Raw genomic sequence first — 83879 nt, forward strand, 5'->3', positions numbered from 1 at the left:
CCTGCTACGATTGTGGAATAAGAACAACGTATTTTTATCCTTAGTACATATTCTGTTCAGGAGTTTTTAATCCTTTTCAAAAAGATTTCGTATATTATTTGGAAAGGTAATAGAAAGTAGATTAGCGTACCAAATAACCCTTTACAATAGCTTTTGTCATCATGCTAAAATGGGTGAGAGTTTGTGTGCTAATTTAGCATAGAAACCCAATAAACGTTGATAAACTAACAAAAATTAGCCAACCAATTCATTTACGAATTAGTTGGCTATTTGCATTACTTTTTTCTTTTTTTTACTCCAAAAGAGAACCCGTTTGTATAAAGCTTCCTTTGCTTTATTTAGATTCATATTGTTTTTCATCTATCGCCCTACAGGTACCCATTATTTAGCACAGTCCCCATGAATGAATTTTCATTATTAACTTAATAAGATGAATAAAATAGTATTGCTTTCTCTGTTTCAATAAAATTCACTTCATCGTTTTCCTTGTAAGATAATAAAGTAATATCTAAGGGTATACTAAAGATGGATTCTGCTTTTTCTTTTAAAACTTTCTTTAAATCTAAAACAATAGAAAGATTATTATTTTGAGAATTATCATATAAAATCAAAATATCTATATCATTAGGTTTATTTGATTTTAAAAATGATCCAAACAAATAAAATTTAACATCAGCTACTGCGGCCCCCGAAATTAATAGGCTCTCCTTCATTGTCTGTTTTAATATACTTCCAAAATTCATCAATATTTAAAGCTCCTAACAGCTCACCAGGCACAAATATTCCTATACATTCTTTTTTTGCCTCATTTTTTACTGATTTAGTATAACCATTCCAACTTGAAACTGTTAAAATCGCATTCATTTCGGGATAATTTTTTTTATGCTCAATTAAGTCTGCAATGCCTACTGTGTATTCATCAGTAATTAGTAGTCTTATATCTCTGAGATTTGATGAGCGTTTGATTAAATAATAATAATCACTTAAACGTTCTAAATTCGAGACTTTTGAATGAGAACTTAATCTATCCTCCATAAAATTAATACTGTCTTGTCTAGGTTTTTTCATTTTGCCCCTCCTCAATCATTTTGCTAAATTCTAATGGAAATGTTGGTACAGCATCCCTATCTATCCTACTTTGAGAATTCATTTCAAATGCTTCTGCATGTTCTTTAAATGAAAAAAATATTTTCTTTTGTTGGAAATTTAATAATTCTATATTATTCTCGACAACGTTAATAATTTTTTTGTTATTCGGAATTATTTTAGTAAGTTTTTTTATCGTCCAAATATCAGATACATCTGACATAGGATTGCTATTAGCTACCAATGATTCTGGTCCATATTGTTTATGAATTTGAGAATTTTCTAGTAATATCGATGCAACTTTTTCACATAAATCTGATATAGATTCTAATATTATTTCCGACAATGCTTGGTTAATTCTTTTCTCATGTTCTTCTTTCCATCTTAAAATTTCCTGAACACTAAAATTTTGCGGAGCTTTATCTATCATCCTATGATGTGTAGGACAAAGTAATATTAAATTTTCATAATTATCTCTTTCTGTTTCAGCTAAAAAAATGGCGCTGCCTCGTGGACCATTTTGACTTTTTGCAATTACATGAGCCATTTCACCAAGAGTTATAGTACCAGTCTCATAATCTCTTGTTAAATTTTCGTTGCAATATGAACAACGACCTGCAGCCCTTCCCCATAACAACTTCAAGTCTTTTTCAGATATAGACAATTTAAAACCTCCTTGATACTATATTTTACTATTAATAACAATTATATGACAGTTCTAAAAATAAAGGTTAAATGACTATACACCCCGAATTCACTAGAATTTCATACACCTTCTTCATTTATACTGCCCTTTAGTTTATGTACATTGCTTCACAATCTCTTCAATATGTTTAACATAAATATCCATTTATTTTGAAAATGAGTTACTCAACAATCTGGCCCGATTGTTGAATAAAGTGCAAAAAAAAAGTGCATTTCTCCTTCTTGAAGAAATGCACCCGATAGTCGAATACGTTCAGTTAATCCAATGAAATGGTGGTTGTATGTGCACGGGCAATATAGTTTTATCGTTGCCTTTGGCTGATTTAATCCCTTTAAGGTTAAATGGAAATGCTCCCTTTAGGGAGAATCCTATGAAACGGACTACATGTCAAATCCCGAAAACTGAGATATGATTTTTTCGTAAAATTTACCATTTTTCCATCTGGGTTCCCAAATTCCCCGTTGTCATAGACAATTTGTCCTCCTCGAATCGTCATATGGGGTTTTCCTTTTAACACTTCCCCTTCATAGGCTGACCATTGACAAAGACCATAAAGATCTTCAACTCTAACTTCCCACTGATTGTTTAAATCGACTAGAACAATGTCCGCATCCAATCCTATCTCAAGCCGACCTTTCTTGTTATCAATCCTGAATAAATCTGCCGGACCGGAAGCAAGAACTGTTACAATTTTGCACATAACTTCATCCTGTGTTAATGATGGAAAATTTTTCAACAGTCCCGTTACCAAAACGGGAAGCATTTCTTGAACACCGGGTAATCCAGGAGGGCATTTTTCGAATGCTTGATTTTTTTCTTCTGCTGTATGAGGAGCATGATCACTTCCTACAGAAGTCATGAGTCCCTCTATTAAAGAACTCCATAACCTAAACTGATCCTCTTTGTTCCTTATCGCTGGACTAAGCTTTCCTTTCGAGCCGAGATGCACACTCTCGTGTGCATCGAACCATAATTGATGTGGGGTTGTTTCATAAGTTACAGGATACCCCGCGAGGGCTGCAAGCTCTAACAACTCAGCTTCCTCAGCTGAAGAAACATGGAGCACATGTACTTGGGTGCCGTATTTTCGTACAAATTCCAATACTCGTCCAATCGCAATGATTCCTGCAGTCCGCGGAAGATGCTTTTCATAGTCAATCAGATTTGTAGGAGGGTGTTGAAGACTGCGGAAAAGGTTTAATGTTGCCTCGTCCTCCGCGTGCAGAGTAAGAAGAATGTTTTTATTTGCTGCGATTTTAAAAATCTCATCAAGCTCATCCTGATCGGAGATCACATTTTTAGCTGTATGATGGCCAGTGAGAAAGACTTTAACACTAGCCACAGAATTTATATCCACCTCATGTAACCGAAACACATTTTTGGGCTCTACACCAAAATGAAACCCAAAATCAACAAAAGACTGACCAATGATACAATTCTCTTTATCATTAATATGATCCATGGAAGTGGTATAGGGATTAGTGTTGGGCATATCAAGTACCGTGGTCACTCCTCCAGCAACAGCAGCTTGGCTGCCTGTTTTCCATGTTTCTTTATGAGTCAAGCCAGGAGTGCGAAAATGTACATGGGAGTCAATCAAACCAGGAAGAATGTATGACCCTTTTGCATCGATTTCTTTTAGCCCTGACAGATTATCCTTATGCTGAAAAATTTTTTCAATCTTGCCGTTATTTACTGCAACACCACCCATAAACACGTTGTCCGGAAAAACAAGACGTCCATTGTATATAATCAAGTCAAAGATCATATCATCATCTCTCTTCCAGTGATCTCTTTAGCGAGATCATTCACAGGTCCCATAAGCGCGACAGCTCGAGCGTCTCTTGTCAAACGCTCAATAGCCTGACCTCGCATATAACCGCCGCCTCCCATGATTTGTTGGCAATCACGGCAGATTTTCTCGCTCACTTCAGAGGCAAAAACTTTGCTTTGATAAGATAAACTTCCACTCAACTCATCATTACCAGATGCAGCTCGTTCAACCAATGAGCGTGAAGCTTCAAGAAGAGTACTCAGTTCGGACATTTTAAAATGGAAGATTTGGTTATTGGCGAGGTTTCGCTTGATTAAATGTGCTTTAGCAAGAGTGAGAACACGATCAGATATTCCCACTGAAACAGCACCCAATGACATACCCGACTCACGAATGTGTGAAATAATTGATGGTGCTTGTCCGACGCTTCCAAGAAGTGCGTCCGGAGAAACAATACAATTGTTCATCTCAATAAAGCCCGTCGATGAACCTCTCATTCCAGATAGGTTAAGTCTGGAGTTTGCCGAAACACCAAGTGTATTGGTTTCAATCAGAAAGAACGATTGCCCCGAATTCCCATAAAGAAAGTCAGCTTCATTCTCTCCTGTTTGCACAAGAACTAAATACAAATCAGCGAGTCCAGCACCTGTCGTAAATGTTTTTTCTCCCGAAACCTTCCATTTGTCATTACCAAGAGGCTGAGCGATAGTCCCTAAGTTTTGTTTGTTAGCCCCAGCTCCTTTTTCAGACCAGGCAGAAGCTGCAAGCCATTCCCCTGAGGCAAGTAAAGGTAAATATTTATTTTTTTGTTCTTCTGTTCCCCACTCTAAAATTCTGGAGATGACTGACATATGCTGAAAAGCAATAATGGCAATTGAAGGATCGACTGAACCTAGTCTCTCAATGAGGCGGGTAGCTTCGAGAACGTTTTTTCCTAGACCCCCATATGAAAAGGGTATAAAAGTTCCTAGCAGACCCGACTCTCGGAGGACTTGTAGGGATTCAGGGGAAGTTTGACCAATTTCATCTGCATCCGCGGCGTTCTGTTCAATTACATACAGAATATGTTCCAAGTTATTTCTTACAGCAATACCGGCTGTTTCCATGGATAAATTTCTCCTTTAACTAGATTGATAGGTTCTATCAGTTGCACGTTTTTGTTTGAGATGCTGTTATACAATAGTCTGTCTTCTGGAGAAGAACCTGTTGTGATACTAGACACACAAGTAGTTCCTCCTTGAGTCACGATCTTTACCAACCCATTCTCAGAATTCATACCTTCAATCATACGGTGAACGAGTGTACCTTTAATGGCAGACGCCACACCGAGACAAGCAGTACCCGTCAACGCCAGTGTTGGGTGCCACTTTGGGACAGATATAGCGCGAACTGACAGACTTTCCTCATCGAATCGCGACACAGCTGCAATTTTTGGGAAAACACTTTCTGGATTCCAACCCAGTCTTCTAGATGCAGCATTCCGAATTCGCTGAAGTTTTTGAAATAGTTCCTCGCCAGCTTGAAACAAATCGAATTGACTGAAACAGCCCAGCATTTTAGCATCTACAAATACATAAGGATTGCCTGCGGAAATGAGTGAAACTTCTACCTCACCGTCCTCTGTCACAAGAACATCTGATGGATTACCCGTTAACAGAAAACTGCCCAGACGGGTATCACCCGTTTCAAAAAAATGAGCCGTACAATTAATCCCCTGTCGTGTAGCTTGATCAACTTCACAAACTAAACTGTTTCCGATATTTTCCACATAAACCCTGACCCTAAGTCCTGGACTAGCACTAAAAATCCACCCCCATGTAATTGCAACTTGGATAGAAGCGAGTATAGAGTGACCACAGCTTCCTGTGTATTCAAATCGGCATGTTTCCCCAGGGATAAGTTGGAAGAAAAAATAGTTCAAATCGTACATCGGATGAGTTGAAGGCTGAATAACCGCAAACTTCGTGATAGTTTCATAACCTTTCATTTCCTGCAATATAGCGTGAATAGAGCTTAATATTGGAAGGATAATCGCTGGATCGTTATCCATATTTCGACCATCAATAACAACCGTAGATGAGACACTGCCTTCTGCCTTTGCAATATAGATCAGCATGCTAAATCAAAACCTCTTCTTTTGCAGAATGAGAGCCGATTGAAACACCGAATTGCGCTGACCAGAGTTGGAACATCATTACCGACCATAATGCAAGAGCGGTCTTATCGCTCGGCTGATGTGCCTGTTGATGCATCAACAGATCTATTGTCTCCACATTAAATAAATTCTGGTTTCGGATGGTATCATGATCCAACACTTCTTGTATAAATGTAAACAATGGAAGGCCCGGTCTCATCATGGCATTAATTGGAAGCGTAAACGGCTGTTTCTTCCGGTGTAAAACGGAATGTGGGAGCAATCCTTCTGCCGAACGATACAGAATTCGTTTTACTTGTTCTCCCTTGATGCGCTCATCATCCGTAAGTTGACTTGCAAAATCGACGATCCTTGGCTGACAGAAAGGCACTCTTACTTCAACAGAATGAGCCATACTTAAATGGTCTACACGACGAAGGTGATAGTTTGGTAACCGGTATGATCGTTCGAACTCCAAGATCGTATCGAGACGATTGCCCTTTTCCCTTCTTAGTTTTTCTTCAATTGCTTTTCCCATTCTGCCTTTTTCATTTAGGTATGCTTTGTAGTCGTTACTATATAAACTCTCACGGGAACTCTGATTTATTGCTCCCAATGAATCGACGTATGGACGTATCCAATCTCCCATACAAGACATCGCTTCTTTATAGCGATCATATCCTCCGAACATTTCATCTGCTCCATCTCCAGACACAGCAACCTTAAATCCCGCTTGATTAATAGCTTCAAAAAGTGAATAGGTACTTAATGTGATTGGATCCGCGTTAGGCTGACCGAGTTGCTTCACAACCTGTGGGATGATATTTTGGAATTCCTTAGGGTCGATTATCACTTGATGGTGAATTGTACCGTTTTTCTCAGCTACTTCTCTAGCAAAAGCTTTCTCGTCAAATGGCCAGTCACCCTCATATGCGATGTTGAATGAATGGATGCCCTTTTTATGTTTGCTCGCAATCGCAGTAATAAGACTGGAATCGAGTCCCCCACTGTTTAAAGTTGAAATAGGCACATCAGCTTTAAGAAGCTCATTTACCTCATTTGTTAAATAGGACAGCAATGATTGGCTTGAAGCTTCAAAGCCCTCGATTGGCTTAGTAGCTGTTAAATAAGTTTTCCACTTACTTATTTCAGGGCAAGTCCCTGGCCTTATTTCAAGAAGTGAAGAAGCTGGAATTGTATAGATTCCTTCAAACATCGTACGTTCACCAAAAATAGCTTTAGTTGTTAAATACGAATCGATCCCTTGAAGCCATAGATTTTTCGGAATGTTTTCAAATCCAAGAAGAGAAGGCAGTTCAGATGAGAAGTAAAAAGCTCTTTTGGTTTCATCCCAGTAATAATAAAGTGATTTAATCCCTATTGGATCTGTCGCTAATAGAAGCGTATGGGATTCATTTCGAGTATCAACAACGGCAATGGCAAACATGCCATCAAGATACCGTACAAAATCTTTCCCATACTCAAAGTACATTGCTGGTAGAATTGAGCCGTCACAGTGATCATCAAAAGCATATCCTTTTTGTTCCAATTCCCCGCGAAGTGCTTCATGGTTATAAATTTCACCATTAAAAACCACACTGATATGTTCGCCAAGCTCGTAGGGCTGTTCACCGTTATCAAGATCTACGATGGAAAGTCGGTTGTTCCCAATCGCCCAGCCAGTGCCATGTTTAAAGGATTGCTGATCCGGTCCTCCAGCTAACTGTAAATTTGATACTTCTCTTAGAACGCAATCCGCTACCTTTTCTGGTCCAATGTAACCAAAGATTCTACACATCCATATATCCACTCCTATTTGTGTTTTTGGCAAGTATTGCTCAGCCAATTTAAAACAATTTTAGATAGTAGGAGGTAGAAAAAGATATTGTAAAGGAGGTCAAACTTTTACTTTCCTCCGTAAATAAACATCTATAATGCAAAAAACTTAAACGATATCAAAAGATTTAATCTTACCTTTTAAAAATCCATTTTTTCATAAGTTAGCTATATAAAAATCGCTGTTTATATCAAGAAGAGTTAAAACAAAGGTTACCCCCGGTAAATGTATTTACCCATAAAATGAAGGATGCTATAGTTTGGTGGAATCCATTGGAATACAGCCATTAGCATTACGTTTTAAGAGGATTATTTAAAGAGAGGATGAAAAAAATGATTGAATTACTTCGAAATAAAAATGCACGACTAATCATCCTAAACACATTATTTTCTGGGCTAGGATCAGGAATTATTATTATTGGAGTTTCGTGGTACCTTGTCCAATTAGATCCTAAGAATGGTGGAAGTCTGGGGTTTCCGATGTTAATTTCAGCAATAGCCACATTCTTTCTAGCTCCATACCTTGGCGTATTTATCGATCGATACTCAAGAAAACGATTTTTTATGGGATTACAGCTTTCAATGATTGTATTGAATACGGCCTTAGTTATTGCAGGGATACTCTTTTCTTTTAATTTGTTTGTCTTAACACTCATTTACTTAACAGGAACTCTCTACTTTACCGTTCATTATCCCGTTTTAAATGCCCTCGTACAGGAATTATTTTCAAGCACTCAATACAAAGAAGTAAACAGTTTATTGGAAATAGAAGGCCAAACGGCTTCAATGGTTTCCGGTGCACTGGCAGCCATCCTATTGACACCCCTCGGCTTGACCGGACTGCTCTGGATTAATGTACTGTTATATGTCCTATCAGCTATAACATTGTTTTTTATTTCTTATCACCCCAAAGAAGAAGTTGCCAATAGAGGTAAGAAAAGAATCATGATGGAGTTTTTAGAAGGTCTAGATTACTTAAATCAAAATCAAAAACTTGCTTGGTTCTTCTTATTGACCTTCTCACCTTACCTTTTAGTCCTGATGAGTAATTATCTCAATCCGATATATGTCTCTATAGCACTTGATGGTCAATCAAGTACATTCGCCATAGCAGAATTCACTTATGCATTTGGGGCAATTGTCATCGGTTTTTTGATTCAACAGTTCAGTAAGCGGTTTTCAGATACCGCTCAAATCATAATTTTTATGTTTTTATTCGGCATTTCTTTCTATAGCCTCTCCATTTTGCATTTCAATACGCTCCTTTGGACTGTCATGGCCATCATGGGCTTTTGTAATGCTGGCAGCCGAATCATTAGAAACACATTAATAATGATCCATGTCCCACCACAATACTTAGGTCGTGTAAATACAACCTATCAAGTCATTACAACACTTTTTAGAGTGGTTCTTCTTACAGTATTCTCTGGAATCATGAGTAATGACGTTATCACTTACTTATATGCAGGTCTAGGTGTTGCATTGCTTTTGTTCTCTATCATCTCTCTTCCGTTAAGTAAGTCAGTGATTTTAGAGCAAACAACAGAATCAAAACTAAAAGCAGTAAAGTAAGAAGACTTAAAACAAACCGGCTACACTTTGAGTTACACAAGGTAAAATCCATTTAACTTCTACTCGTCGAGTATTAGGTATATGACAATGATAGAGATAAATGCAAATCAGAAAGCGGGGTTATTAAAATGAAGAAACATATTGCGTTTTTAGAAAGTAATTTATCTGGATCAGGATTTGAAGGATTGAAAGTGGCGAAAGAAATGGGATACCACGTCACTTTCTTAACCCGGGATCTTCAACGATATCTTGATGTTCCTGGTGGATCAGACTATTTTGATCATTATGTTGATGATATTCGTTGTTGCGAAACTAACTCTGTTGAAGATGTACTTCATGAAATTCATAAGGAAATACAAGAAAAAACCTTTTCAGCTTTTTTAACTTTAGGTGAGTATGATGTACCCGTTGCAGCTAAAGTAGCCACTCACCTGGGTCTCCCTACCTTAGATCCAACAGCAGCAACAATCGCTAGAAACAAATATCTTACCCGTGTTTATTGTGAAAAATCCAATGTTCCCATTCCTAGATTTAAAGCTGTGAGAGAGAAAGATGAACTACAGGAAATAATGGGTTATATCGGATTTCCATGTATCTTAAAACCTGTAGATGAAACAAGCAGTACTGATGTAGTCAAATGTGGAGATTTAAATGAATTGGTCTACCACTTTGATGCAATTAAGAATAAGGGTGAAAACACAAGAGGTCAAAGTCGAACAAACCAGGAATTGCTGATAGAAGAATACATGGTTGGATATGAAGTCAGCATCGAGGTGTTAACTCATAACGGAAAACACGAGGTTATCGGGGTAACTGATAAATTTTTATCTGCCGGGAAGCACTTCGTTGAAATAGGTCATTCCTTCCCTTCAGGTTTACCTGAAAAGATTGTAAAAGAGTGTGAGCAGGTTGCTGTCGACTCACTTGATGCAATTGGTTTCAATATGGGAGCATCTCACATCGAAGTGAAAGTGACAAAAGAAGGAGTAAAATTAATAGAGATTAACGCTCGACCTGGAGGAGACAAGGTTCCAACACTTGTGGAACTGAGCTTGGGATATTCAATCGTCAAAGACGTACTCAAACTATATATGAATGAAACTCCTGATCTATTTGATAGAAAACTGGTAAAAAAAGGGGCGGCCATTCGATTTATTACTGCTTATCCAGGTGTTATTCAACATTTATCCGGCAGTGAAGATGTGTGCATGCTACCTGGAATTCAGCAGTTCGTTATGTCTGCCGCAGTTGGAACTGTTGTGAAACCACTTGATCGAAACGGTCATCGTTTAGGGCATGTGCTCGTCGTTGCCGATTCACCTTTTGAAGCTTCACGTATCGCAGATACAGCAATCGGTCAACTCTCTATTCAAACCAATCCATTGTCGAAGGAAGTCGCCGCCTATGCAAACCAAATCTAAGGAAAAAATTTTTAACAGTGTATTAGAATTAATTGGAAATACGCCGCTAGTAAAGTTAAACAAGATAAATAACGGAGCTGACATTCTAGCAAAACTAGAAATGTACAACCCTACTTCGAGTGTAAAAGATCGAATTGGTCTAACCATGATTGAGTCAGCTGAACATGCAGGAATGATTACACCTGGTAAAACGGTGATTATAGAACCCACTTCAGGAAATACAGGGATCAGCTTAGCTCTTGTTGGACTAATTAAAGGTTATCGTGTAATGATTGTTATGCCTGACAGCATGAGTGTGGAAAGAATAAAAATGATGCAAAGCCTTGGCGCCACTGTCATTCTAACACCTGGTGCGGAAGGTTTTCTGGGCACTATCGAAAAAGCAAAGAACATCCGTGATAGGACGCCTGATTCCTGGTTACCTCTTCAATTTGAAAATCCCTATAATCCGATCGCACATCTAAAAACAGGAGAAGAAATATGGCGTGATACAGCAGGGAAAATAGATGTCCTCGTTGCCGGTGTTGGAACTGGCGGGACACTAAGTGGCACAGCTGAACACCTTAAAAAGTATAACCCAAATATTAAAGTCATCGCTGTCGAACCTGAAGAATGTGCGTTACTTACAGGAGGAAATGCTGGTCTTCATAGGATCCAAGGCTTATTGGGAGGGTTTATCGCAAAAACGACTGATCTCAGCCTAATCGATGAAGTCATCCCATGTTCATCTGAAAATGCACTTGAGACGATGAAAGAACTTACGAAGCAAGAAGGTCTTTTTGTAGGAATATCATCTGGAGCAGCTATGTGGGCTGCCCGTGAAATTTCTAAACGGTCTTTTTTCCATGGTAAGCGGATTGTTGTCATATTTCCAGACTCAGGAGAACGTTATTTAAGTGTCATATAATGTTTCACAACAAATTGAGAGAGCAATCAAGAATACGCCCTTTATGTGTTTGGTATTCTTTTTAAGTCTTGTAGCCGATAAGATTTATTCAATTATACAGAAACAAAAATGTATCAGATATTTCGGATCTTGGGATATCTGATTTTTTTTGGGGATTTATTTCTGATTAAGTTATTAAAATATTTTGGCAAGATTCACATAGTTAAATTAGGTTATATGGTAATATTGAAGAGATAGGTAGGAAGATAGTTGGTGGGATGAAAAACGATAGGAGTTATGATCTATGATTGGTAAAAGGATTAAAGAAGCACGCACTCAGATAGGTATTTCCCAGCGCCAACTTGCCGGCGAAGACATGACAAGAGCCTATATCAGTTTAATTGAAAAAGGGCATGCGATACCATCAGAAAAAACGCTGCGTATAATAGCAAATCGGCTAGATAAACCTTTATCTTATTTCATGGGTGATGAAGACGAAGACAGTACAGAAATCTCTGAAGCCATGCTAGAAAGAGCCATTAATAAAGCGAAGGAAGGCCACATAGAATCGGCCCTGAACATTGCAAATAGAATCTTCTCCACTACTCAATCCCTTCCTGTAACAGTAGATACATATTTTTTTATTATGGAAACAAAGCTGAATCAAGGTCTTTATGATGAAGTATTAGATTATGGAGAGGAAGCGCTTCCAGAAATACTGGCGTTAAAAGATCGACACGCGATCGTCCGCTATTATATGCTCATAGGAAAAGCTGCATTCCGGACAGAAAACTTTTCTCTAGCAAAAAAATCATATGAGAAGGCTGTAAAATATAGTAATCAACTCAAAAAACTACAAGATGAAAAAATAAAGGCTTTAGCTTTTCTGGGTACTACTTGCATTCGTTTAGGAAATATTAAAGAAGCGATAGAGTACTATATCGAGGCTGAGAAAGAAGTATCACTTACGGGCAACCGGTTATTCCACGGCCAGATTCTTATGGGTCTAGGAAAAGCGTATATGAAAACAAATGAATACGAGAACTCGTTGATTTGTGCTGAAAAATCCATAGCTTTACTAGGTGATTATGAGCAAGAAATGGTCTACGCCCTCCATAATAAAGCGATTGCGAATTACTTGCTTGGTAAAGAGGAAGAAGCGATTTATATCCTCAAGGAATGTTTACAAATCTATAAGAACAGTAATCAATCTTTAAAACAGGCTTTTATATTAGAAGAACTTACTAAAATCAGCATCGAAAAAGAGGACTTCGATAAAGCTAAGCAATATTGCGAAGAGGCAATCAAACTACTTGAGATAGAAGACGACGGAATCCTAAGAGGGAAATTGTATCGGGAAATGGGACAAATTTTACGATTTGAGGGGCAATTGGATCAGGGGTATTACTTCTTAAGGATGAGCTATGACTTGCTTATTCGATTAAAAGCTACTAATGAAGCTGGAGAAAGCCTTCGCTTATTAAGTGGAAGTGTGACAGCAGTATCAGACAAACAAAAATAAAAAGAAGCTGGAACTTTTTCGGCTTCTTTTTATTTTCGGTATCTTACCTTAAAAGACTTGTAAATGCTAGAAACTGAGTTTGTGAATCGATTAGGTTAATATATTATTTAATTAAATAAATCCATCCATTTTTTTTCATTTGTTGAAACGTGTTTAAGATTATGCCGAAAAATCTTGCTTAATAATAGGTGTTGGATCGATCGCTTCCGCCACTCGATAATCTTGCTTGATAATAGGCGTTGGATCGATCGCTTCTGCTACTCTATAATCTTGCTTGATAATAGGCGTTGGATCGATCGCTTCTGCTACTCTATAATCTTGCTTGATAATAGGCGTTGGATCGATTGCTTCCGCCACTCTAAAATCCTGTTTAACAATAGGTGTCGGATCGATTGCTTCAGACAAATTAATTGGTCCTTTTTCTATAAATAAAAATCCGAAAGTTCCTGTCCCTAATATAGTTAATGATAGTGCAATCCCTGCAAATAATTTTTTCAACTTTTTCTGCCTCCTAAGCAATTTTGTCTGGTTTATTTAATTAACCTTAATTAATTTTCTCCTATTTTCTTACCGTGGGGTATCCGTTAAAAATCATTTACCTTATGTAAATAAAATAAGAACCTAACTAAATACTTTCAGAGAAACAATCCTCATTTTCTAACTGGATATTACATTTATTTCAAAATATTACAATTTAATCATAGCAAAAGAAGGATAAAAATAGTAAAAATTTACAAAATTTATTTTATTTATTAGTAGTTACGTATCCTTCAACGTTTGCTAGTGCTCAACTTCTTTATATCGAATATTTATTTCCAACTAAAACCAATTAAGCAATAATTACAACAAAAAGAGCAACCATACTTGGCTGCTCTTTTTGTTCAAATTGATAGGAATTTTACATCATTAAGTTTTATTTAATAGAAGTAAAAAGCTTTCCATTAACGGCTTCAGCATATATGTTCGCTGATTGTAGAACACAGGATTTTGCTTCTGCTTTAATGACACTTTTGAATGCATCGTATAACCGATTAAATGTAAATGTATTTATCCTGCTCGCTATTCTTTCAACAGTTGTACTTGGCAGCGGAATATAATTATCGTAACTATACATAAAACTTACCATCTGTTGGTCAGCAACAACTCGCATGATATCCCCAACCATTAATATTCCGTTCTGGTTATTGCCATTTTTCCATTCTAAAACCGTACCGCCTTTAAAATGTCCGCCAATTCTCTGAAGATTGACACCTTCTTGTAATTCAAGTGATTCCCCAGACCAAAAAACGATTTTATCACTTTGTCTAGTTACCCATTCTTTATCATCCTCATGGATATAAACAAGTGCATCAAAAGCTTCCGCCCATTCTATTTGACTTGAAAAGTAGTGAGGATGGGATAAAGCAATTGCATCGATTCCACCTAATTCTCTAATTTTTGTAATTGTATCCTGGTCGATATACGTAATACAATCCCACATTAAATTAAAATTTTTCTCTTGAACAAGATAGGCGGTTTGTCCACTTCCAAAACTTGGACTCGTTTTTATACCATATAAGCCATCTTCTTCAAGATTAATACTATTTTTATACAATCCAATTTTAGTCATCGTTTCTAATGTTGTCCAAGTCTGTCCATTAGGGTTCACATATTGTCTTTGTTCCTCACATATCAAACATTGAACGGGTACTTCATTTGAATTTTCATATTGAACTCCACATGTCTCGCAAATATAATGATTCAACAAATCATGCCCCCATATATATAGTAATTCACACATAAACTATTATAAACAAATAAGGAAATATTTAGAATACATTTTAATCATTCACAACGATTCTTTGTTGGTTAAATTCATTGTCATGTCATGCTAGTTAAAAGAATGATAGTTTCGATGTTGCAATTTTTCTTACAAAATACAATGTTAATTGTATTTTTTTCTACAATGCCGAACCCGTAACTATAAAGTATTCCATTCTTCCTGCTTCGTAAAAAACACTCAGGGAAATACCCTGAGTGTCAGTTCATTTCATATGCAGATGTTATTTTCTTGTTCTGTCTTTTCAAACAAATCAGGTCGGTTTTTTCTAAGTTGAAGCATATTAGCAAAATCAATGACTTCATTGGTCAGATCGTTTATTTTTTCCAGCAAATCTACATTGATACAACGACCATCTTCAAAAAAAACACCGTCAACCACGATCTGCTCGGCTAACACCATCCCATAAAGGCCGCGTAGGAAAGTACGCATACTGTTCAAACAGTTTATACCGCCTTTGCCTCCACCTGAAGTGGCAATGATACCAATCGGTTTTCCTTTGATTTGCTCACCAGAGACGAAATCAAAGGCATTTTTCAGCACTCCTGAGAATGAATTATGGTACTCTGGTGAAGCTACGATAAGACAGTCCGCAAGATTCATACGTTCAACAAAGCTTTCCGCTTGCTTACGATTTTCGAGTGAACCATCAAAAATAGGAAGAGGTGTTTCTTTCAGATCAAAAAAGTCGACTTTCACTTCTTGAACATCATCTAAAAATTTTTCTAATTGCTTTAAAAGGCTCCTTGTTGATGATACTTCGCGTACGCTGCCGCAAACTAATGCTATTCTCATTAAAAACATCCCTTTCTCTTGAAATTGCTTTTTCTTTTAAACGCAGTACATCCAGTAAGTCAGATACGTTATTAACGATATACGTAGGATTCTCACCGAGTAATTCTTCTTCTGATCCATATCCGAAAGTGACACCTACTGAATCAACACATGCAAGATTCGCGCCTATTATGTCATGTTTACGGTCCCCAACCATGATGACTGAATCTTTATCTATCTGAGGTTGAGTGAGAAGTATATGCTCGATGATATCTACTTTTTTTGACCTTGTACCATCAAGGTTACTACCGATGATTGAGACAAAAAAGTGGTCTAACTTGAAGTGTCTTAAAATGATTTCTGCGAAAACGGTTGGTTTTGATGTAGCCACATGTAGCTCCACACCGTCTTCTTTTAATGCCGTTAACATCTCATGAATGCCCTCTATCACTTCATTTTCATAAAGTCCTTTACTTCGAAATCGCTCTCTGTAAAATTCCACAGCTTTAGTCGATTGAGCTGCATCGAGTCCGTAGTATTCCCGAAAAGATTCATCAAGAGGGGGACCAATAAAACATTCAAGCACACGTAGATCCGTTACATGTATATTAAATTTGCTAAGAGCATACTGGACACACTGGGTTATCCCAAGCTTAGGATCCGTTAAAGTGCCATCCAAATCAAACAATACATGTTTGTAAGATTTCATAAGTACCTCCTATACGAGTTCTAACGTACAATTTTTAAGATGCTGCAGTTCATACGCAACCTGAGCGCCAACTCTAGCATTATCTTTTACAAGTTCAATAGCTGCGACCAGACTCTTGCCTTCTGTATATTCTTTCACACGTTTTAATAGAAATGGGGTAACAGCTTTTCCGTTAATGTTTTCTTTTTTCGCTTCTGAGAGTGCTTTTTCAATAATAGATTCAATAAATGATTCTTCCAAAGCGAACTCAGTCGGTACCGGGTTATTGATTAAAACGCTACCATCCATTTGTAGTGTGTGCCATTTTGTAAAGAGAAGTTTAGCCGTATCAGCTGCCGAATTCATGCGAGCATCAACTTTATAGCCACTCTTTCTTGCAAAGAATGCAGGAAAGTCATCCGTTTGAAAACCGAGGACAGGAATCCCCTTTGTTTCCAGATATTCAAGCGTCAAACCTAGATCTAGAATGGATTTAGGTCCCGATGTCACCACCGCAACACTGGTATTTGCTAACTCTTCTAGATCAGCTGATATGTCCATGGTAATTTGAGCTTCTCGGTGAACTCCACCGATTCCACCTGTAACAAATACTTGAATACCAGCAAGTTCTGCAAGAATCATAGAAGACGCTACAGTCGTTCCGCCATTTTTCTTTTGGGAAACAACAAACGGTAGGTCACGGCGGCTTACTTTGATGACATCATCCGCAGTGGCTAGGAAGTCGATTTCTTCTTCCGTAAGACCAATTTTAATCTCACCCTCAATAATTGCTACAGTTGCGGGTACTGCTCCGTGTTCCCTTACAATTTTTTCAACAGCTAATGCTGTTTCTTTGTTTTGTGGATAAGGCATACCGTGAGAAATAATGGTAGATTCTAGTGCCACAATTGGTCTATTAGCAGCGATTGCATCCATAACTTCTTTAGAATAGATAAGTTGTTTTTTTAAGTTTTCCATTTCATTTCACTCCTTTATTTGACTTCAGGTGACAAACCAGCAAGTGTGTAAAAATTCACATCAAACGGTACAGGACCACCACATGTAACAAAACGTTTCGCATTTAGTCCCACATCAGGGTTTCTAGTACCATGATAGATATTCTCTGGTGAATAAAGAATGTCTCCTTCTTCGAAATCAATCCATTCACCGTCAAGGTGAACTTGGCCTTTACCCTCAACCCCTATGAATAGTTCTTCAGAAATGGGATGGGAATGAACCCCAAAATTTTGTCCCGGTTCTTGAATGCCGCAATGCAGACTAAGATGTGAACAACCTGTCCCTGGCCAGAATAGGAAGTTCATGTTAGCTGGAGAATTATTTGTTTGGGTTGGATCAGTTCCCATGAATCCTTCAAAAATTGTCTCATTGTTAAACAAATGATTAAAATGACGAGGAGAAGTAGACGTTTTACTACCAGGTAACAAGTCACTCTGCCAGATATAAATACGCGTTTCCTCCGCCGCTTCAATCGAATAGGCAAGTCCCGTTGGAGCATAAAGGGAAGCATTTTTCTCAACGGTTTGACTCACATCACCGATTGTGGCTTTCCCACCACCACTAAAAATCACCACGATTACTTCTTGATTTTTTGCCATTTCGCAGCAGGTCCATATTTCTCCTTTCGGAATGTCCACAACAACTCCTGTGATATTTATGGATCCCAGTTCTTTGCGGATCGGATGCGCTAACGAAAATGGACCAGATTGTTCCCAAATAAAGTCTTTCTTTCGAATTACGGCACCTCTTGTTAGCTCATTTACGGATATCGCCATATTCTTTCCTCCTCATAATTGCTGTACTCAACATCAGTATAGGATAACGAAAGAAGTGAGTAACCAGTAAGGAGAGTTAACATGTTATTTACGGGGGTAAATAGCGTTGACTATTGACGGATTGGGCATAAAATAAAGAATATCTCAACTTGAGGAGGGACAAAAATGCAACGTGAAAAACGTCAGATCATAACGCTACAGGGATTTTATTTATTTGCATTTTTTGGGGTAGGAAGCCTCTTTCCATTATTAAGTGTGTATTTAAGCGAGGTAGAAAAATTAAACGGATCCCAAATTGGATTGATTATGTCGCTAGGTCCAATTATCATGATTTTCTTACAGCCAATATGGGGGATGATCTGTGATTATACACAGGCGCCAACGAAAGTATTAACGGTTACCGTTCTATTTACTGGAGTATCAGGCATTGGTTATCTGGTATTTGGCCAGTTAAATTGGTTTATTGGAACAGCCATAGCCATAGCTATTTTCCAGAGTGCAATCATCCCTGTATCCGACAGTATTACTTTAAAGTACACAAGCAAAATAAATTATAGCTATGGAAACATCCGATTGTTTGGCTCATTAGGTTTTGGCCTTGCCGTATTTGTGATGGGAAAACTCTCTGAATCTAGCTTAGGACCCAAAGTTATTTTTTATTCTTTTTTACTAGCGTTATTCGTCGCATCCGTTTTAGCTTGGCTTGCACCAAGAGAACGACAAATAACAAAAGTAAATCTAGGAGAAGGCGTTAAAAAATTATTTGTCTATCGTAAGTATATCCTCTTCTTAGCAATCACTTTTATGATTTTTGCACCCAATCTTTCAAACAATACATACTTTGGCTTGTTAGTAGAAGATAGTGGAGGCCGATATACTGGTATAGGTATTGCATTTATGTTGGCAGTTTGTATGGAGATTCCCTTCATGAGAATGTCTGGTCGTTTGATAAAGCGTTATGGAATCTTATCTGTCATATTACTTGCTGGCATAGGATCACTAATACGTTGGGTTTTATATTACTTTGAACCAAATATGACAATCATTTACCTTTCAACCGTGATTCAGGGATTTTCTGTCGGATTATTCATTCCTGCCGGTCTTCAGTTCATTAAGCAAATAGCGCCAGTCAACATGGAAGCAACAGCCGTTACATTTTATGCTGCAGTCGGAAACGGCATTGGTAACTGGTTTTGTACATTCATGGGTGGATACCTCTATGAATTCTATAATATCCATATCGTTTATCTCTTCTTTAGCGGGTTAGCTTTTATAGGTGTAATCCTTACAATCATACTGATTCTAACAGAAAATGCTTATACAAAAATAACTCAGGTTGCAAAATCTCATTAAGTAAAGAGGAGCTATCTTTACTAGATATCTAATTTCGAATAGAACTTTAATGAATAATTTCTGGCCATTGAATTTTTAAAGTTTTATTCAAAGGTACTTATTTTAAATTACGTAGCTTAATGATGATGGTTTTACATTACAAATTTCATAAAATAATGCAAAAACGACTCGTAAATTTGAGGAGTCGTTTTTGCGTAGTCATTTTTTTATTATATATCAACAAGCCTCCTATCAACTTTGAATCCATTTACAATTTAAGTACTACAAATTTACCATGAATATTCTAAAATTGATTTTAAACTACCAAAGTTCATTCTGCATATTCACTTTGAAAACTTTTTTCTTTTATTCAAAAATCTGGTCAGTTTGTTGAATAACAAGATTGATAGTAGGAGTTTATAAACCTAGTGAATTCTGACATCAATGAGATCCATTAATTTTAATCTGCAAATTTCCTCTTGAGCATCTTGAATATGCAATTCTTTATTGAACAGAATTACTTAGTGTACCTTTCCAATCAGCAAATGATAGTCATCGTTATGAAAGTATGTAAAACAAAAGCTTCTGCCCTCTTCCATCCCTTGATAGATGGTTTCCTGTATGAGTTCCATCTGCTGTTCATCTAAAACCGGCCGTTGTTTCTTTTTTTGCACCTGATTATATTCTACTAATAACTTCACATGTTCCGGTAAGAACATCCCCTGCCATTTTATATTCCCTCGATCTCGCAGCATCTAATACCACCCATTTCATTTATCTCATAGGAACGTATGTTCTTATATTATCATGAATAGTTGAGTGGTGACTACTGGTTGTAAACAGTCTTTATTATTTGTTAAGTTTCTGTTGATTTCATGTTTTTATCAAGATTGTGAAGTAGGATAAAAAGTGAATTTATATAGGGAGGAAAAGAAATGATGAAGAGATTGAAGTTAATAATGTCTTTGGCCTTAACAGCAATCGTGTTGCCGGTATCAACCACATCGGTTTTCGCAGCACCTGAGTTAAATGATTCAACTATTGTCCCTCTTGCAAAAGCCCATGCGCACAATGACTATGAACACGAAAGACCGTTTTACGATGCACTGGACCATGGCTTTACTAGTGTGGAAGCTGATGTATGGCTGGAAGATGGTAAACTGCTTGTTGCCCATGACGAGGCAGATGTAAAACCAGAACGAACGTTAGAGTCTTTATATTTAGAACCCCTTAAACAAAAGATCACTCAGAACCAAGGATCTGTCTACAAAGATAAAAATCAAGATTTCTTACTGTGGATTGATGTTAAATCAGAAGATGTTACGACATATAAAAAGATTCATGAACAGCTCGCTAACTATCAAAAGATGCTGACGAAATTTTCAAGAGTTGGAGTCGACCAAAAAGCTGTGACCGTAATAATCTCAGGGAATCGCCCCCGAGAATTGATGGAAAACCAAGTTGTTCGTTACGCAGCGTATGATGGACGAATGGATGATCTAGATACACATGCGTCAAATGACTTTATGCCTGTTATCAGTGATAACTGGATGAAACATTTCTCATGGCAAGGAACAGGTGAAATGCCAAAGGAAGAGCGAGACAAGCTGAACCATATCGTAGAAACAGCACACAACAACGGACAGATGGTCCGGTTCTGGGCTACCCCTGACCTCTCGCTACCAAACCGTAAAGCTGTTTGGGATGAGCTTATGAAAGCAGATGTGGACTTAATTAACACTGACGATCTGTCAGGTCTACAGAAGTACCTACTCGAAAATGACCCAGATCCTACTGGGCAGCATATAAAGTGGTAAACAATTTTTAAAAAATTTTCGAGTTTCCTGCTGTGAAAACCGTTAACAGTAAGAGGATAACCTACAGCAGCCATATATTAATTTGTTTGAGTATATTATTTCTAAGAAAATTAGAATTTCAATTGATTGATAACATCAGTTCAATTTTGGCGCTAATATTATTCTTTCATCTCTCTGTTCAATGATAATATGATACGACTGATTATTTAATCTCTGCCTTAACTCTAGTGGTATTGTCAATTTACCTTTTGCTGAAACGAATTGTTTGTATTCTCTTGCAGGAGCTCGATCAATAACAATGACAGAATCATTAAAACAATCTATACCCACTTCCACTCCATTATAAAGTTTAAACTCTTCTCTCCAGGTAACAGGTATGTAAAAATAGCCTTTCTCATTTTTATAAGTTTTCTCAGTAAAGATTACCATGATGACACCTCCAAGAATGATGAAATTCTATATTACATTTATTGTGCTAAATAGTTAAAGTGAAACTGAGTAATCTTGCTTAATTTTTAACAAAAGCCTTCTCCAAAGAGAAAGGCTTTTAAAGTTACATTAATATTTTAATAAAGCGAATGAATCTTAAATTTTTTGTGTCTTTAAATAAGATTCTGCATCCATCATTAATTTTTGATATTCATTTATTAATTGATCTAATTGCTCACTTTTTGAAAGGAGCAATGGATCCGTTAGATTCATACCTCTCTTACTTAATTCATACAATTCATTTCTAGTAATATCAATCTGTATTTCTAATTTACACCTTTTCACAACCCTTTATTAACCAGTCCTTTCTAGCTCTTAGATTATTATTAAAAATTGTTTATTTAAACTGTATCGGATTTTTGTATTAAAATTCAAGCGAATTAATACTTATAACCTACTAAAACATTTCATATTAACTAATTATATAACTTTCAAAATTATTTTCACTAGAATACCCCCAAAAAAACAATCAAAAAGAGAAGGACTGTTACAACTCTTTATTATTCGTCTTTAATGCGCTTCGTTTATGGATTTTTTTGTATTACGAATAAAGCCTCCCACTGCGTTGGAGGCTTAGAAGAAAATTATATGTACCATCACTATTCATATTTCACCTAATGAATTATGAATAGTGACTTTAGGTTGGTAATTATTAAAATCTGAATAATCTTCGTATTATTACTCCCCAGTAATAATTAAATGAAAAATTAAAGAAACAAGTACTAACAAAATGGTATTTACTTCTCAATTTTTTTACGGAAGTGGCTCAACTGCTACGTTTCCTACTGTTACGGCTTCCGTATATACATTGGTACTTGTTTGACGAAGACGCATATTAGCGCTTCCTGATGAACTAGGGTTTAATTGAATATTTACAACTTTTTGCCCGTTACCCAGGGCATCGGTCGTGATTGCAAAATTACTGCTGTATCCGTATGCTGCTGGCCAGCTGCCATCAGAGTTCTGAACTTTTGCGATTTGTGTACCAGATCCGTTATAGACTCCTAGGTTTAAGTTACTATACGTCGTATTCGCTGTAAGTCCGTTTACTCTCACTCTAACTTGGAAAATCCCTGTTGTTGGAAGAACAGCCTGATGATCGAACGAATATCCACTCGTTACTGGAGGTTGATTTGTTTTATAACCATATGATCCTGATGCAAACGTTGTTGTATCATACCAAAGGTACCCTGCTGTAGGAGCTGACCATGGTTCTGTCTGAGGTTCCGTTGACTGACTCGGTGTTTCTGATGAAAGTAAAGCTGTTGCTGTATCTAACTGTAAACCTGATATTTGATTTAAAGCGGTATAGCTCTCTTGGATCGCTAACCAGTTGACGATATTAACAAGCAATGTAGCGTCATTTTGTTCTTTATATCCATCATAGGTTGTTTTGGATGCTCCGGTATCTTCTCGTTTATATTTTGGTGTGGCGTCTTCTACAGGTGAAGAATCCCCGATGAATGCTGCCTTTCCTGCACCTACTTTTGAAACTGCCGCGAACGGACCTTCCTCTCGTCCTCCACCGTTATAGACACCTTGATCTACTGCACTTGCCCATTTCGTTGTTGTTTTCGGAAGGTAGACAATTCCTTTTGCTTTGTTAGGGTCCATGATGGCAACTGTCGAACCTGCATGCATCGCGACAGTTGATACCCCTTGCGTGATGCCAAATGATTGGGTAGGCGCTACAATATCGTTGGCTGTAACGTCACCGATCGCATTATAACGAAACCGAACTCCAAAGTTTGTCGCTAGCCAATCTGAACTCGTCACACCCTGCATAGCAGCAGAACTCGATTCTCCGGTACTCATACCCTTTTCTGGATTAGTCCATGCCCCTCGGCGATATCCGTTGAAAGCTTCTGAAGAATCCCAGCGGTTTTTGTTTCGGTCAGCATTGTAATGATCTGCGATAAAGAAGATACTTCCTCCGTTTTGAACATATTGAAGAAGCGCTGCTTGTTCAGACGATTTGTATGGAATGTTCGCTTCAGGAATAACAAAAACGCTATAGGTGCTCAGATCACTATATGTAATCGGAGTTGTCTTACGAAGCTCTTTTACATCAAAACCGTTATTCGCGAGTCCGTTTCCAAAGTCCGAGAACCCTCCATCAATAACCCAATCCGCTGTACCCGCTGTTTGGCCATGTGTGTTATCAAATAATATTTTCTTTCCATTGTTGCTATTGATAACTTTTGCTTTTATCTCAGGTGCTGGATCTGTTGCACTTTCTGCTGAAACTGGTTGAAGAGAAGAAGGAAATGAAACGGATAAAGCGGTAAAGAGTGTTAAAACGGCAAATCCCAAACGACCAAACTTTCTTTGCATATTGAATGCTCCTCTCAAATTGGTGTAAAAGATTTCCTTTTACAAAAGCATTATAGCAAGTCAGTTTGATAGTTTATTAAATATTTTGTAAATTATTAATATTTTTAACATAAATGGTTATTTAGTCCTTTTCATTGAAACAGAAAAATTTCCTATTAAATTAATCTAATTACTTTTCTTTAGACCAAAGACCTATTTCTATCAATCATCAATCGAGTTATTGCTTTGATTGGGCTTCTCTCTTTAAGATTTTTTTAAATTGCTTTTTGAAAGAGGATTTGCTTTTTATTGAAAGGGAAACTTGGGAAAATTCTTTCAAATGCCCTTTAATTAATACTATGTACCCGAGACTTATTTCCCAATAACTAAAAACTTGTTCTGATGCTACAATTCTATTACGCCCTGTGGGGTAGTTTAATAAATAGAATGGAAGTAGCATGTGGCAAAGAACGTTCTATTATATGTATATCCTAATTTTAAAGAGATTGAAGTTGTTGCGGCTTTATCCATATTGAATAAAAAGTATGATCTTCATACTTTCTCCTTACTCCCAGGTCTAGTGCAATCGGCTTGCGGGTTAACCATCAAACCAAGTGTTAAGATAAAAAACATTCAATCATGGAATTACGATATGTTAATTCTTCCTGGGGGAGAGACGACAGTCTCAATGAATCATCATCTAATGAAATTGCTTCATGATTTTAACCGTGAAAAGATAACGATCGCAGCCATTGGGGAAGGCGTTTATTTCCTGAGTCGTTCGGGGTTATTAAAGGGAAGGACATATACGACCTCATCAACAAGTAATCATTCTTCTATAAAGGATGGCTATCATGTTAACCGCCCCGTCATAGAGGATCAAAACTTGATTACTGCTAAGGCTCATGCTTTTATTGATTTTGGACTGTTGATCGGTGATCGTATGAACTGCATTGAAAGCATCAATGAGTATAACTTTTATAAAGGAATAAAGTAATTGAGGACACTCTCTTTATTGGAGAGTGATTTTTATTTGATATTTAAGAAAGCTTCAGAGTTCGGACAGCGAGTGCAGAGACCTCGCAAACGAAATAAAATCTAGAATATTAGTGGCTAGTGCACTTGATTTTAATGAGACTAATACAGACTAATATAAAAACCTGAAGCTAAAACTGCTTCAGGTTTTTTCAGTTACTCAACCTTTTGCGGGTCTGTAGTTTTTAATGCCATTTTTTCAATTAGAGCACTCGATTGTTTAAGATTATATTGAATTTTTGATTACAAAATCTATATTCTTCTTATAAGCCCTCTGGATGATTCATCTGATATTCTATTTGATGTTCCACCTGAGCTTCATGCAATTGCAGTTGAGCATCTAGCTTGTTTGTAGTAACGGAAGAAATTCCCGCAACTATAACAGATGAAGCTAATGAAATTATTGAAGTTCCAATTCTTGAGAATTTAATGTCTAAATTTGAGATAAGTTCTTTGCAATTTAAGCATCCTGCCTGCTTCGGCAAGTCTCTAGGACAAGATAACGTCTTCTCGAGATGGTGTTATGTCACCACTGACTGGAATGTTAGAATTAAAAAAGAATAAGTAGCTAAATTCTAAGTACAAAATCATGGAGTCTCATATTTTATTAGCTGAAACCTCAGATTGGTGCACTAATACAACACGTGGCACATATCCCTCATCAACTTTTCTTATTTCAAGATAATCAGACGTATAAACGTGCAGTACGATATGTGGTTCATTTTCATATGTAACGATATTTCCTCTTTTGATTTGCATGCTCTCACCCTAGCTGTTAGTTTCTACAGTTAATTATACTTATAGCTGTTACAAGGAAAAGCGTGCACGAATTAGTGCACAGACTTAATTAATTTCATTGATTTAGATTTACCTAGATTGCTCCAAATATTAAACAACCCTTATAAAATAAGACTTATTTAATTTTAATTAATCTAATTTAACTCAGTTTTCTTACTAGAATTCCTCTGGCAGCCAAAAGGTCAGCGGTTCGATCCCGCTAGTCTCCACCATGCATAACAGTTAAAAACCCTTGAGGATTCAAGGGTTTTGTTTTTTAAAATGGCAAATTTTTATCAAATAAAATTGTTTAATGTTAATTATCCTGCCCTTTAACTTAATACCAATAATTTCAAATTCGAGCGGTATACTCAAGGAAAATATTCATAATAAAAGTGCTTACCTTATTAAGGGATGCGTCAGGAAAATGCGGATTTACAACGATAAGGAAATTCTAAATTAAAAAGCCCAACTTCTCTACAAATCAAAATAGAGAAATTGAGCTTTTCAGTTACTTCATTTACTTATTGAATTCATTAACTGGAAGAAGTATTCAGGTTTATGAGTCTTATTTAGGTTATACCATGAATGTAATGCATCTGGTGTAAATACATCTAATTGTTTCAGCACCTCCATTGCAAATTCCAGAGGAGCTATTCCTGATGCAGTAACTAAATTCGCATCAGATACTGCAGATCCCAACTCATAGAACTTTTCTCCTTTGTAGTTAGGACATACCATTTTGGTATATTCCAAGTTATTACTTGTGTGCTTTTTAGTATCTAAGTATCCCCTATTCGCGAGGGCCTCAATTGCGCCACAAATTGCAGCAACAATGGTGCCAAGCTTTAAAGCCTGGCCAATTCTTTCCAAGATAGGCTGATGAATGCCTTCACTCCAAGTAGTTCCTCCCGGTAAAATTAAAAGATCTTTATTTTCAAAAGTACATTCATCAAGGGACATATCTGGTTTTATGCTCAGCCCTCCCATAGTCGTAATCATTTCTTTATTAGCTCCTACTGTCATTACTTTTAAAGGTGCTAAATCTTTTTTGAAATACCTTCCTGAGCTTAGTTCAGCTATTAAATATCCATATTCCCAGTCTGACATTGTATTAAATACATATAAAAAGACTTTTTTTGTTTGCATCCAATAACACTCCAATCACAATTGATATAGCCAGTATAATAAAACTTCCCTGACAGTTAGCGTCAGGGAAGTGATCATACTTCATGAAATTTTATTAATTCCGACAGAACTTCAACAAGTCTTTTCTTCAGACTGATCGGTTCAATCACTTTAATAGATTGATTGTACGGTAAAAGTAAATAAGGTACATATGTATGAATCACATCTTTTTCAAGAAGAAAAACGGCTTGGTTTGAAGTCCGTTCCTGTAAATAATGTCCTAAAAACCAATGTTGGCAAATATCATCCAATACACTTTTGTCCCCAGAAATAACCAAAGCAATAATCCCTTCCTTATCTTCTATAGCTGGAAGAAGATTTCTTGTAAAAAAGTCACGTGCTGAAAAATCTTCCGGCCGGTTAAACGTATTTTCAGTCAGCATTAGACTTTCAATTCGATCTACTCTAAAACTACGGATATCATTTCTAAGATGACAAAATCCAATCACATACCACTTATTATTCCAATAGATCATTCTGTACGGATCGACCAATCTATCATTTAATTGCGTTTCTCCACTTTTATGGTAAACAATTTTTACTGAGTACCCGTCAGCTACGGCCTGCTCCAACTCCTTCAAAAAAGGTTCCATAGAAAGTGAACGTAATCGACTGATTACTTCAAGACTCGTTAAATGTTGGTTTACCTTTGTTTCCTGTTCTTGATTTGAGTAGTTACTTAGTTTTGAAATAGCCCTTTTTAGTGCCTCACCACCATAATATCCGGCTTCTTCTGCAAAAACAGCAGCGTGAAATAATGAAGTTTGCTCCTCAAAATCAAAAAATAGAGGAGCCTCAATAAAATTGTCCAATAATGTGTATCCACCGTTATGTCCTGGTTCTGAAATGATAGGTACGCCACTTGTTGAAATTGTATCAATATAACGATACACGGTCCTTATATTCATCTCTAACTTTTCTGAAATTTGTTTTGCAGTAATTTTTTCACCTGAACGAAGCATCCATAGAATTGCTAACATATTGTCAATTTTAGGCATATAATTTCACCTCTGTGTCACTCTATATCACTCTATATATAATTAATAACCATCTTACCATACCAATTATTTCAAATATAATAATATTGAGCAATCCTCATATTCCATTAAATGGCCAGTTCATAAAAAAGAGTACATTTCTTGCACCCGATTGTTGAAGAACTATACTATCTTATGTTACTGCAAATTAAAAAAACTTGGCATTGTTAAAAGGTTATTAGACTCTCTGTACGTTCTTTTTAAAAAACCTTTTACTTGAAAATCTTTTTGCTGCAGCAACACAAAATACCACACCTACATTTACTAGAACGAGTATAAAGCCAACTTTCTCTTGAAGAATAACAGCAGCAAGTAAGAGTCCAAAGAATGGTTGCAATAGTTGTAACTGCCCCACTGATGCAATGCCACCTTGAGAAAGACCCCTATACCAGAAAACAAATCCTATATACATGCTAAACAAAGAAACATAAGCTAAACTCACGTATGTTCCAATACTAATCCGTTCCCAAGAACTTGGAATAAGATAAATGGAGAGTATAGCCATAAAGGGCAGGGACAATACAAGCGCCCAAGAAATTACTTGCCAATTACCTAATTTACGAGATAATTTTGCCCCTTCTGCATAGCCCAAGCCACAAACTATTATAGCGAGCAACATATAAAAATCGCCAAGTAGCAAAGACTCGCCTCCTTTAAATAAAGCAAATCCTGCAACCAAAAAGCTTCCTATTAATGAGAAGACCCAAAAACCAGTGCTGAGTCGTTCGCCACCTCTTATAACACCAAAAATTGCTGTTGACAATGGAAGAAGACCTAAAAAGACTATGGCATGGGCAGAAGAATTATGCTCAAGTGCCAAAGCTGTGAGAAGTGGGAATCCAATAACAACTCCGAGCGCGACAATAATGAGTGATAATATATCAGATTTTTCAGGTCGTTTTGCTCCTAAGATCATAATGACTAACAAGGATATTAGTCCAGCTATTGCGGCACGAAATACGGTAACAAAGTATGGATCAAGCTCGCCGACAGCAACACGAGTTGCAGGAAGGGAACCGCTAAATATAAGTACTCCTATAAAACCATAAATCCAACCTTTTGTAGTAACATTCACTATAATCACTCCCGAATCCTATACTTTGAATTGTCTTGTCAAAACAATAATATTGATTATAATAAACGTAAGCTCAAACTGACCTTTTGAAAAAGGCCAGTTTTATCATTTTTAACAACGTCAGTTTGAAGGAGTACCATCCATTGGACTTAACACCGTTTTTAAACAGGGATTCCAAAATTCCATTGTATCAACAACTTATTAAATTCTTTAAAAGTAATATGCACGATGGCCGAATTAAAAAAGGGATGAAACTTCCCTCAAAAAGACACCTTGCAAAAAAACTACTCATTAGTCAAACAACTGTTGAAAGAGCATACGATCAACTGTTAGCAGAAGGCTATATTTTAAGTAAGCCAAGGAGCGGGCTTTTTGCAGATTATGATGAGTCATTTTTGATACACCCCGATCCAAAGCCTGCTGAATTACCTGTACAAAATTTTAATGGAACAACGAATGAAATCATTGATTTTCACTATGGTCACGTTGATTCTAGTTTTTTTCCCCTTTCTGCTTGGAGAAAGAACGTTGTCGCTAGCTTAGATAAATATTCAGAAAAGCTTTGTCGGCCTGGTGACGTCTTAGGGGAGATTGAGCTTCGAACTCTTATAACCGAGTACCTTTACCAATCTAGAGGCGTAAATTGCGAGCCAAATCAAATCATTATTGGTTCAAGCACCTCTTACCTCCTGCAGATGTTATGTCACATTCTAAACACCAGTTTAAAAGTGGGCTTCGAAGAGCCTGGATACCCAAGATCTAGAGAAATTTTTGAGTTAAATCGAAAAGAAATCATCCCTTTACCACTAGATAGTGAAGGTTTAAAAATGGACGCAGTTAAAAAAAATATCCCTGACTTAATTTACATAACACCGTCGCATCAATATCCCTTAGGAAGAATAATGACAATTAATCGAAGGCTAGAATTATTAAAATGGGCAGCTGATAATCATTCGTTTATTATTGAGGATGATTATGATGGTGAATTTAGGCACAGTGGTCAACCTATTCCTTCCTTACAAGCTCTAGATAAGGAAAATCGTGTTATCTATTTAGGGACTTTCTCAAATTCTTTTCTTCCTACACTACGTATTAGCTATATGATTCTTCCACGGTCATTATTAAAGAAAGCAACTCAGATTACCTCGCTATTTAAACAAACGGTTTCTTCAATTAATCAATTTGCCCTTGCAGAGTTCATTCAAAATGGTGAATGGCAAAAACACTTGAATAGAATGAGAAAGCTTTACCGTAAGAAAAGAAAAATCATCTTAGAAGCAGTTAAAAGAGAGTTAGGTGATAAAGTTAAAATTCACGGAGAAAATTCCGGTCCACGAATTCTCATTGATGTTTATTTAGAGTTAAGTGAACAGGAACTCATTCAAAAAGCTGAAAATCATGGTGTAAAAGTTTATCCTGTATCTGATTCATACAAAAAAGGTTATGCATTTAATACAATGTCATTAGGATTTTCGGGTGTATCAGAAGAAGAAATAAAAAGAGGGATTTATCTACTGAATAAATCTTGGGATTTAAAATAAGAGATTACCTACCACCCTTATTCGGGCGGTTTTTTTGTTTTACTGGAAGCTCTTCGTCAATTATCTGGCCCGTTTGTTGAATAAATTTAATTATTTCACAAAGTATCTATTATTGTTAATGTGAAATCTCCCATTAGGTGCACATACAGACATAATTTATTTCATTGAATTAGATTTACCTAGTTTGCTCAAACAATTCCAAAATTCCTCTGGCAGCCAAAATATCAGCGGTTCGATACCGCTAGGCTCCAGCATACATAGTAAAAACCCTTGAGGATTCAAGGGTTTTGTTTTTTTTTATAAATTACATTTAAATTGTAGTTAATCAAATAAGTTTACATTTGGTAAACCTTTAATAAACTAAAGTAAGTAGGCTTAAGTGTTTTGTATGCTTAACGGTGAGATAAACACCTTCAATAGAGACAACAAGTTAAAGTGGTCAGTGTGTCCATTAATCACTCACCTTACTTAAATTCCCCATTTAGTGAAAAGGACTAATTTTTTATACTTATTCATTTCTTAGCCAATTGTTTTTTAGGAAACTCAAATCCTATTGAATAATCATCTTTTAATATAAGCATTGCATCGAACTTTCTTTTTTCTTTGGCTTTTGGCTTGAATCCTTTAATGATATTTGTTTTGCCTTTCGTACATAAATCCTTCACTTGTTTCTCTGTTATTTTTTTACTTAGAATTTTCCCCGGGAATGTTTGTTTACAACCACTTGCATATTCTGAACAGCCATAGAAAGAACGATTCGTGGTTATATTTCCTTTTTTGCAGCGTGGACACACAGCAATTGCAATCTGATTCACATTCTTAACACCATCAATACTTTGCTGGATGGAATTTGCATTCAATTGTCCAGGAACTTCTTCAATCAATTTATATAAGAACTTTGCAATGCTTCCCAAAAACGCTTGAGGTGTGCCGTTTCCGTTTCCGATTTTCTTTAGATAGGTTTCCCATTTGGCCGTCATGGAAGGACTGGAAAGCAGGTTCCCTTCTATCGACTGACACAAGATCTTTCCTTTTTCGGTAATATGGACAATGTTCTTTTTCACTTCGATGTATTGATGTTTTTTAATGGTTTCGATGATTCCACTTCTTGTCGCTTCAGTACCTAACCCTTCAACTTCTTTTAAAATTTCCATTTCTTCTTCATTTTCAACCGATTTTCCACACGTTTTCATCATAGAAATAAGCTGACCCTCCGTGTATGGCTTGGGAGCAGTGGTCATTCCTTCTTTCATTTTGACGACACTCTTCACGTTCTCCCCTTTTTCAAGTTTAGGCAGAGCTTGTACAGAAGCTTCATCTTTCTTAGCTGAGCTGTCATTTGACCCGTAGTTAAACAGCTCTTTCCAGCCTTTGCTGATTTCTGTTTTTCCCACCGTATCAAAGTCTAAACCATTTACATCCGTTGTTACTTTTGTTTCTTCGTACACATAATCATGATGAAACATAGCTAAGGTTGTGTTCAATACTTCAAAGTAAATATTTCTCTCTTCTATTGATAGCCCTTGAATTTTTGCACGTGTTGGAACCTTTTTTGTAGGAACAATCGCATAGTGCTCCTGTACCTTTGATCCATCCACATACCTTTTACTAGGTTTTTTAGAAGCTGGGGTAAAACGGTTCTCTATTAAATCTTGATAGGATTCAAGATTAGCAGATAAATAGGCAAACTCATTTTCCGTTATGTACTGCGTGTCTGTTCTTGGGTAGGATAGGATTTTCTTATCGTACAATTTTTGAACCGTATCCAGAACCTTCTTCGGACTGTATTTCCATCGTTTATTTGCTGTTGATTGCAGAGTAGAGAGCGCATGCAGTTTAGGTGATTTGATATGCACTTCCTTTTTTGATACGGATTTTATGATGCCTGTATCGTTACCTGTTATGCTGTGCTGATTTAATAGCTGTTGAACTTCTTCTTGGTTTTCACTTTTTATTTTTGCTTTTCCTTTATATTTTCCGTTTGCTGCAGTAAAGTTCCCTTCAATTTCATAGAAGGGTTTTGGAACAAAATTCGCAATTTCGAGGTGCCTTTGATAGATCAAGTAAGTTGTTGGTGATTGCACTCTGCCTATGCTCAAGCTATCTTTAAGACCTTTTTGCTGTAAAAGCAAGGTATACAGACGGCTTCCGTTCATTCCAACGAGCCAATCAGAGATTTGACGTGTTTTAGCTTCGGAATAAAGTAATAGATCTTTCTTGTTATCGTGAAGGTTTGAAAACCCTTTTCGGACTTCATCCACTTCTAGAGAGTTAATCCAAAGGCGTTTAATCGTTTTGCCTCTCACACCTGTCATATGGTAGATCGAATAAAAGATATTCGAACCCTCACGATCAACGTCACAACCGTTAATGAGCATGTCAGCTTCCTTAAACAACCGTTTTACCGCATTAAACTGTTCATATTTTCCTGAAGCGACCTTAAATTCATAACGTTCAGGCAGGATCGGTAAGGAAGATAACCGCCAAGTTCCCCATTCTGGTTTATATTCTTTTGGTTGCTTCAGCTCTACCAAGTGACCAATTCCCCATGTTATCGTAGCTCCATTCGGAAATATGCTGCATGGGCTTAACTCAATAAACGTTTTATCTTTCTTTTTTATTGTAAAGGCATCTGAATAAGCCTTAGCCTGTGATGGTTTTTCTGCTAGAATGACTACTTTGCTCATTTTAACTTCACCTTTGCACTTGAATTTTTCTTTAAGTTTTTTTGTGTATTTGGGTAAGGCATTTATTCGTTTGTTCCATTAATATTCGTTGCTATTCTCGGTTTGCTTCATATAACTTTATAATACGTTCTTTATAACAACTAAACCCTTTTCCCTAATGCTGAATTTCAAGTTATTAAGTAAGGGATTTTCCAATAAAAATTTTATTCAGATATCACTTAGTTTCCTTCTTAATTGTATCATTTCGTTTATAAATCCAAAAATCAATCTCTTAATCTATGATCATGACTTTGAAGGTTCAAGTTGTTTCTCCTTTTTTCTTTACTAGGATTGCTGCTCTGTGTTTCCTCTTTTCTTATGAACACATCCACCTTCTCACTCAATAAAAAAGGGTGCATTTCTTGATTCAGAAATGCACCTCAGTGCTAAAGAAAATCCAAATTATTATTTACTTAAGTCCAAGCGCCAATTGTTTCGATTTTTATGTTACTGGCGGGCATAAAAGGCGTAAATCCTTTTACGGCAGTGCTCTTTTCATTATATAGAAGATTGTACTGCCTTAGCCCTACTTTCTATGATCAGCTTCAGCTCTGCCAGATCAGTTATCGTATAATCGGCTGCTTCGGCTTTGTCCCAGTGGGGGCTTGTTTTCCAGACGGATACCATTCCGGAGTTCTTCGCGGCTTCTACGTCATTTTTCGGGTGGTCGCCTACGAACATGCACTCTTCTGTCTTAACGTTCAATCGCTCTGCAGCCCTCTCGAACATGAGTGGATCTGGCTTCCTCAGCCCCTCCATCTCAGATATAAGGATCGTGTCGAAGTACTCCTTAATTTCTAGTGCCTTGATTGTGTCATTTTGAAACACACCGTATCCGTTCGTGACCAAACCGAGGCGCAGGCCGTTTTTCTTCAGTTCATCCAGCATGCTTACAAGATTCGGAAAAGGTGTGCAATGGTCCTTGAACTTTGTTAAATAGTCATCGAGCATTTCTCCTGGGGGCATTCTCCTGACAGCCAGCTCATCGGCTAGCTTCTGGTACACTTTGTCCTTCCATACATATCCGTTCTGCTCCAGCTCAATAAATTTTTCTACAAATATCTTTTTAGGAATATGAGACAGCACAGATGACAGACGGGTATGCTGGTCTTCTACAAACTTCTTAACCGACGTGTCGCGGTCCAAAAGTGTTCCGTCCAAATCAAACAATACAGCTTTTATCAAAATGACACTCTCCTATCCTTGCATTCTCTTTATAAAGGTTGAATACCCTTAATCATAACGTTGCATGCTTCATTTAACTCATCCTATTTGTAAAAACATAAGAAAAGGGCATTGCCATTGCGGCAATGCCCTCTCTTTACACCCTTCACTAATTAAAGCTTCGAACATTTTCATGTCTTCAGAACCCTGTTAATGCTCACTGACTGGATACCGTTTGTCCAATATTTGAGTACAACCCAAGTTTTTGATCCAGTTCATACTTCTGACGCAGATGATGACGAAAATGCATCCCGACAAGAGCAAACCACTCTTGTGCATTCAGCCAGCCAAGGCCGCCATGTTTATCTTTGTAATTCGGGTTTATATTTTCTACTTTCATTTCCAATTCTTTCATCCTATTTATTAGTTGATTGAGCTCAAGGATAATGTTCTCTTTACTTTTTGTATTGTCAGGTGGAGTATCAAGTTCATCCGGTAATTTGATTTTAATTGGCGGGAATCCGCCAATATTAAATAAATATTCTCCAAATTCCGTCTTACCCTGCTTTTGCTCTTCAACAGTTGTCGCACAAGCTTCAACCTTATCAAGATATTCATGAGCCACGACAATTAAATGATCATACATTTGACCAATAGACCAAACCCCTTGCCCAGGTGTATGCCTTAGTTGCTCAAGTGAATAATCTTTCAAAAAACCTATATATGTTTCAATCAATTTCAGATCACTCATATGTTAATAAGCTCCTTTCGATTAATTTGAGGAACCTAACTTTTCAAATCGTATAATTTATAGGTTGGATACCTTCTAATAACATTTTCCCGCTACAGTAGCGAAATGTATTTATACTTCAGTTGGACTACTAAATGAGCAAGGCTCTTCACTCTTATCACTAAGAAATACGCTTTTTATAGTAACTATTTATCTTTTTTAAAAAAATGAACAGGACGGATTTCGGTGTACGAGCCAAACTCTTCCCCTTTGCTGATTTGTGTTGTCGGATGAAGAGAGGCTAGCTGAATTGCCTCATCCATACTCTCTGCTTCAAAAATGAAAATGCTGCCGATCCTCTCCTTCGTTTCTGTTAATGGACCATCTGTAACAATCACCTTACCGTCCACACGGCGCAAGCTTATTGTCTCTGAGTCTAAACCGGCATCAATCAGCACGTTACCGCTTTCATAAAATTTCTCAATGTGCGGCTGGCATTCACTCATTACGGCATCAATCTCCGCCCTTGGGCGTGCATCCATTTTTTCAGGGTTGAAATAGCCCATGCATAAAAATATCATTGTCATCTCTCCTAGATCACTCAAATTTTTTAAATCTATGAATTACAAAGATCTATTTTTCAATCCAATTGTTAGCCTGTTTTAAAAGCTGCGTTTCGCTGCCCAAACTCCTTGCATTTTACTAAGGAATACAATTTGCCCAATATGATAGGCGTCGTGCATTGCTAAACTCTTCAGTTCATTCACTAATGGATTGTCTTTAGGGATTTCTCTATACAGTTCTTCTAGTTCTGATGTTGCTAGTATTTTTTCTAGTTCACGATGAACATAAAAGTATTCTTGTTTTGTTTTCTGCCAATTTTGAGACGTCTCAGTTGGCAATCGATATGTAGCGTCATTATTTTCTGCCTGTGGTTCATTCGCTGTTTCACCAAGAAATCGTACCAGAATTCTTTTTTCATAGAAAAGCAAATGACAAACTAATTCCCAAATGGAATGTGCCCCCTCAACTGGTTTCCAAATTGCCTGTTCAAACGTGATATCCTCTAGCACTTTTTCAAGTGGTGGAAACCAATCTTCTTGATCTAAGCAGCTTGTCCATTGCTGTAGCAAAAGTGTCCTTACATCCATTTTCTATTCCCTCCAATGTAATCCTCTTATTCGATAATGCGTTGGATAAAATTGATTACGGCGTGCTGTTCTGATATAACTTACAAGTTCAAGATGAACCATCTAATCACCTTCCTTACTCTACAATCTGGACCGTTTGTCCTATGGCAGCCAAAAGGTCAGCGGTTCGATCCCGCTCGTTTCCCCCACACATAACATTCAAAAAACATTTAAGGAATAAAGTGTTTTTATCATCTTCCTCAGACTAGCCGAGAGCAGATTACGATCTGGTTTGATTTGGACATACTAAGTAAATAGGTGTAATTCCTGCAAATTCTACTTGTTTAGTTGTCGAACGAAAGGTTGGTGCAGCAGTTGAAGAAAGAAGAAAATTTGAAGCGAGGATTAAAAAATCGGCACATCCAGCTGATTGCTATAGGAGGAGCCATTGGAACGGGTCTTTTTTTAGGGGCAGGCAAATCGATTCATCTAGCAGGGCCATCCATCATGTTGAATTACACGCTGATTGGAATCATGCTGTTTTTTATGATGCGCGCATTGGGTGAAATGCTTATGTACAAACCAACATCCGGCTCGTTTACATATTTTGCTGAATCGTTCATCGGTCCATGGGCAGGTTTTATCACGGGTTGGACGTATTGGTTTTGCTGGATCGTGACAGGCATGGCTGAGATTACTGCGGTCGGTCTCTATGTGAAGTACTGGTTTCCTAGTATTCCTCAGTGGCTGACAGCACTTGCTGCCGTTCTCATCTTGCTTCTTATTAATATGTCCGCTGTAAAAGCTTTCGGGGAAATCGAGTTCTGGTTCGCACTCATTAAAATCATAACGATTTTCGCCCTCATTGTTGTCGGGATCGCCTTGATCGTTATGGGCTATGAAAGCCACGGAACGCAAGCTTCATTTTCAAATCTTGTGAATCATGGCGGTTTTTTCCCAAATGGATTAACAGGCTTTTTCCTCGCCTTTCAGATGGCGCTCTTCGCGTTCGCGGGAGTAGAACTGGTCGGAGTAACTGCAGGTGAAGCACAAGATCCTGAAAAAACGCTGCCGAGTGCAATCAATAACATTCCTGCTCGGATATTGCTTTTTTACATCGGATCATTGATCGTTTTGATGTCTATCTATCCGTGGGATAAAATTGATCCAAACTCCAGCCCGTTCGTGTCGGTTTTTAAGCTGATTGGCATACCAGCGGCATCAGGCATCATCAATTTCGTTGTATTAACATCTGCCATGTCGTCCTGTAACAGCGGTCTGTTCAGTACTGGCCGAATGTTGTATACGCTGGCTAATGAAGGAAAAGCACCAAAAAAACTAGGTTCTCTCAACAAGAAACAGGTTCCAGCAGCAGCTCTGATTGTTTCAACTTTCTTCTTGTCTTTTGGTGTCTTGCTTAATTATTTATTGCCTGAAAAGGTATTTACACTGGTGACAAGCATCGCGACCATTTGTTTCATTTGGATATGGGGAATCATTCTAGTTTCACACCTTCGCTTCCGAAAATTAAAGCCCGAAGAAGCTAAAAAGAGTTCGTTTAAAATGCCGCTTTCACCGCTGATTAATTGGATTGTGCTGGCATTCTTCGCTTTTGTAATTGTGGTGCTCGGTTTTGCAGCGGATACACGAATAGCTCTTTTCATTACACCCGTTTGGTTTGTTATCATCATCATTGCCTATATGATTACAAAAAGGAGAACAGAAAAAAGGGCTGGATAGTTTAGATCTTATAAGGCTCTAGTAATTTTCGCAGTTCTCTCAAAAAATGATAGCTTATGATAGCGTTAACCCATCCTCATACTGCTGGGATGCAAAGTATATATAAATGGAGCCATATGCTTCATGAGTTTTATTTAGAAGGATGAAAATATTTGGGGAACTTTCAAAAACCGATTGTTAAAGATAATCTTTTAATTGCAAGAGATCTATTAAATGGAAACACAAACCTGACTACAGTAAAAATTAACAACTCTTTCATTTATCAAAGTACCATTATCACACCGATCACTATACACAAAAACAGCGTTACAGATACGATTGCAGGTGAGCAAGCAACTCCAGCTGGAGGCTCAGCAATTAGCCGAAATACAAATGGGGTATGGATAAAAAGAATCTCCGCCTCCAATGGTAAGTAGCAACAAATAGGAATTACGAAAAACAAAAAAGACCCTTCAAGGTCTTTTTTGCGTTTATTTTTACTTTTTAAAATGGTACGGCACGGTAGCCACAATTACATCTCGTTTAAATAACAGATAGGCTCTAATTAGTAAACTGGATTGGTTATGAAGAATATTGTGCCAGCTTTTTTTCGTAATAAATTGTGGTATCAAAACCGTAACACGATAATTATTTTCACTCGCTTTTTTCTCGACTGTATCTATAAATTTTGTTAAAGGAGTAATGATGCTTCTATATTGTGATTGCAAAGTTACCAGTCGAACGTTAGGCTGCCATTTATTCCACTTTTCTTCAAAGATTCTCTCATCTTCTCTTTCAAAAGCGATGTATACGGCAATTACCTGATCTGTTAGTGAGGTTGCATAATTAATCGAATTCTCAACAACCTGTGTAATACCCGCCACTGGTACAATAATTACGTTCCCATCAATTGGTTTGATCGTCTGGCCTGGTTTTATTCTTAGTTGTTCCCCTACTAATTCATAGTGCTTTTTGATCCGGTGGAAAATGATGATGATAATCGGCAAGAATACTAGAATGGACCAAACTTGTTCGAACTTCGTTAAAAAGAACATTAAGGTAACGATAAAGCTGATTAAAGCACCGGTTGAATTAATGATTAGTTTGGGCACCCATCCCTTTGGCTTTTCCTTCACCCATTTAACGATCATTCCTGTTTGAGATAATGTAAATGGGATGAAAACACCAACCGCATAAAGAGGAATTAGGCTTTCCGTTTCTCCTTTAAAGATTATGATTAAAATAATGGAAGCAATACCTAGTACAGTAATTCCATTAGAATAACCGAGCCTGTCACCCCGAACAGTAAACATTCGAGGAATAAACTTGTCTTTAGCTAAATTTACGGCAAGCAGTGGAAATGCAGAATATCCTGTGTTTGCAGCAAGGATCAAAATCAAAGCAGTAGTTCCTTGAATGAAATAATACATAAAATTTCGACCGAAAGTTTCATCAGCTATTTTTGATACAACCGTTTCTTCACCACTTGGAGTAATGCCATAATAATAGGCTAAAAATACAATTCCAGAAAACAGAATAGCAAGTAATGCTCCCATCGCCATTAACGTTCTTGATGCATTGTTTGGAGCGGGATCTTTAAAGTTAGGAATCGCATTTGAAATTGCTTCAACCCCTGTTAAAGCAGAACTTCCAGAAGCAAATGCTCTTAAAAGCAAAAACAAACTGAGACCAGCAACAGGCGTACCTATTGGTGTATGAAGTTCTGGCGAAACATGGCCTGTAACGATATTGTAAATACCTACACCTATTAAAATGAAAAGAGCTAACACAAACAAGTAAACGGGATACGCTAATATGGACGCAGACTCTGTTACGCCCCTTAAATTCAGCGTTGTGATAAATAGTACAAAAATAATAGCAATTAAAACATTGTGCTGATGCAAGCTAGGAAATGCAGAAGTGATGGCATCAGTTCCAGCAGAAACACTAACTGCTACTGTTAGTATGTAATCGACTAACAAAGAACCCCCAGCTATTAAGCCTGGGTTAATACCAAGATTTTCACGTGATACAACATAAGCTCCTCCTCCATGAGGATAGGCAAAAATAATTTGTCGATAAGACAAGATTAATGCTGTTAAAAGGATTAAAACTCCTAAAGCAATAGGGATCGAATACCAAAACGCTGCAGTACTTACTGTAATAAGGACAAGCAAGATTTGTTCAGGACCATATGCCACAGAAGATAACGCATCTGAGGAAAGGATCGCTAATGCCTTTGTTTTATTAAGCTTTTGTTCTCCCAGTTCCGTTGATTTTAAAGGCCTGCCGATTAAAAATCTCTTTAAAGAAGATAACACAGAATTTCACCGCCAATTGATTTGTCTTAATTAGATTACCCAACTCATTGATTAATCCATTAATAATTTGTAAATAAAAAGTCCGCAGGTCATCGTTAAAGAGACCTGCGGACTTTAATTTTTGTCGCACAAGTTCCACGTTCCTTCTCATAAACGCTTACGAGGTTAGCTGTCGGATTCGGACCTTTGAGTAGCCCTGCCTACAATAGGATTCACCCCTTGGATTTTAAAAAATCCACTTACTGGTTCCCCCGCACACTTTGGTTTCAGCGATTTAGAAAATTGAAACTGTTGATTATCATACTCCTGTATTTCATGATTGTAAAGCTATATTTTCGCACCTTATTGATTAAACATTTTCATCATTAAAATCAAACGCATTAACAACATAAAAACCCTTGTTTGCACAAGGATTTTATTTGTCTTTTAAAGGCTGTTTTTGTATTCATGGTTGCTTATGGAAGTAGTTGATTTCCGTTCCAGGTTGCTCGCTTTCCGCGGGGCAGACGGTGAGCCACATTCGGACGTTTCACTTTTAAGTGTCTCGCCTGTCTAGCTGCAGCGGTTAGCCCCTCGAGGTCAAAAGTTTAATGGTCCCGAAGGCAAAAAGCGCCTTCTAAGCCCATTCCCCTTTTGCTTGTCGGGGCTGACCAAACCGCTTCCGCTTTTCCGACTGCCCGCCAGTTCCGCAGGAGTCTCACACCTTCCACTCCAATCAACCTGTCAATGAAGTGAAATTAGAAAAATGTTCCATAAGATGCATTCTTTTAGAAAGAGCTTTTAAAACAGTGTATTCCATGTTGCTTGTCCAACGATCCCGTCTGCTGTTAAGCCTTTTCTTTTTTGATATGCCTTTACGGCAGATTCTGTTTTTGCTCCAAAAATGCCATCAACCGTTACACCTAGAGCCCTTTGTATTCTTTTAATATTCGCACTATCCTTAGAACCTTGTTTGATCACATAGCCTGGATATGGGACGATCGCTTTTGGATGCGGTTTTGAAGCTGCTTCCAATCTCGTCATCGTTTCTTTTCCCGCTAAGCCATCTACCTTGAGATTGTTCATTTTTTGAAAGGACCTCACAGCATTGTAAGTCTTTTCACCAAATATCCCGTCAACGACTAACTTAAACCCAATTGCATTTAACATCCTTTGAAGATCTTTTACCCCTTCGCCGCTGTCACCTTTTTCAAGATATCCTTTATTTGTGTCTTTTATAATCGGTGGTTTGGTTATGGCCTCTGTGTCCATTTCCTTTTTTACATCACTAATAAATTGATTAAAGGTGATTCCATATTGATTGAGCGCATTGTCTGGGTCTGTTCGCCGCTTTGGGTCCAGTTGTTTATGGCTTGCAATTTTGCTGAACGGATCCCAATTGTTTTTTTTGCAAAGCCATGACCAAAACCAAACATACCGTTTATAAGCTTCTTGGAAATCGATAGATTCTCCGTAACAAAGCTCTACTCCTATTGCTGAATCGTTTGCATCGGCCCCAAAACGAAGATTATCCATTTGAGCTGAATATTGAACATGATAGGCAATCTCATCTAGCGGAACGATCACTAAAATTTCCTTATCATCTATAAATACATGTGCACTCGCACTTGGCTGCTGATTGTTAAAGTAAGTACGATTCTCTCGTGCGGTAGAACCTGGATTGGCTGTATCATGAGCTACTCCAAAAAGCAGATTTTTGAGTTTCTTTCCAGGTCTTGCATTACCGACCTTAATATAATCGTAAGTAATTACATATGACATGCATATCCCCCCTTCCTATAATCTATGAAATTTTGAGAGAAATGCTTGTACAACAGCAAAAAAAATAGTGCCTCTATGAGCACTATCTCTACTAAAATGTATTATTTTTTCTTTTTAGGATCGGTATCATGTTCTTCTGCAAATTCAGTGGCATATTTCAAATTTGGTCGAAGCCTGCTGACACGTCTTTTTTCCGTTCTTACTGATTGGGACCCAACATTTTTATGCAGAAAACGGTGAACGAGTACTTCGGCAGCTGTAAGGATAATGGCTGATATGGCACTTCCCCAAGCGATTTGAAGATAACCATTTAAGAGTACTGAGCCAAATAGCCAAACGATTGCATATACCATCATAAATTCTGCCATTAACGTGTTTTTATTTCCTATCCTAGGCAGCAGTATTCGGTCTGCAAGAATATAGGTTACAACCGTTGTTGTGATACTAAATGAAATGATTTCTCGTAAAGACGCATCAAAAGCCAAATCCAAACCTATTGAAAATGCGATCAAACAGACAATAAACTTTAGTAAAAGTGCTTTCATCATTTCCAAGTCGAAAAACCTCCTTTTCCTACTATAGTTTGGTACAAAAAATGGAGGTTCATACTTTGTTTTTATTTTTGTTTCAACGCAAAAGTTAAATTCCTTGTGAAATATTTTTGGAATATTTTAGTAATATTTGAAACCTTCTCTTGTTTTTGAACGTCTAATAAAGGAGTGAAAGTTATTAAGGGGGTTTTATTTTGAAAAAACGAAATCAGGCTGTATTATTCGTGCTATCTTCCGTGTTAGCAATCGGTGTATACACTGCAAACGATGATAAAGATCAAGCAAATGCTACGGCCGAAAAGAACTCACACTTGAAAACTGACATTGTACGAACTGACCAAGCTACGTCTAAATCTGTTTCCGTGTCAGCAACTGAAAAGCCAGTTGCCGCACAACCGAAGACGATTGTTGAACAAAGAAATTCGAATACAAAAATAGAAAAACCTCATACTGATACGAAGGCTGCTCCTGTACCGCAGGTCAAAAAACAATCAGCTAAAAAAGCTGCAAAGCAAGAAATCAATAAAACACCAGACTTCATTATGAGCGATGACGGTTACAAATATGTAAATCTCATGACTTCAAATATGGAGAACCTCTCCAATTTAATAAATATTGCAAGAAAACATCATGCCGTATTATATGGAATTGAAGAAAGTGATTGTTTTGCTATGTTTGCACAAGGCAATATAGAAAAACCGATTATGCTGTTCAGCAGCGGTTCTCGATCTGTTTCGATTGAACACGTTGGTATACTTTATGACATGCATCCGGCGATCAAGGATCAAATTAAGGAAGTTGTGGAGACAGGAAAAGAAATGACGGTAGGTGCTGGAGAATATGAAAGCTATTACATCAAAAAAGAAGATGGGATGATTAAACTTTCTTATTAATAAAGAACAGACTGACTCATGTCTTGGGTCAGCCTTTCAATTTTTAATTGTTTAATGCTTTTTAATTTCTTTTAACGCCACTACCTTTAGTGCAAGTAATTCTTCGTTGGAGAATTTTTGTTGAAATTCTTTATACATTGCGACTTGGCCCTTTTCGTCTAATCCCGCAGCAATTTTGTCTTTTACTTTCAGAAACTCATTTAGTGTGTATTTTTTAGAAATGAGCTTGATGGCTTGTTCTTTTGTTGTGAAAAGCAAGTTTCCTGGAGGAGTTTCGCCTGATTCAACGTATTTTCTTATCTCTGGATCGTCGAGCAGCTGATTGATTTCATCTTCATTAATAGCCAGCTGATTCGATATTTCATTCAAAGCTGTATCTGAAGCATAATCTTTCACAAAAAAGTAGCCGCCTACACCTATTACCAATAATAGAGTGAGAAAAATTCCTAATATCCATTTCACCATTTTTTCACCACACCACCTCAAATTGTTTTGTATTCTGCACTTCCATCCCACTGGGAATAAAAGATTTGTCTGCTATTCTACCAAAAATTCCAACTAACTTCACACAATAACCATTTTCATTATGTTATTATTTACCATGTATTGCAACACCAACTTAATTTTCGTAGACAGGAGGTCCATATGGCACGTTTAACTAATCACTTAATCGTGGTTTCTTTTGATTGTTTATCCGCATTAGATTTTCCTGTGCTAAAGGAGCTTCCTCATTTTAAAGAGTTTTTAGCGAGAGGTTCCTATTGCACACAAGTAAAATCGATTTATCCCTCTGTTACATATCCTTGTCATACGTCTATTATTACGGGGAATTATCCTAAGCGGCATGGAATCGTTAATAATACATTGATTCAGCCCGGCCGAACTTCCCCTGATTGGTATTGGCATCGTAAGCATATAAAAGGGACGACTTTATATGATGAAGCGAAGAAAGCTGGAATGAAAACGGCTGCGTTACTTTGGCCAGTAACGGCTCGTGCAAATATTGATTATCATATGCCAGAGATTTTTGCGAACCGGTCCTGGCACCACCAAATTCCTGTCTCTCTTTTTAATGGCAGCATGCTCTACCAGCTGGATATGAACCGCCGATTTGGCCATCTTAGAAATGGTCTAAACCAGCCTGAGCTTGATGATTTTGTCTTGGAATCAGCTGTCCACACGATTAAAATGAAAAAGCCGGAGCTCATGCTCATTCATTTAGTAGATTTAGACTCGCAGCGGCATTATCATGGTTTTTCATCTAATGAAGCGATGGATGCCATACGCCGGCATGATGTACGTCTCGGCAGAATTGTTGATGCCTTAAAGGAAAGCGGAATCTATGATCAATCAACCCTTATCGCATTAGGAGACCATAGTGCACTCGATGAATCAAAAGCGGTAAAACTGAATGTTTTGCTTCAGAAGAACGGTCTGATTCAAGTGAATGAAAAAGGGCTCGTAACCCATTGGAAAGCTTACTGCAAAAGTTGTGATGGATCTGCATATATTTATTTGAATGAACCATCAGATTCAAACACAAAGGAGGTAGTAGGCAAGCTTTTGCAGAATCTATTACAAGATGAATCCAACGGCATAGAGAAAGTTTACAGCCAAGAAGAAGCTGCTTCAATGGGAGCAGACGACAAATGTGCGTTTATGGTTGAAGCCAGACTTGGGTTTTATATCAAGGAAAATCTGGATGGAGCATTTATTGATCCTATCTCAAAAAGAGATGTACGAGAAAAACGCTATACTTTCGCTTCACATGGCTATTCTCCAGAAAAGGACAATTATAAAACCATCTTTATGGCTGCAGGAAATGGCATTCGTCAAAACACCGTTGTTCCATCCATGAACCTAGTTGATGAAGGTCCTACTTTTGCAAGGCTGCTCGGACTCAACTTAGGAGAAACAGACGGAAGAGTAATTGAAGAACTGATAATTGATTTTGAAAAATAAATCGTTACAGAGAGGATAAAGCCAATGAAACGGTTTACGAAAGAAGAAAATAGCTGGATGTATTATGATTGGGCAAATTCTGCTTATTCAATCATTATAACAACTGCTGTGTTCCCCTTATTTTTTAAAGCGGCTGCCACAAATGCTGGAGTAAGTGCTTCAAACTCCACAGCTTATTTAGGTTATACCATCGCCATCTCAACATTTATTTTAGCCATGCTGAGTCCTATTTTAGGGACGATCGCCGACTACAAAGGGCTAAAGAAACGGTTTTTCACGTTCTTTTTTTCATTAGGGATTGTGTCGACTGCCGTACTTGCTTTTATTCCGAGTGACCAATGGCTGCTATTATTAATTTTTTATACGTTTACGGCAATAGGATCGAGCGGTTCGAATGTTTTTTACGATGCTTTTCTAACAGATGTAACAACTGAGGAACGAATGAACAGAATCTCATCTCGGGGCTATGGATTAGGTTATATTGGCAGTACGATTCCGTTTATTATTAGTATTGCGATCATTGTTTTAGCTCAAAAGGGAATACTTCCGATCTCAACTGCAACAGGGAGTAAGATTGCTTTTTTGATAACAGCTGTTTGGTGGGGATTATTCAGTATCCCGCTTTTGAAGAATGTTTATCAGCGCTATGGCATTGAACGGGAACCAAAGCTTGTTCCTAACAGCTTTAAAAGACTTGGTGCAACGTTAAAAGAAATTCAAAAGTACCGGGCTTTGTTTTTATTCTTGTTGGCTTATTTCTTCTATATCGATGGTGTTGGTACGATCATTACGATGTCTACTGCATACGGTTCTGATTTAGGAATCAGCTCTACGAATCTATTGATTATTCTTTTCGCTACACAAGTAGTTGCCGCGCCTTTTGCTATTTTATACGGCAGGCTAGCTGAAAAGTTTACAGGCAAAAAGATGCTTTATGTAGGAATCTGTGTTTATATTATCGTTTGTATTTATGCTTATTTTTTAAAAACGACGACAGATTTCTGGATTTTGGCTATGCTTGTCGCAACATCACAAGGTGGGATTCAGGCATTAAGCCGTGCTTATTTTGCGAAACTTGTTCCTAAAAAGAACGCTAATGAGTTTTTCGGATTTTACAATATTTTTGGGAAATTTGCTTCCATAATGGGGCCGCTATTGATTGCTGTTACGGCTCAGGTTACAGGTAACTCAGCTAGTGCTGTATTCAGTCTTGTTATCCTATTCATCATTGGCATAACCATTCTTGTATTCGTACCAGAACCGAAAGTCGATTCATCTCACACAATAAGTGCATAGGGGATATTTCAATCATTGGCTGTTTCCACAAACTTTGTTGCTTTTGAATGAGGTTAATTTCCGTTGCAGTGGCTCGCTTTCCGCAGGGTGTGCGGTGAGCCCATTCGTCGCTTTGCGACATTGAATGGTCTAACCTGTCCCACTCTTCCTGCAGGAGTCTCGCCCTTCCGCTCCAATTAACTTTTCAAAGAAGATTTGCTTGAAACCACTTACTAAATAGCAACAATCTTTTAAAAAACCGCTTTTAGAAAAAGCCAAATAATTAGATGCATGACCCAAAAAAGTTTTCTCATTTTTCGGGTCTTTTCTTTGCCTTTTTTTGTGGGCACTTAATGCTTGCCGAAGCGTTCTATATAAAGAAGGGGTCTGTCCCGGGGACAGACCCGGGACAGACCCCTTTTTTATTACTGGGTTTTTAAGCCATCGCTTCTCTGTCTGTTTTTTGAACGCTTTTCTTTTTAAAGTTGAAAACGACAAATGACAAGAAAGCAAATACGACAAGATATGTTAAGAGTATGAACATATTTGAGAATGCTGATCCTATGTTATTAAGTGAGATTACGTCTTTAAAACCTGCTATGGAATACGTAAATGGAAGATACTCACTTAGGCTTCTTAAATTTTCAGGCAGCATTTCAATGGGCAGATTCGCCCCTGTGATTGATAGCTGCAAGATGACAAATCCTAAGGCAATAAAACGCCCAACGTTTCCTCCAAGTGCTGCTAAGAAAAGGACAATCGCAGAGAAGACAACGCTTACAACAATGGCGAACAAAATCAGCCCAAATGGATTACTGACGTCTACCCTGAGGATAAGAAGTACGACAGCTAAGAGTAATATAGCTTGAACAATGGCTAATCCTGCCAAGTTCATAAATTTCACAGCAAACCAGTTAAAGCTTGATACAAATGAAGGTCTTTTAAAGTCTATGAATAGAGACATGATCAAGATCCCTGCAAAAAGACCGAGAGTCAGAACATATGGTGCTGTAGAATCACGATAATGATGGTATTCGTTAACAGATGCACTTTTTAATTTTACGGGAGCAGCAAACATTTTTATATTATCGTTTGTTTTATTCAGTCCCCCTGTTTTTTCAGCTCCTGTTTTCAAACCAGAAGATAGCTTTTCACTTCCGTCATTGATTTTCCCGGCTCCATCATTCAGCTTCGTCGCTCCGGCAGAAAGTCTTTTCCATCCTTCGTCTACTTTTTGGTTCCCATCAGATATTTTTCCGGCACCTGCATCTAACTTTGAAACACCTGTAGTTAAATCCCCCCATCCTTTATTTACTTTGGCATTTCCATCTGCAATTTGGCCAGCACCAGCTTCTAGTTTACTGGAACCTGCTTCAAGCTTCCCTGCACCTGCTTCCAGTTTACCGGCTCCTGCATCAACTTTTATCTGACCGGCAACTAGTTTATTAAGCCCATCATTAAGTGCGGCAGTACCAGGCGCCACCTTGTAAGCGATTCCATCTGCAACCGAAACGGCTCCATCGTTAAGTGCAACAGACTTGGAGGATAAGCTCGTCAATCCAGCTGAAATTTCTTCTGCCCCATCGATAATCTGCTGATAATAAGGTCCCACATTAACAGTTGGATTAGCCTTTTTATATTCTTTTAGTCCTGCTACTAGTTTTTGAGCTCCGGCAGCGAGCTTTGCGGATCCAACTTTTAATTTGCCTGTCCCATCTGCAACTTTTCTGCTTCCTGGAACTAATTTTTGTGATACACCGTCATTTAGAGTTTGACTGCCGGCTTGCGCTTTCTGCAAACCTCCTAAAATTTGAGACGTCCCATCCTTTAGACTAACCGTTCCATCATGAAGGCTAACTGTCCCGTTATGAAGGGTAACCGTTCCATCATGGAGCTGTGAAGATCCATCTGAAAGTTTTTGTATATCACCTGATTTATCGTTCAGATTACTTAACAGCAGTCCTGTTCCGCTCTTCAATTCTTTTGTACCGTTAGCTAGCTTCGTAATATCTGATTGTTTAGAAGTGACAGAGCTTACGAGATCACTTGTCCCTTTATGCAGTTTCGTTGTTCCATCTGCAAGCTGAGAAGAGCCATCTGCCGCCTTCCCAAATCCAGTCGACACATCTCCTAAACTTGAAAACACTTTTGCAACGTACTGCTCAGTTATGGTATCTCCCAATTTTTCGCGAATTCTTTGTGTGGCCGTTTCTGTTACTTTTGATGCTAAAAAGTTAAGTCCCTCATTTTGAATGTACTCTAATTCAAGTTTTTTCGGATTAGGATCCAATACGGTCGTTACACGATGAGAAAAATCTTCAGGTATGATAATGGCCATATAATAGTCGTCCTTTTGAAGCCCTTTCATGGCTGCTGTTGAATTTACAAATTTCCAGCCTAAATCTTTTCCAGACTTCAAATTGGCTACTAAATCATCTCCAACGTTTATGGCTTGATCGCCAGAAACAGCCCCCTTATCATTGTTCACAACTGCAACGGGCAAGTTTGATAGATTATCATAGGGCCCCCATGTTGCGGATAAAAGAATTCCCCCATACACAACAGGCACAAGCAACGCAGCGATGACAGATAATAGAATGGCTTTACTAGCTGCCAATTTTGCAAATTCCGCGGAAAGCAAATTAAAAATGGTCATTCAGATTCCCTCCAAATGTGTAAGACTTTTTAAAATAAAAATGAATGGCTCCTCATTCATTAATTATCATAATATTCAAATAACATTAAGAAAGCTAGTATCTTCCGAAAAACACATATATTTTACTAGACCACACTACACTAAAGTAGTATTTTGATATACCAATGAATTAGTACCAAATCATTACAATGGGAAAAACAAGAAAATTTTATTAAACAAAAAAAGCCTTGCCCACGGAAATGGACAAAGCGAATGCAACCTATTTCTTATTGTGTTCGGCCATGCATCGGTATTTGAGACCTATGATTAGAAAACTTCGGTTATAGTGACTTCCATGCCTTTTACAAGCTTTTTTCAAGAGTTGCTTTTATTTCAGCATCCTGACATTGAGCAGCCATAGCATGTGCTTTTTTAGCCCCAAGCAAGTTCCAAGACAGCATATCTTTAATATAATTCAGATCTTTTCCAGTAATCATCGCAGGCGGATTTTGATAAATCAACTGTTGGTTCTGCCTCATATTTTGGTTTTGGTTTTGCATTTGCATAAAATTTCCTCCTTTTAAAATTTACGATCTTTGTTTCTCTTACTTAATCGTGATTATTCCTCATAATAAATTTTCCAAAATATAAAAAGATGACCTTAGCAAGGTAAACTACCTTCTTGGTCATCTCATGTTAATAGTCGTATTATATTTTATTGAACGATCCATTTCGGTCCAAGAATGGTTTTAATCCGATAAAAGTTGCCATAGGCTGCATTGACGGTATAAGATCCTGGATACAGGCTTGCAGCAGCCATTTTATGCCGAGTATCCGGACGGTCATACAAAGGAACTTTTGCCGTTAACTTGATCGTTTTAGTAATATGGGTGATTCGTTTTTCCCAGCGCTTATCTCCTTCTAATGCCATATAGAGACCCGCTTTTTTATTTCGAGCCCACTCATCATTAAATGCTGAAATTGGAACATTTGTTTCGCCAGCATATGGAGCTAATTCAAATGTGAAACCTGGGCGTTTATAAGTTTGAATGAACCAATCCTTATATCCACCACCGCTTGATAAATTTGTGTCAGGCGGAATTAATCTGTAGCCTGTCATACTGGCAAGTGTGCTTCCTAACGCCTTGTCCCCTCCATATGTACCGCTTCCATAGTTAAAATGATAATACAGAATTCTTCCTGCTGTATGATACGAAGTTGTAAGTTCTGGACTTACTAAAGAAGTAAGTGTCGTTAGTACTTTGGCTTCCGTTGTTTCTAGTGGTGCTTTTCCTTTGTAATCCTTATAAGATGGAGCCGTTGCATTATTAGAAATTTCTTTCCAGCGAGCCGGATATTGTCTATTCAGATCAATTCCTTGAGCATTTGATTTCCATCTTTTAAAATCTTTACTGCCGCCGTTCATTTTAATTAAATTTGCTTGTGACGAAGCTGGAAAAGCTGCAAGCCCTTTTTGTTGAAGAGTTACTCCATCTGGATTGGTCATTGGGACAAACCAAATCGATGTATTATTCAATACCTCTGCTACATTGTAGCCATCCATTGTACCGTTTAAAGAGTATTTTTCACTATACTGATCAATCATTTCCATCAAAATATTGGTCGTGATCCACTCTCTTGCATGGTGAGAACCGTTATACAAAACCGTTGCATCACCTCTCCCTAGCTTAACTGCCCAGATATCACGGCCATAAGCAGTTTTCCCCAAGGAACGATATTGAACCAATCCCGGATATTTCTGTGCAAGTGTTTTTATGTTGTTTGTTAATGTTTCATATGTATAGGTTTGATTTGGATTTACATAACTTGCTGCTTCAGCCTTACTCCCCAGACCCGAAAGCGCGAGTATAACAATTGTTATGAACCCTGCTAGTCCTTTTTTCACACCAACTTCTCCTTCCAAATTCTAATATTATTTGAATATATTAAAATTATATAGAGGAAATAAAATAGGCGCGCATGAGTTTAGTAGCTTTTATTATTTCATTTTGTTTACTGAATTTAAGTCAAACCTCATATGTTTCTGGTAATTTTCAAACAAAAATGTAAAACAAGAACCTTTTTAATTCTAAAAGAATAATTGTACAATAACTGTTAAAAATTAATTCTATTTTTGTCATACAAAAACTGTACAAAATGTTTAATATTCCGTAAAAAGTGGAATAAAATGTTTGTAATTGTATGAATTTAAAATTTAAAAGGAGGGTTTACAATGGCAAGTAAATTTGTAAAGGTTTTAGGTATCGTTTTTCTTATTCTTGGGGTAGTAGGGTTCTTTCTTCCAATGGAAGGTATTTTTCATCTAACAACTTCTCATAATATCGTCCATCTAGCTTCTGGTATTATTGCTTTGATTATGAGTTCGAGTGAAGCAAAAAGTATTCTATACGCAAAGGTATTCGGAGCTGTTTATTTACTGGTAGCCATACTAGGATTATTCATGCATGATTTTGCAGGAATCATGTTTATGATCGCAACTAACATCCTTCATTTTGTTATCGCCTTCGCTTCTCTATATGTCGGGTTTGCTTCACCTGCTTCAAAACAAGCAACTAACACGGTTGCCAGATAATTTTTCATCAATAAATAAGAGCATTCCATTTTATTTAGCGGAATGCTCTTTTTATGTGACTGTTTTCGTTAACTTTGTTGCTTTTGAAAGTGGTTGATTTCCGCTCCAGGATACAAACCGTTTCAGTTTTTCGGACTGTCCCATTGATCCCGCAGGACAAGAAAAACTTCGGAAGCGTTATATCACGAAGAAAATTGCAGTTCATTTTCGAGGTGTCTCGTCCTTCCACTCCAATTAACAGTTCAATGAAGTACTTCTGAAAAATATCTCTGTAGCTACAATTTTTTAGAAAAGAGTATTTATAATGGAACTAGTGTTATTTTTTACTGCCTTCAAATTCTTCTTCAAAATAAAACGTATTTGGCTGTTCTTGCACTTTATAGCAATATTTCTTCATATGTTTTACAAATTGAAATTTCGATATGGTCAAAGACTCCCCCGTTTTTAATACGGTTACGCTGTCTCCTTGGTTAAATAAGTTGCCTGTTTTCAAGTGGCCACTTCCCTTCATACTTCATTTTACCACAGTTCCGTTATTCATATTTGATTACAATTGCAATACTTCTTACTTTCTAAGGTTTTGTATGGACTTTATTGTGGGAAGAGTAATAAAGTACGCAAGACAAAACACGAGGGATCATAAATGAAAAAAGAAAAAAAAACAATGGATATACCAGACCGTCAGTACTTTTTCCCAGCACAGATCGTTGAATACTTCATAGAAGAAGGAAAAGCTTCACTTCAAATCACAACTCTTGCCCAATTTATTCTTTCGTTTATGGCCGGTTCATTTATTGCTTTTGGTGCATTAGGATCCGTCCTTTTGTCTATGAACGTCCATACTCCAGGTATATACAACCTGCTTTCAGGTATAGGATTTGCTATCGGGTATGCGATGATCTTTTTATCCGGATCTATTCTATTTACAGAGATTAATGTTCTGCTGCCCAGCTATATTCTACAAAGTAAATATTGGATCAGCAAAAAAGTGCTGCGCTTTTGGGGCATATGTTATGCGGGTAACTTTTTAGGAGCTTTATTTGTAGGGTTTTTGCTGAATATGTCAGGATCTCTTGATAAAGAGTTTTATGACGGATTGATAAAGTTCATGGAAAAAAAGATGGAATTTACTGACCGAGGTGTATGGGGCTGGTTTCAAGTTTTATTTTCGGGGATTCTTGCCAACTGGCTTATTGGGATTGCAGCGGTATTGGCAACAGCAGCAAGGGACGTAATGGGAAAAATATTTGGTATATTAATGCCTGTAATTATATTCGAAGCTGGCAATTTCCAGCATGCTGTAGCAAATATGGGATATTTCAGCATTTCTGTTTTAGAGGGCTTTCAATACAGTTGGTGGCATTTTATACTGCTCAATCTTATTCCAGCAACGATCGGGAACTTAATCGGCGGAGGCATCCTTGTCTCTCTCTTATTATCATTTGCTTTTAAAGAACATATTGATGATGATATCGTCAAAAAAGAGGAAGAAGTTTTTGAAAAAGAAAAGAAAAAAAACAAGAAGAAATGAAACTAGTCACACCTCTATTGTCATATACAGTGGAGGTGTTTTTTGTTACAGTTCATTTATAGCCGAAAGAATGATAATCAATATTAGCTCTTTTCAAAATGCTCTTTTCTAAAAGATTGTTAGTCATTTTCGTAAAGAGACTTCGTTGAAAGTTGATCGGAGTGCAAGGTGCGAGACTCCTGCGGGATCAGTGGGACAGGAGAGACCATTCAATGTCGCAAAGCGACGAAGGGGCTCACCGCACGCCCCGCGGAAAGCAAGCATCCTGAAACGGAGATCAAACACTCCATTTTTTCAGCATCAAAGTTTACGAAAACTGCTTTAATAAAAAGGATGACAACTCATGTCTTACAGAACAAAGATAGCTTATTTCCATATTGTGATCGGTGCCTCTCTTTGGGGAATCATCGGTTATTTTGTTAAAGAACTTGCCCTTATAGGATTTACTCCATTACAAATTGTTTTTTTAAGAGCAATGAGCGCCCTAATTTTTTTCTTCCTTTGGATTGTTTTGTACCAGCCGCGGTTATTAAAAATTCACTGGAAAGACAGCTGGTACTTTATTGGAACAGGGATTTTAAGCATTACCTTTTTCAACTGGTGTTATTTTACGACCATACAGAATGCTTCATTAGCCATCGCTGCCATACTATTGTATACAGCCCCTGTATTTGTTTTATTGATTTCAATTTTCGTATTTAAAGAAACACTAACTATAAAGAAGCTTATTGCCTTGTTCCTTACTTTTTTTGGCTGTACGCTAGTTTCTGGTCTGTTCTCTGGTCAATTCTCGCAGTTGTCTTGGACAGGGCTGCTTACAGGGTTAGGTGCTGGTTTTGGCTATTCCCTATATAGTATCTTCGGAAAACTCGCAGGAAAGAAATATGAAACGCTAACGATCAGCTTTTATACTTTTCTTTTTGCTCTTATTGTATTATTTCCAATCAGTCATATCGCTGATGCGAATATTGAATTATTAAGCGGAAAAGTGCTAGGATATACGGCAGGATTAGGGTTGCTTCCTACTGTTCTTGCATACTGGTTCTATACAAATGGATTAAAACAAGTCGAGGCAAGTAAAGCCTCAATCGTGTCGACGATTGAACCGGTCGTAGCTACAGTAATGGGGCTATTTCTTTATAAGGAAGCCGTTTCATTTGTTCAACTGCTTGGAATCCTGCTCGTTTTAGGTGCTGTACTCCTCATCCAAGAAAGAAAGAATACATTCGAACTCGATAAAGCACTAAAAAGAACATAAGAAAAAGGGTGCAATTTTGCACCCTTTTTTATAGGCTATCTTCGTAAATTTTGTTGTTTTTGAAAGAGGTTAATCTCTTCTCTTTGTGGCTTGCTTTCCTTAGTGTGTGCGGTGAGCCCCACTTGTCCCCCAGGAGTCTCGCACCTTGCACTTCAATTAACTTTTCAATGAAGGTGCTTTATGCCTTAAACGCAACAATCTTTCAGAAAAGACCTTTTTTATAAAATAGACCGCAGAAAATCTTGTGTGCGCTCTTCTTTTGGATGGTCGAACAGCTCCTGAGGGTTTCCTTTTTCCCAGATCTGACCGTCATGCATATAAACGACTTCATCTGCTACTTCTTTCGCAAATCCCATTTCATGCGTTACGACGACCATCGTCATTCCTTCCTGAGCTAACTCTTTCATTGTTGCGAGCACTTCTCCTACTAGTTCGGGATCGAGTGCTGATGTTGGTTCATCAAAGAGCATAATATCAGGCTTCATGGCAAGCGCGCGCGCAATCGCAACACGCTGCTTTTGACCGCCAGAAAGCTTGGCAGGATATACATCAGCTTTGTCTGATAAACCAACTTTTCTTAAAAGCTCAATCGCATATTTTTTTAATTCAGCTTTATTCTCTTTTTTTACCATGAGCGGTGCTTCCATTACATTTTCAAGCACTGTTTTATGCGGAAACAAGTTAAAATGCTGAAACACCATCCCTACTTTTTGTCTCACTTCGTTCAGGTTGTGTGATTTGGGATCAATTTCTTCCCCCTCAATAACGACCTTCCCGCCATTTTTTATCTCAAGAAAATTGATGCAGCGAAGGAGCGTACTTTTACCAGATCCACTAGCTCCGATTAATACGACAACTTCACTTTCTTTTACTTCTAAGTTTACTTCTTTTAAAACTTCAAGATCACCAAAGCTCTTTTTCAAGTTTTCTATTCTTATCATTTCTTTTTTCATTTGAATCCCCTCCCTATTCACCAGCTGAAAGTTTCTTTTCTAATAGATTCACGAGCAGTGTGAAAAGAAGGACTAAAACAAGATAATACATTCCAACGATGATTAAATACGTCATCTCGTCGAATGTTCTTGAGCCTTGAGTTGTAGCAACATTAAATAGTTCAGTAAGCGCAATAAACGAAGCCAACGAAGAATCTTTGAGCCCGATAATGAATTGATTTCCTAATGGCGGAAGTGCTCGTTTGAAGGCTTGCGGAAGTATAATTCTTCTCATTGTTAATCCATAAGGCATTCCTAATGAACGTCCTGCTTCCATTTGACCTTTATCAATTGACTGGATCGATCCTCTAAAAATTTCTGCAATATATGCTCCATTATGCATCGCAAGACCGTAAACAGCACACCAGAATGCAGGGATTCCGAGTTGAGCTAAACCAAAATAAAAGATAAAGATTTGAACAATTAAAGGTGTTCCCCTAATGATTGCTATATAAATGTTTGAAATCCAATTTAAGATTTTTATACCTGAAATTTTGAATAAGGCAAAAATGAGACCAATAACGGTTCCTATTAAAATGGATACCACTGTAAGCCTCAAAGTCAGCCATAAACCTTTCATAAACAGTGGATAACTATCCACTAATACATCCAGAATATGAGCAATATCAAACATGCGTGGTGCCTCCCTTTTTCTCTCTCAAACTTGTTTGTGCAAAAAGAAAGCCGCCGGCATTCTGAACATGCGGGCGGCTCACACTGCGTTATTCAGGCTTTTTTGTGATATCTGCTCCGATGTATTTTTTGCTCAATTTCTCCAGTGTTCCATCTTCTTTTAGTTTCTTAAGAGCTTTGTTGATTGCTTTTAATAATTCTTTATCTTCTTTCTTAACGGCGATTGCTTGCTCACTTGTTCCTAACTGTTCTTGCTCAACAATTTTAAAGCCTTTTTCAATCGCTTGCTTTCCTGTAATAGCATCTGTAATAACCGCATCATGCTTTCCTTCACTTAATGCTCTCAATGCCGTTGCATCACTATCATAATTTTTAATGTTGTCGGTAAAATCCTGAGCGGATTTTTCATAGGTAGAGCCTTTTGAAACAGCAACTTCTTTTCCTTTTAAATCTTCTTTTGTTTTAATATCACTGTCCGGCCGTGTGAAGATGACAGGACCAGAGTAATAGTATGGCTCGCTGAAATTCACTGCTTTCTTACGATCATCAGTGATTGTATGGCTTGCCACTGCTGCGTCAAAACGATCTGCCTTTATGGCGGAAATTGCCCCGTGGAATTTAAACTTTTCCGGTTTTGGCTTTAATCCAAGTTCTTTTGCTACTGCCTTACCTACAGCCACATCAAAGCCTGTCAGGTTACCATTTTTGTCTACTGAACTAAATGGAGGAAACTCACCAGAGACGATATAATTAAACTCCCCCTTGTTTTTGAGTTCCGGACCCCCGTCGCTTGAACCGCTGCTGCCGCATGCTGCTAGCAGAAACATTGATAGAACCACTACTAAAATACTAACCCTCTTTTTTAAATCGTTCATTCTTATCCTCCTTGAAATCCCATTTAGTAGTTTAAGACTAAGTCACAAGGTTAACATGAAACATTATTTTTCTCAATTTTCAACAAATTCAAAAGGATGAAAATTATCTATCATTTCATGTTCCTGTACTTGTAATACCCTATTAGAAATGGTTATAAACACCAAGTTAGCAAGCAAAAAACACTTCTTCATTATTACGACAAAGAAGTGTTTTCCTTTTAGGGTAAAAGTTTTGTTGGCAACAGCAGTGTGACTGTCGTTCCGTAGTCTAATTTACTCTCAAATGTTATGTTTCCATGATGGTTTTCAACAATTTTCAGGCTGACCATTAACCCTAATCCGATCCCTTTTTCTTTGTTTGAATAAAAGGGTTCTCCTAATCGGGCAAGCCGGTCCTCCCCGATACCAACCCCTTGATCGATTACTTTAATATACACGTAGCCTTCGTCATGGACCCCCGTTTCCACCGTAATATTGCCGCCATATAACATCGCCTCGATCGCATTTTTAATCACATTAATTATGACTTGTTTAATCTGATTTCCTTCACACAAAATATCGGGTACTTTCCGTAAATTTGTCTTAAACTGAACATTGTTCAGATTAGCTTCTGAATCAAGCAAAGTTATCGTTTGTTTAATAAAATCATTCACGTTGCGATGTTGAAAAACAGTGTCTTGATGAGGTTTTGCCAGCACAAGAAATTCGGTTATGATCGATTCAATTCGATCCATTTCAGAAAGAATAATTTCACTATGAAGTTCATCCATATCAGGCTTCATCAGCTGTACAAAGCCTTTAATGCTAGTGAGAGGATTTCTGATTTCATGAGCGATCCCAGCAGCGAGTTCACCTACTACCGTTAACTTATCTGATTTCCTAAGAAGTTCTTCCTTTTCCTTTAAATCTGTTATATCTTCCGTTATTCCTGCAATACGATAGATCGCACCTTCGTCATTTGTAATAGGAAATACACGAGTCCGGATCCAGCGGATTTTTTTATTATTATTTTGAATGCGATACTCGATTACTGGCTCACCAAAACCTATTGATTTGATAAAGGTTTGCACAAGATCCCAATCTTCTGAATGAACTTCAGAAAATACAGAAGTAAAAGGCGCATCACCTTCTAAATCCCATATTTTCTCGTATGCCTTAGACACATAGATAAGATTACGTGTTTTATAATCTTCCATCCAAAAAACATCTTTTGCATGTTCAGCAAATTGGCGGAACCTTTCTTCGCTTTCTTGAAGTCCTATTTCCATTCTTTTCGTTTTTGTGATATCCCTTGAAACTCCTACAATCCCTTCAACTAATCCTTGGTCATTTCTTATCGGAGAAAGGATATCTTGGTAATATAGCCGCTCACCGCCACGGATGTTGCTCCATTCATAAAGCTGTGACTGTCCTTTCAGCACCTGCTCGCATACCTTTTCAAAGCCTTTACTAATCTCTTCTCCGAACACCTCATAAATATCTTTGCCGAGAAAATAAGCAGGTGTAATGTTATGTTTCTTCAGCCATTTGCCATAGATACCCGTATGTACTAGATTTTTATCGAGGGTAAACACGGTATCGTCCATCGAATCAACGAGTGAGCGAAATCGCTCCTCGCTGAGACTTAGTGCTTGTTCTGTTTCCTTCCTTTTCGTGATGTCCACAAACGTCAGCACGACTTTATCTAATTTGTTCTCGTTATCGAGAATCCGTTTTGTACTTATGACGATCCAGCGGAGTTCGTTTAGCAATTCACTTATTAATCCAAGCTCATACTCATTTACTTCAATACCATTTGACAATGTTAGTTGGGAAGGCAGTTCAGGAAACGATAGTTCTCTCTTGTTTTGATCGATCATTTTATAGGGCATATCATGCAAAAAACGCCCCTCCATATCACTTTTAGAAAGGCCAAGTATCGAACATGCTTTTTGATTTGCAAGCAGTATTCTGTTTGAGCAATCCAATACGATAATTCCGCTTGAAACTGCTTCATATAATGTATCCATTATTTCTTTGTTTCTTTTTACTTCAAACGATGATTCGCGCATAGGTTACATCCTTGCCGGTTTATTTTTATGCAGAGTATTATTTTACAAGAATTGTATATTATCTATTTTTCTATGAAATACAAAAAATTACAAGGCTTTTTTGAAGGATATAACAAAAGAATGTTATTCAAGTATTTTCACAGGCGCTCGATTGAAATGATTGTTTAAAATAAAGGCTGTTTTCACATGTTCTGCTGCACTTGTAAGTGTTTTCCTTAAGCATCAATGTCGGCGAGAACAGACTCTAGAAAAAGCGTTAAAAACTGGATTAGTTTTTTATGATTCCACCCTTTTTTCTGATTAAATCATTCATCTGCAGGATTTCTTTTATTGTTTTTGAGGTAAGTACAAGTATGTACGATTTGTTAAAGTCTGACTTTACATAAGAAAGATTCATGAAGGCACCTTACTCGTAATAGTTTAATAGTGATACTTTTAGGAGGGATGACTTTGTTGTTATTTTCAATATTTGCCGCCATTGCTTTTTACTTATTAACAAGAAAAGATTCAAACAAATTCCGTAAGATTTCCTGGCCAGTATATGGCGCAGCCATACTTACTTTTATGATTGGTTTGCTTGTATTGCAGCCTGAAACCACCACTTATTTATTATGGTCACAGTTCTTTTTCCTGCTGTTGCTCATTCCGATTTTTGTACTTGTTATCCGTGAAATATGGCAAATGAACCACGATAACCCTGAATGGTTAAAATATATCATTTCCATTCCTGTATCCTTGCTTTTTATTTTCACACTTTGGGCTTGTTGGAATGCGTTTCCTGTCATGATGTATATTTTTTGAGGTTCATAAAAAAAGGATAACCAGATCTTCTGGTCATCCTCTTTTTTTGTTGGTTATGTTTGTACTTTGTTTAATTCAGTGTGATACGTTTGAAAAAGTTTGCTGCTTTCCTCTTTCATTTTTTCAATGAGCTCTTGCGGATGAATTACTTTAGCTTGATCACCCCAGGCAAGCAGCCAGCGGACCAGTCCTTCACTTACAGCAGCACGAGTTTTTACGATAAATGTATGTTCATCTAACGGTCGAATATCTGCGTCCAGCCCAAATCGATCGATCATTACGTTGATTAAATCATTTGTGAATTGCAATGTAATGGCTGCTTCTTCTCCTGAATACATGTTAAACGATTGATTGATCCGTTCAGGAAGATTCATTTGCTGCGGATTAAAATACTCTTTTTCTAATTCTACATTTCTCATTCTGTCGATTCGATAATGACGGACTTCCCCGTACTTCATATATTCACCAATTAAATAATAATAATCGTTTTTCCACACTACACCATATGGTTTTACAAAATAATATTCACCGCTCTAGGTTCGACACTATAATGCTCACCAAAAGATTGCTGAAGCTTCTTTACCAAGTCATTGATGGATAATTCGTTCTCACTGTCGGTTTCTTTCTGAAAAATCTGCAGAATCTTTAAAAGACGCTATCGTATAAAAGAAAACGTCTTATGGCAACCATAAGACGTTTTCTTTCTATTTGTAATGTACGCCCGAAAAAGACAAATTGGCTATTTGTCTTTTTCGAGGGTCTGTCCCCCCATCAATGAGAGGACTTCTTTGACGATGGTGTTGATTTTTTGATTAATGAAATCATCTCCAAATTTCTCTTTCGCCTGAACAATGGCTGTTATGACTTCCTCATCATATCGAATAATCTCTTTGTCGTCTTCTGCTTCATTGTATAAATCAATCATCCGATCTAAACCTTCTTGCATGCGGTCTATAGCCTCACTATATTTTTCGCGGTCCTCATTATTATATTTCACTTTCATCACCCATCTTTAGTTTTTCCATCTCTTTTTACTATCAAACTCTCTAAACTTACAATGTGTGACTATTTTCACTATGTTTTCAACTGAATGTATACTATAATGATTTGGTTATTATTATCTTGATATATATTTTTTTACATATTCGAAGAAAGGAGGGGAAAACATGATTCGAAGATGGTTTACACTCAAAAGAAAACAGACTCACATTTTACATGAATCAAGTGCGTCAAATTCTGCTCTAGGTTTATGTACAGATGAAAGAACCACTCCAGATCCGGTTAAGGAAATCTCTCATTTCAAAAGCCGCTTGAAAGAGTTTGGAATAGAATTTAGACAATTAGCAGCGAGTTCGCCGCATGATGACAAACAAAGATTGCAAGCTATTCGGGTAGCAGAAGAAATAGCAGGAAACCCTGAAATGAGAAACTACTTCTTAACATGGAAACGTTTGCCCCTCCTTCATGATCAAAAATCCCAGCAGCAAAAACTGACCATGAAAAGGCAGCGTGAATACATTACCGCCCTCACCTTGATTTTTATAGAGAATTATCAGGTACTGCTGCGATACGTGCCTGGAACGGGAGGAACTTACGAATGAACAAAGCGATAATTGTAGAGGTTAATAACCGTCACCTCATTGTGCTGGCAGAAGGCGGAGAATTTAAAAAAATTAAGAACACAAACTCAAACCATCAAGTTGGACAAGAAATCATACTGCCAACTAAAAATATGAATCTTGGTTCTATTATGTCTGTGATGTTTAATTGGAAAACAGGTACAGCAGCTGCACTTGCTATTATTCTATTATTCTTCCAAGTGCTATCTCCTATTACTGGCCAAGGTGCATATGCTTATGTGGGAATGGATATGGATCCTAGCCTTGAATTAAAAATTAACGAAAAGATGCAGGTGCTAAACATCGTTTCATTTAATGAAGAGGGTAAAAATGTTTTAAATCATTTAGAAGATTGGAAGAAAAAAAATATTTCAATCGTTACAAATGATATCTTTGAAATCAGCAAAAAACTTGGATACTTGCAGACTGATGATGAAGTACTCATTACTACAACTCTTTCTGAAGAAGTCCCTGAGAATAAAGAACAAGAGCTAAAAGAACGTGTTAATGAAGTGATGAATAAGACTGCAAAAGAAAAATCTGTTGAGATGACAACCATCGTCATCAGTTCTAAAGAGCGTGAAAAAGCAAAGGAAATGAAAATATCTCCCGGACAATATGCTATTTATACTGCTGCTAAAAAATCGGGAATCCATATTACAGCCAAAGAAGTTTCGGGTAAAACGATAGAAGAAATATCTGAAAAAGTCGGACCAATCAAAGAGTTGCTGGATCAAAACAAAGAAACAGCTTCAACGGATGAGAAAAAAACAAATCATGTTTATGAACCTCCTCTTCCGGTATTAGATCAAAAAGAAGGCAAGGAATCTGAATCTGATGAAGGTCAAGGAAACAGCATACAGATTTCTCCTGATCCACACCAAACTGAAAAACAACCAGCAAAACCTGCACTTGCTTTTGTAGAACCGAGAATGGAAAATAAGAGTTCTTCAGTATCAAGTAAAGCTGAAAAAGATAACGATAAAGATAAAGAAAAGAAAATGGTTAAAGAAAAAGAAAAGCCAAAAGCATTATCAACAGTAAAATCTCCGGATAAAGAGATAGAGATAAAGCTTCCGGATAAAAAAGCTGAAACGGCTGCTCAGCCTGCTAAACCAAAAGAAGAAGAACCAAAGGCTGAACTTCCTAGTGATGAACCCAAAAAAGAGGAACCGAAAACTGAAGCTCCTAAAACGACTGAAGCTCCTGCTAACACACCAAAGACAGAAACAGAACAAAAGCCTAAACAGGAAGAACCCGTCGATCCAACAGATAAGGATAACTCGATTATCATTGAAATTATTCTAGATGGCACAATAATATCTGTACACATTAATGCTGATCCGAATGTGATTAATGAAGACTTATCAAAAAAAGCTTTAGCACTTATCAATCAAAATTTATTAAAAAGTTACGAAACTGCGTCATCAAGTGATACAGAAGCAACACAGGATGCCGCCAATGATTTTTCTTCAACTGAAGAAAAGTGTTCTGAAGAAAACAGTGTGAATGAGCTCCAATCGCAGCCTGCTGATCTGCAAGCCTCGTAAACTCCGGAAATTTCCGGAGTTTTTTTAATTAGGATCACTCCGTATAAGCATCTATCTTTTATGGCAATAGTGCTAATAGGAGGAGAATGCACATGCGCGGTATATATCACAAATACTTACGTCTACCAATGCTGATTCGAGTTGGTCTGATTCTTTTCATTATTCTTATAACAAGTGCATTGTTAGCGCATTTCTATGAGAGAAAAACTTTTCCTACTATTTTTGAAGGTTTCTATTGGGCTGTCATTACAGCCGGTACAGTTGGTTTTGGCGACATCGCTCCTAAAACACATGCTGTCCGAATACTCGCGATTTTTCTTGTCTTTTTAGGAGGTGCATTTTTAGCTTATTTAACGGCACATTTTGCATCTGCAGTCGTAAAAAATGAAAATCGTTTTTTTGAGGGGAAAAATATGTATAAAAATGAAGATCATATTATCATTGTCGGCTGGAATGAACGTTCTCGCAACACATTAAAATCCTTATTAAATGAAATGACCGCCTATCACTTAGTTTTAATTGATCATTCTTTAAAAGAAAACCCATTGTACCAGAACGGCCTCCATTATATTCAAGGAAAGCCTTATGAAGATCAAACGTTGATAAATGCAAATATTGAGAAAGCAAAACTTGTTTTAATTACAGCGGATTCTAATCTAACAGAACAGGATGCAGACATGAATACGATTCTTTCTGTTTTGACAGCACGCGGCCTCAATGAGAATGTTCTAATTCATGCAGAAATTCTTACTAAGGAGCAAACCATCAATGCCAAAAGAGCTGGTGCCGATTTTATCATTCATACTTCTAATCTGGCTTCTATTGAAATGGTAAAACACTTAAAATCCAAATATCCCCTCACCAAAAATGGAGGATGACCCAAAAGATGTTTTATTAATCGTTTGGGTCTTTTTCTTTCAAAGGCTGTTTTCGTATTCATTGTTGCTATTGAATGAGGTTAATCTCCATTGCAGGACTCGCTTTCCGCAGGGTGTGCGGTGAGCCCAATCGTCACTATGTGACATTGATTAGTCTCACCTGTCCCACTCATCCTGCAGGAGTCTCGCCTTCCTCTCCAATTAACTGTTCAATGAAGAGTTCTTCAAAAATCTCTGAGTAGCAAAAATCTTTTAGATAAGAACCTTTATCAAAGGCTGTTTTCGTATTCATTGTTGTTTTTTAAGTTTAAGTAGTTGATTTCCGTCCCAGGGTGCTCGCTTTCCGCGGGGCAGGCGGTGAGCCACATTCTTACGTTTCACGTATAAGTGTCTCACCTGCCCGCCTGTCCCGCAGGAGTCTCGCCCCTTCCCCTTCAATCAACTTTACAATGAAGAACTTCAAAATCTCTTTGTAGCAACAATCTTTTAAAAAAGAGCCTAAAAAGACTGTTTTCGTATTCATAGTTGCTTTGAATGTAGTTTATTTTCGTTCCAGGCTGCTCGCTTTCCGCTGGGCAGGATTCTCGCGCCTTACACTCCAATCAACTTGCCATCGGAGTCAAATTACAAAATGCCTCAGAAGCAATAATCTCTAGAAAAGTGTCACTAGAAAAGTGACTTATCAAAAAATAGATAATGCGCACAAAAAAAACGACTCAAAAGTGATGATTTCACTTTTGTGCCGCATGCATGCTTTTCTTATTTCATTAGTTCTGCTTCGACTTTTTGAACGATCTCTTTGGCAATGTCGATCCATTTTTTATCGATTGATGCATCAGGGTCCTGTGGTTCTGAAAATTGGTTGAAACTTCCCGAAACACTTCCTGCTCCAACATTGTCATCAAGCCCTATTTGATATTTATGAGCTAATAAAAAGGGTTCTCCAATTTGAATGACCGTATTTCTTTTGTCCAGTTCTCCTTCAACTGCTTTAAATGGAATCCGCAAAAAGGTATATCCGACTTCATCGTCTAATTTATAATCAAAATAGCCATGATCATAATCCCAATTGCCTCCGTAAGAAAAGCCTAAGCTTTTTAATGCGTCTTCTGCTTCATTCAAAGCTATGTATTCATTTTCTATCTTACTTTTAATCGGCTTCATGTTCGGCCTCCTTTAACATTCCTATTGATTAGCCTAACCATTTTGCCGATTTTTATTTTGAGCGCTTTTATATGATGCAACACGCGCTTGATGGATGACAATAAAGCAACAGAGTACGAAATGACCATTTTCAACTAAAAAAGCCTGACCAATAATGATCAGGCTCCTACACTTCTATAAACGTTTTTCTAGTTCTTCTTTTTCTTTTTCAAATCCAGGTTTACCAAGAAGAGCAAACATATTCTTCTTATAAGCTTCTACTCCAGGCTGATCAAACGGGTTAACTCCCAATAAGTAACCGCTGATCGCACATGCTTTTTCAAAGAAATACACCATATATCCAAAATGATAAGCATTCATTTCTGGAATGGATACGATAAGATTTGGCACTCCGCCGTCAGAATGAGCAAGCAGTGTACCTTGAAACGCTTTTTTGTTTACAAAATCCATTGTTTCCCCGGCAAGAAAATTCAACTTATCAAGGTTCTTATCGTCTTCTTCAATTGTTATTTCTTCACGAGCTTGATCTACATACAATACCGTTTCAAAAAGATCGCGGCGTCCTTCTTGAACATATTGTCCCATAGAATGAAGATCTGTTGTAAAGTCAACAGAAGCAGGATAAATTCCTTTATAGTCTTTCCCTTCACTCTCACCATAAAGCTGTTTCCACCACTCGGATACATAGTGAAGTCCAGGTTCGTAGTTTACCATTAACTCAATCGTTTTTCCTTTATTGTAAAGGGCATTACGAACGGCTGCATATTGATAAGCACCATTTTCAGCAAGATTAGGATTGTTGAAGTCATGTGCAGCATCTTTCGCACCATTCATCATGTCTTCGATGTTTACACCGCTTACTGCGATTGGCAATAGTCCTACTGCAGTAAGAACCGAATAACGTCCACCTACATCATCAGGAATGATAAATGATTCGTATCCTTCTTCGTTTGCTAATGTTTTAAGAGCACCTTGTGCTTTATCCGTTGTCGCATAAATACGTTTGCGTGCTTCTTCTTTTCCATACTTTTCTTCTAAAAACTTTCTGAAGATACGAAAAGCAATCGCAGGCTCTGTAGTTGTCCCTGATTTCGAAATAACATTGACGGAAACATCTCTGTCTTTCAACACATCGAAAAGTTCTTTCACATATGTAGAAGAAATGTTTTGTCCAGCAAAGAAAACTTGTGGCGTTTTACGATCTTCTTTCGATAACAAATTGTAAAAAGAATGATTCAGCATTTCAATCGCAGCGCGAGCTCCCAAATATGAACCACCGATTCCAACGACGATAAGTACATCTGAATCGCTTTTAATTTTTTCAGCACTTTTCATAATTCGGCTGAATTCTTCTCGATCATAGTTTTCAGGAAGATCTACCCATCCTAAAAAGTCGTTGCCTGCACCGGTTTTATTATGAATGGCGTTATGTGCAGCGTTCACAGCATCTGTAAAATAATCCACTTCATGCTGCCCAATAAAAGAAAGCGCTTTGCTATAATCAAAACTCAGCTTCTTTGTCATATGTAAGCCTCCTAAAAAATCCTTTATTCTTTCACTTTATACAAAGCATTCGTTCAAATCAAGAAAGCCTGTCTTTGTAAACGGTTTCTTAATAATATACGGAATATTCTTAATTCCGAATGACAATGTAAAAAAGAAGGGTATTACCCCTTCTTTATAATGACATCTTTAATATTTTTAATACATCGTCTTTATTTTGTTTGTTGAAGTTTCCGAATTCTCCTCTAGCCATCGCTTTATCCGCGATAACATCTAGCTTGGAATCATCGATTTTGTAATTTGCTAATTTATTAGGCGCACCAAGTGAAGTCCAGAACGATGATAAACGATCGATTCCTTCGAGTGCCACTTCTTTATCTAATTTACCTTCTGTCTCTACGCCGAATACACGGGTTGCCAGCTGCTTAAATCGGGCAACGTTCGTGTCTACATTATGACGCATCCAATTCGGGAATAGAATTGCCAATCCGCCTGCATGAGGGATATCATAAACAGCAGAAACTGCATGTTCAATATTATGGCTTCCCCAATCGCCGCGTACTCCCATTTGAAGTGTTCCGTTTAATGCCATCGTTCCATTGTAGAGAATCGTTTCACGAAGATCATAATTTTCAAGATCTTCTATAAGTTTTGGCGCTGTTTCCATAACAGTTAACAAAATGGACTCAGCAAAACGATCTTGTAATGGTGTATTTTCAGCATTATGAAAGTATTGCTCTAAAACGTGTGACATCATATCAACGATTCCATAGATGGTTTGATCTTTAGGAACGGTAAAGGTATAAGAGGGATCTAGAATGGAGAACTTCGGAAAAACAAGAGGGCTTCCCCATCCATATTTTTCTTGTGTTTCCCAGTTTGTAATAACTGAGCCTGAGTTCATTTCTGAACCAGTTGCAGCAAGGGTTAAAACTGTTCCAAAAGGCAGTGCTTCTTTAGGAGTTGCTTTTAAGGTGATAATATCCCATACATCACCATCATATTTGGCACCAGCTGCGATTGCTTTTGTACAATCAATTACACTTCCACCGCCAACAGCAAGCAAACATTCAATGCCTTTTTCTTTACAGATTTCAACACCCTTTTTGACAGTTGATAATCTTGGGTTTGGCTCGACGCCTGAAAGTTCACTTACTTCTGCTCCCATGTTTTTAAGTTCATTTACAACTTCATCGTACAAGCCGCTTCTTTTTATGCTGCCTCCGCCATATACAAGTAAAACTTTTTTGCCATAAACACCCAGTTCATCCTTTAATGAGGGAAGCTGATCTTTTCCAAAAACCAATCGAGTTGGATTGTAATATATATACGAATTCATTGCAATCTCTCCTTTTTCTTTCATGTAATCCGTATTATGTGGGACATCGTTCATGAAGTAAAGTAATTAGCTTACCCCAACTTTTAGCTTTTGTTTTTCTAACTTTTTTCATGCTAGGAATAGGTAAATGCATAATGTTAACGTGATTTGACATGCTAATAATGCATAGTTTATTTGCAAAAAAAGGAGGATAAAAACATGAGCGGTTTACAGCGATTCACTTTAGCACTTGTAATTATTGGTGCGATTAACTGGGGTCTGATTGGTTTTTTTCAGTTTGATTTAGTAGCAGCAATCTTCGGAGGACAAAACAGTATTTTAGCAAGAATTGTATACGGATTAGTGGGGATTTCTGGATTGTATTGTTTAACACTTTTATTTAAGCCTTCTGAAGAACTTAACCGTGAAGGATATGCGGAACCCGATCAAGCATAATAAAGGAAATCAATCATATCTAAAAGCAGCAAAATAAAAAAACCTCTCCAACGAGAGGTTTTTCTTACTTTTTAAGACGCTTGTTAAGTTGAGCTTGACGATCTGAAGACTCTTTTAACCATTCTTTTAACTTCGTTTCAAGCGTGTTGAAACCTTTGTTAGCGTCTTGTGTATTGTTGTTGCTTTTCTTGTTGTTGTTGAATCCGCCAGCAGGACGACGCTCTTTTTTAGGTGCCGGTGCCGGAGCTTCCTGTGTTTGACGGATTGAAAGTGAAATTTTCTTGCTGTCTTCGTCAATAGATAGTACTTTTACTGACACAACATCCCCTACACTTAGTGTGTCGTTAATATCTTTAACGAAACCATGAGAAACTTCAGAAATATGCACAAGACCTTGCACATTATCATCTAATGCAACAAACGCGCCAAAAGGCTTAATGCCTGTAACTTTTCCTTCAACAATGCTACCAACTTCAAAATTCATGAAAACACTCCTAACTATTTTTTAACCTGTTTAGTATAACATAACTAGAGAACATTGCAAAACTTAATAAAGGAGTGTTTAAAGGCTTGTAACTGTCATTTCTTTCTCACTTTTTGCATGCTGGATAGACTCTTTGCCGAATTCATAAACATTCTCAATATTTACTTGATGCCAGAGCATAAACATAAGAACCGTCCAGATTTTTCTGCTATAGTCCCCTTTGCCGTCTTTATGAGCATCTAACAGTTGGAGTACGACTTCTTTCTTTAAATATCGATCTGTATCACTTGTTAAAATTAATTGTTTCGCCCAGCTGTACATTTCGTTCTTCAGCCAATGACGGATTGGAACCGGGAAGCCTAACTTCTTACGATATAAAACAGATTCAGGCACGATTCCTTTCATCGCTTCTCTTAGCGCATATTTTGTTGTGCCATTCGTTACAGTCAGTTCTGGATGTAATTGCGATGCGACTTTAAATACTTCCTTATCAAGGAACGGAACCCTTAATTCCAAGGAATGGGCCATCGTCATCTTATCCGCTTTAACAAGAATGTCGCCTCTCATCCATGTATGCAAATCAATGTATTGCATCTTATGGACGTCATGAAAATCCTTAGCATTTTCATATAAAGGTTTTGTGATGTTCTTATAATTATAAGCCGAACGATATTCTTTCAGCAGTTTGCTTTTTTCGGCTTCAGAAAACATTTTTGCATTTCCGATGTAACGCTCTTCAATCGTCATGCTTCCTCGTTCTAAAAAACTTTTGCCCTTCATTCCTTCAGGAAGAACTCCTGCGATCGCTGCAAGACCTTTTGCAAGTCCCTTTGGCATCGCTGTTAGGTGACGCAATGAATTTGGCTCGTGATAAATATTATAGCCTCCAAACAGCTCATCAGCACCTTCGCCAGACAACACAACAGTCACATGCTTTGCGGCTTCTCTTGCAACAAAATATAACGGTACTGCAGCGGGATCTGCAACGGGGTCATCCATATGCCAAATAATCTTCGGAAGCTCCCTCATAAATTCATCAGGCTTCACAAGATAATGAATGTTTTCAACATTTAGTGCAGCCGCTGTCTGAACAGCAACGTCAATTTCACTGAAGCCCTCTCTTTCAAAACCAACTGTGAACGTTTTCAAAGCAGGATGAAGTTCACTTGCCAGGGCAACAATCGTACTTGAGTCGATACCGCCTGACAAGAATGCTCCAACGGGAACATCTGAACGCATATGCATTTTGACAGAATCACGCATCACAGATCGGATATCATCTTTCGCGGATTCAAGTGTCATTTTTTTCGGTTCAAAAGATGGCTTCCAATACGGTTTGATCTGCATCGGTCTTCCAGCTTTTTTTATAAAATAATGGCCTGGCTCTAATTTTTTAATATCCTTCGTCATTGTCATTGGCTCAGGAACAAACTGATACGTTAAATAATGATGAAGCGCCTCAGTGTCAACCTTCTGATCCTCTTTCACAAGCGTAATACTCTTTTTTTCGGAAGCACAGTACAGTGCATTTTCATCTTCTAAATAAAAGAAAGGCTTGATTCCAAATGGATCTCGGGCACCATAAAGCTCTTTTGTTTCTTTATCCCAGATTAAAAAACCGAACATACCGCGAAGCATTTTCATCGCTTCTTCCCGGCGGTCACTAAATAGAGCTAAAATGACTTCCGTATCAGAGTGTGTTTTGAATTCATACCCTTTTTCTTCTAGTTCTTTTCTTATTTCAACATAATTATATATTTCACCGTTAAAGATGATCCAATAACGGTCATCTTCATAGGATAATGGCTGTTTTCCGCTCTCTATATCTATAATACTTAAACGGCGAAACCCAAATCGAACATACTGGTCAACAAAATGACCACTATCATCAGGTCCGCGGTGGGTTATAATGTTCGTCATATTTATTAATTGTTCTGTTTCCTTTTGTTCAACCGACTCCGGAGTGTTTAACATATACCCGATAAAGCCACACATTTTCTATTTCCTCCCATAATACAGCTCAAAGTTCACTTTCATTCCAATCCGGTTCAACTATTAAATAGTTTTCCAATATATCTATTTAATTCCTTAATTTGAGAATGAACCTCTCTATTATAACGCTTTTTTTACAGACTTTACTATATTTTTGTAAAAAAAATGAAAAACAGAGAATCTGTACTATATTTGTCGAGGAAAGTAATATAAAAGTTTCATTAATTACATTTATAGCATGTTTTTCGGGTCTAATATTTTTTCAGCTTCTTCAGAAGTAAAGATACCTTTCTCCACTAAAATCTCTTTTAGCATCTTCCCCGTTTCAAAGCTTTCTTTTGCAATTGCTGCAGCTTTTTCGTAACCAATATGAGGATTCAGCGCCGTTACGAGTGATAAGCTTTGATCCAGCCATTTTGTGATATTTTCTTCATTAGCCTTAATCTCTTTTAAACATTTTTCTGTAAAAACTTTCATGCCGTTACTGATGATGGTGATCGATTGCAAAACATTGTAGCCGATCACAGGCATCATTGGGTTGATTTCCAGCTGGCTTCCGATTGCAGCGGTTGTTACACATGTGTCGTTTCCGATAACCTGTGAACAGATCATATATAAATTTTCAAGGATAACAGGATTAATCTTGCCCGGCATTATGGAAGACCCTGGCTGAACGGCTGGCAAGCTAATTTCAGCGAGCCCTGTTCGCGGTCCGCTGCTTAACAGCCGTAAATCACTTGATATTTTTATGAGATGAACGGCGAGTTCTTTTAGATGACCGCTGATTCGAATCGCAGCATTTGTGTTCTGCATAAAAGAATAGGTGTTTTCACTTTGTACATAGGGAAGATCTGTACGTTTTGCTAACTCTTGAATGGCAAGTTTTGCATAGTTTTCGTGAGCATTAATTCCTGTCCCAACGGCATTTCCGCCGAGACCCAGCTCGTAAAGTGACTTCTCAGCATGTTTTAATGATTTCTTAACGGATTGAACGGCTCCTTTATAGCCTTTAAATTCACTTCCTAACCGTATGGGTACTGCATCTTGCAGATGTGTTCTGCCGGCCTTCACAACAGAATGGAATTCCCCTTCTTTTTCATCTAATTGAGCGATCAGCTGGTCGATTGCCGGATATAAAACGTTATGTAATTGATCCGCAATGGAAAGCTGAATGGCAGTCGGTATCGTATCATTGGTGGATTGAGACATATTCACATCATCATTCGGATGAACGATTGAAAAATCTCCTTTTTCTCCACCCATTAATTCAGATGCACGAGAGGCGATTACTTCATTCATGTTCATATTTTGAGAGGTGCCTGCCCCTGCTTGATAGGCGTCCACAACGAATTGATCCAGCCACTTCCCTTCGATGATTTCCTCTGCCGCTTGAATGATGTTTTCTGCCTTTTTGGCATCTAATGCACCACATTGTTTGTTGGAAGAGGCTGCACTCGCCTTAATAATCGCTTGTGCTTTTACAAATGCAGGCGGTAACCGAAGTCCACTTATCGGAAAGTTCTCAACTGCTCTTTGCGTTTGGGCACCATAATAAACATCAACTGGCACTTGTACCTCACCTAATGTGTCTTTTGCTGTTCTAAATTTGTCCATTGTTTTCACTCCTTCTAATGAAAAGTCCATATTACTTGTATTCCCTTACACAAAATAGATGTAATCATTTTTTATATCTATAGAAAAAACCGCCTAGAATGACGGTTTTGATAGTAATGGTAATGGTAATACCTGAGCTGGCTCTTTTTTGATGAACCGATATTCGGTTTTAAATCCTGCTTTTTTTTGTTTTAAAAAGGTCTTACGTGAAATTGGACGGGGACTTGACCAGGAAAGGGAGTCAAGGTTTTTCCAATTATCATGTGTAATAATTTCGCTTTTATAATAATAACAGTTTCCGCTCGTGTATTCTTCGCAAATATAGCGGACTGTTTGTCGACTATGCATATCATCTCTCCATTTTTTCTTTCATTATCCCCGCAACACCATTCATTCATACAAGTTTCAACATTAAAAAAGGCTTGAAGACCCTACCTCCAAGCCCCTTTATTTAACCTCTTGTGGTCCACCACCACCAGCCACCAAATATTAGAATAAGAATGAACAAGATTATAAATACAGCCCAGATCCATCCGTAGCCATATCCTCCACCGTATCCTCCATAAGGATAACAGTACGGATAGTAATATGGAAATCCCATCCTGCTTACCTCCTTCATTTCTTTATGCGTTCTTTCTCCATATTAAAATATGTCCGAAGTATGTAAAAAGGAATAGAGACAAACGCACATTTATGTGGTGAAATGCTGAAACGGCTCATTAAAAAGCGACAAAGAAAACACAGTTTGCGTAATTTGCAAACTGATGTTGCACTTGTGCCCGTGGTGCCAGCACTTAACTCTTGCCTGAAGACATGCTCTTTATGTCACAAGGAAAGAGTTAAGTGACCTCGAGATTTTAGCCGTTGAAACTGGACAGTGAAAAGGTGAAACGGCTCGTAAATCCTAGTGAAACTGTTTCGCTCGTATTTTTCATATTTCGCTTGTATTTTTCGAATACCGCTCGTATTTTCCAAATTCCGCTCGTATTTCTCGTATTCCGCTCGTATTTTCCAAATTCCGTTTGTATTTACTTCCTAAAACGTACATTTTCTCAACAACATCGCCAGACAGGAAATAATTGCACATTGTATCTTACCTTTCATGGGGAAAAATAACCGATATGGATTTTTACGAGAACGGAGGGAGCTAATAAATGGCCGTAAATGAGCAGAATACATTTGTGCCCGGATTTAAAATTCAAGTCAGCGGTGTAACGATCTATTATGAATTTTACGAACATGAAAACCCAGATGCTAAAGTCGTTGTACTTGTACATGGCTTCTTATCTTCTACTATTAGCTTTCGAAAACTGCTGCCTTATTTAACAAAACATTATGTTGTCATTGCCTTGGATCTTCCGGGATTTGGTCAAAGTGAAAAATCGACAACCTTTATTTATCGCCTATGTAATTATGGTCAGCTGATCATTGATTTTTTAGACAAGCTTACTATTAAAGATGCGATTCTGATTGGCCATTCGATGGGTGGTCAAATTAGCATGCATGCCGCAAAAAAAGCACCCGCTCGAATAGGGAAACTCATACTTCTTGGCTGCTGTTCTTATGTAAAAAAAGCCAGCCACCCTTTAATCGTCTGCTCTTACCTTCCTTTGTTCACATGGGGAATGCGAAGCTGGATTCAAAAAAAAGACGTGAAGAAAAACTTGGCGGCTGTTTTGCACGATCCTTCCCTTGTCACCCAAGAACTGATTGACGGATATAAGAAGCCCATAAGTGAAGCTGCTTTTATTGATTCTCTCATTAGACTGCTTAGACATCGTGAAGGAGATATGACTTCACAAGAATTAAAGGAAATTAGTCAGCCCGTATTGATGATCTGGGGAAAAGAAGACAAAGTAATGCCCGTAAAAACGGGATATAGATTAAAGAAGGATCTTCCTAACGCAGAGCTGATTGTGTATGAAAAATGCGGACACCTTTTGATGGAAGAAAAACCGGATGAAATTTCAAATGAGATTATTCGTTTTATAGAGGCGGAAATGGAATGAGATTTTTTAATACAGGAAAGTCCATAAAGTCAAATCCACTAGCACAAGAAAATGAGAACAAAGCACTCGATCAAAATATTCTTTGGCAAGAAATTGGTATGTCTGATTGGATATCTGGATTTATTGAATCATTAATCGATCAAGAACGATTTAACAAAGAGGTTCTTTGCTTTATTCAAAAAAATCAATCCTTGAAGTGTAAAGAACTGTATGAACAGCTTCCGTTCAGCAACAAACATTATAAAAAAGACCCTGACAAACAAACGATTAATTCAATGGTTCTTCAAGGGTGTGTGGCGTTAAAAAAACGATCATCTAAGGAAATGATATTTGTTCATGTAGAAAAGGCACCGAATTTACGGCCCATTTCTGTACCTGAAGTGGAGTTTAGCGTAATTGGACCAAAAGAAGCATTCAATGAAAACTTAGAGACGAATTTGGTCTTAATTCAGAAGAGACTTCCCACGTCAGCACTCCAAATAGAATTTATAGAGATCGGGCAGCGAACAAAAACGAAAGTGGCCATTCTCTATCTAAAAGATATCGCGAACGAAACAAATGTAAAGACACTGAAAGAGAGATTAGCTGGAATTGACTACGATCATATTTTAGACAGCAGCTATCTTATTCAAATGATAGAAGATAATAAAATGTCCTTGTTCCCTCAACTGATCGATTCAGAACGTCCCGATCGAATCGCCGCATCATTAATTGAAGGGAAAGTTGCTTTTTTAACCCAAGGTTCTCCTCATGGTGTATATGGTCCTGTGTCCATCGTTGAATTTTTTGCCGCGTTTGATGATTATTTTGTAACTTGGCACATTTCATCTTTGTTTCGTATCATGCGTATGTTTGCCGTGCTGTTTTCTATTTTTGCAACACCTTTATACGTTTCTGTCATCACGTATCACCCTGAATTGATACCTGATGACCTTTTGTCTACTTTAACTACTTCACGAACTGATATCCCCTTTCCGCCTGTTCTAGAAGCTCTTTTTTTAGAATTAACGATTGAATTATTAAGGGAAGCTGGGGCAAGGCTGCCAACAAAAGTTGGGCAAACAATCGGTATCGTTGGAGGTATCGTGATCGGAACAGCTTCCGTTCAGGCTGGTCTCACGAGTAATGTTTTATTAATTATTGTAGCGCTATCTGCACTAGCATCCTTTACTACACCTGTTTACAGAATGAGCAATGCCATTCGTATCGTTCGATTTCCTATGATTATTCTTTCACAGTTCTGGGGACTTCTAAGTATGACGCTCGGATTAATGTTTATTATTACACATTTATTAGGACTAACTTCGTTAAACAGGCCTTATTTAGCTCCTATCTATCCGCCGAGACTTTCAGATTGGAAGGATTCATTCGTAAGGCTGCCCTTTTACGTTCAAAAAAATAGGCCAGATCAATTGAAAGTACAAGAAAAGAAGAAAATCAGCTGGTGGAAAAAGAGGGATATCGATGAATTTGAATAAAAGTAAATCTCCGCCCTTTGTTCATAAAAATGCAAGGATTGCTCATAAGCTTGTATATTTCCTCATCGTCGGTTCCCAGATCGGTGTTGGGGTTCTTGGTTTTGTCAGATATATCGCCAAGTATGTGAGGCAAGACAGCTGGATCATCGTGATTTTGGGCGGATTAAGCATACATATCATACTTTGGATGATGTTTAAAATATTAAACAAGCATGGCGGAGATCTCTTTAACATTCATCATCAATTTTTTGGCAAATGGCTTTCGCTCCCTTTGAGTTCCCTTTTTATTTTTTATTATCTAGTTACAGGGATTGTCATTTTGCGTACGTATATCGAAGCGGTTCAAAACTGGATGTTTCCGGGAATCCCCATTTGGACCCTATCCTTTTTCTTTGTGGCACTTACCTATTACATTGTTGGTAAAGGATTTAGAGTGGTGACTGGAATTGCTTATTTTTGTTTCGTCTTGACGATTTGGATGACCTTCACACACTATTTTCCAATTCGATACGGGCATTTTATTAATTTATTGCCAGTGTTGGATTTTGGATTGAAAGATTATTTTCAGGCATTTAAGGTGATGGTTCTTAGTTTTCTCGGGATTGAATATTTATTTGCCTATTATCCTTATTTGGAAAATCCTAAAAAAGCGCAAAAATGGGCTCATATTGGAGCAGCAACTACAACTGGTATTTATATGCTGACCACACTTTCTACCCTTATGTACTTTAGCCCAAAACAATTGCAAGGATTGACTTGGCCGACACTCCAAGAATGGAAAATCGTTACCCTCCCCATTCTAGAGCGATTTGAATACGTAGGAATTGCCTTTTTTGCAATCGTTGTTTTAATTAATCTTGCTATCGCGCTTTGGACGTCAAGCAGAGGTATTAACAGGATATTTGATATCAAACAAAGAATTGCCATTATCCCACTATCTATCCTTTTGTTTGCCACTCCGGTTTTTTTTACAACTCGTTTTAAAGTAGATGAACTTAATAATATCATCGGCAAATTTGGCTTTTATCTGTTATATGCGTACATTCCACTGCTCTTTATCATTAGTTTACTGAAAAAAGGAGAGAAAACATGAAGAAGTTCCTCTCTTTATTGGTGTGTTTGTTGTTAACAGCTTGTAATACAGAAAAGGAAGTATTAGACGATATTACGATGGTCCGCTCATTCGGATTTGATAAGTATCCAAAAAAAAATCATATTAATGGAACCATTATTTATCCCATCTATATTGATGAACAAACGTTTAAAATGAGAGATCTTTCGGCTGCTGGTGAAACCGCCAAAGAAGTAAGAGCAGAGCTTAACGAAATGGTTTCTAAACCACTATTTGTCGGAAAACTAAATACCGTATTATTCAGTCAGGAGATCGCTAAAGAGGGAATCATGGAGACGCTCGATATGCTGCAGCGTGACCCTGGGGTGGGAAGAGCCATCTACCTTGCTATCACAAAAGAAAGCACAAAAGAAATTTTGACAATAGACAATAACCTGGCAAACCATGATGGGAATTTTTATAGCAGCCTCATTAAACAAAACGAGAACTATTCAAATTTGCCTCATTTGAATTTCCATACTTTTTTATATGCCTATTTTTCTGATTGTATGGACCCCATACTTCCTTATTTGTCACATCGAAACAATTCAGTGAAAATTAAGGGATTAGCCCTCTTTAAGAAAGATAAAATGGTCGGTACACTTGGTGAGGAGGATCTGCTTGCTTTTAAAACCTTGTATCAAAATTTAAACGAAGGCAGCTATCAATTTTCTTCGCAAAAATACAAAGGAAACCTCGAAATTCTTAAAAGCAGAATTCATTATACGATTCTGGCAAAACCTCATCATCGAGTGATTTTAAACGTAAATGTAAAAGGAAGGCTTACAGAATATACAAAAGTGAATGCCGGAAAGCCAAATGTAATCAAAGGAATTGAAAGAAATATCGAAAAGGAATTAAATAGAGAAGGCTATAAGCTTATCGGTAAATTCCAAAAACTAAATATCGATCCGATTGGGATCGGGGAACATGTTCGGTCCAGAACGCGGGCGTTTGATCATAAGGGCTGGAATAAAAATTATTCTGGTTTAGACATAAAGGTAAAGTATCAAGTCAAAATTACAGAGTCAGGTATTTCTCAATAAAAAATGAAAAAGCCGTGATTATTCACGGCTCTTTGTCATTTGCTGCCACACTGTCCCTGCTGCTTCTTCACCGCTTTGAATACGTTCTAAAGCAATTTTGATTTGCAGAGAAACTTCAAACTCCGGGTCATCTTGAGCTGCTTTTAATGCGGGTACTGCCGTTTCATCTCCAACTTCGAAAAGAAAACGAGCAGCGCGCCAGCGGACAAGTTTATTTTTATCGGAAAGTGCATCACACATGACAGGAATGGCTTTTGGGTTACCGATATCCGAGAGCGCATCTCCTGCTGTTCTTCTAACTGACACATTTTTATCTGACAGAGCTAAGTAAAGAAGCGGAAGTACTGCTTCGTCTTCGATCATCCCTAAATAAACGACCGCAAGTCTTCTGATAGAAGGCTTTTCGTCTTTTAATGCTTGTTTCAACACCATAACATCATCTAATGTCGGGTTCATACGCTCTAATGCGGCATAGCGTGTTTGCCAATCACTGTCCCGCATTTTTTCTGCGACTTCTGTTGTCGAAACTTCCTCTTCTTCCATCGTTTGATTTTTATTAAAAGCTTGTTCGACTAAATGATCCAATCTTTCTTGCGGATAAACAGCATCTAGTTCTTCTGCTACTTCATTCCCGACTTGTTCGAACGTTCCATATCGAACACCTTGTTCTTCCCATTGCCGCTCCATCACTAGATTATCAGAAGCTTCTTGGGCTTTTAACGCTGCTTTCGTAAACCTTTCAGGCAAACCTACTCGTTTTTCTTCTTTTTCTGTTTTTAATTTAATTTGCATTGGCAGTCCTCTGAACATTTGGATAAGCACCATGATCTCGGTGATTTCTTCCTCTTTTTCAGAGACTTGATTTATTTCTGTTTGTTCTTCTTCCTGGCCGAACACTTTTCTGACCCCGGCTAAAACATCTTCCCACTTCGATCTCGGGTTTCGATCCAGCGCAATAAAGTCAGCAACATGATAGATGCTTTTTACACCTTCTACATTTAAAATTTCACGAATAAACTCAGGAGCACCTTTTGAATTTTCCTTTGTATAATTATAGCGTTCAGTTCCTGGCAGCGTTTCGTCCAGATTAATTTTCATTGAATTGGGGCTTGGCGTCGGTTCAATTCCTGTAATTTTCATTTACCTTCACTCCTTTACAATGTATTGGCTTATATGAATCGTCTCTAAATAGGCAATAATTTGTTCTTTTTCTTTATCCGTAAACTTGTACTCACAATCTACGCCTTCGTCATGAGCAATGATTTCCTGCATTTCTCCATCTTTATCGAATACGATGAGAGCACTAGGCTCATTAAGTCCTTCTGGGAGGATCTCGATATTTGAAATACTAAAAGATAGATAAACGTTAAACCATGGCCCAACTTGTGCTACATCGTAATGATGAAACTCCAGATGGCCTTCAAAATAATTCATAAACCCATATTGATACATAGTTTTCCTCCAAAAAACTTCATATACCCTATTATAAGGAACGTTTATGAAAATCTCAAAAAAGCCGTTTTATTTGGATGGTTTAAGATGAGGCAGTCTGGTCGAATTTTGGCGGTTCGTGGTTTTATCAAAAATAAGTGTGGGATTATCGTCAAAAATCCTCGTATTCCTGAATAAAAGTCTGTGAATAGCAGAAGAAACTCTGGGAATCTTCACAAAAAATGTGGGATTGGGTTATTTTATCAAAAGCCTCTTTTCTAAAAGATTGTTGCTTCTGGGGCATTTTTGTAATTTGACTTCAATGACAGGTTGATTGGAGTGCAAGGTGTGAGACTCCTGCGGGACAGGCGGGCAGTCCGAAAAGCGGAAGCGGTTTGGTCAGCCCCGACAAGTAAAAGGGGAATGGGCTAAGAAGGCGCTTTTTGCCTTCAGGACCATTAAACTTTTGACCTCGAGGGGCTAACCGCTGCTGCTAGACAAGTGAGACACTTATACGTGAAACGTACGAATGTGGCTCACCGTCTGCCCCGCGGAAAGCGAGCAACCTGGAACGGAAATCAACTACTTTCAAAAGCAACAATGAATACGGAAACAGCCTATTAAAAAAACCTTCCTGTCTAGCAGAAAGACAGGAAGGCAACCCATGAATTCTAGCGTAATTCTCTTAAAATGGCACGTACGGGGCTCCCATCTCCTTCTTTTAATGGTAAAGGGAGCGCGATAAGTTCGTATTCACCTTCAGCTACATAATCAAGAACCAATCCTTCTAAAATATGAATGTGATGCTCATACAGCGTGTGATGCGCAGCTAGTTCTTTACTATCCAATTGATCTACAGACGGCATATCTACGCCAATCAGCTCAACACCGCGGTTCTTTAAAAAAGGCACAATTTCAGGCAAGACGGGCACTATTTTTTCTGGAAACTGGGATCGGTCTCCCCAGCAGTTCGTTTTGAAAAGAACACGCTTTGTACCCATTTTAACTTTTTCTTTTATGCTGTTTAACGTGATTTCTTGTTCACCTGAAACATCGATCACAGTTGCAGGACCTGTATACAGCTCAATTGGCAAGTCATATACCTTTTTTCCTTCATCGTCAAAATGAAATGGTGCGTCAATATGGGTGCCGGTATGGGCACTCATTTCAAGTTTTCCTACATTTACGGATCCGGATTGTTCTTTCGTCCATGCCAAGTCGAACGAATAAGGTGTATCTCCCGGCCAGCCGGGGACACCATTATAGAGCGGCATAGATATATCAATGAGTTTCATTTTCTCCACCCCTTACGCGATCACTTCTCTTTTATTTTCGTATTTTTCGTATTCTTTGTCTTTCATGATCTTACTCAGGATTTGAACAGCATCATATACATCTGTATAGGAATTATATAGAGCAACAGGTGCTAACCGGATGATATTCGGAGAGCGAAAATCCGGTACAATCCCATTATCTTTGAGTGCTTTGCAAATACGTGCAGCGTCATTGTGCATCAAAGCGATATGACCGCCACGTCTCTTGTCATCAAGAGGATTGACGACTTGAAATACATCTTTCATTTCTTGATTGATCAAATCCATCAACAAGCGCGTAAGACTTAATGATTTAGTGCGGACTTTTTCAATCGTTGCTTCTTCAAAAATGGCAAGTGATCCGATTAACGGAGCAGTGCTTAGCATATGCGGCGTACCAATTTGGAATCCTCCTGCAGACTGTTCTCCGTCAAACGTATGATCCATATCAAACTGACTCTCTTTATTGCTTCCGAACCATCCAGAAAGTCCTGCTGTTTTAGAAAAATGATTTTGATTCACATAAAGACCGCCGACTCCGCCTGGACCAGCATTCACATATTTGTAATTGCACCAAAATGCAAAATCCACTCCCCATTTACTTAGCTCATGTGGAAGCGCGCCAATAGAATGACATAGATCGAAGCCAATGGGAATATTTCGTTTATGCGCTTCTTGTGTTAACCGCTCTATATTTAAAAGCTGTCCGCTCCGATAAAGAACAGAAGGCAGTAAAATCAAAGCAACATCCTCTGTCATAGCTGCGATAATATCGTCTTCTTCTAATGTCAGTCCATTTTGGCTCCTTACTTGAATAAGCTCAGTTTCCGGATTCAATCCTTTTAATTTAAGCTGGCTTTGCAGGGCATAAATATCTGAAGGAAAAGTGAGTTCATCTGCTAGAATCTTTGTTTTTCCTGGCTTCGGTTCAAAAAAAGTAGCAACGAGCTGATGCAAGTTTACCGTTGTTGAGCCCGTTACGATCACTTCGTTTGGTTTCGCTCCAACAAGTACTGCCAGCTTTTCCGCAAGCTGTTCACTCAGTGTGAACCAAGGATATTTCCCGCCCATCCAGCCATCGATTCCTTGTTCCTTCCAATCATTCAAGACATCCAACACCGATTGCTCTGCCCTTTTCGAAAGCAGACCGAGCGAATTTCCGTCTAAGTATATGGAATTAGTTTTCAGATGAAATTCTTCTTTAAAAGAAGCTAGCGGGTCATTTTGGTCTAAAAGACTTACCGTTTCTCGTGTAATTTCGATCATTTTCATCATCCTCCGAGCCTATTGTCTTGTAATCGTTTTCAAAACCGTGTAATTTGTCGTATACTTACCCTAGCTTTTTCCATTATGATAGGAATAAGGGGGTGTTAGCCAGTGAAACGCCTATGGTGGTTAACCGGCATTGTTTTTGTTTTCATATTTACATTCGCACTTTTATATTTGTATCATAACTCAGATAAACAAACGGTTGAAGAAAAAACGGAAAGCATACAAGAAAATAAAGAAATTAAACAGATTGCATCACCAAAACCAGCCGCAGAAAAACCGGTGCCTGTTGAAAAAACAACAAGCCTTACGCTTGCTGCAGTTGGAGATATTTTAATTCATGACACAGTTTACAATAAAGCAAGACAATCAACGGGAAGGTATGATTTTGATCCTAATTTTGTTCCAGTGAAATCCTATCTCTCACAGCCAGATATTACGATGGCTAATCAGGAAACGATGATCGGAGGGACAGAGTTAGGACTGTCATCTTATCCATCATTCAACTCTCCGCATGAGGTTGGAAACGCTTTAAAAGATAACGGGATCGATTTAGTTACTTTAGCTAACAACCACACCTTGGACCGGGGAGAAAAGGTCATTTTAAGTGCATTAAATTATTGGAACGAAATTGGCATTATGTATACAGGAGCCTTTGCTTCAGATGAAGATCGTGCAAATATCCGATTTATGAAAAAGAATGATATTACAGTTTCATTTTTAAGCTACACATATGGGACCAATGGAATACCAATACCAACCGGTAAAGAACATCTTGTCAATTTGATTGATAAAGAAAGAATCCAAAAAGAGGTTAGCGAGGCTAAAAAGATTTCAGATATCGCTGTCGTTTCGCTCCATTTCGGCAATGAATACGAAAGAATGCCGAACGATTTTCAAAAGGAAATCGTAAAAGCGGTAACAGAAGCTGGCGGTGACATCATCATCGGCCACCATCCACATGTTCTTCAGCCTGTGAAATGGGAAACTGCCAGTGATGGTTCAAAAACGTTTGTTATCTATTCGCTTGGCAATTTTCTATCAGGACAGCGCCGGGATTATAAAGATATCGGTGGAATGGTTCAGCTTACGATCACTAAGCATGTAAAAGGGGAAGAAACCACCTTTAATTTAGGTGATCCGAAATTTCTTCCCACTTATGTGGACCCATCGTTTGTCATTCATCCAATGAAAGACCTGCCAAATATGAAGAGCAAGTATGAAGAAATCAAAGCTCACATGAATCAATGGGTACCTGAGCTGAATTTTTTTGAATAAACGAAGAGCTGACACCCTTATGCCTTTTGCATAGGGAGCCAGCTCTTTTTTAAATTGGCGCGCGTATTTTTTGTATGGCGCGCGTATTTTTTGTATGGCGCGCGTATTTTTTGTATGGCGCGCGTATTTTTTGTATGGCGCGCGTATTTT

75 protein-coding genes, 2 pseudogenes and 1 riboswitch are annotated in these 83879 nt (G+C 37.8%); of the genes and pseudogenes, 26 read left to right on the forward strand and 51 right to left on the reverse strand.

From position 1 onward, the window contains the following. Positions 1-422: 422 nt before the first annotated feature. The 7 genes from J2X07_RS15715 to asnB (J2X07_RS15745) form a co-directional block, all read right to left on the reverse strand. Positions 423-743 (reverse strand): nucleotidyltransferase domain-containing protein, encoded by a 321-nt coding sequence (locus J2X07_RS15715; protein WP_310260771.1) that lies wholly within the window; start codon positions 741-743, stop codon positions 423-425. Further along, positions 673-1068 carry a hypothetical protein gene (locus J2X07_RS15720; protein WP_310260773.1) on the reverse strand — a complete coding sequence of 132 codons (396 nt, stop codon included), beginning with the start codon at positions 1066-1068 and terminating at the stop codon, positions 673-675. Before J2X07_RS15720 ends, J2X07_RS15715 begins: the two co-directional genes overlap by 71 nt. Next, positions 1055-1750 (reverse strand): HNH endonuclease, encoded by a 696-nt coding sequence (locus J2X07_RS15725; protein WP_310260775.1) that lies wholly within the window; start codon positions 1748-1750, stop codon positions 1055-1057. The genes J2X07_RS15720 and J2X07_RS15725 overlap by 14 nt, the downstream gene beginning before the upstream one ends. A 379-nt stretch (positions 1751-2129) precedes the next feature. After that, entirely contained in the window at positions 2130-3560 is a 1431-nt protein-coding gene (locus tag J2X07_RS15730; RefSeq protein WP_310260777.1) for a dihydroorotase, read from the reverse strand. Further along, complete coding sequence (locus J2X07_RS15735) at positions 3557-4672, reverse strand: acyl-CoA dehydrogenase family protein (protein WP_310260779.1); 1116 nt, start codon at positions 4670-4672, stop codon at positions 3557-3559. Before J2X07_RS15735 ends, J2X07_RS15730 begins: the two co-directional genes overlap by 4 nt. Then, positions 4648-5682 carry a PrpF domain-containing protein gene (locus tag J2X07_RS15740; RefSeq protein WP_310260781.1) on the reverse strand — a complete coding sequence of 345 codons (1035 nt, stop codon included), beginning with the start codon at positions 5680-5682 and terminating at the stop codon, positions 4648-4650. Before J2X07_RS15740 ends, J2X07_RS15735 begins: the two co-directional genes overlap by 25 nt. 1 nt (position 5683) lies before the next feature. Further along, positions 5684-7498 (reverse strand): asparagine synthase (glutamine-hydrolyzing), encoded by a 1815-nt coding sequence (gene asnB, locus J2X07_RS15745; RefSeq protein ID WP_310260783.1) that lies wholly within the window; start codon positions 7496-7498, stop codon positions 5684-5686. Between the two features lie 371 nt (positions 7499-7869). Between asnB (J2X07_RS15745) and J2X07_RS15750 the strand changes: the two genes are divergently transcribed. From J2X07_RS15750 to J2X07_RS15765, 4 genes are all read left to right on the forward strand, one after another. Further along, positions 7870-9108 carry an MFS transporter gene (locus tag J2X07_RS15750; RefSeq protein WP_310260785.1) on the forward strand — a complete coding sequence of 413 codons (1239 nt, stop codon included), beginning with the start codon at positions 7870-7872 and terminating at the stop codon, positions 9106-9108. Between the two features lie 128 nt (positions 9109-9236). Continuing rightward, positions 9237-10529, forward strand: a complete 1293-nt coding sequence (locus J2X07_RS15755; RefSeq protein ID WP_310260787.1) for an ATP-grasp domain-containing protein — start codon at positions 9237-9239, stop codon at positions 10527-10529. Further along, the gene (gene cysK, locus J2X07_RS15760; protein WP_310260789.1) at positions 10513-11436 is read left to right on the forward strand and encodes a cysteine synthase A; all 924 of its coding nucleotides are present in this window, start codon (positions 10513-10515) and stop codon (positions 11434-11436) included. The genes J2X07_RS15755 and cysK overlap by 17 nt, the downstream gene beginning before the upstream one ends. A 283-nt stretch (positions 11437-11719) precedes the next feature. Then, positions 11720-12937 (forward strand): helix-turn-helix transcriptional regulator, encoded by a 1218-nt coding sequence (locus J2X07_RS15765; RefSeq protein ID WP_310260791.1) that lies wholly within the window; start codon positions 11720-11722, stop codon positions 12935-12937. 159 nt (positions 12938-13096) lie between these two features. Here J2X07_RS15765 and J2X07_RS15770 read toward each other — a convergent pair whose 3' ends face one another. From J2X07_RS15770 to J2X07_RS15795, 6 genes are all read right to left on the reverse strand, one after another. Continuing rightward, entirely contained in the window at positions 13097-13435 is a 339-nt protein-coding gene (locus J2X07_RS15770) for a hypothetical protein (protein WP_310260793.1), read from the reverse strand. Between the two features lie 415 nt (positions 13436-13850). Then, a complete protein-coding gene (locus tag J2X07_RS15775) occupies positions 13851-14681 on the reverse strand; it encodes a hypothetical protein (protein ID WP_310260795.1) in 831 nt (276 codons plus the stop codon). A 285-nt stretch (positions 14682-14966) separates the two neighbouring features. Then, complete coding sequence (locus tag J2X07_RS15780; protein WP_310260797.1) at positions 14967-15551, reverse strand: NADPH-dependent FMN reductase; 585 nt, start codon at positions 15549-15551, stop codon at positions 14967-14969. Beyond that, on the reverse strand, positions 15466-16239 hold the full coding sequence (locus tag J2X07_RS15785; protein WP_310260800.1) for an HAD hydrolase-like protein: 774 nt from the start codon (positions 16237-16239) through the stop codon (positions 15466-15468). The genes J2X07_RS15780 and J2X07_RS15785 overlap by 86 nt, the downstream gene beginning before the upstream one ends. Positions 16240-16248: 9 nt before the next feature. Continuing rightward, complete coding sequence (locus J2X07_RS15790) at positions 16249-17196, reverse strand: pseudouridine-5'-phosphate glycosidase (RefSeq protein ID WP_310260803.1); 948 nt, start codon at positions 17194-17196, stop codon at positions 16249-16251. A gap of 14 nt (positions 17197-17210) precedes the next feature. Continuing rightward, positions 17211-18011, reverse strand: a complete 801-nt coding sequence (locus J2X07_RS15795; RefSeq protein ID WP_310260806.1) for a cupin domain-containing protein — start codon at positions 18009-18011, stop codon at positions 17211-17213. Between the two features lie 165 nt (positions 18012-18176). On the opposite strand from J2X07_RS15795, the gene J2X07_RS15800 reads away from it, so the two are divergent. Beyond that, the gene (locus J2X07_RS15800) at positions 18177-19364 is read left to right on the forward strand and encodes an MFS transporter (RefSeq protein WP_310260809.1); all 1188 of its coding nucleotides are present in this window, start codon (positions 18177-18179) and stop codon (positions 19362-19364) included. A 500-nt stretch (positions 19365-19864) separates the two neighbouring features. On the opposite strand, the gene J2X07_RS15805 is transcribed toward J2X07_RS15800, so the two are convergent. Continuing rightward, positions 19865-20098 carry a YolD-like family protein gene (locus tag J2X07_RS15805; protein ID WP_310260811.1) on the reverse strand — a complete coding sequence of 78 codons (234 nt, stop codon included), beginning with the start codon at positions 20096-20098 and terminating at the stop codon, positions 19865-19867. 180 nt (positions 20099-20278) lie between these two features. On the opposite strand from J2X07_RS15805, the gene J2X07_RS15810 reads away from it, so the two are divergent. After that, positions 20279-21160 carry a phosphatidylinositol-specific phospholipase C/glycerophosphodiester phosphodiesterase family protein gene (locus J2X07_RS15810; RefSeq protein WP_310260816.1) on the forward strand — a complete coding sequence of 294 codons (882 nt, stop codon included), beginning with the start codon at positions 20279-20281 and terminating at the stop codon, positions 21158-21160. 135 nt (positions 21161-21295) lie between these two features. Here the strand turns inward: J2X07_RS15810 and J2X07_RS15815 are convergent, their stop codons facing one another. The 3 genes from J2X07_RS15815 to J2X07_RS15820 form a co-directional block, all read right to left on the reverse strand. Next, entirely contained in the window at positions 21296-21589 is a 294-nt protein-coding gene (locus tag J2X07_RS15815; RefSeq protein WP_310260819.1) for a hypothetical protein, read from the reverse strand. Positions 21590-21745: 156 nt separating this feature from the next. Then, on the reverse strand, positions 21746-21934 hold the full coding sequence (locus tag J2X07_RS19990) for a Spo0E family sporulation regulatory protein-aspartic acid phosphatase (protein ID WP_396194407.1): 189 nt from the start codon (positions 21932-21934) through the stop codon (positions 21746-21748). Positions 21935-22402: 468 nt separating this feature from the next. Continuing rightward, positions 22403-23983 carry a DNA-binding protein gene (locus J2X07_RS15820; RefSeq protein WP_310260822.1) on the reverse strand — a complete coding sequence of 527 codons (1581 nt, stop codon included), beginning with the start codon at positions 23981-23983 and terminating at the stop codon, positions 22403-22405. Between the two features lie 439 nt (positions 23984-24422). On the opposite strand from J2X07_RS15820, the gene J2X07_RS15825 reads away from it, so the two are divergent. Continuing rightward, complete coding sequence (locus tag J2X07_RS15825; RefSeq protein WP_310260825.1) at positions 24423-24959, forward strand: DJ-1/PfpI family protein; 537 nt, start codon at positions 24423-24425, stop codon at positions 24957-24959. Positions 24960-25594: 635 nt separating this feature from the next. Here the strand turns inward: J2X07_RS15825 and J2X07_RS15830 are convergent. From J2X07_RS15830 to J2X07_RS15845, 4 genes are all read right to left on the reverse strand, one after another. Next, positions 25595-25756 (reverse strand): hypothetical protein, encoded by a 162-nt coding sequence (locus J2X07_RS15830; protein ID WP_310260828.1) that lies wholly within the window; start codon positions 25754-25756, stop codon positions 25595-25597. A 534-nt stretch (positions 25757-26290) separates the two neighbouring features. Further along, positions 26291-26923 carry a type 1 glutamine amidotransferase family protein gene (locus J2X07_RS15835; RefSeq protein ID WP_310260831.1) on the reverse strand — a complete coding sequence of 211 codons (633 nt, stop codon included), beginning with the start codon at positions 26921-26923 and terminating at the stop codon, positions 26291-26293. Between the two features lie 74 nt (positions 26924-26997). Continuing rightward, positions 26998-27960: a helix-turn-helix transcriptional regulator gene (locus J2X07_RS15840; protein ID WP_310260834.1), complete on the reverse strand. Its 963-nt coding sequence runs from the start codon at positions 27958-27960 to the stop codon at positions 26998-27000. A 217-nt stretch (positions 27961-28177) separates the two neighbouring features. Further along, a complete protein-coding gene (locus J2X07_RS15845) occupies positions 28178-29074 on the reverse strand; it encodes a DMT family transporter (RefSeq protein ID WP_310260837.1) in 897 nt (298 codons plus the stop codon). A 143-nt stretch (positions 29075-29217) separates the two neighbouring features. Between J2X07_RS15845 and J2X07_RS15850 the strand changes: the two genes are divergently transcribed. Further along, positions 29218-30615, forward strand: coding sequence for a PLP-dependent aminotransferase family protein (locus J2X07_RS15850; protein WP_310260838.1), 1398 nt, complete (start codon positions 29218-29220; stop codon positions 30613-30615). 512 nt (positions 30616-31127) lie between these two features. Here the strand turns inward: J2X07_RS15850 and J2X07_RS15855 are convergent. From J2X07_RS15855 to J2X07_RS15875, 5 genes are all read right to left on the reverse strand, one after another. Further along, a complete protein-coding gene (locus J2X07_RS15855; protein WP_310260841.1) occupies positions 31128-33302 on the reverse strand; it encodes a type IA DNA topoisomerase in 2175 nt (724 codons plus the stop codon). 537 nt (positions 33303-33839) lie between these two features. Continuing rightward, the gene (locus J2X07_RS15860; RefSeq protein WP_310260844.1) at positions 33840-34526 is read right to left on the reverse strand and encodes an HAD family hydrolase; all 687 of its coding nucleotides are present in this window, start codon (positions 34524-34526) and stop codon (positions 33840-33842) included. Positions 34527-34722: 196 nt separating this feature from the next. Then, entirely contained in the window at positions 34723-35256 is a 534-nt protein-coding gene (locus tag J2X07_RS15865; protein ID WP_310260846.1) for a DinB family protein, read from the reverse strand. A 185-nt stretch (positions 35257-35441) separates the two neighbouring features. Next, a complete protein-coding gene (locus tag J2X07_RS15870; RefSeq protein WP_310260848.1) occupies positions 35442-35816 on the reverse strand; it encodes a YciI family protein in 375 nt (124 codons plus the stop codon). Positions 35817-35897: 81 nt separating this feature from the next. Further along, positions 35898-36386, reverse strand: a complete 489-nt coding sequence (locus tag J2X07_RS15875; RefSeq protein WP_310260850.1) for a DinB family protein — start codon at positions 36384-36386, stop codon at positions 35898-35900. Positions 36387-36740: 354 nt separating this feature from the next. On the opposite strand from J2X07_RS15875, the gene J2X07_RS15880 reads away from it, so the two are divergent. Together J2X07_RS15880 and J2X07_RS15885 are read left to right on the forward strand one after the other, a co-directional pair. Beyond that, on the forward strand, positions 36741-38105 hold the full coding sequence (locus J2X07_RS15880) for an amino acid permease (protein WP_310260852.1): 1365 nt from the start codon (positions 36741-36743) through the stop codon (positions 38103-38105). A gap of 152 nt (positions 38106-38257) precedes the next feature. Next, positions 38258-38521 (forward strand): hypothetical protein, encoded by a 264-nt coding sequence (locus J2X07_RS15885; protein WP_310260854.1) that lies wholly within the window; start codon positions 38258-38260, stop codon positions 38519-38521. Positions 38522-38581: 60 nt separating this feature from the next. Here J2X07_RS15885 and J2X07_RS15890 read toward each other — a convergent pair whose 3' ends face one another. The 4 genes and pseudogenes from J2X07_RS15890 to J2X07_RS15905 all read right to left on the reverse strand — a co-directional run bounded on the left by J2X07_RS15890 (position 38582) and on the right by J2X07_RS15905 (position 42714). Next, positions 38582-40405 (reverse strand): APC family permease, encoded by a 1824-nt coding sequence (locus J2X07_RS15890; protein ID WP_310260857.1) that lies wholly within the window; start codon positions 40403-40405, stop codon positions 38582-38584. Positions 40406-40544: 139 nt separating this feature from the next. Beyond that, a riboswitch (cyclic di-AMP (ydaO/yuaA leader) is annotated at positions 40545-40687 on the reverse strand. A gap of 498 nt (positions 40688-41185) precedes the next feature. Then, positions 41186-41656: a peptidoglycan-binding domain-containing protein gene (locus J2X07_RS15895; protein WP_310260975.1), complete on the reverse strand. Its 471-nt coding sequence runs from the start codon at positions 41654-41656 to the stop codon at positions 41186-41188. 9 nt (positions 41657-41665) lie between these two features. Beyond that, a pseudogene (locus J2X07_RS15900) lies at positions 41666-42166 on the reverse strand (peptidoglycan recognition protein family protein); the annotation flags it as partial. A 101-nt stretch (positions 42167-42267) separates the two neighbouring features. Continuing rightward, positions 42268-42714 carry a YndM family protein gene (locus J2X07_RS15905; RefSeq protein ID WP_310260978.1) on the reverse strand — a complete coding sequence of 149 codons (447 nt, stop codon included), beginning with the start codon at positions 42712-42714 and terminating at the stop codon, positions 42268-42270. Between the two features lie 197 nt (positions 42715-42911). Between J2X07_RS15905 and J2X07_RS15910 the strand changes: the two genes are divergently transcribed. Further along, complete coding sequence (locus J2X07_RS15910) at positions 42912-43610, forward strand: hypothetical protein (RefSeq protein ID WP_310260860.1); 699 nt, start codon at positions 42912-42914, stop codon at positions 43608-43610. Positions 43611-43661: 51 nt separating this feature from the next. On the opposite strand, the gene J2X07_RS15915 is transcribed toward J2X07_RS15910, so the two are convergent. After that, on the reverse strand, positions 43662-44075 hold the full coding sequence (locus J2X07_RS15915) for a hypothetical protein (protein WP_310260864.1): 414 nt from the start codon (positions 44073-44075) through the stop codon (positions 43662-43664). Positions 44076-44255: 180 nt separating this feature from the next. On the opposite strand from J2X07_RS15915, the gene J2X07_RS15920 reads away from it, so the two are divergent. Together J2X07_RS15920 and J2X07_RS15925 are read left to right on the forward strand one after the other, a co-directional pair. Further along, a complete protein-coding gene (locus J2X07_RS15920) occupies positions 44256-45572 on the forward strand; it encodes an ectonucleotide pyrophosphatase/phosphodiesterase (protein WP_310260867.1) in 1317 nt (438 codons plus the stop codon). Positions 45573-45596: 24 nt separating this feature from the next. Beyond that, positions 45597-46868 (forward strand): MFS transporter, encoded by a 1272-nt coding sequence (locus J2X07_RS15925; protein WP_310260870.1) that lies wholly within the window; start codon positions 45597-45599, stop codon positions 46866-46868. A gap of 415 nt (positions 46869-47283) precedes the next feature. Here J2X07_RS15925 and J2X07_RS15930 read toward each other — a convergent pair whose 3' ends face one another. The 3 genes from J2X07_RS15930 to J2X07_RS15940 form a co-directional block, all read right to left on the reverse strand. Beyond that, positions 47284-49503 (reverse strand): YhgE/Pip domain-containing protein, encoded by a 2220-nt coding sequence (locus J2X07_RS15930; protein WP_310260873.1) that lies wholly within the window; start codon positions 49501-49503, stop codon positions 47284-47286. 341 nt (positions 49504-49844) lie between these two features. Continuing rightward, positions 49845-50048 carry a hypothetical protein gene (locus J2X07_RS15935; protein WP_310260876.1) on the reverse strand — a complete coding sequence of 68 codons (204 nt, stop codon included), beginning with the start codon at positions 50046-50048 and terminating at the stop codon, positions 49845-49847. Between the two features lie 149 nt (positions 50049-50197). Continuing rightward, positions 50198-51388 carry a M14 family zinc carboxypeptidase gene (locus J2X07_RS15940; protein WP_310260878.1) on the reverse strand — a complete coding sequence of 397 codons (1191 nt, stop codon included), beginning with the start codon at positions 51386-51388 and terminating at the stop codon, positions 50198-50200. Between the two features lie 327 nt (positions 51389-51715). On the opposite strand from J2X07_RS15940, the gene J2X07_RS15945 reads away from it, so the two are divergent. Continuing rightward, complete coding sequence (locus J2X07_RS15945; RefSeq protein WP_310260882.1) at positions 51716-52075, forward strand: DUF4383 domain-containing protein; 360 nt, start codon at positions 51716-51718, stop codon at positions 52073-52075. A gap of 316 nt (positions 52076-52391) precedes the next feature. Here the strand turns inward: J2X07_RS15945 and J2X07_RS15950 are convergent, their stop codons facing one another. Beyond that, a complete protein-coding gene (locus J2X07_RS15950) occupies positions 52392-52568 on the reverse strand; it encodes a hypothetical protein (protein ID WP_310260885.1) in 177 nt (58 codons plus the stop codon). Positions 52569-52718: 150 nt separating this feature from the next. On the opposite strand from J2X07_RS15950, the gene J2X07_RS15955 reads away from it, so the two are divergent. Both J2X07_RS15955 and J2X07_RS15960 read left to right on the forward strand, forming a co-directional pair. Beyond that, positions 52719-53606 carry a formate/nitrite transporter family protein gene (locus J2X07_RS15955; protein WP_310260888.1) on the forward strand — a complete coding sequence of 296 codons (888 nt, stop codon included), beginning with the start codon at positions 52719-52721 and terminating at the stop codon, positions 53604-53606. A 343-nt stretch (positions 53607-53949) separates the two neighbouring features. Next, complete coding sequence (locus J2X07_RS15960) at positions 53950-54864, forward strand: DMT family transporter (protein ID WP_310260890.1); 915 nt, start codon at positions 53950-53952, stop codon at positions 54862-54864. A gap of 218 nt (positions 54865-55082) precedes the next feature. On the opposite strand, the gene J2X07_RS15965 is transcribed toward J2X07_RS15960, so the two are convergent. The 4 genes from J2X07_RS15965 to J2X07_RS15980 all read right to left on the reverse strand — a co-directional run bounded on the left by J2X07_RS15965 (position 55083) and on the right by J2X07_RS15980 (position 59415). Continuing rightward, positions 55083-55817: an amino acid ABC transporter ATP-binding protein gene (locus J2X07_RS15965; protein ID WP_396194418.1), complete on the reverse strand. Its 735-nt coding sequence runs from the start codon at positions 55815-55817 to the stop codon at positions 55083-55085. A gap of 13 nt (positions 55818-55830) precedes the next feature. Continuing rightward, positions 55831-56490, reverse strand: a complete 660-nt coding sequence (locus J2X07_RS15970) for an amino acid ABC transporter permease (RefSeq protein ID WP_310260892.1) — start codon at positions 56488-56490, stop codon at positions 55831-55833. Between the two features lie 88 nt (positions 56491-56578). Further along, a complete protein-coding gene (locus J2X07_RS15975) occupies positions 56579-57364 on the reverse strand; it encodes a transporter substrate-binding domain-containing protein (protein ID WP_310260895.1) in 786 nt (261 codons plus the stop codon). Between the two features lie 218 nt (positions 57365-57582). Next, positions 57583-59415 carry a PAS domain S-box protein gene (locus tag J2X07_RS15980; RefSeq protein ID WP_310260898.1) on the reverse strand — a complete coding sequence of 611 codons (1833 nt, stop codon included), beginning with the start codon at positions 59413-59415 and terminating at the stop codon, positions 57583-57585. 450 nt (positions 59416-59865) lie between these two features. On the opposite strand from J2X07_RS15980, the gene J2X07_RS15985 reads away from it, so the two are divergent. Continuing rightward, positions 59866-60216: a hypothetical protein gene (locus J2X07_RS15985; RefSeq protein WP_310260902.1), complete on the forward strand. Its 351-nt coding sequence runs from the start codon at positions 59866-59868 to the stop codon at positions 60214-60216. A 53-nt stretch (positions 60217-60269) separates the two neighbouring features. Here J2X07_RS15985 and J2X07_RS15990 read toward each other — a convergent pair. Both J2X07_RS15990 and J2X07_RS15995 read right to left on the reverse strand, forming a co-directional pair. Beyond that, positions 60270-60725, reverse strand: a pseudogene (locus J2X07_RS15990) (WYL domain-containing protein); the annotation flags it as partial. A gap of 230 nt (positions 60726-60955) precedes the next feature. Then, complete coding sequence (locus tag J2X07_RS15995) at positions 60956-61213, reverse strand: atypical membrane-integrating protein (Mistic protein) (protein WP_310260905.1); 258 nt, start codon at positions 61211-61213, stop codon at positions 60956-60958. Between the two features lie 169 nt (positions 61214-61382). Between J2X07_RS15995 and J2X07_RS16000 the strand changes: the two genes are divergently transcribed. The 3 genes from J2X07_RS16000 (at position 61383) to J2X07_RS16010 (ending at position 64263) form a co-directional block, all read left to right on the forward strand. After that, positions 61383-61817: a hypothetical protein gene (locus J2X07_RS16000; protein ID WP_310260908.1), complete on the forward strand. Its 435-nt coding sequence runs from the start codon at positions 61383-61385 to the stop codon at positions 61815-61817. Next, a complete protein-coding gene (locus J2X07_RS16005) occupies positions 61814-63385 on the forward strand; it encodes an anti-sigma-I factor RsgI family protein (RefSeq protein ID WP_310260912.1) in 1572 nt (523 codons plus the stop codon). Before J2X07_RS16000 ends, J2X07_RS16005 begins: the two co-directional genes overlap by 4 nt. 92 nt (positions 63386-63477) lie before the next feature. Next, entirely contained in the window at positions 63478-64263 is a 786-nt protein-coding gene (locus tag J2X07_RS16010) for a potassium channel family protein (protein WP_310260915.1), read from the forward strand. Between the two features lie 759 nt (positions 64264-65022). Here the strand turns inward: J2X07_RS16010 and J2X07_RS16015 are convergent. The 3 genes from J2X07_RS16015 to J2X07_RS16025 all read right to left on the reverse strand — a co-directional run bounded on the left by J2X07_RS16015 (position 65023) and on the right by J2X07_RS16025 (position 68269). Beyond that, positions 65023-65427: a YugN-like family protein gene (locus J2X07_RS16015; protein WP_310260918.1), complete on the reverse strand. Its 405-nt coding sequence runs from the start codon at positions 65425-65427 to the stop codon at positions 65023-65025. Positions 65428-65601: 174 nt separating this feature from the next. After that, positions 65602-66951, reverse strand: a complete 1350-nt coding sequence (locus J2X07_RS16020; RefSeq protein ID WP_310260921.1) for a glucose-6-phosphate isomerase — start codon at positions 66949-66951, stop codon at positions 65602-65604. Between the two features lie 154 nt (positions 66952-67105). Further along, positions 67106-68269, reverse strand: a complete 1164-nt coding sequence (locus tag J2X07_RS16025; protein ID WP_310260924.1) for an iron-containing alcohol dehydrogenase — start codon at positions 68267-68269, stop codon at positions 67106-67108. A 198-nt stretch (positions 68270-68467) separates the two neighbouring features. Here J2X07_RS16025 and J2X07_RS16030 point away from each other — a divergent pair, with 198 nt between their 5' ends. Then, positions 68468-68704 (forward strand): DUF378 domain-containing protein, encoded by a 237-nt coding sequence (locus tag J2X07_RS16030; RefSeq protein WP_310260926.1) that lies wholly within the window; start codon positions 68468-68470, stop codon positions 68702-68704. A gap of 64 nt (positions 68705-68768) precedes the next feature. On the opposite strand, the gene yugI is transcribed toward J2X07_RS16030, so the two are convergent. From yugI to J2X07_RS16045, 3 genes are all read right to left on the reverse strand, one after another. Continuing rightward, complete coding sequence (yugI, locus tag J2X07_RS16035; RefSeq protein ID WP_310260928.1) at positions 68769-69188, reverse strand: S1 domain-containing post-transcriptional regulator GSP13; 420 nt, start codon at positions 69186-69188, stop codon at positions 68769-68771. A 78-nt stretch (positions 69189-69266) separates the two neighbouring features. After that, positions 69267-71183, reverse strand: coding sequence for an asparagine synthase (glutamine-hydrolyzing) (gene asnB / locus J2X07_RS16040; protein ID WP_310260930.1), 1917 nt, complete (start codon positions 71181-71183; stop codon positions 69267-69269). 228 nt (positions 71184-71411) lie between these two features. Next, positions 71412-72794, reverse strand: coding sequence for a class II fumarate hydratase (locus tag J2X07_RS16045; RefSeq protein WP_310260932.1), 1383 nt, complete (start codon positions 72792-72794; stop codon positions 71412-71414). Between the two features lie 1154 nt (positions 72795-73948). On the opposite strand from J2X07_RS16045, the gene J2X07_RS16055 reads away from it, so the two are divergent. Genes J2X07_RS16055 through J2X07_RS16070 form a run of 4 tightly spaced genes read left to right on the forward strand, consistent with a single transcriptional unit; the run spans position 73949 to position 78438 of the window. Continuing rightward, positions 73949-74803 carry an alpha/beta fold hydrolase gene (locus J2X07_RS16055; protein WP_310260936.1) on the forward strand — a complete coding sequence of 285 codons (855 nt, stop codon included), beginning with the start codon at positions 73949-73951 and terminating at the stop codon, positions 74801-74803. Continuing rightward, positions 74800-76281: a spore germination protein gene (locus J2X07_RS16060; protein ID WP_310260938.1), complete on the forward strand. Its 1482-nt coding sequence runs from the start codon at positions 74800-74802 to the stop codon at positions 76279-76281. The genes J2X07_RS16055 and J2X07_RS16060 overlap by 4 nt, the downstream gene beginning before the upstream one ends. Then, positions 76268-77374, forward strand: coding sequence for a GerAB/ArcD/ProY family transporter (locus J2X07_RS16065; RefSeq protein ID WP_310260940.1), 1107 nt, complete (start codon positions 76268-76270; stop codon positions 77372-77374). The genes J2X07_RS16060 and J2X07_RS16065 overlap by 14 nt, the downstream gene beginning before the upstream one ends. Next, a complete protein-coding gene (locus J2X07_RS16070; protein WP_310260942.1) occupies positions 77371-78438 on the forward strand; it encodes a Ger(x)C family spore germination protein in 1068 nt (355 codons plus the stop codon). The genes J2X07_RS16065 and J2X07_RS16070 overlap by 4 nt, the downstream gene beginning before the upstream one ends. 18 nt (positions 78439-78456) lie before the next feature. On the opposite strand, the gene J2X07_RS16075 is transcribed toward J2X07_RS16070, so the two are convergent. The 4 genes from J2X07_RS16075 to kynU form a co-directional block, all read right to left on the reverse strand. Next, positions 78457-79578: a conserved virulence factor C family protein gene (locus J2X07_RS16075; RefSeq protein ID WP_310260944.1), complete on the reverse strand. Its 1122-nt coding sequence runs from the start codon at positions 79576-79578 to the stop codon at positions 78457-78459. A 6-nt stretch (positions 79579-79584) separates the two neighbouring features. Further along, entirely contained in the window at positions 79585-79890 is a 306-nt protein-coding gene (locus J2X07_RS16080; RefSeq protein ID WP_310260947.1) for a hypothetical protein, read from the reverse strand. A gap of 650 nt (positions 79891-80540) precedes the next feature. Then, on the reverse strand, positions 80541-81173 hold the full coding sequence (kynB, locus tag J2X07_RS16085) for an arylformamidase (RefSeq protein ID WP_310260949.1): 633 nt from the start codon (positions 81171-81173) through the stop codon (positions 80541-80543). A 3-nt stretch (positions 81174-81176) separates the two neighbouring features. After that, a complete protein-coding gene (gene kynU, locus J2X07_RS16090; protein WP_310260952.1) occupies positions 81177-82448 on the reverse strand; it encodes a kynureninase in 1272 nt (423 codons plus the stop codon). A 111-nt stretch (positions 82449-82559) separates the two neighbouring features. Here kynU and J2X07_RS16095 point away from each other — a divergent pair, with 111 nt between their 5' ends. After that, a complete protein-coding gene (locus J2X07_RS16095; RefSeq protein WP_310260955.1) occupies positions 82560-83729 on the forward strand; it encodes a CapA family protein in 1170 nt (389 codons plus the stop codon). Positions 83730-83879 lie beyond the last annotated feature (150 nt).

It is taken from the genome of Fictibacillus barbaricus (genome assembly GCF_031457135.1).
Taxonomy (GTDB): Bacteria; Bacillota; Bacilli; order Bacillales; family Fictibacillaceae; genus Fictibacillus; species Fictibacillus barbaricus_A.

Bases quoted from the DNA above. Each gene is read 5' to 3' on its own strand.
- J2X07_RS15715 (WP_310260771.1), bottom strand. From the start codon at position 743: ATGAATTTTGGAAGTATATTAAAACAGACAATGAAGGAGAGCCTATTA.
- J2X07_RS15720 (WP_310260773.1), bottom strand. From the start codon at position 1,068: ATGAAAAAACCTAGACAAGACAGTATTAATTTTATGGAGGATAGATTA.
- J2X07_RS15730 (WP_310260777.1), bottom strand. From the start codon at position 3,560: ATGATCTTTGACTTGATTATATACAATGGACGTCTTGTTTTTCCGGAC.
- J2X07_RS15735 (WP_310260779.1), bottom strand. From the start codon at position 4,672: ATGGAAACAGCCGGTATTGCTGTAAGAAATAACTTGGAACATATTCTG.
- J2X07_RS15740 (WP_310260781.1), bottom strand. From the start codon at position 5,682: ATGCTGATCTATATTGCAAAGGCAGAAGGCAGTGTCTCATCTACGGTT.
- asnB (WP_310260783.1), bottom strand. From the start codon at position 7,498: ATGTGTAGAATCTTTGGTTACATTGGACCAGAAAAGGTAGCGGATTGC.
- J2X07_RS15750 (WP_310260785.1), top strand. From the start codon at position 7,870: ATGATTGAATTACTTCGAAATAAAAATGCACGACTAATCATCCTAAAC.
- J2X07_RS15755 (WP_310260787.1), top strand. From the start codon at position 9,237: ATGAAGAAACATATTGCGTTTTTAGAAAGTAATTTATCTGGATCAGGA.
- cysK (WP_310260789.1), top strand. From the start codon at position 10,513: ATGCAAACCAAATCTAAGGAAAAAATTTTTAACAGTGTATTAGAATTA.
- J2X07_RS15765 (WP_310260791.1), top strand. From the start codon at position 11,720: ATGATTGGTAAAAGGATTAAAGAAGCACGCACTCAGATAGGTATTTCC.
- J2X07_RS15780 (WP_310260797.1), bottom strand. From the start codon at position 15,551: ATGAGAATAGCATTAGTTTGCGGCAGCGTACGCGAAGTATCATCAACA.
- J2X07_RS15785 (WP_310260800.1), bottom strand. From the start codon at position 16,239: ATGAAATCTTACAAACATGTATTGTTTGATTTGGATGGCACTTTAACG.
- J2X07_RS15790 (WP_310260803.1), bottom strand. From the start codon at position 17,196: ATGGAAAACTTAAAAAAACAACTTATCTATTCTAAAGAAGTTATGGAT.
- J2X07_RS15795 (WP_310260806.1), bottom strand. From the start codon at position 18,011: ATGGCGATATCCGTAAATGAGCTAACAAGAGGTGCCGTAATTCGAAAG.
- J2X07_RS15800 (WP_310260809.1), top strand. From the start codon at position 18,177: ATGCAACGTGAAAAACGTCAGATCATAACGCTACAGGGATTTTATTTA.
- J2X07_RS15805 (WP_310260811.1), bottom strand. From the start codon at position 20,098: ATGCTGCGAGATCGAGGGAATATAAAATGGCAGGGGATGTTCTTACCG.
- J2X07_RS15810 (WP_310260816.1), top strand. From the start codon at position 20,279: ATGATGAAGAGATTGAAGTTAATAATGTCTTTGGCCTTAACAGCAATC.
- J2X07_RS15815 (WP_310260819.1), bottom strand. From the start codon at position 21,589: ATGGTAATCTTTACTGAGAAAACTTATAAAAATGAGAAAGGCTATTTT.
- J2X07_RS15820 (WP_310260822.1), bottom strand. From the start codon at position 23,983: ATGCAAAGAAAGTTTGGTCGTTTGGGATTTGCCGTTTTAACACTCTTT.
- J2X07_RS15830 (WP_310260828.1), bottom strand. From the start codon at position 25,756: ATGCAAATCAAAAGAGGAAATATCGTTACATATGAAAATGAACCACAT.
- J2X07_RS15835 (WP_310260831.1), bottom strand. From the start codon at position 26,923: ATGCAAACAAAAAAAGTCTTTTTATATGTATTTAATACAATGTCAGAC.
- J2X07_RS15840 (WP_310260834.1), bottom strand. From the start codon at position 27,960: ATGCCTAAAATTGACAATATGTTAGCAATTCTATGGATGCTTCGTTCA.
- J2X07_RS15855 (WP_310260841.1), bottom strand. From the start codon at position 33,302: ATGAGCAAAGTAGTCATTCTAGCAGAAAAACCATCACAGGCTAAGGCT.
- J2X07_RS15865 (WP_310260846.1), bottom strand. From the start codon at position 35,256: ATGAGTGATCTGAAATTGATTGAAACATATATAGGTTTTTTGAAAGAT.
- J2X07_RS15870 (WP_310260848.1), bottom strand. From the start codon at position 35,816: ATGATATTTTTATGCATGGGCTATTTCAACCCTGAAAAAATGGATGCA.
- J2X07_RS15875 (WP_310260850.1), bottom strand. From the start codon at position 36,386: ATGGATGTAAGGACACTTTTGCTACAGCAATGGACAAGCTGCTTAGAT.
- J2X07_RS15895 (WP_310260975.1), bottom strand. From the start codon at position 41,656: ATGGACACAGAGGCCATAACCAAACCACCGATTATAAAAGACACAAAT.
- J2X07_RS15905 (WP_310260978.1), bottom strand. From the start codon at position 42,714: ATGATGAAAGCACTTTTACTAAAGTTTATTGTCTGTTTGATCGCATTT.
- J2X07_RS15915 (WP_310260864.1), bottom strand. From the start codon at position 44,075: ATGGTGAAATGGATATTAGGAATTTTTCTCACTCTATTATTGGTAATA.
- J2X07_RS15920 (WP_310260867.1), top strand. From the start codon at position 44,256: ATGGCACGTTTAACTAATCACTTAATCGTGGTTTCTTTTGATTGTTTA.
- J2X07_RS15925 (WP_310260870.1), top strand. From the start codon at position 45,597: ATGAAACGGTTTACGAAAGAAGAAAATAGCTGGATGTATTATGATTGG.
- J2X07_RS15930 (WP_310260873.1), bottom strand. From the start codon at position 49,503: ATGACCATTTTTAATTTGCTTTCCGCGGAATTTGCAAAATTGGCAGCT.
- J2X07_RS15935 (WP_310260876.1), bottom strand. From the start codon at position 50,048: ATGCAAATGCAAAACCAAAACCAAAATATGAGGCAGAACCAACAGTTG.
- J2X07_RS15945 (WP_310260882.1), top strand. From the start codon at position 51,716: ATGGCAAGTAAATTTGTAAAGGTTTTAGGTATCGTTTTTCTTATTCTT.
- J2X07_RS15955 (WP_310260888.1), top strand. From the start codon at position 52,719: ATGAAAAAAGAAAAAAAAACAATGGATATACCAGACCGTCAGTACTTT.
- J2X07_RS15960 (WP_310260890.1), top strand. From the start codon at position 53,950: ATGTCTTACAGAACAAAGATAGCTTATTTCCATATTGTGATCGGTGCC.
- J2X07_RS15965 (WP_396194418.1), bottom strand. From the start codon at position 55,817: ATGAAAAAAGAAATGATAAGAATAGAAAACTTGAAAAAGAGCTTTGGT.
- J2X07_RS15970 (WP_310260892.1), bottom strand. From the start codon at position 56,490: ATGTTTGATATTGCTCATATTCTGGATGTATTAGTGGATAGTTATCCA.
- J2X07_RS15975 (WP_310260895.1), bottom strand. From the start codon at position 57,364: ATGAACGATTTAAAAAAGAGGGTTAGTATTTTAGTAGTGGTTCTATCA.
- J2X07_RS15980 (WP_310260898.1), bottom strand. From the start codon at position 59,415: ATGCGCGAATCATCGTTTGAAGTAAAAAGAAACAAAGAAATAATGGAT.
- J2X07_RS16000 (WP_310260908.1), top strand. From the start codon at position 61,383: ATGATTCGAAGATGGTTTACACTCAAAAGAAAACAGACTCACATTTTA.
- J2X07_RS16005 (WP_310260912.1), top strand. From the start codon at position 61,814: ATGAACAAAGCGATAATTGTAGAGGTTAATAACCGTCACCTCATTGTG.
- J2X07_RS16010 (WP_310260915.1), top strand. From the start codon at position 63,478: ATGCGCGGTATATATCACAAATACTTACGTCTACCAATGCTGATTCGA.
- J2X07_RS16015 (WP_310260918.1), bottom strand. From the start codon at position 65,427: ATGAAGCCGATTAAAAGTAAGATAGAAAATGAATACATAGCTTTGAAT.
- J2X07_RS16020 (WP_310260921.1), bottom strand. From the start codon at position 66,951: ATGACAAAGAAGCTGAGTTTTGATTATAGCAAAGCGCTTTCTTTTATT.
- J2X07_RS16025 (WP_310260924.1), bottom strand. From the start codon at position 68,269: ATGAATTCGTATATATATTACAATCCAACTCGATTGGTTTTTGGAAAA.
- J2X07_RS16030 (WP_310260926.1), top strand. From the start codon at position 68,468: ATGAGCGGTTTACAGCGATTCACTTTAGCACTTGTAATTATTGGTGCG.
- yugI (WP_310260928.1), bottom strand. From the start codon at position 69,188: ATGAATTTTGAAGTTGGTAGCATTGTTGAAGGAAAAGTTACAGGCATT.
- asnB (WP_310260930.1), bottom strand. From the start codon at position 71,183: ATGTGTGGCTTTATCGGGTATATGTTAAACACTCCGGAGTCGGTTGAA.
- J2X07_RS16045 (WP_310260932.1), bottom strand. From the start codon at position 72,794: ATGGACAAATTTAGAACAGCAAAAGACACATTAGGTGAGGTACAAGTG.
- J2X07_RS16055 (WP_310260936.1), top strand. From the start codon at position 73,949: ATGGCCGTAAATGAGCAGAATACATTTGTGCCCGGATTTAAAATTCAA.
- J2X07_RS16060 (WP_310260938.1), top strand. From the start codon at position 74,800: ATGAGATTTTTTAATACAGGAAAGTCCATAAAGTCAAATCCACTAGCA.
- J2X07_RS16065 (WP_310260940.1), top strand. From the start codon at position 76,268: ATGAATTTGAATAAAAGTAAATCTCCGCCCTTTGTTCATAAAAATGCA.
- J2X07_RS16070 (WP_310260942.1), top strand. From the start codon at position 77,371: ATGAAGAAGTTCCTCTCTTTATTGGTGTGTTTGTTGTTAACAGCTTGT.
- J2X07_RS16075 (WP_310260944.1), bottom strand. From the start codon at position 79,578: ATGAAAATTACAGGAATTGAACCGACGCCAAGCCCCAATTCAATGAAA.
- J2X07_RS16080 (WP_310260947.1), bottom strand. From the start codon at position 79,890: ATGTATCAATATGGGTTTATGAATTATTTTGAAGGCCATCTGGAGTTT.
- kynU (WP_310260952.1), bottom strand. From the start codon at position 82,448: ATGATCGAAATTACACGAGAAACGGTAAGTCTTTTAGACCAAAATGAC.